The sequence below is a fragment of the Occultella aeris genome (assembly GCF_902703175.1).
GTDB lineage: Bacteria > Actinomycetota > Actinomycetes > Actinomycetales > Beutenbergiaceae > Occultella > Occultella aeris.
Genome location: NZ_CACRYJ010000006.1, coordinates 57,330 through 169,105 on the forward strand (window position 1 = coordinate 57,330; position 111,776 = coordinate 169,105).

A 111,776-nucleotide genomic window follows, 5' to 3' on the forward strand; every position below is an offset into this window, starting at 1 on the left:
CACCTGGGCCAGGGGCAGGACGCGCTTACCGGCGAGGATGATGGCGGCGAGCGTGTACTCGGCGACCGGCACCGCGTTCATCGTGGCCGCGGTGGCGACCTGCACGCCCCGGTCGTGCAGGTCCGGCGGCACGAGGCTGCGGACGCTGCCCGCGGCGTGGAGCACGGTCCGCAGCCGCGGCGCGGCGTTCAGCTGTGCGGCGGTGATCGGGGGGCAGCCCCACGAGGTGATCAGCACCTCGGTCTCGGCCAGGCGCGCCGGGTCGACGGCATCCAGGCCGCTCACCACGATCGGGTCGCCGAGGGTGGCCAGTCCGGCTAGGCGGGTCAGCTCCTCCGGGCCGAACTGCAGCGCGAAGGTTGCCGGGTCCATCGCCAGCAGCACGCGCGGCCGCATCGTCACGGAGACAACTCCCTTGTCGGAATGCTCAGGCTTCGGATCGAATCCTGATCGAATGTACGTTACGATCGAAAACAGTAAATTGGGTCGGGTTGAATGTCAACACGCGGCGTCGCGGCAGGTCAGCGGCATGTGGTGCGTGATCGAAATGTGATCTACTCTGCTCACGCATCGAAGGGGATTCCACATGGACGTAGTCGGTCAGGCCGGCGGGCCGATAGCCGGCTCCCGCCGCGCCGAGGTTCTGGCGGCGGTCACCGAACGCGGGATGATCCGCGTCACCGACCTCGCCCACGAACTCGGCGTCACGCCGGTCACCGTGCGCCGCGACGTCGCCGAACTGGCGGAGGCCGGGCTCGTGCGCCGGGTCCACGGTGGCGCGACCTCGGTCGAGGCCGCCGCGGTGGCGGTGCCCTCGCCCCGAGGCGCGTCCGGGCGCGCGTCCGCGGTGGGCGGGACCGTCGGCATGCTCGTGCCGTCGCTCGACTACTACTGGCCCGACGTCGCCCGTGGGGTGGAGGAGGAGGCCCGGGCGCACGGCCTGCGGATGGTCCTGCGCGGGTCGGTGTACGAGGCTGCCGACGAGCGCGGCGACGTGCAGCGTCTCCTCGAGGGCGGGGCCAACGGGCTGCTGCTCGCCCCGACCGTGACGGGCCCCGGCGGCGACCTGATGCGCGCCTGGCTCGCCGAGACCGACGTGCCGGTCGTGCTCATGGAGCGCAACGCCGTCGTCGGCGACGAACGGCGCGCCGTGGAGTCCGTGATCACCGACCACCACGGCGGCATCGCGATGGCGGTGCACCACTTCACCAGCCTCGGTCACCGCCGGATCGGGGTGGCGCTGAGCCAGCACTCCCCGCACGCCGACCAACTCCACGCGGGTTGGCACGCTGCCTGCACCGGGCTCGGACTGGACACCGGCGACGTGGTGGACCTGCCCGTACCGGACCGGCCCGATCCCGGCTTCGCCGCCGGAATCGAGGCCGTCGTGGACGCCGTGCTGGAGACCGGGACGACGGCGCTGGTCGTGCACTCCGACCCGGAGGCGCTGCGGGTCGTCCAGCGGGCCGCGGAGCGTGGCCTGAGCGTGCCCGGTGACCTCTCGGTACTCGCCTACGACGACCAGGTGGCGCCGCTGGCCACGCCCGCGCTGTCCGCCGTCCGTCCGCCGCGGCGGACCATCGGACGCACGGCCGCGTACCTGCTGGCCGCGCGGATGGCCGACCCCGGCCGGCCCGTGCACCGGGTCCAGGTCAGCCCGACCCTCAAGGTGCGGTCCTCGAGCGGCCCACCCCGCTCCGCGTAGCCACCCTCGGCCCGCTGCCGGCTCTCCAGCGGTACCCAGCGCAACCAACTTTGAAACGTTGGAACTGCACGTTCGGCGGAAGCGCACCGTGCTGAACGACCTGTTCGCGAACCTCGCGTGAACAGGGGGTGAGCGGCCGGTTGCCGCTTGACCCCCCGGCCACCGGGCGCGAGGCTCGGCGGGAGCGGGCGTTCCCCGCTCGGTCGGGAGCTGGGTGATGGGTACGGATTCCACGGCGGGCGCGCAGCCCGCCCTGGCGCGTCGGCTGGGTACTGCCGACGCGATCATGATCGGGCTGGCGTCCATGATCGGCGCCGGAGTGTTCACCGTGTTCGCCCCGGCGGCCCAGGCCGCCGGGGCCGGTCTGCTTATCGGCCTCGGCATCGCGGCGGCGGTGGCCCTGGCCAACGCGACCTCGTCGGCGCAGCTCGCCGCCGTCTACCCGACCTCGGGTGGCACCTATGTCTACGGCCGCGAGCGGCTCGGGCCGTGGTGGGGCTTCGGGGCCGGCTGGGCGTTCGTCATCGGCAAGACGGCGAGCTGTGCCGCGATGGCGCTCGCGGTCGCCGAGTACATGGCGCCGGAGGAGGCATTGCGCAGGCCGGTCGCCCTCGCGACCGTGATCGTCCTCGCCGCGCTGAACTACCGCGGCATCACGAAGACGATGCGGGCGGCGCGGGTGATCGTCGTCGCGGTCCTGGCCGTGCTCGTCCTCGTCCTGGCGGCGACGCTCGGCGCCGGCGAACCGGTCGCCGCCAATCTCGACGGGTGGGCGACGCCGTCCGCCGGTTGGTACGGGGTGCTCCAGTCCGCTGGCCTGTTGTTCTTCGCGTTCGCGGGCTACGCGCGGATCGCGACCCTCGGCGAGGAGGTCCGCGACCCGACCCGCACCATCCCGCGTGCGATCGTCGGGGCGCTCGCGGTCGCCGTCGGGCTGTACGCGCTCGTTGCGATCGCGGTGCTGACCGTACTGGGGCCCGACGGCGTCGCCTCCTCGGTCGCGCCGCTCGCCGCCGCGGTCGATGCGGGTCCATGGTCGGCGGCGGTGCCGATCGTGCGGGCCGGGGCCGCCGTCGCCGCGCTCGGGGCTCTGCTCGCGCTGCTCACCGGCGTCGGCCGGACCACGCTGGCGATGGCGCGGGGCGACGACCTGCCCCGGTGGCTCGCCGCCGTCCACCCCCGGTACCTGGTGCCCCACCATGCGGAGGTCGCGATCGCCGTCGTGATCGGCATCCTGGTGCTCACCGTGGACCTGAAGGACGCGATCGGATTCTCCTCGTTCGGGGTGCTGTTGTACTACCTGATCGCGAACCTGTCCGCGTGGACGCAGACCGGCGCCGACCGCCGGTACCCGAGATGGTTGCAGGGGCTCGGCGCCGGAGGCTGCGTCCTGCTGGTGGCCACCCTGCCGCCGCCGACGATCGCGATCGGGGTGGGCGTCCTCGCCGTCGGGGTGGCCTACCGGGTGCTCCGGCGCCGTGCTCTGCGACGGACCGCAGGGTGACGCCGGAACCGGCCCACCGGCTCGCGTCGCGGCGTTGGGCGCCCCGAGCATCACGGTGATCGTCGCCGCTGGACGGGCCCGGCGTGGGGACCCTCACGCGCGCTGGTGCGGCGCTGGAAGGCGAAGGTCCATAAGGTGGGAGCCGAATGACCGCCTACCGGAACCGCGGATCCCGGCAGACCGGGGGAGAGCGACCGCCGAGGAGCACCGATGAATTTCGACAACGTCCCGCCGCACCCTCGGGTGTCGGCGACGATCGACCCCGACGGCGTGGCCGAGGTGATCTTCGACGGCGTACCCCACTACCTGCGCAGCGGATCCCTGCCCGGCGCCCGGCGGGACGTCACCACCTACGTCGCCCAACGGGCCCGAGAGGTCCTCGGCCGCGCCGTGCTCGTGCATGTGAGCGAGCCGGAGGGACGCTTCGAGCTCGCGGTGCACCCCGACGGCAGCGTCGACGAGCGGGCGAGCCGCGACCAGGCGCCCGAGCCTGGCGCGCCCGGCGCCGATCCGCAGTTGGACGCCACCGTGATGACCCGGGTCCGGCCCCCGGGCGCGCCGGCGGCCCAGGAGTCCGCGCCCATGGCGGCGGTGGCGGCAGAGGTCGCGAAGCCGGCCGCAGCAGCCGGAACCGCCGACCCGGCAACGCAGGCAGGGCCGGCCACACCGGCAGCGCAAGGAGAACCCGCCGACGCGGCAGTGCGAGAAGAGTCGGCCGGCGCGGCGGCACAGGCAGAACCGGCTGGATCGGCCGAGCCGCCGGCGCCGCAATCGCCAGCACCCCAGGTGCCGACGGCGGCGCCCGACCACTGGGCGCCGCCGCCCCGACCCGCCGAGTCCGAGCAGGTGCGCCCGCCGGTGCCGCCACTCGCGCCGCCGCCGGCGCGTCAGTCGGCCCTGGTCCAGCAATCGGCTTCGGTGACCCAGCCGGCCCAACGTCCCCAGCCCCAGCAACCGGCGCCGAGCCCGCACCGGGCCCAGCCCGGTTCGCACCCGACGCAACCCGCCCACCAGGCGTCGTTCCCTGCTCCTGCGCAGCCGCCGTCGCCCATGCCGTCGTTCTCACCGTCCGCCCCGCAACCCGGCGGCCAGGCCTACCCGCCGCAGTCAGGCGGCTCCGCGTCCGTGCCGCAGCCGGCCGGCCCGGCGTACCCGCCGCAGCACGGGGGCGTGGCGTACCCGCAGCAGACCGGCGAGCCCGCGCTGACCCGGCGCCAGCTGCGCGAGTCGTTCCTCACCCAGGAGCAGGTCGAGGCGCCCGCCAGCACCGGGTTGCGCGGCGTCCTCGCCCGAGCCGGCATCAAGACGGCCCCGAGCGCCGCAGAACGCTCGGAGCGGTCCGACCGCAACACCGTCTCCCAGCACTGGCCAGGGGTGCGCACGATCGCCATCGTGAACGGCAAGGGCGGGGCGAACAAGACCCCCACCACGGCCCTGCTCGCGGCCGTGTTCGCGCGCAACTCCGGGGCCGCCACGCTCGCCTGGGACAACAACGTCACCCGCGGCACCCTCGGCTGGCGCACCGACCAAGGTCCGCACGACGCCACGGTGCTCGACCTGTTGCCCGAGGTGGACAACCTGCTCTCTCCGGGCGCGAAGGCGGGGGACATCTCCCACTACGTGCACCACCAGCCGGCGGACAAGTACGACGTGCTCCGCTCGAACCCGCACCTGCTGTCCTCCGAGACCCGGATCAGTGCACCGGACGTGGACGCGATCCACGACGTCGCCGGCCGCTACTACCGGCTCGTGTTCGTCGACTCCGGCAACGACGAGTCCGCCGAGAACTGGCTGCGGATGATCGACAAGGCCGACCAGCTCGTGGTCGCCAGCATCGCCAAGCCGGAGCACGCCGAGGCCGGTGCGCTGCTGCTCGAGGAGCTCGTCGCCCGCGGCGGCCGGTCCGCGGAGCTCGCGCGCGGCGCCGTCGTGGTGGTCTCCCAGGCCCGGGAGAAGGACACCAGGCCCGCGGCCTCGGACATCGCCCAGGGCTTCACCGGCTGGGTCCGCGAGACGGTGACCATCCCGTACGACCGGGCCATGGTCGAGTCAGTGCTGCGGTTCGACTCGCTCGCCCCGGCCACCCAGCGCGCGTGGTTGCGTGCCGGAGCGGCCGTGGCGGCGGGTCTGTGAGAGGTGCGTCGCTCGGCGCGTGCCGCCGCGGTCAGGGCAGCCGGTTCGCCTTGGTGAGGTTCTCGGCGAGCTCGACGGCGTTCTGCCGCACCACGTAGGCGGGGCGGTCCCGCTCGACGCGCCAGGACTCGTCGAGCGGTCCGATGTTCACGGTGTCGAAGCCGAGCTGGTCGTAGAGCGCCGTGACGAACTCGACTGCTTCGGGATCATCGCCGGCGGTGGCGAGCGCACGCCGGTTCGGGGTGCCGGCGGGGGTGCCGTCGGTGTTGATCTCGTCGGCGAGGATGTGGTTGAACGCCTTGACGACCCTGGACGTCGGCAGGTGCTGCTGGAGCAGGCCGGAGGTCGTCGCCTCACCGGCGTCGAGCGATTCGATGTGGCCGTCGCGTTCGTAGTAGTAGTTGTTGGTGTCGAGCACGATCTTGCCCGCGAGGGGTTCGACGGGGATCTGGTCGATCGCGCGCAGCGGCACCGTGACCACGACGACCTCGCCGGCCGCCGCTGCTTCGGTGGCCGTTCCCGCCCGCGCCCGCGGCCCCAGGTCCTCGACCAGGCCGGCCAGGGTCTTCGGGTCGCGGGAGTTCGCGATAACGACGTCGTGGCCGGATTCGATCACCGCCCGTGCCACGTTGCTGCCGATGTTGCCTGCCCCGATGATTCCGATCGTTGTCATGCCTGTCCCAACGCTCGGTCGAGCCATTCATTCCAACGCTTGCGCAGTTCTCGGATATGTCCGCGATGTGAGATCGCGACGGCGGGGGCCGACCTGGGCCCAGCCGGTACCCGTGGAGCTGGACCGCTAGGTGAGGTGGTCGAAGTCGCCGCGCACCCAGGCGATGTGCCGGTCGGCGCTGCGGCGCAGGACGGTTCGGGCGTCGGTGTCGATCCGGTTGTCGAAGTTGCCGATGAGCCGGTCGAACTTCAGCGTCTCGAGCGCTTTCGTGAGCCGCTCCACCACGGCGCCCGAGAGCGGGATCTTGTTCGGGTAGCTGCGCAGGAACCCGATCGAGGTGCGGTCCGGGTTCGGGAACACCGAGTCACCGGTGAGCAGGACACCGCGTCCGTCCGCGCCGTCGGCCCAGAGGGCCACCGCGCTGCCGACGAAGTGGCCGCCGACCTGGTGCAGCGTCAGCGAGTCGGTGATCGCACGCTCGCCGGACCAGAACTCGATCCGGTCGTCGCGGCGGCCGAGCCACTGCGCGTCCGCCTCGTTCACGAGCACCGGCGCGTCCAGGGCCCGGGCCCAGTCGACCTGCACCCCGAACATGTGCGGGTGGCTGGCCGCGATCGCAAGGACCGGGCCGCGCTCGCGCACCCGCGCCACCGTCTCGGCGTCCAGGTACCCGGTGGGATCCCACAGCAGCGACCCCTGCGGCGTGGTCACGAGCTGCGCCGTCTGCCCGATGCCGACCCTCGGGTCGGTGGCGATGCTGACCAGGCCGGGTTCGGTCTCGGTCCAGGTGAGGTGCTGCCCGGCCGCGGCGAGCTCGGCCAGACTGGTCCAGTGCTGCCCGTCCGCCGGCACCCACTGCCGCTCGTCCGCGCAGATCGGGCAGACGTCGGGCGCCGGCTCCTCGTACTCGACCGCGCAGGTCGCGCAGATCACCATGGCGTTCCTTTCACGTGAGGGCCGGCCGATCTACGCTGACCCGGTGGTGACCACGACAGCGGTTTGCGGCATGGCCCTGGTGGCACTCGGCATGGTACTCACGCCGGGTCCGAACATGATCTACCTGATCTCCCGCAGTATCGGGCAGGGGTGGCGCGCCGGCATGATCTCCCTTGGCGGGACCATGGCTGGCTTCGTCATCTACATGACGATGGCCAACGTGGGTCTGTCTGCCGTGTTCCTGCTGGTACCGGGCCTGTTCGTCGGGCTGAAGGTGGTCGGTGCCGCGTACCTGCTCCTCCTCGCCTGGAGGACCCTGCGCCCGGGCGGGCGGTTCCCGTTCGAGACCGTGACCCTGCCGAAGGACTCCCGGTCCAAGTTGTTCCGGATGGGTCTGGTCACGAACCTGCTGAACCCGAAGGCGGCCATCATGTACCTGGCCCTGATCCCGCAGTTCGTGGACCCCTCTCGCGGCGCCGCGATGGCGCAGGGCTTCGTGCTGGGCGGCGTGCAGATCACGGTCAGCGCCGTGGTGAACACGGCGATCGTGCTCGCCGCCGGCGCTATCGCGGCGTTCCTCGCCGGCCGGCCGGCCTGGCTGACGTGGCAGCGTCGGGTGACGGGCACCCTGCTCGGCGCAGTCGGGGTCAAGCTCGCCCTGGACGCGCCGACCCCGGCAAACGCCTGATCCCTGCGCTCGGGCCCGTGTCGGCCGTGGCTGTGGACAAGTAGGCTGGAGCAGGTGGACCAGTTCTGGGGTTTTGTCGGCTCGTTCTGGTGGTTGGCCTTCCCGTTGGCCGGCATCGTGGGCGGCTGGATCAAGGGCGCCCAGAAGTGGGACGAGAAGCGCCGCCATGAGCGCTACCAGCAGGAACTCGAGCTGGAGCGGATCCGGCATGGACAGGTCGGGCCGGTGGGTCCGGGGCCGGTCGGTCAGGCCGCGCCGGGTCAGGTCGGTCACGGCGTCGCCGGGCACGGCGGGCACGGGCGGGGACACGCAGCTCACGGCGCGGGCCTGGCGGCCGGTGGGCAGCCGGCGGCCGGTGCGGCAGGTGTGGGACGGGCGAATCCGGCCCTGGTGTTCCAGCGCGACGTCGACCGGATCGTCACCGCGCATGACGACGTGAACCGGCGCTGGTTGGACTACGAGCTCGACGTCGCCAAGCTGATCGACTTCCCGCTGATGTCGGACATGCGCGAGCCGCTGACCGTGGACTTCCACAGGGCCAAGCGGGACGCGGACTTCCTCCGACCGGAGGACCCGAAGAAGCCCGACGAACTCCGGGACCCGGCCCGGCTCGCGGAGTATCGCGAGGCGGTCCGCACGTTCGAGGTCGCCTTCGACGTCGCCGAGCGGGAGGCGAAGCGACGACGGCTCTCGGACTTCAGCGAGTCCGAGCGATCGTCCCTGGCGCGGGCACGCAAACTCATCGCGATCGCGGATGACAACGGTGCCACGCACGCCGAGCGGCAAGTCGCCTACCGGCGCGCCAAGAGCGAACTGGAGGGGCTGATCGTGCTCCCCGACGTCGCCATGGACGCGATGGAGCAGCGCATCGCCGGCGCCCTCGACGCGGCGCCCGCCACCGGTGGCGCGAGTCCCCTCGACCTCGGCAACTTGTCCGGGCAGGACCCGCAGGATCCGAACGCCGAGTCCGGCATCGACCCCGAGTCGGCGCAGCAACGACGCCGGCCCACCGCCGGCTAGGCGCGGCAACGCACGGAAACGAGCACGATGGCCACCGAACTTCCCGAACTCCTGCTGCCCGACGCCGCGGCCTGGCGCCACTGGCTGGCCGCCAACCACGACTCCTCACCCGGCGTCTGGTTGCGCCTGGGCAAGAAGGGCGGCGACGCCACCGCGCTGACGTACGCCGCAGCCGTCGAGGAGGCGCTCTGCTTCGGCTGGATCGACGGGCAGGCGGCCCGGCGTGACGAGGCCACGTCAGCGCAGCGGATGACCCCGCGCACCTCGCGCAGCCGGTGGTCGGCGGTGAATGTCGCCCGGGTGGCCCGGCTCGAGGAGGAGGGGCGGATGGAGCCGGCCGGCCGGGCCGCCGTCGAGGCCGCGAAGTCCGACGGCCGCTGGGAGGCCGCCTACGCCGGGCCCGCCACGGCGGTGGTGCCGGCGGATCTGGTCGAGGCGATCGCGGCCGATCCCGCGGCTCAGGCGATGTTCGAGGTGCTCACGTCCGGCAACCGGTTCGCGCTGATCCACCGCCTCGGCGCCGTGAAGCGCGAGGAGACCAGGACCCGCAAGATCGGGGAGTTCGTGGCGATGCTCGCCCGGGGCGAGACCTTCTACCCGCAGAAGCGGCGTCCCGCCGAGCCCGAGTAGAGGGGCTTCGGGCCGCGGTCGACTGATCCGCTCCCCGACCGCCAGGCGCATCAGGCAAGGTGCCCGGTCAGGCCCTGCGGCCGAGCAGGTCGGGTACGCCCACCTCGACCAGGCTGACGGTGCCGTCGGGGGCGATGAGCACGAACGAGTCGGCGTAGATGTCGTCGCTCGACGCGACCACGACGATGGTGCCGCCGGGCGCCGTCATCACCCGGGTTGCCTCCTCGCCCATCGGCATGGAGCCGACGACCTCCCCGGTAGCCGCGTCGAGGACATCCAACCGGTACTCGTCGCCGTTGGCCGTCACCGTGCTCTGCAGCAGCACGAATCCGCCCGCCGCACCGGCGGGGCTGTGACCCAGGTAGCTCTGGTCGCCTGACGTCGACATCTGCTCGCGCTGTTCGGGGCTCAGCAGGCCGGCCGGGGTCTTCGTCACCTCGAGCAGGAACTCGCCGTTGTAGATCGGTCCGGGCAGCTCGACGGTGCCGTCCGGCCCGGTCAGCCGCACGATACCGCCCGGGACACCCGGGGACAGCGGACCGTAGTCGAACCGGTTGTCGCCGATGACCACGGAGTCGGTGGTCTCGTCCCAGTCGGAGTCCAGGTACATCCAGGCGCCGCTCGAGTCCGCGAACAGCGACGACTGCCAGGCGTTGACGGTGGGGGCATCCGACGGGGTCGCGGTGACACCGTCCACGGGCAGGGTGCGGAACTCGCCGAGGCTGGTGATCATGACGACCGCGTTCAGGTTCGGGTCGTACGCGTAGGCGCCGTACGCGGCGAGGTAGTCGGCGCCGAGGCCTTCGATGTCATCGGGACCGGCCACCCGGTGGCCGTCGGCCACGGAACGGATCTCGAGCCCGTAGTCGGTGACGACGTACAGGTACTGGCTGCCGGCGGCGATCACCCCGGCCGCCCCGATCAGATCCTCGTTCAGCTGGACGTCCCAGATCGGCTCGCCTGCCACCACGTCCACGGCAGCCAGCCGGATCTGGAACACGTCGTCCCAGATCCAGACACCATCCGCCCCGTACGGCATCAGCACCACGTCGCGGCCGTCCACCTGGGTGAACGCGCCGACCGGCAGGAGTTCGCTCGAGCTGGTCGAACTCATGGCGATCCGGGGTACGCCGAGCACCATGAAGCCGACGAACAGGATCGGCAGCAGCGCGCCGAGCCAGCCGAACCGGAACCGGCGGCGCCGGCGCGGCACCACCGGATCGCCGAAGCCGCCGAGGCCGGATGCCGGCGGCTCGGTGCCCGACGTGCCCGAGATGCCCGAGCCTGCCGTACCGAAACTGCTCGACGGCGCGGGGTACCCGCGCGCGCCGCTCGCCCCGGACCAGCCGCCGCCGGTCCCGGTTTTGCCCCAGCCGGGCATGGGCGTCTGCTGGCCCTGGTGGCCGCTGTGGTGGCTCATCCCTGGGATCGACATGGTGCCCTCCTCGCCTCCGGTGAGTGGCGCCGGGCCCGATGCCCTCACGTCCACGGTGGGACCCAATCACGTCGGGTCACCACAACCGATCTCAGGTTCCGCTCGCCCGACCAGTTGGTGCCGTGCGCCAGGTACCAGCTGAGCGGAAGATGCGAGGGCGGCGCGCCAGGCGCGAGGTCAGCGCGAGCGCTCCGGCAACCCTGCGAGGACCTCCGGGACCGGACCGAGGTGGATCAGACCGAGCCGCGTCGTCGGCCGGGTCATCGCCACGTACAGCGCCCCGAGGCCGCGAGGACCGGAGGCGACGGCCTCCACGTCGACCACCAGGACGCCGTCGAACTCCAGGCCCTTGGCCTGCTCCGGGGTGAGCACAACCACCTCGGCCGTCAGCTCCGGATCCGCGCCGAACGAGACGGTGGTCGCGTCGAGCGCGGCGTCGAGCGCGTCGCCGAGCTCGCCGGTCCGTGCCGCGGGGGCGACGACGGCGAGGTGTCCACCGTCAAGCGCGTCCAGTTCCGCTCGGGCGAGGTCGATGACGTCCGCGGTGAGCGCGTCCGGCCTCGAGTGCACCCGCCACGGGACCTCGCCGCCGGCCCGTGCGGCGACCGGGGCGGGCGCGTCCGGATCCAGGGCCCGCAGCACCGGGGCGGCCGCGTCCAGCACGGCCTGCGGCGTGCGGTAGCTGACGCTCAGGTCCACCCGCCGCCACCGGCGCCGGGGATGCGCCGCCACGAGCGCGTCCCAGGAGGTGGTGCCCGTCGCGGCGGAGGTCTGGTGGACGTCGCCCACCACCGTCAGTGACCCGGACGGCACCCGGCGCAGCAGCATCCGCCACTGCATCGCGGACAGTTCCTGCGCCTCGTCGACGATCAGGTGCCCGTACGCCCAGGTCCGGTCCGCGGCGGCCCGCTCGGCAAGCGAACGGGAGTCCCGTTCGCGGAACCGGCCGGCCAGGTCCTCGGCGGAGACACCCTTCACGCCCGATGCGGCGAGCACCTGCTGGGCGTACCGCAGCTCCTCCCGGCGGCGGGCGCTCAGTCGCGCATCGGTCACGGTGTCATCGACGCCGAGGAGCTCGGCGGCCTCGTCCAGGAGCGGCACGTCCGCCGCGCTCCACCCCGCCCCGCGCTCGCGGGCCAGGACGCGACGATCCGCCTCGGTCAGGTCGGGTGCCAGCTCCGGGCGGTCCGCGATCTGCTCGAACAGGTCCTCGAGGAGGTCCTCCGCCGTGAGCGCCGGCCAGAGCCGGTCCACGACGGCGGCCACGGCGTGATCCTGTTCGAGCTCACGGCGCACGAGCATCACCTCGTGCTCACCCGCGGTGCCGGTGACCTCGGTGCCCGCGCCCTCGACGGCCGACGGCAGCTGGTCCGCCTGCTTCGCGATGGCGGCGTCGACCTTGCGCAGCTCCGCCTCGAACCCGCGCTCGGTGTCCTCGAGGAGCTGCCGGTCGCGGTCGAGCACGAGATCGGTCAGGTGGGGCCAGATCTCCTCGGCGAAGACCAGCCGCGCCAGGTTGTGGCCGAGGCCGGTGCGCCGGGCCTGCTCGGCCGCGCCGGCCAGGACCGGACCGGCCACTCGCAGGACGTCACCCGAGAAGGTGACGTCCACGCCGTCGGGCATCTCCTGGCGTGCCCGCACGGCCGAGGCGACCACACCGGCCATCGCGACGTCGCCCTTGACGACGGCCGCGCCCGGGTCCTCGACGGCCGTCACGGTCGTGCCCGGCAGAACCGTGTTCGGTGTGGCGAGCACCACCTGGGTCTCGCCGAGCGAGGGCAGCACCTGCTCGATGTAGGCGAGGAAGACCGGGCTCGGGCCCACCACGAGGACGCCCTGCTCCGCGATCCGCGGATAGGTGTAGAGCAGGTAGGCCGCCCGGTGCAGCGCGACCGCGGTCTTGCCCGTGCCCGGCCCACCCTGGACCACGAGGACACCGTCGGCGTCGGCGCGGATGACCTCGTCCTGTTCGCCCTGGAGGGTCGCGACGATGTCCCCCATGCGCCCGGTCCGGTGTGCGGTGAGGGCCTCCATCAGGGCGCCCTCGCCGACCAGGTCGCTCGCGGGGGCGTGGTCGAGGTCGAGCAGCTCGTCGTTCACGCCGACGACGGTGCGGCCCGTCGTGCGGATGTGCCGGCGCCGCTGCACGTCCGTGCCGGACGCGGCCGTAGCCGTGTAGAAGTCGGAGGCGACGGGTGCGCGCCAGTCGACCAGCAGCGGGTTCAGGTCCGCGTCCCGCAGCCCCATCCGGCCGATGTAGGTCACCGAACCGTCACGCCGGTCCAGGCGCCCGAAGCACAGGCCGTGCTCGGCCCGGTCCAGGCCGGCGCGGCGCTCACTCAGCCGGGCGGCGTGCGCGTCCCGGTCGACGAGGCCGCGCGGGCCGTCGGCGTCGGCCAGGTTGGTGGCGGTCAGTGCGGCCAGAGTCTCCTCCCGCAACTCCTCCACTCGGGCGTAGAGCCCATCCAGGTACTGCTGTTCGAGCCTGATCGCGTCGGTCGGCACGGATCCCCTTCCGTTCTGTCGGGTGGACTCGTTGACCAACGACGGCGGAGGTGCGGTTGTTCCCGACGGCTGAAGTCGGGCGCGGCTGCTTGGAGCAGCGATGAGTTCGGGCGGTCGCCGGCGTCTGTCGCAGTTGAGCGAACCCGTTCACCTGCGCGTGGATCGCGATCCGAGTGCGGGAGGTACCAGCAGTGAGGACGCCCATCATGCCGAACATCACCCCGAATCTCTGGTTCGAGAGCCGGGCCGAGGAGGCGGCGGAGCTCTACACGTCGATCTTCCCGAACTCCTCGATCGGCCACGTGGAGCGGTACGGGCCGGGGGCACCGATGCCGGAAGGCGCCGTGATGACGGTCGCCTTCAGCCTCGACGGCAAGCAGTTCGTGGGCCTGAACGGGGGACCCGCGTTCGCGTTCACCGAGGCGATCTCGTTCATCATCGAGTGCGCGGATCAGGCCGAGGTGGACCACTACTGGGGTGCGCTCACGGCCGACGGCGGCCAGGAGAGCCAGTGCGCCTGGCTCAAGGACCGGTTCGGGGTCTCCTGGCAGGTGGTGCCGCGGCGACTGATGGAACTGCTCGGCGACCCCGATCCCGAGCGGGCCGGGCGGGCCATGGAGGCCATGCTGCTGATGCGCAAGATCGACATCGCGGCGGTGGAGCGCGCCGCCGACGGCTGAGGGCGAGCGGAGGCCGAGGAGGGTTGAGCGGCGGCCGGCCGGCCCGGGTCAGTCGCGGGCGTCGTAGTCCCGTTGCGCGGAGGACACCTCGGGAACGGAGTCCTCGAGCAGCTCGATGAGACCGATGAGCCGGTCCGCGATCTGTTCGCCGAGCTCGGAGAGCCGGTACTCCACGTGCGGGGGCAGCGTCGCCCTGGCCTCGCGGATGACGATCCCGTCGCGCTCGAGTGCCTGCAGGGTCTGGGCGAGCATCTTCTCGCTGACCCCGTCGATGCGGCGCCGGAGCGCGTTGAACCGGATCGCGCCGTCGCGCAGGCCGGCGACGGTCAGCACGCCCCAGCGGCCGGTGACGGTCTCGAGCACCTGGCGAGACGTGCAGCCGCGCTGGAACACGTCGGCGATGAGTTCTGCGGACGGTCCGGTCTCGGGCTGGGTGGACATGCAGGCAAGGGTAGTCGGGCGACGCTGCATTTGCACTGTGAGATACGCCGCACTGCGAAATCCGTTGCACTAACGAATAGTTAGTGCAAGCATGGCACGAGCCCGATCGGACCGCTGGCCCGTGGCAGGTTCAGGCCACGGCGAGTCCAGATCGAAGCAGCTCGTCCAGATCACCGCACCTATGTCCCAGGAGGATTTCCACATGATTGCTGTCACCGGAGCCACCGGCCACCTCGGCCGTCTGATCGTCGAGGCGCTGCTGGATCGGGGGGTGGAGCCGTCTCAGGTCGTCGCCGCCGTTCGCACCCCCGCCAACGCCGGCGACCTTGCCGACCGTGGCGTCGGCGTTCGGGAGGCGGACTACGACCGGCCCGAGACCCTGGCTCCCGCGCTCGACGGCGTGGACGTGCTCGTGCTCGTATCCGGCAGCGAGGTGGGCCAGCGGGTGCGCCAGCACGGCGCCGTGATCGACGCCGCGAAGGCGGCCGGTGTCCGGCACCTGCTGTACACGAGCATCCTGCACGCGGACACGACGCCGGTGCTGCTCGCTCCCGAGCACAAGGCGACCGAGGAGCTGATCGCCGCCGCCGGCATCCCCGCCACGTTCCTGCGCAACGGCTGGTACACCGAGAACTACGTGGCCAACCTCGACCAGGCACGTGAGCGCGGCGAGATCCTCGGCAGTGTCGGCGACGGCCGGGTCGCCTCGGCCACCCGCGCGGACTTCGCCGAGGCGGCCGCCGCGGCGGCGATCAACGCCGCGGCGAACCCGGCGCAGGAGGCCGTGTACGAGTTGAGCGGCGACGAGGCGTGGGACTACGCGAGGCTCGCCGACGCCGTCGGGCAGGTCATCGGGCGCCCGGTCAGCTACCGGAACGTCACGACCACCGAGCACGAGGCGATCCTGACCGGCGCCGGCTTGGACACCGGCACCGCCTCCTTCGTGGCCGGCCTCGACGCGAACATCCGCGACGGACTGCTCGCCGAGACGAGTGGCGACCTTGCCCGGCTCATCGGACGCCCGACCACGCCGCTGCTGGACGGGCTGACCGCCGCCGTCGGGCCGTCGAAGGCGTGACCTGGTCCGGCTGGGTGAAAGTGTGTGACGGTGCGCCCGTTCAGAAAGCCGGGCGGAACGCCCGCTGGTAGAGCGCCCGCATCTCGTCGGTGAGCTCGGGGGCGGGTCCGTCCGTCCGCGCGGTCGGGACCACGGTGGTGACCGGCAGCGTCGCGACGGGTCCGGGCGCGACGCCCCACTCGGCGAGCCAGCCGGCCAGTTGGGCGGACGAAGCGGCGTAGACGATCCGGCCCAACCCGACCCAGCCGTGGGCGGCGGCGCACATCGGGCAGTGCTCACCGGAGGTGTAGACGACTGCCGTGCGGCGCTCCTCCGGCGTGAGGTTCGTCGCCGCCCAGCGGGCGATCTCGAACTCGGGGTGGCGGGTGTGGTCGCCACCGGCAACGTGGTTGTGGTCGGCGAACAGTTCGGTGCCGTGGCGGGCCACCAGGATGGAGCCGAACGGTTCGTCGCCGCCGTCGAGCGCTTCGGTGGCCAAACTCACGCACCGGCGCAGTCGCGCCAGATCGTCCGCGGAGATCATGCGTACCACTCTGGCACACGCGGCCGGGCGCGCCACCGAGAGTTCGGCGTCACCGACGTCAGGCAGGCTCGGCGATGCCCCGCGAGTATGCCCAGACCACCAGCTGCACCCGGTCCCGGGTGTCCGTCTTCGTCATGATCCGGGACAGGTGCGTCTTCACGGTGCTCGCCTCCAGGTGCAGCGCGGCGGCGATCTCGGCGTTCGACGAGCCCCGGCAGAGCAGTCCGAGAATGTCGTGCTCGCGTGCGGTCAGGAGCTGGGCGGCCGCGACGTCCCGCGGGGTCGCGGCCCGGCGGGTGGCGAACTCCCGCAGCACCCGCTTCGTCAGGCTCTGGTCCACCAGCCCTTCGCCGGAGGCCACCCGCCGGACGGCGTCGACCAGGACGTCGGGGTCGGCGTCCTTGAGCAGGAACCCGCTCGCACCGGCCTCGAGGGCGCCGAACACGTAGTCGTCCAGGTCGAACGTTGTCACCACCAGCACCGGGATCGGGTCGGCGACGTCCGGGCCGGCGAGCGCGCGGGTGGCGGTGATCCCATCACCGCCGGGCATCCGCACGTCCATGCAGACCACGTCCGGGCGCAGCTCCCGCGCGATCCGCACGCCCTCGACGCCACCGGCTGCCTGCCCGACCACCTCGATGCCCTCCGAGCGCAGGATCACCTCGAACCCAGCCCGCACCACGGCCTGATCGTCGACGAGCACCACTGTGGTCATGAGGTTCCTCCCGGTCGGGGGATGGTCAGCCGGACCTGCCAGGCGCCGCCGGCCACGGGGCCCGCGGTGAGCTCACCGTGGAGCATCTGGGCGCGTTCGCGCATCCCGACCAGGCCGTGCCCGGATGAGTCGGGCGCGCCGGTAGTGCCATGGCTGCCGCGCTGCCCGGGCGCGGGGTTGCGGACCGTCAACACGCAGGCCGACGGCGTGTACTCGCGGCGGATGTCGATGCTGCGGCCGGGCGCGTGGCGCCGCGCGTTCGAGAGCGCCTCCTGCAGCACGCGGTACAGGGTGAGTTCCGCCGTCGGTCCCAGCTCCCATGGCTCGCCGTCGACCCGGTCGGTGACCCGGGCGCCCGCGGTGCGGGCGTCCTCGATCAGGGCCCGGAGGTCGGCCAGGCTGGGTTGCGGGGTCTGCTCGGCGCCGTCGGCGCCGCGGAGCAGGCCGACAACGAGGCGAAGGTTGTCGAGGGTCTGGCGGCCCTGGGTCCGGATCCACCGCATGGACTCGCGGGCCCGGTCCGGGTCGTCCACGACCAGACGTTCGGCGGCGGCCGCCTGGACCACGATGCCGGAGAGGTGGTGGGCGGCCACATCGTGCAACTCGCGCGCGATCCGGGACCGTTCGGCGGCCACCGCCCGCTCGGCCCGGCTCTGCTGCTCGATCGCCGCCGCGTCCACCTGCGCCCGCAACGACGCGAGCAGCTGTCGGCGGGTGCCCACGTACACCCCGATGAAGCACGCGACGGCGTAGACGGCGACCGCCGACGCGAGCGAGGCCAAGAGGTTGACGGCAGGTCCGCCGTCGGGAATCGACTCGGCCCCGCCGAGGGCGACGGTCAGCAGTGCCTCGACCACGGCACCGACCCCGATGGTGATCGCGGCGGTCCGTCGGGGTGCGTACGCGCCGACCGCGTACGCCGCCACCAGCGTCGCGAGTCCTCGGATCGAGACCAGGTCCGGCAGCAGCGGGGTCATCAGGATCTGGGCGAGGACGGCGAGGGCGAAGGTCAGCACCGGCGCCCGGCGGCGCAGGATCAGTGCCGCGGCCTGCGCCACCAAGAGTGCGTACACGCCCGCCCGGGCCGGCCCGGTGATGGCAACCACGTCCAGGCCGAGTTCCTCGGCCGTTCCGCCGGCGAGGAGGACCTCGAGGGCGGCGAACCCGATGACGTTCAGCGCCGCCACGACACCGGCCACGACGGTGTCGCGGCCGGTGCTCGTGCGCGGGCGCAGGGAGTCGAGGCGGGCCCGCAGCATGTCGGTCACCTCAGCCCTCTCCTCGATCCGATCGGTTCAGCGTAATGACCCCGGAGGTCCGGGCTCACGCGAGGTCGCGGCGACGGAAGCTCTCCAGCCCACCGAAGCCGAGCACGAGCACCCACGCCGCGAGTGCCGCGAGTCCGCCGAGGGCCCCGAGGCCTTCCGGTCCGGCGAGGACGCCGGCGCCCGGGCCGACCGAGGCGAGCGAGCCGAGCCCGAGCGGCAGCCAGTCCGTGATGGCGGCGCCGCCGCCGCCGATGAAGCTCACGATGCCGCGCAGGATCGGCTCGGCGATGATCAGGGCGCCGACGGTGATCAGGGTCGCGACCTGACCGCGGACGAGGGTGCCGATCGCCTGACCCAGCCAGGTGAACAGGACCAGGACGGCCAGGCCGCGGCCCCAGCTGCCGAGGACCTCACCCGGCGCGAGCGCCAGTTCCGCACCCGGGGTGATGGTGATGGCGACGAACAGTCCGAGCGCGGTCAGGACGATCAGCCCGACGCCGATGATGACGGCCGTGGTGGCGCCGGCAGCGGCCTTCGCGGCGAGGATCCTGGGCCGCGACGGGGTGATCAGGGCGGTCGGCACGATGCCGCCGGTGCGCAGGTCGGTGGTGGCGATGAGGGCGCCGAGGACGAGCATGGCCATCACGGTGAGGCCGACGTTCGAGCTGCCCGGCCCGAGCGCGAGCAGGTCGAGGATCGAGCGTTGCAGGGCCGGGCTGCCGAGGTCCGTGAGCGCGGTGAGGTCCGGGATGAGTTCGGCGGCGACGTCCGGCGGCAGGTCGCTCGATCCGGTGCCCAGGGACTGGACCAGGCGTGGCAGCGAGACGGTGAGGGCCTGGACCGCGATCATCCCGATCCAGGCGACCGCGGCGACGATCCAGGCGGCCCTGGTGGTGCGGAGCTTGAGCAGTTCGGAGCGGAACATCAGAACATCCCTTCGGAGGCGGCGGTCAGGTCGAGGTAGGCATGTTCGAGGGTGTCGCCTGCCATGACGTCGGCGAGTGGGCCATCGGCGAGCACGCGGCCCTCGCCGATGACGACGAGGTCGTCGGCCACCTGGGCGACCTCGGCGAGCACGTGAGAGGCGAGCAGGACGGCGCCCCCGCCGTTGGCGAAGGAGCGCAGCATGCCGCGCAACCAGGCCATGCCCGCGGGGTCGAGCCCGTTCGCGGGCTCGTCGAGGACGAGGATCCGGGGCTCGCCGAGCAGGGCGGCCGCCAGGCCGATCCGCTGGCGCATGCCGAGCGAGTAGGTGCCGACGCGGCGGTCCGCGGCACGGGTCATGCCGACCTTCTCCAGGGCGACGGCGACCGCGGCCTCGGGCAGGCGCGCGGCGGCTGCGAGGACGCGCAGATGGTCGCGGCCGCTGCGGCCACGGTGCAGGCCACCTTGGTCGAGCAGCGCGCCGACGGTGCGGGCCGGGTGGTCGAGGTCGGTGTAGGCGCGGCCACCGATGGCGGCCGTGCCGGAGGTGGCCCGGGCGAGACCGAGCAGGATGTGGACGCTGGTGGACTTGCCGGCGCCGTTCGGGCCGAGGAGGCCGACGACGCGACCTTCCGCGGCCGTGAAGCTGACGCCGCGCAGTGCCTCGACGGGTCCGTACGACTTGTGCAGATCGGTGATCTCGATCGCGTGCATGGGGTCCTCCGGCGGTGGTGTGGTTGATGCCTTCAGCCTGTCCGGACCGGCCTGCGGATTCGTCTGGCGCAGGGGGGAACCCGGGCGCCAACCTTTGGGGGACCCGGTCAGTGAAAAGGTCGGGCACGCCAGCTGACCACCATGTGGACGTCGGCCGTCCGACTCCGTCACCGCGAGGGCCGGGTGTCAGGATGGACTCACCCACCGAGCAAGGAGTTCACGATGTCGCTGCCCTTCGACGACGACCCGAAGTTCACCGCCTACGCCAACCCGGAGCGGCTGGTGAGCACGCAGTGGCTCGCGGATCACCTCGGTGACGAGGGCCTCGCCGTCGTGGAGAGCGACGAGGACGTGCTGCTCTACGAGACCGGGCACATCCCGGGCGCCGTGAAGGTGGACTGGCACCTCGACCTGAACGACGCAGTCACCCGTGACTATGTGGACGGCGCGGAGTTCGCCAAGCTCCTCGGGGGCAAGGGCATCACACGGGACACCACCGTGGTCATCTACGGGGACAAGAACAACTGGTGGGCCGCCTACGCGCTGTGGGTGTTCGCGCTGTTCGGCCACCCGGACGTGCGCCTCCTCGACGGCGGCCGGGCCAAGTGGGTGGCCGAGGGGCGTGAGTTCACCACGGACGTGCCGAGCCCGGCGCCGGTCGACTACCCGGTGGTCCAACGCGAGGACGACGGCGTGCGCGCGTTCAAGGAGGACGTGCTCGGTTTCCTCGGCGGGCAACTCGTGGACGTCCGGTCGCTGCCGGAGTACACCGGTGAGCGCACCCACATGCCCGACTACCCGGACGAGGGCACCGTGCGCGGCGGCCACATCCCCGGCGCACAGTCGGTGCCGTGGGCCAGGGCCGCGAACGAGGACGGCACGTTCCGCTCCCGCGCGGAGTTGGACGCGATCTACCGTCAGGAGAAGGGCCTCACCCCATCTGAGCCCGTGATCGCCTACTGCCGCATCGGCGAGCGTTCCGCGCACTCGTGGTTCGTACTGCAGCACCTGTTGGGCTTCCCGAACGTCCGCAACTACGACGGTTCCTGGACCGAGTGGGGCAACTCCGTGCGCGTGCCGATCGCGCGTGGCTCGGAGCCCGGGGACGTTCCCGCGCCATGACAGACTTGGCTCCATGACCGACACGTCCGACCTGACGGCTGCCCTGAGGGGCATCGTCGACGACTTCAATGCGCTCACGACGGCGGACCGGTTGCAGCTGCTGCTCGAGTTCTCGACCGGTCTGCCGGAACTGCCGGAACGATACGCCGCGCACCCGGAGCTCCTCGAGGGCGTGCCGGAGTGCCAGTCTCCGATCTTCCTGGCCGTCGAGGTGGACGGCAGCGGGCCGGACGCGCCGGTGCACCTGTTCTTCTCCGCGCCGGCCGAGGCGCCGACCACCCGTGGTTTCGCAGGCATCCTCTACGAAGGCCTGAACGGGCTCACCGCCGCCGATGTCCAGGCCGTGCCGAACGACATCTCCGACCGGCTCGGCCTCGCCGAGGCCGTCAGTCCGCTGCGGTTGCGTGGGATGGCCGGGATGCTCGGCCGCATCAAGCGTCAGGTGCGGGAGAAGTCCGGGACCTGATCGGGCCGTCGTGAGGGCTCGAACTCATCAGTCCTGTTCGCCGAATCTGGCCAGGACCGTGCGGGCCTGACGCAGCACCGGCTCGTCGACCATCTGATCCTTGTGCCGGAAGACTCCCGGCTGGTCGCTCGCGGCCGCGAGCACTTCCCTTGCCCACGCGACTTGACCCGGGCCGGGCCGATACGCCGCGCGGATCGTCCCGACCTGCCCGGGATGGATGCAGGCGGTCGCGCTGAAGCCGCTCGCAGTGGCGTCCGCGGCCTCGGCCGCGAGCCCGTCGAGATCGGCGATGTCCAGATGCACGGCGTCGATCGCAGCCTTGCCGTGCGCGCCCGCGGCAAGTAGCACCGCCGAACGGGCCGCTCGTGCGACGTCCCGGTAGCCGCCGTCGCCGGCTCGGCTCGACGTGCCGCCCAAGGACGCCAGCAGGTCCTCGGCGCCCCACATCAGGGCGCGTACCGCCGGAACAGCCGCGATCTCGGGTGCGGCCACCACACCGCGAGCGGTCTCGCACAGGGCGACCACCTCGAAGCCGCCGAGCCGGGCGACCTGCGCCGGCGACTCCGTCTTGGCCAGCATGACCGTGCGGTAGTCGGTGCCGACGACCGCCTCGAGGTCGGCCTCGAACTCCGGGCTGCCGACGGCGTTGACCCTCACGATCGTGCGGGTCGGGTCGAGCCGTTCCGCGCGGAGCGCGGCCCGGGCTCGCGCCTTGCGCTCCGGGGCGACGGCGTCCTCCAGGTCCAGGATGACGGCGTCGGCCCGCTCGGCCGCCTTGGCGAACCGGTCCGGCCGGTCGGCCGGGCAGAACAGCAGCGCCGGTCCCCAGGCGATGCCGGTCCCACTCGCGGGGACTGTCGCGCTCACTGCGGGGCCCCGCTGACCGCGTCCTCGCACCACACGAGCGTGGACCGGACGGCGGTGGCGACGATGATGGCGTCCTGGTTGCGGCCGGTGTGCTCGAGGGTCACGATGCCCTGGCCCGGGCGCGAGGAGGAGAGCCGCTTGCTGCGTACCCGCGTCTCCGAGTAGAGGGTGTCGCCGTGGTAGAGCGGATGGGGGAACGTGACCGCCTCGAACCCGAGGTTGGCCACGATCGTGCCCTGGGTCAGTTGGGCGACCGACGATCCCACCAGGGTGGCCAGCGTGAACATCGAGTTCACCAGCCGCTGTCCGAACGGCTGGCCCGCGGACCAGGAGGCGTCGAGGTGCAGGGCCTGCGTGTTCATGGTGAGCGTCGTGAAGAGGACGTTGTCCGCCTCGGTGACCGTGCGTCCCGGGCGGTGCTGGTAGAGCACACCCGTGTCGAACTCCTCGTAGTACAGGCCCCGCTGCACCACGACGGCGCGCGGCTCGCTCGGTTCGCTCATGTCGGGATCGACCTCCGCGGAGCTGGGTCGGCAGGGTCGTCCGATCCGGCGCGGCTGCCCAGGAGGCGCCAGGTGCCGGGCAGGAGGAGCGCCACCGCTGCTGCCTTGAGCGCGTCGCCGACGAGGAACGGGAGTACTCCCAGGGCGATCGCCTCGGGCAGGCCGACCCCCAGCGCGACCATGAGCCAGGGGACCCCGAACAGGTAGATCACCGCGCCCGCCGCCGCATACATGGCGGCGGCTCGCCACACGGAGCGATCCGCCCCGCGGGCGGCCAGCCAGCCCGCGAGGGCGGCGGCCGGTAGGTAGCCGAGTGCATAGCCGAAGGAGGCGGCCTCCCATCCGGAGCCCCAGCCGGCGAACACCGGCGCGCCGATGATTCCGGCGACCAGGAACAGGCCGAGGCTGAGCGTGGCTCGGACCGGTCCCAGCGAGGCTCCGACGGCGAGCGCGGCGAACGTGCCGAGCGTCAGCGGGACCGGGGTGAACGGCAGCGGCACGGAGATCTGGCCGACCAGAGCGACGGTGGTGGCGCCGCCGACGACGAGGGCAACGTCACGCAGACGCGTCGCGGGGAGCAGATCGCCCAGCACGGGCGGGCTGAGGGTCATCGACATTCGGTTTCTCCGATCGGGGGCGATACGCGTTGACGTGGTCGATCATGGCGCAGGTGCGCCGGTCGCCACACTGCCCGCACCGTCCGTCTCACCGTCGCTGGTGCCGTCGGCAGTGACGGTGAACAGTTCCTGCCCTGACGTGACCTGGGCGCCTGGTGCCACGGCGACGGCACTGACGGTGCCATCGTGCGGCGCCGTCAGCGTCACCTCCATCTTCATGGCCTCGAGCACGCCGAGGTACTCACCCTTGATGACGGTCTGTCCCGGCCGGACGACGACGTCCAGGACGAGCCCGGGCATCGGTGCACGGACGAGCTCCTCGGTGGGCGCCGTGTGTTCCGGGGCCAGGCTGCCGGCTGGCCGGATCGTGTAGTTCTGGCCGTGCAGGCAGACGACGGCGGCCCCGTGGTCGAGCTCGTACGTCACCTCGTGCACGACGCCGTCGATCTCCAGCCGGGCCCGGCCCGGCGGGGCGAGCATCGGGCGCACGGTCGCGACCCCGGCGCCTCCGGCTCCGACGTGCTCTCCCGCGTCGGGCCGCCTGGCGTCTCGAGGGCGGCCGTCCTCCACACGCACCTCGTGCGCGCTCCGGTCCACCCGGACGACGTGCCGACCCCGGCCCACGGTGAGGCTGCGGACGACCGGGGCAGCTGGTCCGCCGTCGCGCCAGCCGTCCCCTGCTCGGAACGGGTGCGCGGGAGCCGCACCGTCTGCCAGCAGCCACCCCGCCACGACGAGTGCGAGGTCGGAGGACTCGGCCGGGAACGGTGCGCCGGCGCCGTCCAGCCATGCCGTGTCGATCTCGGCGGCGGTGAACTCGGGGCCGGCGACCAGGCGGCGCAGGAACCCGAGGTTAGTGGTGAGTCCGATGATTGCGGAGTCGTCGATCGCCTCGATGAGCCGGTGGCGTGCGGCCTCGCGCGTCGGTGCGTGGGCGATGATCTTGGCGAGCATCGGGTCGTACCAGGTGCCGACCTGCTGACCGCTGGCGAGGGCTTCGTCGACCCGGGCCCGCGTGGACCAGCGCACCGTCCGGGTGAACCCGGCCTGCGGAAGGAACTGGGCGTCCGGGTCCTCGGCGTAGACGCGGGCCTCGATGGCGTGCCCGGTGACCGTGACCTGGTCCTGGGTGAACGTGAGGGCCTCGCCCTGGGCGATGCGGAGCTGCTCGGCGACCAGGTCGATGCCAGTGACGAGCTCGGTCACCGGGTGCTCGACCTGGAGCCGAGTGTTCATCTCGAGGAAGTACGCCTGCTCGTCCTCCACCAGGAACTCCACGGTGCCCGCATTCACGTATCCGACCTCGGTCGCGAGCCGGATCGCGGCGCTCGTCACGCTCTCTCGCACAGCGGCGCTGATGGTCGGCGCCGGAGCCTCCTCGACGACCTTCTGGTGACGCCGCTGCACCGAGCAGTCCCGGTCGAACAGGTGCAGCACGTGGCCATGGGAATCCGCGATCACCTGGACCTCGATGTGGCGGCCGTGCTCGACGTAGCGCTCGATGAGCATCGTGTCGTCGCCGAAGGCCGCCTTCGCCTCGCGGCGAGCGGCGGCGAGGGCCGCAGGCAGCGCGGAGGCTTCACGGACGATGCGCATGCCCTTGCCGCCCCCGCCCGAGACGGCCTTGACCAGGAGTGGGAAGCCGATCCCGGCGCGTGCGGCGGCCATGAGCGACTCGTCGTCGGCGCCCTCGACCGCGGGCAGCATCGGCACACCGGCCTTCGCAGCGATCCGGCGCGCCTCATCCTTGCGGCCCATGAGGTCGATCACCTCCGGCGTTGGGCCCACGAACACCAGACCCGCGTCCCGGCAGGCTGCCGCGAACTCCGCCCGTTCGGAGAGGAAGCCGTAGCCGGGGTGCACCGCGTCCGCGCCGGACCGGGCGGCGCCATCGATCAGAGCGGGGATCGACAGGTAGGACTCGGCGGCTGGTGGCGGACCCAGCCGGACCGCGGCGTCGGCGATCCGCACGTGCGGTGCGTCTCGGTCCGCGTCGGAGTAGACGGCAACGGTCCGAAGACCGGCGTCGCGGGCGGCCCGCAGTACCCGGACCGCGATCTCGCCACGGTTGGCGACCAGGAGTGTTCCGAAGGTCATGCGTGCCTCACATCCGGAAGATGCCGTAGCCGGGCTCCGGGATCGGGGCATTCGAGGCCGCGGCCAGCCCCATCCCGAGGACCCGCCGGGTGTCGAGCGGATCGATGATGCCGTCGTCCCAGAGGCGCGCCGTCGAGTAGTAGGGCGAGCCCTGCCGCTCGTACTGCTCGTGGATGCCGGCGACGAACTCGGCCTCCTGCTCGGCGGGCCACTCGCCGCCGCGCGCTGCGATGCCGTCACGTCGGACGGTGGCCAGCACGGACGCGGCCTGCTCGCCGCCCATCACCGAGATGCGGGCGTTCGGCCACATCCACAGGAAGCGAGGGTCGAAGGCGCGTCCGGCCATGCCGTAGTTGCCGGCCCCGAAGGAGCCCCCGATCACCACGGTGAATTTCGGTACGACGGAGCAGGCGACGGCAGTGACCAGCTTCGCGCCATCCTTGGCGATGCCGCCGCGTTCGTACTCGCGCCCGACCATGAAGCCGCTGATGTTCTGGAGGAACACGAGGGGGATGCCCCGCTGGTTGCACAGCTCGATGAAGTGCGCGCCCTTCAGTGCCGACTCGCTGAACAGGATCCCGTTGTTGGCCACGATGCCGACCGGGAATCCCCACACATGCGCGAAGCCGCAGACCAGACTCTGCCCGTAGAGCTCCTTGAACTCGGCGAACCGGGAGCCGTCGACGATCCGGGTGATGACCTCACGGACGTCATAGGAGATGCGGGGATCGGTCGGGACGAGGTCGAGCAGGGCTGCCGGGTCCTTCGCCGGTTCCTCGACGGCGATCTGCTGGATCGACGGGTCCGCCGGGTGCTGGAACGTTGTCACGATCCGCCGCAGGATGGCGACGGCGTCCTCGTCGTCGTTCGCGAGGTGGTCCACGACGCCGGAGACCCGGGCGTGCACGTCGCCGCCGCCGAGGTCCTCGGCGGTCACGACCTCGCCGGTCGCCGCCTTCACCAGCGGCGGGCCGGCCAGGAAGATCGTGCCCTGGTTCCGCACGATCACCGACTCGTCGGACATCGCGGGCACATAGGCACCGCCTGCGGTGCACGAGCCCATCACGGCAGCGATCTGGGGGATGCCACGGGAGGAGAGGCTGGCCTGGTTGAAGAAGATCCGGCCGAAGTGGTCCCGGTCCGGAAAGACCTCGTCCTGGAGTGGCAGGTAGGCGCCGCCCGAGTCGACGAGGTAGATGCACGGCAGTCGGTTCGCCGCTGCGATCTCCTGGGCGCGCAAGTGCTTCTTGACGGTCACCGGGTAGTAGGTGCCGCCCTTGACGGTCGCGTCGTTCGCCACGATGACGCAGGTCCGCCCGGACACCTGGCCGAGGCCGGTGACGATCCCGGCGGCTGGGACGTCACCGTCGTACAGGTCGTAGGCAGCGAGGGGCGAGAGTTCGAGGAACGGGGAACCCGGGTCGAGGAGTCGATCGATCCGGTCGCGGACCAGCAGCTTGCCCCGAGCGAGATGCCGCTCACGGGAGGACTCGCTGCCGCCCATTCGGACCGTGGCCAGGCGGTCGCGCAACTCGGCGGTGAGCGACGAGAGTGTCGCGACCGGATCGGCCTTCGCCATGACGGCACTCCTGTCGCGAGTTAGCAATCGATAACGTCGACGTTAGCAGTCGCTAACTTCCGCGTCTAGACTCCCGAGCATGAGCGAGTCTGCGGAATCTGCCGCCGGGTCCGGTGCCGTGGTTGCCGGGTCCCGACGCGAGGAGATCCTCGCCGCGGCCGCGGACCTCTTCGCCCGACACGGCTTCCGAGGTGTCTCCATCTACGACATCGGCGCAGCAGTCGGAATCTCCGGGCCCGCCCTGTACCGGCACTTCCGGAGCAAGGGTGCCCTCCTCAGCGAGATGCTGGTCTCGATCAGCGCCACCCTGCTGTCCGAGGGCAGACGGCGCTCCGAGGCAGCCGAGGACCCTACCGCCGCGCTCGCTGCCCTGGTCGATTGGCACATCGAGTTCGCTCTGGATCACCTCCCGCTGATCACCATCCAGTACCGGGACCTCGACAGCCTGGCCGAGGCGGACCGCGACGAGGTCCGCCGGTTGCAGAGGGAGTACGTCGAGATCTGGGTCCGGCTGATCCTCGAGCTGTACCCGGAGGTCGAGGCGCCCACGGCGAGGTCGGGGGCGCACGCCGTGTTCGGGCTGATCAACTCAACGCCGCACAGTGCCAGGCTGGCCCGGGCCGACATGGAAGCCCTGCTGCGCATCATGGCTCTCGCGGCGCTGGCGGGCGTGGCAACGACCGTCTAGGTCCGCCGCGGTGTCAGCTCCGGGCGGGGTACCTGCGCGATCCGATGGCATGACCCGGCGCCCTGCCGACCGCGGCTGTCGACCAGCCCGGGGAACGGTCTCCACCGATCGGGAGCGCGATGGCTCCCCGGTGCCGGCGGGTCAGACACGGAGCGGGCACACCGGCGGGCGTGCCGGCGCCTCATGGCCCGGGGCCGATGCGCTCTCCGTCGGAGGTGTAGAACGTCCACTCGTTTCCCTGCCAGATCATGGCGATCTGGTGGGTGTCCACGAAGCGGTGGTGGTAGAAGCACAGCAGCGCGGCGTTGGGCAGGTCGGTGTTCCCACCGGCGGCCCAGTGGACGTTGGAATGGTGGCCCTCGCACATGGCCGGAGGGGCCTTGCAGCCGGGATAGGTGCAATGGCGGTCCCGTGCGATCATCGCGCGGCGCTGGGCGGAGGTGAAGCGGCGGTGGGCCCTGCCGGTATTGATCACGGCAGAGTCGGGTCCGAAGATGACCCGGTAGATCTCGCCACCGCAAGCGATCCTGCGCAGTACGGAGGGTGGAACGGGCCCGGTGCCGTCGGCCCAGGTCGCTGGCGGTTGGGACAGGATCGCCTGCCAGTCCACGTTCTCGAGGGCTTTGAGGTTGGTCAGACCACCGGTACCGGGCCGCAAAGGTGGGAGGTCTCGGCCGAACACGGGCCGCGCGTCGCAGGCATCGGCGTCGGCTGCGCGGGCCCAGTCGGGGATGTCGGAGGCGGGCACGGACGTGGCGTCACCGCCTGCCCAGCCGTGGTGGGCGCTGGTGGCGATGATGTGTTCGAGTTCGGGTGCGCTGATCAGGACGCCCATGTGGGGTCGTACGGTCTGGCCGGTGCCGGCGAGTCCTTGGTTGAGGATGAGTTGGGCTGCGTCGGCGAGGGCCTGGGCACGGCGCTGGCTCGTGGTGCGGGTATCACCGGCAGCTGGGACCGGGGTCAGGGCGGTGAGGGCTTCCTTGACGAGTTGGCCGTGTTCGTCGGTGATGAATCCGGACAGGTGGAAGCCGCCGGTGGTGGCGGCGAGGTCGAAGAACTCGCGTTCGCAGGCTTCCCGGTAGCCGCGTTCGTCGGACTCGGCGTCGGCGAGGGCGGCGAAGTACTTGCAGACCACGCGCAGGTCCTCGAACGATCCAGCACCCGCGAGTGTGAGGATCACCGACTCCGCCGTCGCATCATCATCGAACGGACCCACGCTCACAGCCTTGGCCGTATCGTCCGTCGCGTCCGTCTTGGCGGCCTCGCCCGTGTCCAGCCCGTCGCCCGCCTGCGCGGCCTCGCCGGTCTCCGGCCCTTCGCCCGTCGCCGGTGCGTCGCCGGTCTGCGCCGTGTTGCTGGCCTGCGCCGCATCGCCGGTCTGGGCATTGTCGCCGGTCTGCGTGGGGTCGTTGGTCGGTGTGGTCTCGCCGGTCGGGGGTTGGGTCTGGGTGGTGGTGTTCATCCCGCGGGCGGGGAGCCGTAGCGCGGCCCGGCGGGCCGCGCTCGACGCGGCGACGGTCGCGATCAGAGCGGCCTGCTCCACTCCGAGCTGCCCGGTGCGCAGGGCTTGACGGACCTCGGGCAGGTCGTTGGCGAGCCGGTCGGCCAGGCGGACCTCGCGTGAGGCCCGGGCGAAGGACATCTTGTGCGTGCGGGCGACGTGCTGGGGGTAGGTGCGGACCTTGCCGGACAGGTCCCACATGCCCTCGGCCCGCTCGGCCGCGAGCCAGTCCAACCGCCGCCCGGTCAGGATCTCGATATCACGGTGGGCCCGCACACTCGCCGCACCCAACGCCCGCCCGGTGTGCTCGTGCTGCTCCTCGAACGGATCGGTGGCAGCCAACGCCGCGGTGACGCAGTCGAGGACGAAGAGCCGGTCGTCCAGCGACCCGCTCAACAACGCGGCCAGGCCCGTTTCGCGCCGTGGGTCCGAGGCGAGGTCGACCGGACCGGTGCCCTGCTCGGGTGTGCCCTCGCCCGGCGTGTGACCTGTGGTCCAGTCCATCGTCCTCACCCCCGATCCTCGTACGTATGTTCCGATGAGAACCACGCTACGGGAGCTGACCCACGAGGCAAGGAGGGTGTCAACCCATTGTGGACAACGAGGCACCAGGCCCCAGATCGATGGCATTCCGCCGCTCGGACCAGGGCCGAATGACCCACCATCCACAGACCCGACCATCGCGATCGGACGATGTCATAGGGGTCGGGTACCCGCTTGTGGTCGAGTCGATCGGCAGCCAAGCGCCAGGTCACGGCAACCCGCCGGGACCGCTCCGATGGTGCCCGTCAGTGCTCGTGCCCGCCCGATCCGCTACTGGAGGACGTCCCAGCCGGCGGCAGCGCCACCTCGCCCGGTGCCAGCACCACGAACTGCCCCATCAGGCCCTCGTCCTCGTGCCGGAGCAAATGGCAGTGGTACATGTACGGCATCGCAGGATCGGTGTACTCCTCGAACCGCATCACCAGCCGGTACGTCCGCTGCGGCTCGGTATAGATCGTGTCCTTGCGCCCGGACAGCTCCGGCGGCGGGGCGTCGCCGTCGATGTCCACGATCTCGAACTGCACGTCGTGCACGTGGAAGTTGTGCGGGGACAGGTCCTGGTTGCGGACCTCCCAGATCTCGGTCGTATCCACGTACACGGACTCGTCGATCCGCCCCATGTCCATCAGCTGCCCGTTGATCTCCCGGTCCTGCAGTTCGAAGGATCGGGTCGTGGCCGCCGTCGCCGCATCCAGCCCGAACTCCGTGAACGCCGCCGCCGGCTCGGCGGACGGGGCGAGCGAATCGGCCGCCCGGAGCCGCAGCACGTCGAACTCGTCGTTCCCGCCGACGGCGAACGGCACCACCACCCGCCCGAGTTCCGGTTTGAAGGAGTGCAGCATCGTCTCGGTGCCCGGCTCCATCCGGACCAGGATCTCGGCGCGCTCGGCGGGTGAGAGGCGGATCCGGTCGAGCTCCACGGGCGCCCGTAGCAGTCCGCCGTCGGTGGCGACGAGTGTGAACGACCGGTCGTCGAAGCCGAACGAGTACGTCCGCGCCGTCGAGCCGTTCAGGATCCGCAGCCGCACGACCTCGGTGGTGACGTCCAGGACCGCCCCGATCGTCCCGTTCACCATGATCGTCGACCCGAGCAGCCCCACCTCGTTGCCGCCGTCATCGATGGTGAGTTCGCCGTCGTCGAAGGTCTTGTCCTGGACGATCACCGGGATGTCGTCCACCCCGTACTCGCTCGGGAGCCCGGCCGCTTCGGTCTCGCCGTCGTCGAGCAGGAACAGGCCGGCCAGCCCCTTGTAGACGTGCTGCTCGGTGCGCCCGTGCGGGTGCGGGTGGTACCAGAGCGTGGCGCCCGGCTGGTTGATCGTCCACTCCGCGCGCCAGGTCTGGCCGGGCTCGACGCTCTGGTGCGGCCCGCCGTCCATCGCGGCCGGCAGGTGCATGCCGTGCCAGTGCACGCTCGTGGTCTCGGCCAGGGAGTTCGTGACCTCGACGGCGACCCGCTCGCCGCGCTCGGCCCGCAGCGTGGGGCCGAGGAAGTCGCCGCTGAAGCCCCAGGTGGCGGTGGCCGCGTCGTCGAGGAACCGAGAGGTCCCCTCCCGCGCCTCCAGGGTGAACACGCGGGTGCCGTCCGCGGCCACGGTGGACTCGGCCAGTGGCGGGATGGTCAGCGGCCGGTCGAACGAGGACGGCTCGGTGACGGTGCTGACGCTCGCCCCGCAGGCGGCCAGACTGCCGGCCGCGACGACCGCCGGTGCCCCGGTGGCAAGGAGCAGCAGGGTCCGACGGCGCAGCGTGGGTCGGTCGGGAGCGCTCGCCTCGGACGGTGCGGAGGTTTCTGCCGCCCGACGGCGCAGCCTCGGTCGGTCCGGCGTGGTCGCCCCGGTCATCGCTGCAGTTTCTGCAGGCCGAGGGCGATCAGGCCGGTCACGGCGCCGAACAGGGTTTGTGTCGCGAGGATCGGGATCGCCGCGAACGGGAGGGCGGTCAGGCCGCTGCCCAGCCCGGCGGGCGCGAGCAGGACGTCGACGCCCAGCGTGATCACGCCGGCGGCAAGGCCGGCGAGAGTCAGTGTTGCCAGTGGTCGTGCGGCCCGGGCGAGCAGGACCACGAGGATCCAGGCGATTGCGATGACCGAGCGCACCGCGATGGCACGTTCCGGCCCGCCGAACTGGTCGGCGATCGGGGTGGCCGCGGTCAGCGGCCAGAGCAGGGTCAGGGCGCCGAGTCCGATGATGAGCGCCCAGGACAGTGGCGCCCTGGTCGGCGTCTGGGATCCGGGCTGCGGAGTGCCGGGCCGGCCGGAGTTCGCCTGCGTGCCGGGCCGCGGGGCGTCGGCCCAGCCTGGGTTCGTGGGCGCGGCGTCCGCAACCGGCGCCTGGTACGGCGCCGGCGGAGTGGTGCCGGGGGTGTGTCGTTCGGGCTGTGTATTCATGTCTTCGACGCTAGGAACCCACGGCCCTGCGCACATCGGCCCGCGGGCGCGTGCGGCCGTCGCAGGTTGTTGGCCGTGGGTATCGCCTCCAGGCGACACCGATCCGCGACCGATGCGGGATGTCCCCCAGGGGTGGTTCTTCCTAGGGTGGGTCCATGCGAACCGGCACGAGACCCGGCGACGTGGACCCCCGGGTCCTCGACGTGCTCCTCGGCGTCGGCATCGCGATGGGCGTCGCGCTGGTGATCCTGGCCGATCCGGGCCGGATCGACCCGGCCCCCGCCCCGGTTGCCGCGTACCTGTTCGCCGTCGGCTTCGGCCTGCTGATGGCGGGACGACGGCGCTACCCTCGGCTCGTCCTGGTGCTCACCGTCGTCGGCATCTTCGTCTACTACGCGCTCGGCTTCCCGCCGATCGGGATCGCGCTGCCGGCCTCCGCCGCGCTGTACTCCGCCGCCGAACAGGGCCACACCTGGTGGGCGGTCGTGCTGAGTGCCCTGCTCACCGGCGTGGCCGCCTACTTCCGGATCGCCGAGGGCCAGCCGACGGCGTATCTGCTCGGGTACGAGCTCCTCACCAACGTCGCGCTTGTCGCGGCCGCGATCGCGCTCGGAGTGAGCGTGCGGGCGCGGCGCCAAGCCCGGGTCCAGGCCGCGCGGATCGCGGCGCTCACCAGCGCCGAGCAGCAGCACCGCACCGATCAGCGGCTGCAGACCGAACGGGTGCAGATCGCCCGGGACATCCATGACGTCGTGGGCCACACCCTGTCCGTGGTCGCCGTGCACGCGAACGTCGCGGACGAGGCGATCGGCCACGACGACGCGGCCGCGCACCGGGCCGTCGCCCAGATCCGGGCGACCACGGCACAGACCATGGGGGAGCTGCGGGCCACCGTCCGGCTGCTTCGCGACCCCGGCACGGTCGCCCCGGGCCTGGCTGGGTTGGCCCGGCTCACCGAGCCCGCACGGGAGGCCGGACTGACGGTCGAGACCACCGTCGACGTCTCGAACGGCGCCCTCTCGGGTGCGATCGACGCGGCCGCGTACCGGATCGTCCAGGAGTCCCTGACGAACGTGCTCCGGCACGCGGACGCGCAGCGGGTCGAGATCGCCGCTCGGGTCACCGACGGCACCCTGCACCTCGACGTGATCGACGACGGCGTTGGTCCCGTTCCCGCGCAGGGGGCCGAGGGTGGGGGTGGGCACGGCATCGCGGGCATGGCCGAGCGGGCCACCCTGCTCGGCGGCACCCTGACCGCCGGCCCGCGCGACGGCGGTGGGTTCGCCGTGCGGGCGTTGCTTCCTGCGAGGCTGGTCCGATGACGATGCCCACTCCGGATCCCGCCGCCCCGATCCGCATCCTCATGGCCGACGACTCCACCCTGGTCCGCGCGGGTCTGCTCGCGCTCGCCACCCACGAGGGTGACATCGAGGTCGTCGCCCAGGCCGGCAACGGGCGTGAGGCGCTCGAGCAGGCCCGGCGCACCCACCCCGACGTTGTCCTCATGGACCTGCGGATGCCGGTGATGGACGGGATCGAGGCGACCGCCGCCATCGGCGCCGACCCGGACCTGGCCGACGTCCGCGTGCTCGTGCTGACCACGTTCGACGAGGACTCCGACATCCTCGAGGCGATTCGCGCGGGGGCGAGCGGCTACCTGCTCAAGGACGTTGCGCCGTCGGAGCTGCGGTCCGCGATCCGGAGGGTCGCCGCGGGGGAGGCGACGCTCTCCCCGGCGGTCACGCGAACGCTGATGCGCCAGGTCGCGGACGCCCCGGTGCAGCGGACCGCTCCCGGCGTGCTCGACTCCCTCACCGAGCGGGAACGGGAGGTGCTCACGCTGATCGGCCGTGGGCGCTCCAACCAGGAGGTGGCGGCGGAACTGTTCCTCAGCCCGGCCACGGCCCGCACGTACGCGAGCCGGTTGCTGAGCAAGCTGGACGCGCGCGACCGGGCTCAGCTCGTGGTGCTCGCTTACGAGTCCGGCCTGGTCAGCCCCGGCTGGGACTGAGTTCGAAGGGGCGGGGCGCGCACTGCCTCGCCGGGACGACCGGGCTACCGGTCGATGTCACCGTCGACGTAGACCCAGCGGCCGGCCCGCCGCGTGAAGGAGCTCCGCTCGTGCAGCTCGCCTGGGCCGGCGGCGGTGGAGTACCTGGCCCGGAACTCGACGACCCCCTCGGTGTCGTCCGGACCGCCGGCGTCGGTGGCCACGATCGTCAGGCCGAGCCACGTGAGCCCCGGCGTGGCTTCGATCTCGTCGGGCCGGGTGCGCGGGTGCCAGGTCCGGAACACGTGGTCCAACGCCCCGACGGCGTAGCCGCAGTACCGGGATCGCATCAGTTCCGCCGCGGTGCTCGCGTACCGCTCCTGCCGGTGCAGTGGGCCGCAACAGGCGTCGTAGGTCGCGCCGCTACCGCACGGGCATGGCCGAGTCAGGCTCACCCGTCGAAGCCGTTACGCAGGAACGTGACCACGGCGTCCGGCAGAGCCGCCAGGGCCTTCGCCGCGGAGCCGACGTGTACCGAGGTGGCGCCGTTCCAGTCGCTCAGCTCGATCCGCCCGTCGACCACCCAGTGCGTGCCGATCTGCTCGCGATCGACCACCACGCCGTAGCGCCTCGCCTCGAGCGGACTACCGCCGGGTGGGGTGACGGTCTCGGTGGCTTGCCGCTCGAGCGTGGCCCGGTCGGCGCCGTCGACCGGGTCGGAGTCATCGAGGCGGATGTATCGCACGGCCGGCTCGCCGGATGTGATGAGGTCCGCGAGCAGCACGAACTCTCCGTAGCTCGGCATCGTGTCCGCGTCCAGACCCGAGCCCAACCGGTCCACGTTCGAGCGTTGCCCGTCCGGCTCGGACCGGAACGTCGCCCACTCCCACGTGCGCGCCCCGTGGGCGAACCGGATCACAGACTCGGCGCGGTAATAGGTGTCGCCGTCGAGCGGGTACGCGACCCGGGTCCGCAGGACCAGGTCGTCGAAGAGGCGGTGCAGGGCGCCGTCGGGCGCCCCTGGCGAACTCGCACTGCCCGAGTGGAAGGTCTCCCAGCGGTCCATGCACCCAACCTGCCAGACCGCTACGCCTCCAGCCACCCGCCGTCGTGCACGAGCAGTGCGATCTGGGTGCGGTTGCCCACCCCGAGCTTGGTCAGGACCGTCGAGACGTACGCCTTCACGGTGGCCACGGACAGGAACAGCGCGCTCGCGATCTCCGCGTTCGTGGCACCGCGAGCGATCTCGCGGGCCACTTCCGCCTCCCGCTCGCTGAGCCGGTCCAAGCGCTTTCGGGCGGCCTCGCGGGGGCCGACCTCGCCGACCGTGCGGGCGATGAGATGCCGGGTGACCTCGGGCGAGAGCACCGCGTCGCCGTTGGCCACCCTGGCCAGCGCGGTGACGATGTCGGTGGGCGGCGTGTCCTTGAGCAAGTACCCGCTCGCGCCGGCCCGCAGTGCCCCGACGATCTCGGCGTCGGTGTGGAACGTGGTCAGCACCACGACCTCCGGTGCGCCGGGGGCCGAGCGCAGCCGCTCGGTCGCGGTGATCCCGTCCACCCGCGGCATCCGCAGGTCCATCAGCACCACGTCGCAGGGATGCGCGGCGAGGGCATCGGGGACCTCATCGCCGTCGCCCGCCTCGCCGACCACCCGCACCGTGGTCCCGGCGGCGCTCGTGCCGTCGAGCATCATGGTCAGCCCGGCCCGGACGAGTGCGTCGTCGTCGACCAGCAGGACCCGGAGCGTGCGCTCCGGCTCCGATCCTTGCGTTCCTGCCTCAGCGCTGCGGGTCACCGTGGCCATGGTAGCCACGCGGTGACCCGGAAACCCCGCGCGTGCGGTCCGTGCGTGAGCCGGCCGTGCGCGAGGTCCACCCGCTCGGCCAGGCCGATGAGGCCGGCCGAGGAGCCCACGAGCGTCGCATCGGCGGGCCGGGCCGGGGCGTCGTTGCTGACCTCGATGTTCAGGCCCACGCCCGGCTCGCCGTCGACGCGCACCCGGACCGGTGCGCCCGGTGCGTGTTTGCGGGCGTTCGTCAGGGCCTCCTGCACGATCCGGTAGCCGGTCCGTGCACTCGCACCGGGCAGGCTCGTCGGGTCCGCGTAGCCGGCGGAGTAGTCGATGTCCATGCCCGAGGCGCGGGCCGTGGCGATCAGCGAGGCGATCTCGGGCACGTCGGGCTGCGGACGGGGCCGGTCCGGTCCGTCGCCGTCGGGCAGCCGGAGCACACCGATCACCTCGCGGAGGTCCTCGAGGGCCTCGTGGGTTCCGGTGCGCAGCACCCCGGCGGCCCGGGCGACCTGCTCGGGCGGTGCGTCCGGCCGGTACTCCAGCGCACCGGCGTACGTGGCCAGCAGCGACAACCGGTGGGCCAGCACGTCGTGCATCTCGCGGGCGATCCGGGACCGCTCGGCGAGCCGGGCCTCGTCCGCGTGCCGGTCCCGGTCCGCCTCGGCGAGGGCAGCCCGCTCCAGCAGGGATCTGATCAGCTCCTCGCGGGAGCGCAACAGGGCGCCGACACCGAGCAGGGCCGCGTGCGCGGCCGCGTCGAGCAGCACGAACCAGAAGGTGTCGATGCCGGGCATCGGCCGCCACAGGAACTGCACCAGGTTGGCGCCGAACCCGATCACGGCGATCCCGACGGCGTCCGGCAGCGGGGCGTTCCGGGCCACGTAGTAGGTGCCCATGGTGGACCCGGTGGTCGCGACGGGGGACAGCGTCGCCAACAGGGCGAGCGCGGCAGCGCCCGCCACCGGCCGGCGCACCAGCACCGGCACACACAGCACCGACGCCACGGCGACGCCGACGTCCAGGGCCACGAACGCCGTCGACGACGCGTTCGAGATCAGGCCCACCAGGGTCAGACCGGCCAGCGCCGCCAGAGCGAGCATCATCACGGCCGTGGCCTGCGGCGGCGGACGCCGCGCATCGACGGCGCAGACATCCTGGAGCGTCCTCATGGCCTCAGCGTAGGAAGCGGGGGCCCGCGGCGGATACTGCCGAAGGTCGGTACCGGTCCCGCCCGACGGCCGGGCCCGGGTGGACCCACGGCCGGTACCGGCGGCGCCGTGATCTCGCGACGGTGGAACCGGCGGCCGCACCGTGCGGCACCGACGTCACCGAAGGAGTGATTCGAGATGACCAACACGACCTCGACCCCAGCCACCACCACCTCGACCAGGGCCACGATGTCGACGCCGGCGCGCCGTCTGCGCCGGACCCTCGCGGTCGGCGGCGCCGTCGCCGTCGGGGTGGGCGTCTGGCTGATCGCCGTGCCCGTCCTCGGCGCGGACCTGTCGGTGACCATGGCGGAGGGCACCACGCAGATCGGACTCGGCTCCGTCATCGTCGCGTGCGTGGTCGCCGGACTGGCCGGGTGGGGCTCGCTTGCCGTGCTCGAGCGGCTGACGACCGGCGCCGCGAAGATCTGGGCCCTGCTCGCCGTCGCGGTCACCGTGGTCTCCCTGTTCGGCCCGGTCGGGCAGGCGACCTCGCTCGAGGCTGCCCTCGCCCTCGGTGCCATGCACCTGGGCGTGGGCGCCGCGCTGATCGGGCTGCTGCCGGTGCGCGGAGCCGGCCGCGCCGCTGGCGGTGACCGGTGATGACCGCACGCATGGACGCCCCAGCGCGCGCCGCTCTCCTGGCTCCCCTCACCGGGACCGTGTTGGAGATCGGCGCCGGGGACGGCGTCAACCTGGCCGGTTTCGGCCCGGACGTCACGTGGCACGGCATCGAGCCGAACGGCAGCAGCCGGAGCGCTCTGCTGGCTCGGGCGCCGACGCCTCGGTCGAGGCGGTGGTGAGCACCACGGTGCTCTGCACGGTCGGCGACCCGACGGCGGCGCTCGGCGAGGTCCGGCGGGTGCTGGTCCCCGGTGGTCGGTTCGTGTTCTGGGAGCACGTGGCCGCCCCGGCCCGGACCCTGGTGCGCGCGGCGCAGGAGGTCTGGACCTGCCGGGCGCCCGACGGGTGCCACGCGAACCGCGACACGCTCGCGACCATCCGCGCCGCGGGCTTCGCCGCCGGTGCCGTCACGCCCGTCAGGGTGCGGTTGTGCGGCCGGCGGCGGCCATCAGCCGCGGAACGGCACCCCGGCCGGGAGCAGAACTGTGGACGTCGGCTGAATGCGCATGTAGCATCCTGAACGTGCGTTCAACCACGACCGGCACGGGCCGGTCCGCAGACGACCTGACCGCCCGCGCTCGCATCCGCGACGCGGCCGTCAGGCGTTTCGCGACCGACGGACTCGCCGCGCCGTTGCGGACCATCGCGGCCGACGCCGGGGTCAGCCCGGGCCTGATCCTGCACCACTTCGGCTCCCGGGACGGGCTGCGCGAGGAGTGCGACCAGTTCGTGCTGGACGAGATGTTCCGCGCTGATGACGAACTGCTGCGTGACGGCGGCGCGAGCACGGCCGCAGCCTGGCTGTCCGGCCTCGGTCAGCACAGTGCCATGGTCGGTTACATGCTGCGGCTCCTGCAGCACGGCGGGCCGGTGCTGACCGCGTTCGTGGACCGCATGGTCGCCGCCACCGAGGACTACCTCGCGGCCGGGGTCACGGACGGTTCGATCCGGCCGAGCCTGGCGCCGAAGGCCAGGGCGCGGTACATCGTCGAGTCCAGCCTCGGCGCCCTGCTGCTCCGGATGCCGGCGGCCCGGGACAGGCTCGACCTGGACGCGCTCGCGGACCTCCTGCAGGCCTACACCGAGGAGGTCACGGTGCCGAGCCTCGAGCTCTACACCGAGGGCCTGCTGGTCGACCGCAGCCTGCTGGACGCGTTCGCAGCCAGCCTGCCGGGCGAGTCCCCAGCCACCGAACCGGAAGAAGAAAGGCAACAGAGATGACCGCGATCCGCACCGAGAACCTCGTCAAGACGTTCGGCACCACCCGCGCGCTCGACGGGTTCGATCTGACGGTCGAGACCGGGCAGGTGGCCGGCTTCCTCGGCCCGAACGGCGCCGGGAAGTCGACCACGATCCGCGTCCTGCTCGGCATGCTGCGCGCGGACTCGGGCACCGCGACCGTGCTCGGCATGGACCCCTTCCGCGACGCCGTCGCCGTGCACCGCCGCCTCGCCTACGTGGCCGGCGACGTGAGCCTGTGGCCGAACCTGACCGGAGGCGAGATCGTCGACCTGCTCACCCGGATCCACCGCGGCACGAAGCGCCGGGACGCCCGCCGCAGCGACCTCCTCGAACGGTTCGAGCTGGACCCCACGAAGAAGGCACGCACGTACTCCAAGGGCAACCGGCAGAAGGTCGCGCTCGTGGCCGCCCTGTGCACGGACGCCGAGCTGTACCTGTTCGACGAGCCGACCTCCGGGCTGGACCCGCTGATGGAGGCCGTGTTCACCGACGAGGTCCGCGCGCTGCGCGAGGCGGGGCGCACCGTGCTGCTGTCCAGCCACATCCTGGCCGAGGTGGAGAAACTCTGTGACACGGTCACGATCATCCGGTCCGGCCGTGCGGTCGAGACCGGCACGCTCGCCGACCTGCGTCACCTGACCCGTTCGTCGGTGACCGCGTCGACGGCAGCCGATCCCGCCCGCCTGGCCGGTCTGCCCGGCGTGCACGACCTCGTGGCCGAGGACTCACGGCTGCGGTTCGACGTCGACGACGCCCGGATCGGCGCCGTGCTGGTCGCGTTGACCGAGGCGGGCGTGTCGCACCTGACCGTTGCACCGCCGTCGCTCGAAGAGCTGTTCATGCGTCACTACGGCGACGAGACCGGCGAAGCGGGGGTCTGAGCCATGACCGCGACCACCGTGACCGACCACCGCCACGCCGCGCACCGCGCGCCCCGCGGGCAGCGGCGGGGCGGGACGTCGGTGCGCGAACCGTGGGCCGGCACCGGGCATCTGCTGCGGCTGGCCCTGCGGCGGGACCGGGTCCGCGTCCTCATCTGGTTCGTCGCGATCGTCGGGACCGTCGCGGCCACCGTGCCCGCGCTCGAGGTCGCCTATCCGGACGAGGCGGCCCGCCAGGCTCGCGCGGCTCTGCTCACGAACCCGTCCGCGGTCATCATGACCGGGCCCGCGTTCGGCCTCGAGGACTACACGCTCGGCGCGATGGTCGCCAACGAGCTGAGTCTGAGCCTGTTCGTGGCGGTCGCGGTGATGAGCATCCTGCTCACCGTCCGGCACACCCGGTCCGAGGAGGAGTCGGGCCGGACCGAACTCCTGCGCGCTCTGCCCGTCGGGCACTACGCGCCCGCGACTGCGGCCCTCGTGCATGTCGCTGCGGTGAACGCCGCGATCGGGGCCGGGACGGCGCTCGCGCTGCTCGGCAGCGGCCTGGCGGCGGCGAGCAGCCTCGCGATGGGACTGGCGACGGCGGTCACCGGACTGGTGTTCGGCGCCGTCGCCTCGGTCACGACCCAGGTGACCGCGCACGCCCGGGCCGCCACCGGGATGGCGATGGTCGTCCTCGCGGCCGCCTTCCTGGCTCGCGGCGTCGGCGACGTCATCGACGCGCAGGGGTCCTGGCTGTCCTGGCTCTCGCCGCTCGCGTGGGCCCAGCAGACCCGGCTCTTCGTGGACCTGCGCTGGTGGCCGCTGGTGCTGTCGCTCGCGCTGACGCTAGTCCTGCTCGCGGTGTCCGTGCGGCTCGCGCGGCACCGTGACCTCGGCGCCGGCCTGCGCCCGGAGCGCGGCGGCCGGGCGGCCGCGAGCCGAGGGCTCCTGAGCGGACCCGGCCCAGTCGGCCTCGCCCTGCGGCTGCTGCGCGGCACGATCATCGGTTGGGCGATCGGCCTGGTGCTGATGGGGATCACGTTCGGCAGCCTCGCGAACTCGCTCGAGGACATGCTCGCAGAGGTCCCGGACCTCGGTGCCTGGATCGGGATCGGCAGCGGCGACCTGATCGACGCGTTCGCGGCCGCGATGCTGTCCTACCTCGTCTTCGGGGTCGGGGCGTTCGCCGTCGGGGCGGTGCTGCGGCTGAAGACGGAGGAGGAGGCCGGGCGCGGCGAGGCCGTGTTGGCCACCGGCGCCTCCCGGTTCGGCTGGGTCGCGAGCTGGTTCGGCGTCGTCATGGTGGCGGCCGTCGTGATGCTGGTGCTGTCCGGGGTCGGTCTTGGCCTTGGCGTGCAGGCCGCGACCGGATCCGCCGACGCCACGGCGCGGCTCGTCGGGGCGGCGCTGGCGTACCTGCCCGCCGTGCTGGTGATGGCTGGCTTGGCGCTCGCGCTGTTCGGTCTGGCGCCGGCATTCGCGGGGCTGGCCTGGGTGCTGGTTGCGTGGGTCGTCTTCGTGGGCTGGGTGGGCGCCCTGCTCAACCTGCCCGACGTGCTCGTCGGCCTCTCGCCGGTGGACCGCACGCCCACGGTGCCGGTCGAGGCTGCCGACGCCGGGCCGCTGCTCGTGCTCACGGCGATCGGCGCGGTGCTGACCGTTGCCGGCCTGCTCGGGGTCCGCCGTCGGGACATCCGCTCGAACTAGTGCCCGACGGCGCTCGCGCCGTTCGCGGGGACGGCCGCGGTTCGGACGTGTCCGGCAAACGAGAGCAGTGCGCCGACTCCGGCCCAGAGACCGAGCGCGAGCCAGGCCGCGCCGGTGTCCGCCGCCGGGAAGTACGACACGTCACGCAGCAGGGTGCCGCTCGCGCCGGGCGGGAACCACTGGCCGATCGCGCCCCAGTGCCACGGGAGGAACTCGGGCGGGACGGCCACGCCGGAGATCGGGTTCGCGACGAGCATCATGAGCACGGCTCCAAGGGCGACACCCCCGCGACCCAGGATCGCGACGAACCCGGTGATCGGGGCCGCGATCGCCGCGAGCGCGAGGGCGATCACGCCGGCGTTGAGCCACCAGTCGCCCTGGAGTGAGCCGAACCAGCTCTGCAGGATGCCGGTGAGCAGGAGGCCCCCCGCGCCGGCGTAGGCGACGACCGCGACTACGCGGCGCAGCGGGCCCACGACACCGAGCGAGATCGCGATGCCCCCGGCCAGGCCGCCGAGCACGAGCGGGAACATGGCCGCCGTGAGCCCGGTGCCACGTGGGTCGTCGGCAGAGAGGGGGACGACGTCGGTCACCGTGACCGAGGGCGGCGCCGCGTCCGCGACCGGCGCGCCCGAGGCTGCGGCCTCGTGGAGCGCGGCGAATGCAGCTCCCGTCAACTGGTCCTGGATCTGCGCAGCGATCCCGGTGAGCAGCTGGTGGGTGGCCGCGCTCGCGGCCGAGGAGGTGAGGACCTCGGGCTGCTCTCCGAGGATCACGGCGCCGTAGACCTCGCGGGCCTCGATCGCAGCCACGGCGGCCTCCCGGTCGCTCGCGGGGATCAGCTCGAGGGCGCCGGGCTGGGCCTCATCGGCCGTGGCACGCAGCGCGTCGATGGCGGGAGCGGGGCCGATGGCGGCGATCGGGACGTCGCGCGGCGCGGCGGTCACCGCCGGCCAGGAGAACGCGAGGACGAGAACGCCGACGGCGGCCGCGACGACGAGGGCGAGGGTGAGGACGCGGCCCATCTGGGTCGGCGGGGTGGGGAGCCGGGGTGCGTCGACGTCCGGCGCGGGGGCCAGGGTGGTCATGGAGAGCTCCAGGGTAGATTCCGGATCGAGCCATAAAAAACGGAGGTTCGTTTTGTATGGACAGCGTGAACCTCGCATCTAGACTTGTCAACCGGACGCCGGCAGCACCCGAGCAGACGACAGCAGCAACCAGGAATGAGGCCCGATGCCGCGCATCACGCAGGCGCGCCGTGAGGCGCGCCGGGACCAGATCCGCGCGGCGGCACTGCGCGCGTTCGCGGCCAAGGGATACCAGCGCACCTCGATCGCGGACGTCGTCAGCGAGTCCGGGCTCTCCGCGGGGGCCATCTACGGGCACTATGCCGACAAGGGCGAGCTGTTCGGCGCCGTCGCCCAGCACGTGCTGTCCCGTCGGGACGACGAGATCGCCGCCGCATCCCACGAGGGCGTGCCGCCCTCCCCGTACGAGATCCTCGTCCTCCTGACGGGCGGCATGGCCCGCGACCTCTCCGACGGTCGCGTGCTGGTCCAGCTCTGGTCCGAGTCGACGGTCGACCCTGCGCTCCACGCGGTGGTGCAGAGGGTCGTGGGTTCCGTGCGCGGGGTGCTCGGGGACGCGCTGCGGAACTGGTTCGCGACCCGCCCCGACCTGGCGCCCGACGGCCCCGACGCCGCCGCGCACCTGCTCCTACCCGTCGTGATGGGCCTAGGGCAGTCGTTCATCATGCAGCGTGCACTGCTGGAGGACTTCGACCCGGACGCCTACCTCGCCGCGGCAGAGGCGATCCTGCCCCGCTGATCGGTGCCCGTGGGCGCTCGCCGCGGGGCCCGGCCGCCCTCTACGGTGGGATCGGGCGCCGCAGACTCCGGTGCTGTGAGGGTCGGCGCCGAGGCCGGCCCCCGAAAGTCGAGAGCGAGGACGCGCGGGTCATGAGGCAGCAGGAGCAAGCCTTCCGCCCGCGGCAACGCGGAGCGGCGGTGACCGCGTTCGTGTGCGCGGTGGTGCTGTCCCTCGCCTGCGTGGTGGAGGCGGGCCTCGCGAACTGGCTGACGGGCCGGACGATGCCGCGGCCCCGCTCGGACGACGCCCTGGAGTTCCTGCGCGCCCACGACGAGCTACTCCTGGCCATCGGTGGCCTGTACCTGATCGCAGCCGGCGCCTTGCTGGTGTTCGGTCTCGTCGTCCCGCGCGCAGTGCCATCCGAACGTCGGCTCGGGCTGGCCCACCTCGCCGCCGTGGCGGCCCTGGCGATCGCGGCCGGCGCCGGGCTCGCCCTGGCGTTCTCCGGCGCGATGGGCAGCGAGCGTGCGGTGCACCTCCTGCACTCGACGCTCACCGTGGTCGGCGGCCCGGTGCACGTCGCGACGCTCGGCCTGTACGTGCTGGCGTTGTCCCGGTCGCGGGCCTACGCCCCGCCCGAACGGGTCTTCGGTGTGGTCGCCGCCGTGGTGGCGGTGATGGGGCTGCTCTCGCTCCCGGTGGTGCCGTGGGGCGTCGTGGCCACCGCCGGGCGCATCCTGTGCCTGGCGTGGCTACTGATCACCACGAACCGGCTGGCGCTGCGCAGCCCCTACTGATCGGAGCGGTCGAGCTCGCGGACGTCAACCAGCGAACTACAGCGCCTTCGCGAAGCAGCGCGAGTCCTCGGAGTCCTCGTACGGCTCGTAGTTATCGATGATCCGGTAGCCCTCGGAGGAGTAGAGCCCGATCGCCTCCTCGAGCAGGACGCCGGTCTCCAGGACGAGCTGGGTGACCTTGCGCTGGACGGCGATCGCCTCGAGCTCGCGAAGGATCACCTTGGCCAGGCCCTTGCGGCGCTGCTCGGGCACCACGTACATCCGGTTCAGTTCCGCGGTGCCCGCCTGGAATGCGGGCGCCGGATCGCGTAGGACGCCGCAGCCCACGGCCACGCCGGCGTCGTCCCGGACCAGCAGCCCGACGGCGACCGTTCCCGGTTCGAGCGGCTGTGCGGCCATCTCGTCGCCGTAGCGCTCGATCACCTCGGCCTCCTGCGCAGTCACGAGCCGCTGCAGGTCGGGGTCGGTCCAATCGACGCGTACCAACGTGGTCATGTCCTACCTCCGCGGGGAATCGGGGTCACCGAGCGACCGGATGCCTTGAACGTTACCCCGAGCCCGCGTCCGAGGGCACGGATCCTGATCCGTCGACCATCCTGCGGGAGGCTGCTGACCCCGCTCCCGGCCCGCCGAGTCAGCCGCCGGCCAGCGTGAGCACGATCAGACCCAGGTTGAGGGCCACTACGGCGACAACGATTCCGGTCAGCAGCCAGCGGATGACCGGGCCGTTCGCCGATTCACCCATCAGGGTGCGGTCCGAGGTCAGCCGTAGCAGCGGGACCAGCGCGAACGGGATACCGAAGCTCAGCACCACCTGGGAGACCACCAGCGCCCAGGTCGGGTCGACGCCGGCGGCGAGCAGGATCAGGGCAGGCACCAGTGTCACGGCGCGCCGGGCCAGGACCGGGATCCGGCGGTGCAGCAGGCCGGCCATGATGGTGGCGCCCGCGTAGCTGCCGACCGACGTGGACGCGAGCCCGGACGCGAGCAGCCCGATCGCGAACACCATGCCGATCGCCGGGCCGAGTGCGTCGGTGACGGCGGCGTGGGCGCCCTCGATGGTGTCCGTACCGGGTACCCCCTGCAGGCTGGACGCGGCCAGGAGCAGCATCGCGATGTTCACGCACCCGGCCACCCCGAGCGCGGCGACGACGTCCCATCGGGTCGCCCGGAGCAGCGTCGGGAGCCTCCCGTCGGCCTTGCCATGCCGGTCCCGGGCCAGCGCCGAATGCACGTAGATCGCGTGTGGCATCACGGTGGCCCCCAGCATCGACGTCGCCAGCAACACGCTGTCCGCGCCGGCGAAGCGGGGCACCAGGCCGCTGACCATCTCGCCGCCGTCGGGCGGGTTGACGAACAGGCCGGCGACGAACCCGACGGTGATCACGGCGAGCAGCGCGACGATGACCGACTCGAAGCGGCGCTGGCCGTGCCGGTCCGCGACGAGGAGCATCAGCATCGAGATCACACCGACGATGAGCCCACCCAGTGGCAGCGGCAGCCCGAACAGCAGGTTCAGTGCGATCGCCCCACCGATCACCTCGGCCAGGTCCGTGGCCGCGGCGACGAGTTCGGCCTGCGCCCAGTACGCGAGGCGCGGCTTGCGGCGCAGCCGGCGGCCGAGGAGCTCGGGCATCGTGGCGCCGGTGACCAGCCCGAGCTTCGCGGACTGGTACTGGACCAGAACGGCCATCAGGTTCGCCGCGACCAGCACCCAGAGCAGCAGGTACCCGTACCGGGCGCCGGCGGTGAGGTTCGCGGCCACGTTCCCCGGGTCGACGTAGGCGACCGCGGCTACGAAGGCCGGGCCGAGCAGCGGAAGCAGGTGCCGCCGTCGGGCATTGGCCTGCTTGTCAGTGGTCGCGGTCGCCACCAGCACCTCCAGGTGAAAAGTTCGGGTGTCCGAACTTTAGCCCACAACAGGGGTCCTGGGTGTGACCAACGGCTCACTCCATCCGCGCCGTGTCCGGCTAGGGTTGGGAGGGTGACTGGACACTATGACGTTGTTGTTCTCGGCGCCGGACCCGGCGGATATGTGGCTGCCATTCGCGCGGCGCAGCTCGGGCAGAGCGTGGCGATCGTGGAGAAGCAGTACTGGGGCGGTGTCTGCCTGAACGTCGGCTGCATCCCGTCCAAGGCGCTGCTGCGGAACGCGGAACTGGCCCACATCTTCAACCATCAGGCTTCCACGTTCGGGATCACCGGTGAGGTGAGCTTCGATTTCGGTGCGGCGTTCGACCGCAGCCGCGACGTCGCCGACGGCCGCGTCAAGGGCGTCCACTTCCTGATGAAGAAGAACAAGATCACCGAGTATGACGGGCTCGGCTCCTTCGCGGACGGCAAGACCCTGAACGTCGAGCTCAGCGCCGGTGGCACCGAGCAGATCACGTTCGACAACGTCATCATCGCCACCGGCTCCACCGTGCGGCTGCTGCCCGGCGTCGAGCTGAGCAAGAACGTCGTCACCTACGAGGAGCAGATCCTCACCCGTGACCTGCCCTCCTCGATCGTGATCGTCGGCGCGGGCGCCATCGGCATGGAGTTCGCCTACGTGCTGAAGAACTACGGCGTGGACGTGACCATCGTCGAGTTCCTCGACCGGGCCCTGCCGAACGAGGACGTCGAGGTCTCCAAGGAGATCGCGAAGAACTACAAGAAACTCGGCGTGAACATCCTCACCTCCACCAAGGTCGAGACCGTCACCGACGACGGCTCCTCGGTGAAGGTGGCCTACACCGACGCGAAGGGCAACGCCGGCGAGCTCGTCGCGGACAAGGTCCTCATGTCGATCGGGTTCGCTCCGCGCGTGGAGGGCTACGGCCTGGAGCGGGCCGGCGTGCAGCTCACCGAGCGTGGCGCCATCGCGATCGACGAGCGGATGCGCACCAACGTGCCCGGCATCTACGCGATCGGTGACGTCACCGCGAAGCTGCAGCTCGCGCACGTCGCGGAGGCGCAGGGCGTGGTCGCCGCCGAGACCATCGCCGGCGCCGAGACCCTGGAGCTGGGCGACTACCGGATGATGCCGCGCGCCACGTTCTGCCAGCCGCAGGTGGCCAGCTTCGGTCTCACCGAGGCCCAGGCCCGCGACGAGGGCTACGACGTCAAGGTCGTGAAGTTCCCGTTCACCGCCAACGGCAAGGCGCACGGACTGGGCGAGCCGACCGGGTTCGTGAAGCTCGTCGCCGACGCGAAGTACAACGAGCTGCTCGGCGGGCACCTCATCGGCCCGGACGTCTCCGAGCTGCTGCCCGAGCTGACGCTCGCGCAGAAGTGGGACCTCACCGCGAACGAGCTGGCCCGGAACGTGCACACGCACCCGACGCTGAGCGAGGCGTTGCAGGAGGGCTTCCACGGGTTGACCGGGCACATGATCAACTTCTGAATCGGCTGACGGCCGCCGGCTGAGTCGAGTGCGCGCAAACCCCCGGTCCCGGGCGATCGGACCGGGGGTTTGCGCGCACTCGTTGCCGTCAGGCCACGCCGGGGGCATCATTGACCCACGGCTCCGGCAGCCGGCCGCCTGCCTCGCACCGACCGGTGCGAGTTGGTGAATGCCGATCACGCACGGCCACCGTCAACGCACCCGACGAGAACCCGCGCGGAGGACGTCGGCAACGCAGGCACCGAGTGATCGGCTCCGCCGTGAGGAATCGTCATGAACACCGTGCCCACCACCGATGAGGCCAAGGTGCAGGCCAAGCGCCTGCGCACCGCCCTGGCTGCCGCGGGGATCGACGTCGGCCATTCGGCATCGCTCGAGCTGCTCGCGAAGTCACACGGGCTCGCGGACTGGAACACCCTGATCGGCACCGCCGGACCTGCCGGCAGAGCCGGCTCCCGCTCGGGCGACCCGAGCGGAACCGGCGGCAACCGCGCGACCGCGACCTCCGCCGTCGTCCCCATCCTGCGCATGTTCGACTGGGACAAGGCGCAGGACTTCTACGTGGGCTACCTCGGCTGGACCGTGGACTGGGGCCACCGGTTCGAGGCTCACCTGCCGTTGTACGTACAGGTGACGTCCCCGGACGGCGCCCGGCTGCACCTCTCGGAACACCACGGTGATGGCACCCCGGGGACCGCGGTGCTCATCGAGGTCGCGGATGCCGCCGCGGTCCACGCCGCGCTCGCCACGAAGGACTACTCGTTCGCAGCGCCGGGCCTCGAGGAGGTGCCCTGGGGGCGGACCGTCACGGTCCACGACCCGTCCGGCAACCGGCTCACCTTCCTGCAGGCCGACGGGGATCGGGCCCGTGCCGACCGGGAACTCCCGCCGATCGTCACGGAGGTCACCATTCCGCTCGAGCCCGGGGCCGCCTTCGATCTGTTCACGTCGTTCACGTGGTGGGTCGAGTACGGCCGGGAGATCGGCGCGCCGGTCACGGTCTCGGATGAGGTGGCGTTCGAGAACCGCCAGGGCCGGCTGCCGATCGGGCGCGTGCTGCACCGGCACCGACCCACGCACTGGGCGATGACGTTCACGCTCGCTCAGGATCCCGCGACGCCGACCCGGCTGGACGTGCACTTCCGGCCCGTCGACGGCGGCACCAGGGTTCGGTTGGAACACGGAGGCTGGGATGCGCGCAACGGCGAGCGGCGTGGGAAGTTCAACGACTGGCCGGTGATCCTGGGGACCTTCGAATCCGCGGCACGGGCGGTCTGACGCGTTGAGATAGGACCAGGCTCGTCGACCTCTTACATCAGCGGGTCCGAGGTCGAAGCGTCGGGTACTACGTGAGCGGGCGCTCGCGCGGAAGCGCCGCGATCCAGCGGACAACTGAGGTGGCGGGTCGGATGATTGTGGCACGTCCACCCAACATGATCATTGACACCAACATGTATTGACTAGATGATCTGCATCATGGATTCAGCATCGAACCCAGAGGCCAAAGACGACTCCGGGCAATGGAGCCGACGTTCCGCGCTCCGCCTGCTGCTGATCGCCGGGGTGCTGCCACCGGTGATCGGTGCCCTTCCCGGGGTGGCTGCGGCCGAGCCGCCCAGCCCTGCGAACGGCTCCCACGCCGACGCCCTGCGTCGGCTCGACAAGCCGAACCTGAGCGTGACCCGGGTCGCGCGACTGGTTGGCCGCGATCACCGGATGACGTTCTTCCGGGCGACCTGGGACGGCGGCGAGACCATCGTGCGCGATCTCGAGATCAAGAGACGCGGCGGGTGGTTGTCGTTGACCGATCCCGAGCATCGCTTCGACGAGCAGTGGGTCGTGTTGGCCGGCACGCTGCCCTCCGGAAGCGCGCCGGAGCTCTACGGGCCGTTGCAGCCGACGTGGTTGGGTTTCACGTCCTTCCAACTGCTCGGGAGTCGGGCCATCGAACTGCGCACCAGCACCGACGACGTGGAGCTCGTGGTCCGCTGGCGGCTCGAGGGCGACCTTCCCGAGGCCCACTACGTACTGACGGCGAAGCGCGCCGGTGACTACATCGTCGGCTACCAGAGCCAGGACGCCAAGACGCTCGACGACCTCGACGAGGTGCTCTGCGGGTCCTACCAGCACGCCCTCACCGTGGTCGACGATTCGGCCCCGCTCGGCGCCTGGGAGTTGTTCGCGCCGATGGCGCTGACCCAGTACCCCGTCGACGGCGTCGCGGTCACCTCGGGCGTCTACCTGCCCACCGAGGTGGCCGAGTTCGCGCACGAGCGCGAGCTGATGTCCGACCGGCAGCCGTACGGGATGAGTCTGCGCAACGACAGCCTCGACGTCGTGCCGTGCATGTACTCGCCACAACCGGGTCTGCGGACGGCGATGGCTGCAGGCGAGCAGCGGGGCTTCGCCTTCGGGCTGGTGGCGAGCGTGGGCACCCTGTACGAGACGTACGCCCAACTCTGCCGGGACGAGTACGGACTGACGGCCTACCGGGAGAACGTCTATGACCGGTCGTTGACCGATGCCGTCCACGCCATGACGGAACTGATCGCCATCGAGCCCGACGGGGATGACTCGGTCGACTACATCCCCTCCTACTCGGGCTGGTGGAACCGGGCCAAGGGCTTCGTCGACGTGGAGAACGAGGATGCGGTCCGGACCGCGGCCAGCGGCGTGCTGCTCTCCGCGCACTACCTCACCGGGACCGCGGACAGCACCCTCTACGATCGCCGGGCCCGGCCCGCGATCGAGTACCAGCTCTCACGCAAGGGGATCGGGCACTCACCCGTGATCGGCGGGTCGGTCTACAACGACAGGACGCAGTACCGGATCGGTCGGATCCCCACGGACGCGGTGAACCTGACGGCGTTGTATCAGCTCACCCACGGCCGCAACGCGGGCATTGCGCGGCTGGCGGTGCAAGCCACCAAGGCGGGCGTGGTCGGCCAGAGCCGGGCCCCGTTCGCGAACGCGCTGGCCACCTATCAGATCACCGGAGACCCGGCCTACCTGACGGAAGCGACCCTGGTCGCCAGGCGCTACGTGCAGGAGGAGATCCTCACGCCGTACCGCGGCAACGGACAGCCGCCGGGTGGGTTCGCGTACAGCTTCTCCAAGTATTGGGTGGACCTGCTGGTCCTGTTCGAACTGACCGGCGAGGCCGAGTTCCTGGAGGGTGCCTACCGGGAGGCGCAGCGCTTCATCACCCAGACCGAGGTCCGGCCGGTACCGGACGAGACGATCACGGTGCCCGAGGGCGACGTGATCATGCAGCAGTACGACTGGGAGACCAGGACCTCGCTGCCGTCCTATCCGACCACCGAGGTCGTGCCCGAGACCGTGCCCGCCTGGTACGTCTCCACGACCGGCCTCACCTTCGAGGCGCTCTCGTCGTTCAAGCTCGGCGTCAGCTCGATGACGAATCCCGGCGGCGGCTTCGTCTTCAACCCCTGCTGGGCGGGAGCGCTGCTGCGACTGGCGCACCACGCCGAGGACCCACTGCTGGCCGATGTCGCTCACAACATGGTGATCGGCAGGTTCACCACCTACCCCGGCTACTACAGCCGCCAGTTCCAGGTGGCTCAGCTGAAGCCGGACTTCGCCACGAGCGGGCCGGTCGCGATCACCGGGTACTACTTCCACCACGCACCCGCCCAGCTCGGCCTGGCGATGGACTACCTGATCAACGAGAGCTTCTATCGCAGTTCGGGCATGATCGACTTCCCGCACGTCTACGAGGCGGACTTCGCCTACTTCAAGTACTTCGCGTACGGCCACGCCCCCGGCACCTTCTTCGGCGAGGACGGCGTGTGGCCCTACTTCCCGGCCGGCCTGATCTCCCTGGACAACCCCCTGATCAACTGGCTGACCGGGGTGGGGAACGATGCCCTGTACGTCAGCCTCACCAACTCCTCGGCCGACGCGCAGTTCGTGGTGGTCGACCTGACCGGTGAGCTGACCGGCTTGAGCGACGGCGCAGCGCCGACGGTCGACGTCGTGGCCGCCGACGGCACTCGTTCGTCCGAGGTAGCCACCGGTGGCCGGCTCAGGGTCCGAGTGCCGGGGCACGGGCTGGTCGCACTGGTCGTGCGGGGTGTGACGGTGGAGCGCCCGGCCCTGCCGGTCGCCGACGTCGCCGATCACGGCCCGGACAGCTTCCACGAGGTCGACGCCGATCCGGGCACCGACTACGGCATCGCCCGCGGCGTGCTCCTGGTGCGGCCGGACGGCGGGGGCTATGACGCCTACGTACAGATCGACACCGAGGAACCTGCGACCCTCACCTACCGGATCGGTGACCGGCCGGCGCAGCAGGCGGCGCCGAAGAGCTACCCGTACGAGTGGACGATCGCGGTCGACTCACTTGCCGAGACGTTCAGCTACACGATCGCCGCCGGCGCGGTGACCACCGAGGAGGTCACCCTGCGGCTGCCCGCGCGTATCAGTGGCACCAACCCCGGGGTGGCCGGAGACGTGCTGGCCCAGGCCACCGGCACGGCCGGTGACCGGGTGCCACTGACGTTCGAGGTACGCAACGCGACCACGGAGACGTTCACCGCCGACCTGACCGTGACCGTGCCCGATGGCTGGCAGCTGGACGGCGCCGCACCGGCGGTCTCCGTTCCTGCGCAGGGATCCACCCGGGTCGAGTGGGCGGCCATCATCGCGCCGACGGCCGCGCCCGGGGAGACCCGGGTCGAGGCGTCGCTCTCGGTTGCCGGGGGCGATCCCGTGGCGCTGCGGCCGGCGGCGATCGAGGTGATCGACAGCCGCCGGCTGGTCTCGCTGACCACCGACACAGCCATCGTGAGCGGACCCGGCGCGACTGCCCGGCTGACCACGGTGGTGATCAACACCGGTGTCACGCCGCTGCGTGGCACGTTGGCCCTCTACGGCGTCGCAGGATGGACCATCGATCAGCGGGATGCGGCGATCGAGGTGCCGCCGCGCTCCGATCTGACCCACACCTGGACCGTGACCGCCGGCCCGGCCGTTGCGCCGGGATCGACGAACCGGTTCGAGGCGCGCCTCGACCAGACCCTGCGCCGTGGGGTGCTGGTCCGGGTCGCCGACGAAGGGATCATCGCCCACACCCAGTCGCCGTGGCCCGGCTATCTGGAGGCCGGGTCGTGGTACCCGAGCGGGCTGGCCGGCTGGAACGGTACCCGGACGCGCTACAGCAGCGAGGACTCGGTGGGCAGCACCGTGACCTGGACCGTGGAGTTGCCCGAGCCCGGCGAGTACCGGGTATCGGTCTGGTACCCGACGAACCCGGAGACCACCACCTCGGCCGCCTACATCGTCGAACATGAGGGCGGTAGCACGGAGGTGATCGTGGATCAGACCGAGGAGGCGGCGGCCTGGCGACCGCTCGGCACGTTCCGCTACGCCGCCGACGCTCTCGGCGTCGTGCGCCTGGAGGTCCGCAACCCCGACTTCCACCGGGTCAGCGCTGCCCAGTTCCTCCGCATCGCGGACTGATCACCGCGGGTGCGACCTCAGCGGCCACCGGCTATCACCGTCCGGTCGACCCTGAGGGAGCCCTGGCGTCGCGCGGCAGGAACGTTGCCGCGTTCTCCTGTGCCCACTGGGCGAAGGTGCGTGCAGGTTTGCCGGTGACGTCCCGGACGGTGGGAAGGACCCTTCCCGCGGTCACAGGTGGGTTCGTCGCCAGGTTGATCCCGAACTCCACGTAGTCGTCGTCGTATCCGTAGCCGCGCAGGCGTTCACGCTCCTGCGCCTCGGTCAGTTGCACGAAGGTGAGGTCCAGGCCGGTCTTCTCCGCGAGGATGCGGACCCGTTCCTGCGGCGTGAGGGCCTCGGGGCCGGTCAGTGGATAGGTTCGGCCCGCGTGCCCCAGTTCGGTCAGGGCGCTGGCGGCGACGGCGGCGATGTCCGCCTCGTGGACCATCGCGCTCGGGTAGGTGGCGAGCGTGGACAGGGTGCCGTTGGTGCTGAGCTCGTCGGCCCAGTCGAACGTGTTGGCCATGAACTCGACCGGGTGCAGCAGGGTCCATCCGATCACGCTGCCCTTGAGCGCGGTCTCGACACTGGTCCGGGACCAGCTCCCGAGCACGGACGCGCGGCGGACCTTGTTCCGCTCGGCCAGGCCGATGAGCTCGGCCCCGTTGGTCAGTTCGGCACAGTCGTCCCCGCCGAAGGTGATGAGGTGGATCGCGTCGACACCCTCGAACGCGTCGCCGAGCGTCTCGACCTTGGTGAGATCGCCGCCGACGACCTCGACGCCGTCCGGAAAGCCTGCGTTGTGGGGGTCCCGGGTGAGGGCCCGAACGTGATGTCCGCCCAAGTGGAGTTCGTCGACGAGGTGGCGTCCGACCTGTCCGGTTGCTCCGGTGACCAGGATCCGCATGCTGATCGGTCCTTTCTCTTCTGGTCGGGTGGTCAGCGCGTGCGGGGGTCCCGGAGCGAGGACATCGCGTCCATCAGGCTGGAGTGGATGTAGGCCAACTCAGGCGTCGCGGCCGACTCCCAGGACTGTTCGACTTCGGCGGCGTCGTCGCTCTCAGACCAGTCGCTCTCGGCGCCGTCCCAGGTGATGGCACTCGGGTTGTGCTTGTAGACCCACCACAGGTGGCCGAAGGGGTCGGCGAAGCGTGCGAGCACGTCGCCCCAGAACTCCGTCGGCTCGGTGACCGTCCGGGCTCCACCGGCGACGGCGCGTTCCAGGACGGCCGCCGGATCGTCGACGTACACGCGCACGAACGCCGGGGTGTACGGCCAGCCAGGCTTGCGGTCGGCGATGGTGACGCTGGAGTCGCCGATCTGCAGCTCGGAGTGCAGGACCAGCCCGTCGGTGTCGGCGGTACGGGCTTCTGGAACCTCGGCGGCGCCGAACACGTCGACCAGGAAGGCGATCAGGCCGGGGGCGTCGTCGGACCAGATGAACGGGTCGACGGTCGCGGAGCCGGCGGGGGCGGCGGGGACGGTCGACGGCGTGGGAGCAGACATGGGACTCCTTCAGTTCTTGGTTGGTCCTCCAAGTCTCGCGTGACTTCCGGTCGGTATCTGGCCACAAGTGAAACTAGTCTGGAGGAATGTCGACCAGCACCCGGGCCCTTGACCTCCTCGGGCTCCTGCAGAGCCGGCGCCACTGGCCCGGAACCGAACTCGCGCGCCGGCTCAACGTGAGCCAGCGGACGCTGCGCCGCGACGTCAACGGCCTGCAGCAGCTCGGCTATCCGATCATCACGACCCGGGGGACCGGCGGCGGCTACCAGCTCAGCGCCGGGGCATCCCTTCCGCCACTGGTCCTCAGCGAGGACGAGGCCGCGGCCACGGTGCTCGGGCTGAAGGAGATCGCCACGGGTGCGCACCCGTCCTCGGCCGAAGCTGCCGTCAGTGCGATGGCCAAGATCGTGCAGGTCCTCCCGCCCCGCATCCGAGGCCGGATCGACAGCCTGCGGGCCGTCGCGGTCCCGGCCGGTGGCCCCGGGAACCGCGCTGCGATCGGCGACATCACCGCGCTCACCACGCTGGCCCTCGCCTGCCGCGACGCCGATACGGTCGAGTTCGCCTACAGCTCCCGAGCAGGCGAACCTTCTCGACGTACGGCGCAACCACACCGGATCGTGAACGTGGAGAACCGGATCTACCTCGTCGCGTGGGACCTGGACCGTGCGGACTGGCGGACGTTCCGGGTCGACCGCATCACGGAGCCCCACCGGACCGGGAACAGGTTTGCCCCGCGCCGGCTGCCCGATGACGATCCCGTCGCATTCGTGCGCGCTCAGCTCGGCGTCCTGCCGTCGCGCCACCGCGTACACGCGACGGTCCAAGCGCCCGCCGAACGGATCAGGGCCGAGATCGTGCACTACGGCACCGTGGAGCCCTTGGACGACACCTCGTGCGAGGTCCACATCGCCGCCGAGTCGCTGGACTGGGCAGCCTTCTGCCTCGTCGCGATCGGCGCACCGTTCGTGGTGCACAGTCCCCCCGAGGCGATCGCCTACATGAGGGCGTGGGGGCGCGGACTCCTCGACGCCACCGAATCCGGCTAGCCGCGGAAGCGCGTGAGCGGCGGGTCATCGAGGGAGAGACCGAGAACGGGCAGCGGCGGGAACGCACGTCCTCGCACTTTCAGGATACGTCCGGCACGGGGGCTTGCCGCAAGCCCCCCTCACAGCTCTACGCTGCTTGGCCGTGCCCATCAGCGGGTACGGCGAGGGGCTTGTGATGGCAGACGTGATCGTGGTGGGGAGCGGGCCGACCGGCATGATGCTGGCGGGTGAACTCGCCCTGGCAAGGGTCGACGTGTCGATCGTGGAGCAGCGCCCGACGTCCGAGCTGGCGGGCTCGCGGGCGGGCGGGATCCACTCACGAACGATCGAGATCCTCGACCAGCGCGGGATCGTGGACCGGTTCCTGGCGGACGGACGGACCGTGCAGGCGGCCACGTTCGGCACGACCGTGCTGGACATCAGCCACTTTCCGACGCGGCATCCCTACGTGCTCGCCCTGTGGCAGAACCGCATGGAGCCGATCCTGGCGGACTGGATCGAGGAGCTCGGGGTTCCGGTCCATCGTGGGCGGGAGGCGGTCGGCGTCGTCCAGGGTGACGACGGCGTGAGTGTCGAGTTCGCGGACGGCCCGCCGGCGCGCGCGAAGTACCTCGTCGGCGCCGACGGTGGGCGCAGCGTGATCCGCAAGGCCGCCGGAATCGACTTCCCCGGGTCGGGTGCGACCCGCAGCAACCTGATCGCCGAGGTCGAGGTTGCCGAGGAGCCGCCGAGCGGCATGCGTCAGGACGAGTCGGGCGTCCACGGCCTCAGCCGGCTGGCGGACGGGCGCACCTACCGGGTCGTGACGACGGAGCAGCAACTCGGCTCCGGAGCCGATCCGAGCCTGGCCGACCTCGGGCGGGCCCTGACGGCGGTCTACGGAACCGACTTCGGAGTGCACAGCCCGACCTGGATCTCCCGGTTCACCGACGCCACCCGGCAGGCCGCGGACTACCGGGCCGGCCGGGTGCTGCTCGCCGGGGATGCTGCACACATCCACTATCCCGCCGGCGGGCAGGGGATCGGCCTCGGGATCCAGGATGCGGTGAACCTGGGCTGGAAGCTCGCACAGGTCGTCAAGGGTGTCTCGCCCGAGTCTCTCCTGGACACCTACCGCGCCGAGCGGCACCCGCCCACGGCTCGGGCGCTCAGGTACTCGATGGCGCAGTCGGTCCTGCAGCGCTCCGACCCGCGGACGGCGGCACTCACCGAGACCGTCGACGAACTGATGACGATGGACGAGCCCCGCACGCGGCTGGCTGCCCGGATCCATGGTCTCGACATCGCCTATGACTTCGGCGAGGGACATCCGCTGCTCGGGCGTCGCATGCCGGACCTCGACCTCGACACGACCGATGGTCCGAGCCGGGTCTACTCACTGCTCCACGAGGGCAGGCCGCTCCTGCTCAACCTGGGTGAACCGGACCGGATCGACATCACCCCGTGCGCCGACCGGGTCCGGCTCGTCGACGCCAGGTTCGCCGGCACCTGGGAACTGCCGGTGCTCGGCGAGGTGAGCGCCCCCTCGGTGGTACTGGTTCGCCCGGATGGGCACGTCGCGTGGGTTGGACAAGGAACCGACGAGGGGCTGACCGATGCACTCGCCCGCTGGTTCGGTCCCGAGTCACCCACCGGGTGACGATGCCCAGACCACCGTGTGCCTCAGGCGGCGCGCCCGGTGAGCCTGATCACCGGGATGGTGCGGTCGGTGCGGGTCGCGTACTCCGCGAATCCGGGCGCCGCCGCGGTGATCTCCTGCCAGTGGTGTTCGCGCTCGGGGCCGTGCAACTCCTCGGCGTCCACCGGAAACTCCTCGCCGGCGAGGACGACCCGTGCTTCGTCGGGGTGCGCGGCGAGGTTGAAGTACCAGGACGGGTGCTTCGTGGCCCCTCCGGCCGAGGCGAGGATCAGCCAGGACTCGTCGGACAGCGGGAAGTAGGCGACGGGGCTCTCGCGCTCGAGCCCGCTCTTCTTGCCGCGGGTGATCAGGACGAGGGTCTGCATGCCCGGCGTGGACCCGCCCTCTCGGATGGTGGCGATGGTGGGTTCGTTCCTCGCGTGCAGCTCTGCGGCCGGCGGCAAACTGATGCCGTAGGTGCCGTTGGGCGTGTTGAAGGTCATTCGGACTGCTCCTCCGTGGTGGTCACTGCGGCTCCTGCATGGTTCGTCATCAATACTGTACGCACTATTAACTATCGTCAACGCGTACGATGTTCCCCGTGAGCGAACCGGCGGACCGTGCGCCAGGGTGCCCAGCCCTGGGGGCCACCGGGCTGCCCGCGCTCGCGGATCTGGCGAACCTGGTGCGGTCAACCATCGGCGCCGTCGCGGACCGGCATGACCTGACCCCGAGCCAGGGGCAGCTGTTGTGCGTGCTGATCGACGGTCCGCTGCGCATGGCGGACCTCGCCCGGCGCCTCGGCGTCGAGAAGGCTGCGCTCACCGGGCTGGTCGACCGCGTGGAGCGTCGCTCCCTGGTTGAGCGTCGGCCGGTCCCGGGAGACAGGCGTTCCGTGGATGTCGTGCTGACGGACGCCGGCTCCTCCGCGGTCGACATGTTCCACGCCGACGTCGCGCAGGCGCTCGACGCCCTGTTGTCCGGTCTCACCGACGATGAGCGCTCGGTCTTCCAGCGAATCACGGAGACGGTCATCGCTGGGCACCGCGCGCCCGATGGTGCGTCAGCCACCGGGACCATCGACCCGGCGATCGCCTCGTCGCGCCCGTAAGGTCAAGCCCATGAGGCAGACGTGAAGCGGGCCATCGCCCGGCTGTACTGGTCGTTGAGCCGGTGGACGCAGCGCTCGGAACCGGTGGACCCGCGCGGCGCGGGGATCCTGCTCGGCGCACCGCACACGTCCAACTGGGACTTCGTGTTCATGCTCGCGATCGCCTGGCAGGGCGGCTACCGGCTGCGGTTCCTCGGCAAGCACCAGCTGTTCAAGAAGCCGTTCGGCACGATCATGCGGGCTCTCGGCGGGATCCCGGTGGACCGGCGGGACCCGTCCACCGTGGTCGCCGAGGTCGTGGATCGGGTCCGCGCCGGCGAACGCTTCCACCTCGTCATCACGCCGGAGGGCACCCGCAGCGGGGCGCCCTACTGGAGGTCCGGGTTCTATCGGATCGCCCGAGAGACCGGACTGCCGGTGACGCTCGGCTATGTGGACCGCGGGACGATGACCACCGGACTCGGTCCCACGCTCGAGCTCACCGGTGACGTGGTCGCGGACATGGACGTCATCCGCGCGTTCTACAAGGGCAAGACCGGGGTGCGCCAGACCGAGACGATCGAGCCGCGCCTGCGCGACGAGGAGGGCTGAGCGGTTCCGGCCGGGTCTGCAGCCCCGGCCGGTCAGCGACTACTCGCCGCTGAACGTCGCGCCCTCGGCGTACGCGCGCATCGCGTCCCGAACGAACGTGGCGCCCTCGGTCCCGCCGTAGTTCGCCGCGAACCGGTCATCCGCGACGTACATGTCGGCCAGCCCGAGGAAGTAGCCGCGGGACACCTCGTTCGAGGCCACGCCGAGCCATTCGTGGTGACGGGCACTGATCGCCCGCACCCGCTCGTCGCCGGGGTCGAGGCCCTGGGTCGCGGCCCGGGCGTAGTCGGCACCGATGGCGGACTGGCGCTGCTGGAACGCCTTCTTCTCGGAGTCGCTGAGCGAGCGCCACCAGGCGTCGCTCTTCGCGTACGCATCGCGCCCCCAACGCTGCTCGACCTCGTTCTTGTACCGGGTGTGGTCGAAGCCGTCGAACATCTCTTCTGCCATGAGTTCTTCACCTCCTTCCCTCTTCATCACCGTGGTCCGAACGGACTCGATCTGTCGGTCGAGCCGGTCGCGCTCCTGGTGGAGCAGTTCCAGGTGGGCCCGCAGCGCCGTGGCCTCGTCCCGCGAGCGGTCGAGCACCTCGGCGATGGTGCCGAGGCCGAGCCCGAGGTCGCGCAGCAACAGGATGCGTTGCAGCCGGACCAGGGCCTCGCCGTCGTAGTAGCGGTAGCCGTTCGAGCCGATCCGGGACGGTTCCAGCAGTCCGATCTGGTCGTAGTGACGCAGCGTGCGACTGGTCGTCCCGGTGAGCCGGGTGATCTCGTGCATGGACCACGGCGCGTCGGTCGACGCGGGGTGGTCGAGCACAGTCTCGTTCCGGTTCATCGGTCCCTCCTGGGGTGTCGGTGAGACCAGTCTGGACCTTGACGTCGCGTCAAAGTCAACACCCGGAGCTCAGGCGGCGACCGGCTCCCGCGTCCGCAGCAGGTGCCGTACCACGTACCCCGCGTCCCGGCCGGCCCCGCCGATCAGCATCGACGCGAACGCGTACTGGAACGGCACCCCGAGGAAGTACAGGCCGGGGAACGCGGTGACGCCCCGGTCGCTGATCGGGAAGCCCGCCTCGTCGGTGACCGGTAGGTCTATCCAGGTGTAGTTCTGGCGGTATCCGGTGCACCAGACGATGCTTGCGACGTCGAGCGCCCGCCCGTCGGCGACCGGCAGCCCGTCGGCGACGCCGGTGACCCGCCCGACCCGCTGCACGCCGGCGTCGTCCAGGTCCGATTTCCGCACGCGCAGCAGGGGCGCGCCGTGGGCGCGGACCTGCGAGCGCATCTTCCGGCCGACGGGCGTGCGCATGGTGAGCAGGTGCTGGGTGGCGAAGAACCAGATCGGCAGGATCACCCGCGCCTCTGGGCCCTCGATCCGGAACGGCATCTGCCCGTTCACGGTGCCGGCGAGCGTCGTGGCGTGGGTGGCGGCGGTCTCGTAGGCGATGTCCGCACCGGAATGGGACGCACCGACCACCAGGACGTCCCCGGCCGGCAGGTCCGACGGGCCCCGGTAGCCGGTCGAGTGCCACTGCCGGATGCCCGGGTCCAGCTCGGCTGCGAAGTCCGGCACGTGCGGCTCCTGGTGCGGCCCGGTCGCGACAACGACGTTCGGAGCCTCGAACCGCTGGTCGCCGGCCTCGGCGACGTAGGTGTCCCCGACGCGGCGTAGCGCGTCCACCCGCACGCCGGAGCGCACCGGCGCAGCGATGTGCTCGGCGTAGGTCCGTAGGTACCCGGCGATCTCGTCGCGGTCGGGGAAGTGCCTGGGGTCGCCCGGGACGGCGAGCCCCGGCAGCGCGCTGTACCGCGCGGGGGAGAACAGCCGCAGGGAGTCCCAGTGCCGCTCCCAGTGCGCGCCGACGCGGTCCTCGGCGTCGAGGATCACGAAGTCCACGCCGGCCTGCGCGAGGTGATACCCGGCGGACAGGCCGGACTGGCCGCCGCCGATGACGATGGTGTGGTGCGTGCTCATGGTCGTTCCTCTCGTCGTGTCGTGTCTCGACGCTAGGAAGCCGGCACGGCGCGCACATCGACAGTTCTGAGTAGTGCCCGACGGCGGAGCGTGGGTAGTTCTGCCGCGGCGCCTATCCAGGCGCTGCTCCGGCTCGGATGACGCCGTGCTCGTACGCCCACGCGGTCGCGGCGGACCGGGACGGCAGGTCCAGCTTCGTCAGGATGTTCCCCACATGCCGAGCCACCGTCTTCTCGCTGAGGTGCAGCGCCGTCGCGATCGCCCGGTTCGTGAGCCCGGCGCTGATCAGCTTGAGCACCTCGGTCTCCCGCACGGAGAGCGGGTGGCTCGACGGCACAGCAGCTTCGGGTCGCAACAACGCCCCGACCCGTGCGGCATCCGGCCCGGCACCGAGCCTGGTGAACATCTCCTCGGCGCTGCCCAGCTCCAGGGCGGCGCCGGCGCCATCGGCCAGGACGTGGCAGGCCAGCCCGATGAGCTCTCGGGTGCAGGCCTGCTCGTACGGCGCGTCCAGGCTCGCCCACACGCTGAGCGCCGCCCGCAGCGGCGGCAGCGCACTCGCCGCGTCACCCTCGGCCAGCGCCGCGGCGCCGACCGCATGACCGGCGAGCGCCGCGAGGTACTGGCAGGGGCGCTGGCCGGACAGGGACACCAGCTCGTCCGCTGCTGAACGCACCGCGGCGGCGTCCCCGAGCGCCCCCGCGATCGTGACCTGGGCGGCGAGCAGCAGCGGCCGCGCGAACGGATCGACCGTCTCGTCGAGGATCCGGGCGATGGTCCCGGCCGCCGCCGCGCCCTGTCCACTGGCCAGGAGCAGCAGGGCGTGCCCGGGCTGGGGTTGGCGCCCGAAGGTGTTGGCGCGCCGGTAGTCCTCCTCCGCCGTCGCCCAGTCCCCGCCCAACCGGTGCAGCTCGCCCTCCTGGTACCAGGCATCCCCCGCCGCGGCCTGCCCGGGCGGGTCGCTCAGCCGGTCTCGCGCGAGGCGGGCCTGGACGGCGGCGTCGGCCCAGGAGCCGTGCAGTTGGAGCACCTGAGCGCGGTGCACGAGGCACTGGCCGCGGTACGGCACCAGTTCGGGCTGGTCCTCACACCACCGCGTCAGCGCGGCCGTCCACTCCTGTGCTCGACGCACGTCGAGCAGGATCCGGCACGCGTCGATCACGGCGCAGTAGGCCAGACCCGCGATCATCTCGGTGACCTCGCCGGCGGTCACGGCGAGCATCACCTCGTCCAGATGCCCGACCGCCGCGACGGCCTCAGCGGTCGTGGCCATCCCGGGCATCAGCGCAGCCCGGCCCGTGCCGAGCCGGGCGAGGGCCAACAGGTCCGGGTCTCGGTGCTCGCGGCCGAGGTCCAGGGCACGGGCGAACAGGCGCGCGGACCCCTCACCGTCGCCGGAGAACGCCCGCTGGAGACCGAGCGGCACGAGCAGCAGGCCACGCTCGGGACCGTCCAGACCGGCTCGGTCGAGGACCGCCGACCCTCGTTCCAGCCACGCACCCGCCTCCGACCACCGGCCGGCCTGGGTCAGGACGAACCCGAGCCAGAACGCGGTCCGCGCCGCTGCCCGAGGGTCGGTGTCGACGTCGAGCTGGAACGCGCTGGTGAACGCGGCGATACTCTCCGGTTCGTGGCCGCTGAGGTAGGCGGACTTCGCCAACCGGTCCAGGTCCGCCGACTCCAGCGGGGCGGCGTCATCCGCCTGCCGCAGCGCCCGGAGCGCGCCCGCCCAGGCCCGCCGCTGGAACAGCGTCCGGCCGGTCTCGAGCGGTTCGGTCGTCGGCGCGGACACCGGGACCTCACCGGCCCGGTCGTCGCGTCGAGCCGAACCCGACGGCGTCTCTCACGTCGTCGATGCTACGCGCGGTCGGGCGTCGTGCGGGGCGATCGCGGGACGTCCGCCCGTCCGCGGTCGACGGTCTCCGCGGTGCCGACCGGTGGCCAGGTGCGCGCCCTCGGGCACCACGGACATGGCCGGCCGGACCGACGGACGCAGGCGCCGCCGTCGGGCTTCGACGGCGGCGCTTGCGTGACGACTACGGACGCGCCACGGAAGACCCGTCGAACGCAGTCACTCCGGTCCGGCCGAGGTCACCTGGGGTCGGCCGCGGCCGCAGGTGCCGCACGCCGGCCGGGTGCGGAAGTAGTACCCGAGGGTGGCGGCGGCGAGCGCGACCGACCACAGCGGCCACAGGGTCATCGGATTGCTCATCCAGTCGTCCGGGTTGCTCCAGTCGATGATCCGCATCACGACCGCGCTCGCCGAGGCGAGACTGACGGCGACGACCGAGGCGAACACGATCGGGAACGCCGGTGGCACCCGTTTGCCGGCGAGGCCCAGCACCCAGCGCGGCCAGATGACGCCCCAGCGCTGCACCAGCCCCAGCGTCAGGAGGCCACCGAGGGCACCGAAGGTCGCCAGATAGACCCCTCCCCAGATCAGGCCGCTGGCATGGAGCTCGACGAGGAACTCCTCCGACACGCCCACCGGAATGTTGAACGCCCACGCCCACCGGACGACGGAGTACGCCAGCGGGACAACGGCTCCGGTGTAGGCGGCCCACCGCCCCCACCGGGCGGCCGAGGCGCGCGAGGTCCACCCGGTGTCCGCGCCGTCGCGCCGACCACACCGCCGGCAGGCCGACGCGGTGCGGCGCCCGAAGGCCACCGTCGCTGCGGCGAACAGCACACCACCGATGGCGCAGACGGCCAGGTTGACCGTCGTCCACGGGGCGACCTTGGCGAAGAACTCACCGTAGGTCATGGGCGGGAACCCGAACGGTATGCCGACCATGCCGACGGGCAGGTAGGCGATCGAGGTGAGCAAGCGCTGGTCGGGGACGAGGACGGCGAGGCCGAACGCCACCACCCAGCCGGCGCCGGCGGTGGCTACGCGCAGCCATCCGCGCAGGCGCCCCAGGGTGAGCAGTACCGCGAGCGCGGCGCAGATCACGCCGATCCCGGCGATCCAGGGGGCGGTGTGCTCCGCCGTGGCCGCGCCCAGGATCGACTCCGCGCGGGCATCGGGGAGGTCGCCGGCGCCGAACGGGAAGCCGGGCACCCCGAGGGTCCAGAGCAGGCCGAGCAGGCCGTACCCGAGCGACCAGACCGCGGCGGCCCAGCCCACCCAGCTCGGCCATCGGCGCAGGGTGCGCCGGATCGGCCCGCGGCGCGGGGTCGCACTGCTCCCTTCGGTCGCAACGATGTCAGTGGTCATGGTGATCCTCGCTGGGTGTGATGCGGGCGGCTCTCGCCCGCACTTCGAGCCTGCGACGTCGCGCGCCAGTTGGGCAGATGCCGTTCGGGAGGTCTCCGGCGCGGATCCGGGCACACCCGTGCCGATCGGCACGGGTGGTGCGGGCCCCGTGTTCCTAGACTCGTGGGCATGCCGGAGTCCCGTGGTCGTGGTGCCCGCGTCGGCGCGTCGATCGCCGCGGCCGTCCTGGCGGTTGTCGCCGCCGCGTTCACCCCGGCGGCGATCCCGCTCGTGGTGGCCATCGGCGTCGTCGTGGTGAGCCTGGTGTGGTGGCCGACCGGACGGAGCCGCCTGACCTGGGCGGCCGCGGTCCCGGCCGTGGTGTCCCTGGCCGCGACGGGTGGGCACCTGGCGTTCGGCTGGCCGGGGCTGCCGCCGTGGGGGATGGTCGAGACGGTCGCGTTGTGCCTGCTCGTCGGGATGATCGCCAGGTGGTCATCGGGGCGGGCGGCGGCGGTCGTCGCCGTGGCTGCGGGCATCGCGGCGGCGACCACGTTGCTCCGGGCCGTGCCGGCGACCGGCTCGACGGAGCTGGACGGGGTTCAGCTGCTTTACGCGGTCGCGTTCTGGGGGCTCGGCCCGATCGCGTCGGCGGCGGTCGGGCTGCACTTGCGCCACCAGCACGAGCGGCGCGAACGCGAGATCACGGGCGCCCGGCGCGAGCAGCGACTCGACCTGGCGCACGACCTACACGACTATGTGGCCCACGACGTCAGCGCGATGATCGCGCAGGCACAGGCCGCCCAGCTCGTCGCGGGGGAGGGCTCTCGGGTCGTCGACGCTCTGCGGTCGATCGAGCAGTCCGGGCTCGCGGCGATGGCATCGATGGACCGGACGATCGGCGTCCTGGGTGAGACGACATCCGCGGTGGGTCCGGTCACTGGCGCGGCGCCAGTCCGGCCCACCCCCGGCCTCGGTGAACTCCGCGAGCTCGTGGAGCGTTTCGCGTCGGGTTCGAGGGCGGGCGACGTGAGGCTCGACGTCGATCCCGCGGTCGAGGCCGGCGGGCGGATCCCCCGCGAGGTGGGCGGCACCGTGCACCGCATCGTCGTGGAGGCGCTCACCAACGTCCGGCGCCACGCACCGGGTGCGTCGAGCGTCGAGGTGCGGGTCCGCCGGGTCGGGAGCGCGCTGGAGGTGTCGGTGGTCAACGGCGCGGGCGGCCCGCCTGCGGATCCGGGCCGGCGAGGCGGGCTGGGGCTGCCCGGGTTGACCGAGCGGGTGGTCGCGCTGTCCGGGACGCTCCGGGCGGGTCCGCACGACGACGGATGGCGTGTGCTGGCGAGCATGCCCCTGACCGGAGGCCTCGGGGCGGGCGGGTCATGACTCGGATCCTCGTCGCCGACGACCAGGAGGCGATCCGCAGCGCCTTCCGGATGGTGCTCGACGCCCAGCCCGACATGCAGGTCGTGGGCGAGGCCACCGATGGCGTCACCGCCCTCGATCTAGCCCGGCGGCTGCGTCCTGATGTCGTCCTCGCCGACATCCGGATGCCGCGGATGGACGGTCTCGAACTGACCCGTGCGCTGGCCGGACCAACCGTGGCCGACCCGATCCGGGTCGTCGTCGTCACCACCTTCGACCTCGACTCCTACGTCCACACCGCCCTGCGCAGCGGGGCCTGCGGGTTCCTCCTCAAGCGGTCGGGCCCGACCCTGCTGGTCGAGGCGGTCCGTGCCGCGATGGCAGGGGACACCCTGATCAGCCCGCAGATCACGGTCCGGCTGCTCCGGCACCTCCATGACGACGCGGCCGCGGACGGACAGTACGCGGCGCCGACGGAACCGCTGACCGGACGTGAGCTCGACGTCGTCGCGCTGACCGCACGTGGCGACAGCAACGCCGAGATCGGCGCGGAGTTGTTCATCTCCGCCGGAACGGTGAAGAACCACCTCGCGAACGTGCAGCGCAAGCTCGGCGCCCGCAACCGGGTGGAGATCGCCGGCTGGGCCTGGGCGAGCGGGCTCGTGGGCCGCCGGTGACAACCCAGGGCAGGCCCGGGCGCCCCGGAACACTGCCGCCCGGACAGATGGACGCAAGCGCCGCCGTCGGGCTTCGACGGCGGCGCTTGCGCGCGGACTACGGACGCGCCACGAAGTACGCGTTGAACGGGTCGGCCGGCACGTCCACGATCTCGACGTCGGTGAACCCGGCCTCGCCGAGCATCCGCTCCGCGAGCTGGGTGCCCCAGACCGTGCCGAGGCCGTCCCCGCCGAGCCCGAGGGAGACGCTCATGCAGTGGAACATCGAGATCGTGTAGAGGTAGCTGCCCCAGGGCAGGGCGGCGTTGTCCTCGACGTTGCTCGACGCCTTGATGTCCACCATCAGGAACACCCCGTCCTCGCGTAGCGCGGACCGCACGTTGCCGAGCACCTGCGCAGGATGGGCCTGGTCGTGGATGGCGTCGAACGCCGTCACCAGGTCGAAGTGGCCCTGCTCGGCGATCCCGGCGACGTCGACGACCTCGAACCGGGTGTTCGCCAGGCCCCAGGCGGCGGCCTCGGCGCGGGCGGCCGCGACGCCCTCGGATGAGAAGTCGTACCCGACGAAATGGCTGTTCGGGTGGGCCCTGGCCATCAGGTTGATCGCGTGGCCGGAGCCGCAGCCGACGTCGAGGACGTCGATCCCCGCTGCCAGCCGGCCCGGTAGCCCGGGCACGAGCGGCAGGATCCCGTCCACCAGGACCGCGTCGTTCACCGTCGCGGACTCCTGCGCCATGGTGTGCTGGAAGCCCGGGTACTCGGAGTAGTCGAGGCCGCCGCCGTGCCGCAGGCTCTCCAGAACCCGGGTCTCCACGCCGCCGAGCATCGGGATGTACTGCATGAGCTGGGCGAGGTTCTCCGGGCCGGCCGCGCTGGTGAGCACGGCGGCGTGCGAGCGGGGGAAGTGGTAGGTCTGCCGGGCCGGGTCGTAGACGACGATGCCGGCAGCCGACATGCCGCCCAGCCACTCGCGCACGTAGCGCTCGTTCAGGTCGGCCGCGTCGGCGATCTGCTCGCTGCTCGCGGGTGGGAGCGTCGCCAGGGTCTCGAACAGCCCGGCGCGGTGGCCGATGCTGGTGAGGATCGCGATCGCGCTGGAGTTGAGGATGTCGAGGTAGCGGGCCGCGAGGGCGGCGGTCTCCTCAGCCTCGGTCGCCGACGGTTCCGACGAGCTCGGTTCCGTTGAGGGGGTCGGGTCCGTGGTTTGGTAGGTCGTACTCAAGGGGGTTCTCCTTGTCGGGGGAAGCCACCGGCTCCGGAACCGAACGCGCGTGGCGCAGGTACAGGACCAGCATCAGGCCGGTGGTGATGAGGTAGAAGCCGTGCAGTGCCCAGATCGGGCCGGGCGGCAGGCTGTAGATGTACAGCGAGTGCACGACGTTGCCCGTGTTCGCGAGCAACAGGTTGCCGAGGCTGTAGGACGCGAGGTCGCGCGTGCGGACGGCCTTGAGGACCATCGGCAGGACGCTCCCGGCGAAGATCACGCTGGAGATGCTGCCTGCCAACACTGCGAGGCTGAGGTCCATCGTGGTCCTCCTTCGGACTCGGGATGAACTGGTGCCTCAACGCTAGGAACCCACGCCGGTTCGCGAATCGGGCGAATCACCCAATCGCGTCGGGGCCCGTGGGGTGTTCGGCGCACGGCGCTTCCGCGGAAGCGCCACCTGGCTGACCGGTTCGAGGCCGCATCCGAGTCAGTCACCCGCACTTCGAGTTCGTCGTGAACTCCCTCTGGCTGGTTCGAAGCCTTGCGACGAACTCGGCGCCTCGAGGCAGCGCCGCCTAGCGAGAGCCGTTCAGCCGGTGCTCGTGAGCCCAGGCGGCCGCCGCGGTGCGGGACGAGACGCCGATCTTCGTGAAGATGTTCCCCAGGTGCCGGTCCACGGTCTTTGCCGAGATGAACAGGGCGGCGGCCGCGTCCCGGTTGCTCGCTCCGGCGGCGATCAGCCGCAGCACCTCAGCTTCCCGAGCAGTCAGTCCACCGGGCAAGGGGGAGGCGTCGAGGCGCGCCACGTCCGGCGCTGCGCCGAGCTCGCCGTAGATGGCGACGGCCGTGGCCACGTCGGACTCCGCGGCCGCCTCGTCCCCGAGGCCGGTGTGGGCGAGAGCGCTCAGTTCGTAGATCCTGGCGCTCTCGTACCGGGCCCGCAGCGCGCGATAGCCGGCCGCGGCACGGCGCAGCACGGGCAGTGCCTCCTCGTGGCGGCCCTGGGCCACCAGTACGGCGGCCCGCGCGTGCACCGCCCAGGTGCGGAACCCCTCGGTGGCGAAGTCGGTGGCGACGGCCTCCAGCTCGCCGCACAGCCGGTCGGCCTCGTCGGTGCGGCCCTGGGCGAGGGCGATCTCCACGGCGGGGCCGAGCAGCCGGGCGGAGGACAGCCGGTCCCGGCCCGCGAGCGCGGCCCGCAGCGCGGCCGAGGCCTCGCGGACGTGTCCGCCGGCGAGGTCGAGCAGGGCCGCTCCCGGCTGGGTCTCCGCACCGAGGTCACGGGCCTGGTCGAAGGCGGCACGGGCGCCGCTTGCATCTCCCCGCAGCCGCCGGATCTCGCCGAGCTGGTAGTACGCCTCGCCCGCCACCCAGTTGTTCAGACCCGTCAGTTCCGCGCCGCTGCGCTCGATGCCGGCCTCCGCCGTCGACCAGTCCCCTTGCGTGCACAACAGCTGCAGGCGGTGCACGCGGCAGATACCGGAGTACACCACCTCGCCGTGGAACTGCTCGCACCACTGCTCCGTGGCCGCGGTCCAGGCGCGCATCCGGCTCAGATCACCGAGGCTGTGGCAGGTGTGGATGACGGTGCAGTAGACGTCGCCGGCCCATTCGGCCGGCATCTGGCCGGCGAGCACCGGCAGCATCGCCTCATCGAGCTGCGCGAACCCGGCCGCCGGGTTGCCCGTATGCGCGTCGGCGAGTCCCGAGAGCACCAGGCCGAGGGACGTCAGTTGCGGGGCGCGGAGACGCTGTCCCATCTCCTTCAGGGTCACCGCCGTCTCGCGGGCCGGCCCGAGCCCGTAGAAGTCCAGCTCGACGATCGCGTCCAGGTAGCGCAGATAGCCGTGCTCGACGCCCTCCGGCAGGTCGGCCAGGATCCGACGAGCCCGGTTCACCCATCCCGAGGCGATCACCAGATCCCCGCGGATGAACCAGAGCAGCCCGAGGTTGAGCGCCTTGTTCGCCGCACCGGGCAGATCGCCCTCGTGCTGGAACCGGTTGTAGACGTCCTCGGAGAGCTCCAACGACTCTCGCGCCCGGCCCACCCACCAGCACACCCGGCTGAGCAGGTCCAGGTCCGCCGTCGGGAGCGTGCCGAGGTCCCGGGCCCTGGACAGGTCCCGATGCGCGCCCTGCCAGTCCCCGTGGGCGAACGCCAGTCGCCCCGTGTCCAAGACCGCTGTGAGATCGTCCATGATCTGCTCCGCAACAACGGTACGCGCGTCCGACGGCGGACGGTCGCCGTTCTGCGAAACCGTCGCCTCGGCCGTAGGGGACAGGTCCTGACCGCTATCGCGCCTAACCTGGCGTCAACACGACGAGGGGAAGACGATGATGGCACGAGGCGACGACTGGGACCGGCTCCTGGCGGGGCGGCTGGCGACCCACCGCCTGCTCGAGGCGGCGCCGACCGGAGCCGACCCCTCGACGGCGATCACCGCCGTCGTCGACGCGATCGTGGGAGCACACGCCCAGGTGATGGTGGCCGGCGAAACCTCGATCGGGCTCCGGGTGGACGGCGCGACGCGCTCCGACGTGCGTCGCGCGGTCGAAATGGACCGCACCCTCGTCAAGGCCCACGGCCCGCGCGGGACGGTGCACCTGCTCTCCGCGGACGGACTGTCCCGGTGGGTCGGTGCGATGGGCTGGATCGGGACCGCGGGGCCGACCCCGCCCCCGGCCATGCGGCTCACCGCCGAGCAGGCCGACGGGGTCCTGGCGGCGCTCGACTCGGTCCTCGCCGGCGTCGAACTGACCGTCGACGAACTCGACGAGGCCGTCATCGGTGCAACAGGGCCGTGGGCCGGTGACCTGGTGATGCCGGCGTTCGGCGGCTACTGGCCGCGTTGGCGGCAACTGATCGGGACGGCCGGGCACCGCGGTGCATTGTGCTTCGGGCCACAGCGGGGCCGGAAGGTGACCTACACCAGCCCGCGCACGTGGCTGCCCGGGTTCGACCCGCAACCGGGGGTGCGTGCCGCCGTCGACCTCGTGCACGCCTACCTGACCGGCTACGGACCGGCGACTGCCGGCGAGTTCGCGAAGTGGCTGGCGATCCGCCCCGGCCGGGCCACGGAACTGTTCGCACAAGCCGAGGTGGACCCGCGCCTGGAACGGGTGGACCGGGCAGGTGTGGGGTGCCTGCGCGTGGCCGGCACCCCCGACATCGAACCGTGGCGCGACCAGGTCCGCCTGCTCCCGCTCTTCGACGCCTACGGGGTGGGCAGCCAGCCACGGGAGCGGATCTTCCCGGGGCGGGCCGCCGAGCGCGCACTGGCCGGCGGGCAGGCCGGGAACTTCCCGGTCGTCCTGCTCGACGGCGTGGTGGCCGGCGTCTGGCACCAGCGCCTGGCCGGCCCCCGGGTGAAGATCACGGTGGAGATGTTCGAGGGGCCCACCGCCCGACGGCGCCGCGCGATCGAGGAGCAGGTGGACCGTGTGGCGGCGGTGCTCGAGGCGCGCCCCGAGGTGACGTTCGGCGATATCACCGTGGGCGCGCACGCCTGACCCGGACCGAATACCGCGACGAGGCGGTGGCACGCTAGCGTTCGACCTGCTTGCCCGCGTGGTCCGACGGACCGTGCTTTCGGTGGGCCGGACTTCGCGTGGTCACAGAGGCGAGAGGGGGGCACGATGCTCGACCTGGTCGGCGCGATCCTGCCCTTCGGGCTCGGCGTCTCGGTGAGCCCGATCCCGATCATCGTCAGCGTGCTGATCCTGCTGTCGCCGCGCTCGCGGGCGAACGGGATCGCGTTCCTGCTCGGCTGGGCGCTCGGGATCGCGGCGGTGGTCACGGTCCTCACCCTGCTCGCGGGCTACCTGCCGACCGACTCCTCCGACGGCCCGAACCCCGTGGCCGGCGTGCTGCAGCTCGCGCTCGGCGTCTGGTTGCTGGTCATGGCCCGGCGCAAGTTCCGGCCCACCGAGTCCGAACCCGGTCCAGAAGCCGAGGTCGACCCGGACACGGGTCTCCCGGTCCCGCAGCTGCCAGGTTGGATGTCCTCGATCGCGAGCACCACGCCCGTGCGGTCGCTGCGCAGCGGCCTGCTGTTCGCGGGCGCCAACCCGAAGAACGTGGCCTTCGCCGCGGGGGCCGCCCTCACGATCGGCACGGCCGGTCTTGGCACCGGCGACGTCGCCCTGCTGCTCGTGATCTACACCGTGATCGCGTCGCTGACCGTGGCCGTGCCGGTCGGGCTGCACCTGCTGTTCCCGGTGCGCACCGAGCAGCCGCTGCGCGCGCTCGAGGTGTGGCTGATGCGCAACAACACCACGATCGCCGTGGTGCTGCTGCTCGTCTACGGTGTCCTGCTGATCGGGCAGGGGATCGGTAGCTTCTAGGCGCGACGCGGCAGGTGGGTGCGCACGGCCATCCGCGGCCCGCGGCGTGGCGGCGCCACCCCGCTGAGCATCACGAGGCGTTGCACCCGGCCGCGATGCGGACGGAACGGTTCGAGCAGAACCGCCAGTTCGCCGTCGTCCACGATTGCCCCGGTGAGCGCCCACCCGACGTTCCTGGCCACGTGATAGTCGCCGAAGCTCACCGCGTCGGCGTCGCCGAACACACGCACGCGCACCTCGGCGCTGGTCCAGGTGCCCACGCCCGGCAGGGAGCGCAGGGCGCGATCGGCGTCCGCGGAGGTACCGCGGGCGAGCCGTTCCAGGGACGGTGCCACGCGGGCCGCCGCGACGATCGCGCGCGAGCGCGCCGGGTCGATCGCCAGGTGCAGCCACTCCCAGCTCGGGATCGCCGCCAGCACGTCCGGTGCCGGCGGCACCCGCAGACCGTGCCCGCCAGCAGGCCCGGGTGCCGGTTCGCCGAAGCGCTGCACGAGAGTGCGCCACGAGCCGAACGCCTCGGCACCGGTGACCTTCTGCTCGATGATGGTCGGGACCAGCGACTCCAGCACCTGGTGGGTGCGCGTCAGCGGCAGGTGCGGGTGCCGGCGTGCGAGTGGGCCGAGGGTCGGGTGGCCGGCGACGTCGAACCCGGCCGGGTCGTCGAACGCGCCGAGCATCGCGGGGACGGCGTCCAGGGCCCAGGCGGCACCGTCGCCCCAGGCCATCGCGAGCACCGGCCCGCCGCCGTCGGACCGGCTCACCCGGAGTGCGGCCGGGCCCTGCGGCGTGAGTAGCCCCCGCCAGTAGGTGCCGGTCCCCTCCCGTTTGAAGCACGGGTCGTGGGCGCCACGGCGCAGCGCGGCCAGGGTCGGCCCGAGCGGGGTCGGCCGGGTCGGCTGCCAGGTGCGCTCCAGCCCGCTCACTCCGCGAGTGTAGGCACGCCGGACCCGGCCGGGCGCAGCGGCGCCGGACCGGCGCCGAGGCGACTCCCTCGGGGGAGGGATCCCTGGCCCGCGCCGCCGGTGCCACGCTCGATGACATGAACCTCGCCGACCGCTTCATGCCGACTCCTGAGTTCTCCGAACGGCACGCACGTGTCATCGACGCACCCCGCGACGCAGTCTGGGATGCCGTCACGGACTTCAGCTTCCGGGACCTGCGCCTCGCGGCCCCGCTGTTCGCGGCCCGGGCGGTCATCGGGATCGCGGCCAACGGGCCGCGGTACCGGACACCGAAGGGCGAGATGTTCATCCCTCTCGCGCAGGACCAGGGCCGGCAGCGGGTATTCGGGCTGCTCGGCCGGTGGTGGCGCTTCGGCGGCGCCGATGCCCGGGCCGATATCCGCGACGCCGAGACCTTCGAGGCGTTCGACGAGCCCGGCTACGGCAAGGCGATCCTGGTCTTCGAGCTGGAGGACGCCGGCCCGGGGCGCACGCGTGTGGTGACCCGGACCCGAGTCGTGACGACCGACGCCGGCGCGCACCGCGCGATGGCGCGATACTGGCGGCTCATCCGGCCGGGCAGTGGGTTCATCCGCCACCTCATGCTCGCCTCGGTCGATCGGCGGGCGCGGGCCGCGGCATCGGCGGCGAACGAGCCCTGGTCCTCCGAACCTGTCTGAAGGGTGGTCGGGGCGGCCGCGCCGGGGGCGCCGCGAGCTACGGTTCGAGGCATGGAAACCTCGGACGCCACGAGCCCGCCCACCACCATCCGCTGGGGCATCATCGGCGTCGGCAATGTCACCGAGGTCAAGAGCGGCCCGGGGTTCCAACAGGCCGACCGATCCGAGCTCGTCGCGGTGATGCGCCGGGACGGTGCCAAAGCGGCGGACTACGCACGCCGGCACGGCGTACCCCGTGCCTACGACGACGCCGACGCCCTCATCCACGACGACGAGGTCGACGCCGTCTACATCGCGACCCCGCCGGACTCCCACCGGGACTACGCGGTCGCTGTCCTCGAGGCCGGTAAGCCGGTCTACGTCGAGAAGCCGATGGCCCGCACGACCGCCGAGTGCGAGCAGATGAACGCCGCCGCCGAGCGGGCCGGGCTGCCGCTGTTCGTCGCCTACTACCGGCGCGCGATGCCGCGCTTCGCGCGCGTCAAGGAACTGCTCGACGGCGGCGCGATCGGTTCGGTGCAGGCCGTCGCCGTCCGCAACCAGCAGCCCGCGCCGATCGCCGAGGGTGGCGACATGCCGTGGCGGGTGCAGCCCGAGATCTCCGGCGGCGGCCACTTCGTGGACCTCGCCTCCCATACCCTGGACCTGCTCGACCACCTGCTCGGCCCGATCGCCCGGGTCAGCGGCTACGCGGCCAACCGGTCCGGGCGTTACCCGGCCGAGGACCTCGTCAGCGCCGCGTTCGAGTTCGGCTCCGGCGTCGGTGGGACCGGGCTGTGGTGCTACGCGGCCGGGGAGTACCGCGACGAGGTGGAGCTCGTCGGTGACGCAGGCTCGCTGACGTTCTCGACGTTCGCGCAGGAGCCGCTCCGGCTCGTGCGCGGTGACACCGAGGAGTCCATCGAGGCGCCGTACCCGGCGACCGTCCAGCAGCCCTTGATCCAAGCCGTCGTCGACGAACTCACCGGAGTCGGTGTGAGTCCGAGCACCGGGACGAGCGCCATCCGCACCGCCCGGATCATCGACACCATCCTGGCCTCCTACCGCGCCGAGCATGGGCTGACGTTCTCCTGATGCCGGCCCTCACCGAATTCACCGCGCTGGCGTGGGCGCTGCTCGTGCTGGGCGCGCTCATCGTCGGGCTGTCCAAGGCGGCCCTGCCCGGCGCGAACACCATCACGATCGCCATCTTCGCGGCCCTGCTTCCGGCGCGGGAGTCGACGGCGGTGCTCCTGATCCTGCTCATCGTCGGGGACGTCTTCGCCGTCTGGGCCTACCGCAAGCACGCCGACTGGCCCACATTGCGGCGACTCGTACCCACGGTGCTGGCGGGGGTCGCGCTGGGCGTGGTGTTCCTCGCGCTCGCCGACGACGCCTGGGTGCGGCGCGTCATCGCGGTCATCCTGCTCCTCGTGATCGGTGTGACGCTGTTGCGCCGGGCCGTCGGGCGGCGCGCGGAGATCCGGGCCGCGACTGGGTCCGGGACCGAATCGTCGCAGGCCCGAGTGGCAGCGGCAGGCGGCGGCTCCGTTGCGAGCGGCGCGGTCGCCGGCACCGGAGGGTCGGCGGCACCCCAGGATTCGTCGGCCGCCGGCTCCGGCTCGCTGGCCCGTCGCATCCAGACCGGTATCTACGGCACGCTCGGCGGGTTCACCACGATGGTGGCCAACGCCGGTGGCCCGGTGATGAGCATGTACTTCATCGCGTCCCGGTTCTCGGTCAAGCGGTTCCTCGGCACGTCCGCATGGTTCTTCGCGATCGTGAACGTGACTAAGGTGCCGTTCCAGGCAGGGCTAGGGCTGATCACGGTCCCGGGCCTGCTGCTCAACCTGGTGCTGATCCCCGCGGTGATTGCGGGCGCGTTCTTGGGCAGGTGGCTCGCACCCCGGATCGACCAGGCGTTGTTCGAGCGGCTCGTCATCATCCTCACCGTGGTGGGCGCCCTCTATCTGCTCTTCTGACTCTGCTGTGCGCGATGATGGCGCCATGGACGATCGGGATGAGCAGGTTCGGCGGCGGATCCGTGCCTCCACGCTCTGGTTCGTCGCCGCGATCCTGACCGCGGCGGCGGCCCTGATCGTGTGGGCGCTCACCGTCGGGTTCCCAGTGGTCAACGACGCCCGGACCGACGCCGTGGCGGTCCAGGGCGACAGCGGCCGCGAGATCATGGTCCGGTACACCGGCGGCAGCCCCGGCTGCGGCGACCCGCACTCGATCGAGGTCGAGGAGACCCAGACCACGGTGACCATCACGACCCATGTGGTGGCGCCGCACGGGACCCAGTTCAACTTCGGCTGCGACGATGAAGGGTTCGCGATGTTCCAGACCGTCCGGCTCGAGCGTCCGCTCGGGGGGCGTGCCGTGTTCGACGGGCCGACCGGCGCAACGGTCGAGGTGGCGGCCGACGTGGCGACCCTGGTTGCCGCGGACTGAATACGGCGCGGGCAGCCGCCCGTGGGCGGGCGGGCGCGCTGAGCGGTGGGCGGCCCGGGGGGAGCGGGCCGGCCCACCGCGATCATGGGTGGCCGTCAGCGGCCACCGTCCTCACGCCGCCGGCGGGACAGCCCGAGGAGCGCGATCCCGAGCCCGCCCAGCAGGCTCGCAGCGAGGGCCGTGGTGCCGGCTGCAGCGCCGGTGCTGGGCAGCTGCGGAGTGGCCGGGTCGAGGGGCGCGTTCAGCCGTGCGGGTGGCACCGACTGCCCGACGAGCAGCACCGGCACGGTCGGCGCGGGCATGATCGGGTCCGGCACGGTCGCCGCGGGCACGATCGGGTCCGGCACGGTCGGTTCCGGCAGGATCGGCTCGATCTGCAGCTCGCACGGGATGTCCGTGAGCTCGAACTCGAACGTCGCCACCTGGGCGGGCACATCGAGTGCAACGACCTGGGTCGTTGCGGCGAGGGTCGGTGCTGACGCGGACTCGTTCAGCGTCCAGCCCGCCGGCAACTCCGCCGGGAGCAGGTAGCCGGGCTGCGCGACCGCGTTCAGGAACCGGCCGTCCTGCAGCCAGACATCCAGGCCCACACCCGCGGTCCATTCCACCGCATCGTTCGCGGTGGCGCAGTGATCAACCACGCCGGGCTCCGGGAAGGTAACCGGCATCGACTCCAGCGGAGTCGCGCAGTCCTCAGAATCGACCTCAACGATCGTGACGGTCGTCTCGGCCTTCCCGGAGGTACTCAGCTGCCAGCCGTCCGGGACCTCGGTGATGCTGTAGTGCCCGGCCGCGGTCGCGATCACGCTGTACGTGCCGGGAGCCAGGTCGGAGAGGTTCTCCGGCTCTCCGGCAAGGGCGTCGTCGACCAGGTGGTGCACCACGTACCCGACGTGATCCGCACCGGGCAGGGAGATCGCGCCGGTGGTCGCGCAGGTCGCCTGGGTCACCACGAGCGGCGCGACGGCCACGCCGCACTCCTCCGCCGTCACCTCGTGCCGCGTCTTGCCCACCCAGGTCCACGAGCCGGGCTGGCCGAGGACCCACGAGTCGCCGGAGAGGACGTAGTCGGTGGGGCGCTCGTACTGGTCGATCCAGGTCCAGCCGAGGTCGCAGCGCACGGTGGTCTTGAAGCGGGTCTCCACCAACGCTTCCGGCTGGCACTCGACGTTGTTCTGGGTGCGCGTGTGCGTGGTGCGGAAGCCATCGGGGAACGCGTAACCCTCGGCCGGCACCACGTTGATCGAGACCTTGCCGTTCAGCGTCGTGTGGTCGAACACGTAGTAGGTGTACTCGACGGTGCTGGTGTAGACCCAGTACCCGTTGTCCACGCCGCACTCGTCGACCCACTGCGGCAGGGCCGGGGTGACGACGGTGAGCTCGGGCACCTCGGGCACCTCCGGTACCTCGGGGCCTTCGGGCTGCGGGCAGGCACTCACGTCCGGCTCGCCCTGCTGCCCACCTCCGGTACGCGTGTCCCAGCCGATCACGATGGACCGGTTGTGCGCGTCAGCGAATCGCAGTCCCACCACGACATCGGGGTAGGCCAGGCCGGACGGCCAGTCGGAGATCGAGCTGATACTGACGCTGAGCGGGTTGTTGCCCGTCTGGAGTCGCTCGTCCACGCCGGGCGTGCCCACGTACTTGCACACGAACACCTTGCGGACCGCGTCCTGGGTCATCGCCGTTGCGGTCGCGGCCGGTGTTGCCGGCGCGACTCGCTCCGGTGCTGCCGGCCGGGGTGCACTCTCGACTGCGGGCTCAGTGGCAGGGTCGGGCACGGACTCGCTCGCGGGCCCGGCTGCCGGTGCCGGGGCATCGTCGGCGACCGGGTCGGCCGCGGGCTGCGCGATCGGGTCGGCCTCGGGTGCCACGGCTGCGGGCTCGACCACGGTCGCTTCGACCTCGGGAATCGCCGTCGGCTCAGCGGCCTGCTCGGGTGCGGTGGGCTCGGCGGCCGTGGCGTCGACGACCTGCGCCTCGATGACGGCGGCGCCGCCGTCGTCGAGGGCGTCGGCGAAGGCTGGTGCGGAGGCCGCGGTCAGCACTCCCAGGCCGAGTGCCAGAGTTGCGAGGGTCGCGACGGACCCCCTGATTATGGTTCTCATGATCGATCCCCCGTGTTGCGGTTGGACGTGCGGTTCTGAGCTGCCACCGGCGCATGGTGGGACGAGTGCTGCGCGGCGGGGCGAGCCCAGATCAACACGACCCCGACGCCCCGGCGAGCGTCCGGCGTGGTGATCGTCTGGTGATTCAGAACGGCGGAATTCCGCGGCTGAGGGTGGGGGTGAGGGGGTGAAGGGTGAGTCTCGTCCTCACCTCACCCGGTCGCGTCGGCAGCGTCAGGGCCGGGAACCTGCCGAATCCCAGGGGCACCGGCCGGCAGAGGGTGAGGCGCAAACCCCGTGAGCACGGGCGGCCTCGGAAGGGGTGAGATATCGCGGCAGGGGTGAGAAGGCGTCGCGCAGGGGTGAGCAGGCACCGCGCAGGGAGATGCCCGCTGGGAGGAGTGCGTCGCCCAGATGCTTGAGCAGGCCGACGTCGCCGGTCACGCCCTGCACGTCCTCGGCATCACGCCCGGGTCGGCCGCGTACATCCGCTTGCCGTTCAGAGCGCGCGAGTGAGCGGTCCCGCGGGCCGGGGCCGAACGGCGCCCAACCACCCGCGTTAGGGTGGCCCGGTGACCGATCCCCGCCGTGGCCCGCTGCGCCTGCTGCGCGCGGCTGCGGTCTCGGTGAGCGTCCTCGGCCTCGCGCTCGGGGCGCACCTGGCCGCTGGCGGCACGCTCGGCGACCCGCTCGTCGTGGCCGCCGCCGGGGCCTTCACGATGCTGATCGCGATCGGAGTCTGTGGCAGCCGCCTGAACGCCGTGACCGTGCTGGCCCTGCTCGGGGCCGGCCAGTTCGGCCTGCACCACGTGTTCGCCGCCACGGCCGGCCTCGCGACCTCGGGCTGCCCGACGGGCACGGCCGGCGCCGGCCACGCCCACGGAGCGGCCCTGGCGGAGTCCGTGCAGCACTGCGTCACCGCCGCAGGCGGCGGGCACGCCCTCACCGCCGCCATGCTCGGCGCGCACGTGCTCGCGACCGTCCTCAACGCCGCCGTGCTCTGGCGGGCCGACCGTGCCCTGTTCGCGCTCTGGACGTGGTGGGCGCCACTGCTGGCGGTGCTCTTCGAGCGCACGCTCCCGGCCGTCGAGGCGAGCCGGCGGCCGCATGGCATCGCTGCCGGTCCGCGGGTGGTCCGCCCGCGGATCGCCTGGCTGGACCTGGCGCCACGGCGAGGACCGCCGCCGCTCGGCGCCACCGCCTGAGCCCGCCCACCCAGTTGCGCGGGGATCCGGGCCGGTGACGCAACCCCAGCGATCCCCGCCCGGCGGCGCACCAGCGGCCGGGCACCATCACCGAGCCCTGTGAGGTTTCCCATGTCCATGTCCCCACGCGCACTGAACCTGCGCGCCCTGGCGGTCTCCGCCGTCGCCCTGTTCCTCGGCCTGACCCTCCACGCAAGTGCCGCCCAGGCGCACGACGTGCTGCTCTCCTCCGCCCCGGCGGACGGCGAGACCCTGTCGGCCGCACCCACCGAGGTCCGCCTGGCCTTCAACAACGACATCCTCGATCTGAACGCCGCCATCGTCCTCACCGACGCCGAGGGCACCGTGCTCACCGAGGAGGCGCCGGTGGTGGACGGTACCGAGGTGGCACTGCCACTGCCCGACGGCGTACCGGCCGGGGTCTGGACGGTCACCTGGCGGGTCGTGTCCTCGGACGGTCACCCGATCTCCGGTGCGTACGAGTTCACGGTGGACGCGCCCGTGGTGACCACCGTCGAGCCGACGGACTCGACGGAGCCCTTGGAGCCCACCGACTCGGACACCACCGCCACCGGGACCAGTGAATCCGAGCCGTCGGACAGCGCCTCCGCCGTCGAGACCGGCGATGACGGGTCCGAGTCCGGAGTGGGCCGGATCGTCGCCTTCGTGGTGGTCGCGATCGCGGTCGTGGGGGCCGTAGCCGCGGGCATCGTGCGTCGCAGCCGCTCCTGAGCGAACCCTTGCCGCGGCAGCCCCGGTCCGCCCGGGCGGGGCGGCGTAGCCTGGGAGGATGTCACCCTGGCTCGTCGCCCTGCTCGGTCTGGCGGCCCTCGCCGTCATGATCGAGGCGCTGCTGCGCGCCGAGCGACGCCCGCGGGACCGCCGCGGCGAGGGCCACGGCGGCGGCACCTTCGGCATCATCGACGAGGTCTTCGCCCCCAGCCGACACGAGGCGCTGCAGGAGTTGGAACAGCAGCGCGAGCTGCCCGCACCCTCGCCCACGCCCGCCGACCCACCGTGGGGCACGTTCGTGTACGGCGATGACGGTGCGATCTTGGCGGTGGAGCTCACCCGCGACAGGCCGGACCAGGCTCAGTAGTTCGTAGCCTTCTGTGTCCACAGGATCTGTCCCGCCCGGGCAAGTTGACAACGCTTGCGTTATAGTTGACGTGTGGCATGGAACGTCGTACTGGTCGACGAAGTCGACCAGTGGTTCCTTGCGCTCGCTCAGGCTGATTACGACATCGACACAGTTGCTGCCGCGATCGACCTGCTCGAAGAGCATGGTCCGAACCTCGGCAGACCGGTCGCTGACCGTGTCAAAGGCTCGAAGCGTCACAACATGAAGGAGCTCCGCCCAAGCGGCACCAGCATCCGTATCCTGTTCATCTTCGACCCGAACCGCAACGCGGTTCTCTTGGTCGCGGGCGACAAGACTGGGAACTGGTCGGGTTGGTATGAGAGAAACATCCCGGTCGCCGAGGAACGTTACGACGCGTGGCTCGCCGGCAACTACGACGAGGAGGTGAACTGATGGCTCGCAACTGGAAGGACGTCCGCCGCGACGCGGTGGAGGCAGGACGGCTCGACGAACAGCGCATTGAAGATGCCCGCGAGGACATGCTCGGCACGCTGCGGGCGCACCGACTTGCCGAGATTCGCAAGTCGCACCAGATCTCTCAACGCGCCCTTGCCGCATCGATGTCTGTCTCGCAGGCGCGCGTATCGACGATCGAGCGCGGAAAGCTCACCCGCACCGAACTGGGAACGCTGCAGTCCTACGTTGAGGCGCTCGGCGGCAGGCTCAAGGTCGTGGCCGAATTCGGCGACGAGTCGTTGATAGTTCGGGACTGACCAGACTGTTCGGTCAGCACTCCGGCGTCAGACGCATCCTGAGGCCGGAGGCGCGCTGCACCGGACGGCGCACGGCGGCCCGAACAGCGGCCTCGGTGCCAACCACACGCACTCGCTCGCGTGCCCGGGTGATCGCCGTGTAGAGCAGTTCCCTGGTCAGCAGCGGAGAGTCCGCCGGTGGCAGCAGCACTGTGATCTCGGCAGCCTCGCTGCCCTGGCTCTTGTGGATCGTCATCGCATGCATGGTGTCCACGTCCGCGAGGCGGGACGGGGCGAGCCGGAGTCGCCCGGCGGTGCTCTCCACGACGGCGGTGCGGGTCCCGTCGTCATCGCGGACCACGACGCCGGTATCCCCGTTGAACAGCCCGAGCCCGTAGTCGTTCGCGGTGATCAGCAGTGGTCTGCCGACGTACATCGGCTCGAACAACGGGTCCCCGGTCTCCTCGGTCAGCCAGCGCTCGACGAGGTGGTTCCAGGTCTGCACGCCGAAGGGTCCCCGCCGGTGCGCACAGAGCAAGCGCCGTGACCTGATCATCGCCAACGCGGTCGTCTCGTCCCCGGCGGCGGCCTCGGCGCGTATCGCTGTCGCTTGTGCTGCCAGCAAGGGCCGGAGGGCGCGGGCCGGATCGTCCGTCTCGATGAACTCGACGGCGGGTCCCGAGCCCGCGTCGGTGTCACCAACGCGAAGCGCGGCGAGCACGACCTCCTCGTCGCCACCACCATCCGAGCCCTCTACGCGGAGCGCGTCGACTAGGGCGCCCACGGGAGCCGAGAACCGGTGCGCCGTGGTCAACCGCTGCACCACGGCGCCCGACCCGAGGCCCGCCACCAGGTCCGCGAGGACGGCGCCCGCATCGACGGATGCCAACTGGTCCGGGTCGCCGACCAGCATCAGGCGGGTGTCGTCGCGCGCGGCCTCCAGCAGCCTGGCCATCATGGTCAGGTCCACCATCGAGGTCTCGTCGGCGATGATCACGTCGTGAGGGAGCCGGTTGCCGCGGTGGTGCCGGAACCGTGTGCTGTTGTCCGGGCGCCACCCGAGCAACCGGTGGAGCGTTGTCGCGGTCAGAGTGGGGATCCGGTTCCGATCGGCCTCCGGCAGACCTGCCGCTGCCTCGTTCACAGCCTCCTGCAGCCGCGAGGCCGCCTTGCCGGTGGGTGCCGTCAATGCGATCCGCAGCCGGCGGCCGTGCGCCTCCGCCTGCTCGGCAAGTACCGCGAGCAACCCGGCCACCGCCGTCGTCTTGCCCGTTCCGGGCCCGCCGGTGAGCACCGTGGTGAGTTGCCCCGCCGCCGCCCTGGCCGCAGCGCGCTGCTCCTCGTACCCAGCCCGGAACACCCGAGCCAGCCCTGCGTCCAACAGGGCCTCGTCGACGGCTGGTGCGGTCAGGGCGAGCCGGCGGTGGAGGTCGTCGGCCACCTGACGCTCCTGACGCCAGTACCGGTCCAGATAGAGCAGGTCGTGGTCCCAGCGGATCACTCCGGCCTCAAGCAGCGGGCTGGCCCGCACCACGTCGATCCAGGTCCCCACCTCGGGCCACGGAAGGTCGCCGACCTCCGCCGCGGCGGCGACCTCGCGCAGGTCCACACAGACCGACCCCCGCCGAACTGCCCGACTGGCGACCGCGACTGCGAGCAGGACCCGCTCGTCGGCCTCGCCGCCGATGGCGCCGAGCCTGGTGGCGACGTGCACGTCCGCGGCGTTCAGGTGGTTCGCGTCGTTGAAGGTTCGCAGCAGCCCACCTGCTCGGAGCGCGAGGCGTCGGTCCGCGGGGTCCGTGATCTCGTCGACGGCGTCCGCCCCTGCGGCGGTCGCCTCGACCGAGAGGTCCCGGACCTCGGTCCCGGCGCTCATGCCGCCCCCGCCGAGTCGGCTGCGGCGCCGTCGAGCAGATCGGAGAGCTCCTCTACGAGCGCGAGCGGTGGCCGCCATGAGAACACACCGCACGGCGCACCGTCGATGATCGGGGTCTCGGCACCACACATGCCGCGCAGGTACAGGTAGAGCACTCCGCCGAGCTGGGCCTCGGGACTGTAGCCTCCGCCGAGGCGCCAGCGCAGGAACCGGTGTAGCACCACCGCGTAGAGCAGGGCTTGCAACGGGTAGTCGGAGTGTCCCATCGCGTCCACCAGGGCTTCCGGCCGGTAGTCGTGGGCGCTGAGCCGATGGTCCGGTCGGCCGAGCCAGTTCGTCTTGTAGTCGACGACGAGATACCTCCCATCGACACGGAGGGCCACGTCGATCGAACCAGTGAGGTAGCCGCTCAGCCGTTGGCCGGCCAGCTCGGGGTCCTGGTCCAGCACTCTGGCGTAGGGCAGCAACGGGTCGTCGGCATCCAGATGACGGCGCAGCAGGGGCGCGAGTTCGCCGAGCGTGACCGAGCCAGCCGGCTGGTCCCGCCGGTCACCACCTGCCAGAGGCAACTCGAAATCCATCTCGCAGAGCCGGTCGGTCATTGGGACCTCGCGCAGCGTGGCACCTCTGGCCAGGTGCCCGAGGGGCGTGTCGCACACCTGGACCAGAGCCTCGGCGAGCAGACCGACGTCCACCGGCGATGGCCAACGCACCAACTGCTCCCGGATGCTCTCGACGAACGCGGCGTGCAGGTCCGAAGAACGTGGGTCGGTCACCTCGAGAACCGCGTGCACGAGCGAGCCGAACGCGGCGCCGGCTGGGAGGTCCGCCATCGGGGAGGGGATCTCCGCCGTAGGTCCCTCCGATGAGATCGCGGCCGGGATCTCGATCGGCGGCTCATCCTGCTTGGTGGTCTCCTCCGGTTCGCTCCCGACGGCGTCCGGTGGGCCGGTCCTGGCCGCGGCGCTCAGCGCCGAGTAGGAGGTGCGCCGCCACGTCGTGTCCACGGTCCGGTCGAACCGGCGAGCGGAGAGTTCGGGTGCCGGCGCAGCCGGTGGCTCACCCGTCAGCGGTCCGGGCTCCGCCGGCTCCACGACAAGAGCCCCCTCGGACTGCCACAGGCCTAGTCGCTTCGCGGCCTCGTCATCGCTGGGCACCCCGGAGTGGTCCGGCACCTCATCCTGGCCTGGGCGGCGCCCGAACAGCATCCGGTGCAGCGCCGACTTCGGGGTGTTCGACGTGGGCGACCACCACGTGACCACCTGTGACTGGGCGCGGGTCATCGCCACATAGAGCAGGCGCAGTGACTCACCCGCATCCTCGGCTTGCGATCTCGCGAGGTTGGCCCGACGGTCCGGGTGATTCCCGCCGATGTCCAGGGATCTGGCGCTTGCCGGCGCCGGGCCGTGGAACAGGGGGATGATGTCCGCCCGGTCACCCACCCACCGGTCCGCGACGTGCGGCAGGTACACGATCGGGTACTGCAGGCCCTTGCTCCCGTGGATGGTCACCAACTGCACCGCAGCCGCATCGCTGTCCAACCGGCGGGTTCGGGCGCCGGGTGCCTCCGGACGGTCGTCAGCCATCTGCTCACGGAGCCAACCGACCAGGGCGACCATGCCGAGCCGGTCGGTCACGGCCGCCGCGTGCAGCAGTTGACCGACCTGGCGCAAGTCGGTGAGGTGACGCTCTCCGCCCACGTTGGCAAGCACTCGAGCGGTGAGCCCGCGGCTGCCGGCCGCCTCGAGGACGGCGGCTACCCCGCGCCGCTCGAACGACTCCGCCCAGCTGCGCATGAGCTCGGCGACGGTGTCCGTCAACCTGTCCCCGCCGTCGGCGAGTTCCGCCGCGGTGCGTCCGACGAACGGGCTGAGCGCCGCCGCGCGCACTCGGGGGGAGCGGTGTGGCTGCTCCAGTGACTCCAGGAGGGTCAGCCAGTCGGTGGCCGCCGGCGTTGCGAACACACTGCCGTTGCCGCCGAGGACCGCGGGGATGCCGACGTCGGCGAGCGCGGCCTGAACCTCCCACAACCGGGCGTTCTGGAAGGACAGCACCGCCACGTCGCTCGGCCGGAGCGGGCGGTCGTCGAAGCGGGCACCCGAGGTGAGTAGGGCATGGATGTCGTGGGCGACATCGCGGGCCAGCGCCGGCCGCAGCGGCGTCACGCCGACCAGTTTGCCGGGTGGTTCGCCGAACTGGTCTCGGCGGTGCACCCGCAGCCGCAGCGGTGCGTCCACGTGGGCTCCGGTGAGTCGACTGTGCTGGTGCACGGCCTCCACGTCCCGGACCACGATCTCGGGGTCGCCGAGCGCCGCGCCCAGGAGCATCCGCTGTTGGGCAGCGAGCAACGGAGCGTCCGTCCGCCAGTTGCGCCCGAGTGTGCGCCTTGTGGTGGCGGTCCGGGACGCCTCGAGGTAGGTGACGACGTCGCCGCCGCGGAACGCATAGATCGCCTGCTTCGGGTCGCCGATGAGGACCATGGTGGCGTGTCCGGTGAATGCGCGGTCGAGTACCTGCCACTGCACCGGGTCCGTGTCCTGGAACTCGTCCACCAGCACCACTCGCCATCGGCTGCGCATCCGGTGCCGGGCGGGTGCATCCTCCGGTGCCAGGGCCTGCGCGACCTGGATCAGTAGGTCGTCGTAGGAGAGCACCCCGAGCAGGCGTTTGCGACGCTCGAGTTCGGCGCGCACGGCCCGGGCGAAGCCCACCCGGCGCCCGGCCGGGCTCTTCGGATCGGCGTCGGCAGGCTCAAGCACCGCGGTCGGGTCCGCGACGGCGGCCTCGTAGGCGAGTTGGCGGGCCTGGCCACGTGTGAAGGTCGGCGGTTCGGTGGAGCCCGCGAAGCCGCGCACGTAGAGGTCGTCGACCACCTCCTCGAGCAGATCGCCGAGGTCCTCGACGAGGTGCGCGCCGGCGTCGGTGTCCCCGGCGGTGCCGAGGCTGCGCAGCACCAGTTGGCAGAACTGGTGCGTCGTGGCGATGGTCGCGGTGTCGAACGAGGCGAGCGCCGCGCGCAGGCGGTAACGGCGGGCCCGTCGCTGCGCCGGGTCGGCGTCGAGCAGGAGCCGGGTCAGTGGATCCGGCTCGCCAGGGGTCGCTGCACGGTCACCTGGCTCGCCGAAACTCGTGGCGAGGACGTGCTCGGCGCTCACCAGATGTTCCCGAACTCGCTCGCGCAACTCCTGGCTCGCCATCCGACCGAATGTGACGACGAGCATCTCGTCCAGCTCGGCGACCCCTTCGGCCACGTAGCGCGTGACAAGAGCTCCGATCGTCCAGGTCTTACCCGTGCCGGCGCTGGCCTCGAGCAGCGTGGTGCCGGAGGGCAGCGGATCTGTGATGTCGAACGGGAGCGGGTCGGTCTTCGAGTGGTCGGTCATCGTGCTGCTCCTTGGCTCTCGTGCTCGAGGAGCGGACCCCACACCCGCACGGCGTACTGCCCCAGCCGGGTCGGGGACGTGTTCCATGCCTCGCCCGGCCGCGGCTCGGAGAGCAGCACGTCCACGGGTGCGCCGGGTCCGAACACGCGCACGTGCGCGGGCTTCGCATCCTCACCGGGTACCGGCGAGTTGCGGTCGGTCTTCCAGGAGGTGAGTGCCTTCGCACGGGCGGCCACGGTACGCGCGAGTGGGTCCCGCTGGGCGATCCGTGCGTAGTTCGCGGCCGTGTCGACCGGGAGCGGCAACGGCTCGCGCCGCCCCCGGTCGTAGATGTCCACGAGCGCCCGCAGATGCTCGAGCGGTTCGGTGACCGGCCCGAGGGCGACAGTGTCCGCGCCGGCGCCGGAGCGACCGACGAGCCGCGCGGACCAGTCCCGGGTGGGGTCCGCGGCGCCGACGGCGAGAAGTTTGATCCAGGCCTGCAGACGTTGCTTCGCCCGGAGCGAGGAGTAGGTGATCGAGACGATCCGGTCGCCGTGTATCCCGGACACGGTGCCGGTCAGCCGACGAGCCTCACCGAGGTCGATGTCGACATCCACCGACCGAGCCGGGGCGATGAGCAGGGGAGTACCGACGCGGACCAGCTCGGTGACCGTCTGCACGATCTCCGTGAGTGCGCGCGTGCCGAGTTCGCGGGGTGGCAGTTCACCACGCCGCCGTTCGGCTTGGATCACGGACATGGGGTCCAGCCCGTTGACGGAGTCGCGGAGCATCCGCTCGCCCACTTGCCACTTCTGCAGCCCGTCGAGTTCGATCGGCAGTGCGTCGAGAAGCTCCTCGGTCTCCCGGGGCAGGCCCACGTCCAGCACGGACCTGAGGAAGTCCCCGATCGGGTCCGCGAAGAACCGCAGCAGATCCGCGAGGTTCACATCCGCCGGGGCCGGCGCCGGGAGCGGTTCGGTCAGCAGCGGCGGCAGGGGGATGCGCTCACCAGCCTGGGCACGGGCCCCGCCGAGCGCCGCCCGGTCGAAGCTGAACGGGACCCCGGGCGCGGCGCCGAGTCGGCCGCGCTCATGATTGCGCGGGTCGAAGGGCTGCAGCGGATGCCGGATGACCAGGTCGGCACCGCGGGTGGCGCCCGAGGGATGTGTCGCGGTGAGGGCGAGCGCGTCGAGGATCTCGCCGAGGGGGACCGACGGCGGGCGTTCCAGCCCGGAGTGCTCGTTGGCGCCGGTATAGGTGATCACGAGCTTCTCGGTGGCTGCGAGCAGCGCGTCGAGCAGCAACTGGCGGTCCTCGGAGCGCAGGTCCCGTTCGCCCGTCATCGGGTCTCGGGCCAGCGCGTCGTCACCGTCGAACGTGCCGCTGCGCGGGAACGCACCGTCGTCCAGACCCACCAGGGCCACGACGCGGTGCGGCACGGACCGCATCGGCACCATGGTGCAGACGGTCAGCGTCCCGGTACGGAAGTTCGCGCGGGTCGGTCGGCCGGCGAGCTGATGCTCGAGCAGGACCCGCACGTCGGCCAGGCGCAGCGTGGTGCTCGGCGCCGTCCGACCCGGCCCGCTCGCCCCGTCTGGCTTCGGGGCGAGGGGCGCGAGCCCCGCAGCCGCGGCGCCGATCTCAGCGAGGCCGCGCTCGAACTGGGCGGACTGCCAGGCGTCGTCCGGGCGGACGTCGGTGATGGCGCGCACGCCCTCGGTGAGTGCTGCGACCCACTCGGTTGCCGGTCCCGCCGCGACGAGGGTGCGGATCGTGCGATCCAGGCGGTCCACGAATTCGGCGAACCGGCCGGCGAGGTCCACCCGGCCGCTGCCGACGTCATCCAGCGGCAGCACCGTGTCCAGCCAGTTGTCGGCGCCCTCGGCCATGGCCACGCCGAGCAGCAACCGGTCGATGCCGGCTCGCCAGGTGTTCTCGCGCAGATCCTGCAGCTTGTACGGCGAGCGGGTGTCGGCGTTCAGGCCCCAGCGGATCGAGGCGTGGTCGGTCCAGGTCGTCAGCTGATCGAGATCATCGGTGTCGAAGCCGAACCGCAGCCGGACGGGCTCGGTCGCAGCCAGGTCGAGAACCTCGGTGGCGCGCACCCGACCGCCGGCGAGTGCGACGAGTCGTCCGGCGATCGCGAGCAACGGGTTGGTACTGGTCAGGGCGCGGTCCGCGAGGCGTACCCGCAGCTGGTGCGCAGGGTGCCCCTGACCGCCGGCGACTACATCTGCGAGCCCGAACCCGGCCTGGAACAGCGGTGCGTAGGTCTCGATGTCCGGGCACATCACCAGGATGTCGCGTGGTTCGAGGGTGGGGTCCTCGGCGAGCAGCCCGACAAGGACCTCCCGAAGGACGTCGATCTGCCGACCAGGGCTGTGACACGCGTGCACGCGGACGCTGTCATCGTCGGGTGCCACTGGCCGCGAGGCCCGGATCGCCTCATCCGGGGCCCGGTCGAGCCGGACGTCGGACTGCAGCATGCCGAGCAGGGTGGTGGGCTCGACCGGCGCCTCGACCGGCGCCCTGGGACTCACGTCGATGGTGCCAGGCACGGCATCGGACGGTTGCAGGGAGGACTCGTCGAGCTCCGTGAACACGCCGAGACTGCGTCGCAGCTCGCGGGTGTCCCGACCGAGGGACGAGAGCAGCGGGTGCTCGGCCAGGGTTGCCGATGTGTCCTGACGGCGTGGCACCGTGCCCTTCTCGGCCGTGGTGCCCAGCTTCTCCCACAGCAGTGCGGAGGGCTGCGGCAGCCACAGGTGCACGTCCCGCACCGCAGCCAAACCTCGGAGCAGATCCACCTCGGTGCTCGGCAGCCGGGTGTGTCCGAACAGGGACAGCCGCGCAGGCAGGTCAAGGTCGCTACCGCCTGCGCGGAGGCGCTCGAGGGTCAGTTCGTGTCGGACGTCCGGTGGCGGCGCATCCACCCGCTCCAGCACCCGGCGCAGGAGCTCGGGCTGCCAGGCGAGGTCGGCATCGAGGTCCCCGCCCACGCCGTCGGACGCCCGGCCCTCGCGCCAGTCGGTCACCAGCTGCGGGCGCTGCACGGCGTAGGAGCCGAACAGGCCGGCCAGGCGCCGGGCCACGGAGTAGCGCCGGCTCATCCGGATCGACTCCTCCTCGCCGCCGCGACCGTGTCCGAGGTGAGTCGCGAGGGTGGCGCACCATGGTTCGTCGAGGCCGTCGTCGATCACCTGGAGGAGGGGCCAGACAAGCCGGTCGGGATCCCAGGGGTCGTCGCGCTCGCGGCCGAGGAGCATCGCGACAAGCGAGTGCGGGGTGAGGAAGCGGACCCCGGCGCACACGCCGTCCGTGCCGCGGGGGCCGGTCCCGAGCCGGTGGGACAGACGCTGCGTGAGCCATCGTTCGATCCCACGGGCCGGCACCACGACGACCTCCTCGGCGAACGGATCCGGAAGTCCATCGACGAGGAGGTCACCCAGCCCGTCGGCGAGGGCATCCGTGCGTGCCGCACGGTGGAGGAGGAGGCTCACAGCGATCCATCAGAGCACACCCCGCCGACACGCGTCGGAGATCTGTGGACCCGGGGCCGAGAGCCTTCGTACGTTTCGCCGCCGAATCGGCGATGATCGCGCCTCGACGCTCAGGGCGAAGGCGTCCGCAGCGTGCGGTCGAGCGCCTGCAGTACCCCCTCCAGCCCGCTCCGGCGGGAGTTCACCTGCGTGGCGTACAGGTGCCCGGCGGAGAGTGTCGTCCACAGGAACAGCTCCACCCAGGCGGGATCGAGGCCGGGGTCGATGGACCCGTCGGCCTGCCCGCGCAGCACCGTGTGCGGCACCGGCTCCTCGGGCACGTCGGTGGCACGGGCGGCGAGCGCCACGGACGGATCGGCCAGGGCCTCGTCGGTGATCAGGGGATTGTCGGCGAAGAGCAGGGACAGCACGGGGCCGAGCTCGAACAGGTGCTCACAGAGGCGCTCCAACGCGCTCAGGCCGGTGCCCGCGCCCAGGTCGGCGGCGACGTGGGCGGCGATGATGCGGCGTGCCCCCTCGGTCTTGACCCGGGCCAGCAGCGAGGGTCGGTCGGAGAAGTGCCGATACAGGGACGTCCTGCCGACACCCAGGCGACGGGCCACCTCGCTGAGCGAGGCAGTGGGGTCGGTCGCGAGGATCTCGATCGCGCCGTCGATCATCGCCTGTCGCGAGAGCGCACCGACGCCCTGGGCAGGGTGGTCGGCATCCAGCGTCCTGGTCACCAGCGGAACTCTACCGTACCCGCCTGGTACAGTGCTGTACCACCACTCGGGAGGGGGCCATGGCACGCGACTTCAACGCAATGGACGACTACCGGCGACGTCTCGCGGAAGACGCCGCCGACGCGCCGGAGCCGAGCGGCGCCGTCGGACACCAATCGCCGACCGGCGACGAACCGGCCACCGTGCTCGCCATGGGCGCCGAGGACAAGTGGCTGGTCGCCGTCGTCGGAGCCGCGCTCGGGGTCGGGGTGGGCTTCCTGCTGCCCTGGCTGGGCACGGTCGCTGCACGGTACCCGATCCCGTTCGCCGGGCCGATCGAGTTCCTCAGCTCCTTCGAGGCGCCGGTGCTGGTGGTGCTGCGTCCGGTCATCGGCGCCCTCGTCGGCCTGGTCGTGGCCGCGGTCGTGATCTCCGGCAGTCCTCGCATCACCGTCTCCCCCGTCGAGATCCTGATCGCCAAGGGCGATGACGAGCGCCGCATCGAGCGGAGCCAGGTGGCGGGCGTCTACCGCGAGGGCGGCGCGCTCGTCATCGACTCGGTCGAGGGCCGGCAGCTCTACAAGGGTGACGTCGAGGCGCCACGGGCGGCGGTCCGGGACGCGTTCGTCGCCCACGGCTACCGGTGGGAGATGGTGGACCGGAAGGCCTGACGTCGATCAGGGGCCGATGGCGGGCCATGCCGGACGCCGGGCGTCCCACTCCTCGCGGAGCACACCCATGACCACCGAGTCGTGCACCCCGCCGGACCAGCGCCGGGCCTTGCGGAACCGGCCCTCCTCCACGAAGCCGAGCCGCCGGCCGACGCCGATCATGCCCTCGTTGCCCGAGTAGGTGGCGAAGTCGAGGCGGAGCGCATCGGTCGCGTCGAACAGGTAGGTGGTCCACAGTGCCATCGCCTCGGTGGCCAGGCCGCGACCCCAGTACGCCTCGTCGTGGATGCCGATGCCGAGGCGCCGCCAGTCCGTCTCCCGGCTCTCCCAGTACCAGCTGACGGCGCCTACGAGGACGTCGTCGGCGCGGTCCACGACCGCGAGCATGCCGCGCGGATCGGGGCGATCCGCGTCACCCATCGCCGCCAGGGCGAGGATCCCGGCCCGCATGGCCCCCATCGACTCCGCGGTGGGCGGGCCGAAGTACGGGCCGTTCGTCAGGTGCCAGGGGCGCGCCGGGTCCAGGAGCGAACGGACTCGCGGGTCGTCGGCGACGGTCCAGTCCCGCAGTTCCACACGGGTTCCGGTGATCTTCATCGGTGCCCACCGTAGGGCACCGGTGGGCGTGGGCCCGACGGCGGGCGGGGCGACCTGGCTGGTCGGCCGTCGGTACGCTGCGGCGCGCTTGCGCGGACGCGCGCGGGCTCCGTGGGGTGTTTGGTCAGTTGCGCCGCTGGTCGGCGACCCGGTCCAGGATCGCCTCGCCGACCCGCCCGAACGTGGCCAGATCCTCGGCGCTGACGGCGTCGACCACGAGCGTGCGCGCATGCTGGACGTGACCGGGTGCGGCGGACTCGACGCGGGACCGGCCCGCGTCGGTGAGGATCGCGTTCGTGGCCCGGCGGTCATCGGCGCAGGTCTCGCGCCGGACCAGCTCCTGGCGCTCGAGCCGCTGCACCACGTGGGACAGCCGGGACAACGACCCGTTCGTGAGCTCGGCCAGCGCGCTCATCCGCAACACGCCGTCGTCGGACTCGGCGAGCATCGCGAGGACCATGTACTCGTAGAAACTCAGGCCCGCGTCGCGGGTGAGCTGCGCATCGAGGGCCCCCGGCAGCTTAGTGATCAGGCCCGTCAGGGCGAGCCAGGTCGAACGCTCCTCGTGGGTCAGCCAGAGTGGCTCGGACATGTGCACCTCTATTTGTTTACGGTTCAAGTAATTCTAGCCCGGGCAGGATGTTTGTCAAGACTGGGCCGAGTGGAGCGTGCCTCAACCCTCGTCGGTCTCCCGTCGGAAGATCACGATGAGGACGCGCAGCACGAGGATGATACTGATGCACAGCAGCGTGCTTCCCAGGACGTGGTAGACCCCGATCTCGGGTGTCACCAGGGGACCGGGTGCGACGGCGAACAGCACGACCGACATCAGCCCCGCCGTCGCCCCCAGGATGGCGAGCAGCGCCTGGTGCCACAGTCCGGTCACGAACCGTCGGTCGCGCGGATCGGCGAGGAGCCGGACTCCCACCGAGAGGCGCCCGTGCTCGGCGGCGTCGGCCAGCCGGTCCATCCGGCGGGGCAGCCGGCGCAGGATCGGCAGCGCGGTGGCGACCTCGTGGACCACGCGGGTCCGCACCGCCTCCGGGGTGAGCTCGCGGGCGATCCGGCTCACGCCCGCGGCCCGGGTCGCGCCGAGCAGGTCGTAGCCGGGGTCGATGGTGGTGAGGGTCCCTTCGAGCGTGGCGACCGCCCGGAAGACGGCGGCGACCTCCGGGCGGATGCCGAGCCGCTGCGTGGCGACGAGGCGGAACAGGGCTCCGAACGCGGCCGCGCCATCCGTGCTGCCGGCCGTCGTGAACCGCAGGATGATGATGCCGATCTCCTGTTCCAGGCCGCGCTCGTCGACCTTCTCCGGCCGGTCCACCAGTTCCAGGAGCGCGTCGGTGGCAGCCTGCGAGTCACCGGAGCCGAGCGCGGCCACCAGCCGGCCGACGTTCGCGCGGGTCACGGACCCGAGCCGGCCGACCGAGCCGAGGTCGAGCATCGCCAGGGTCCCGTCGGTGTCGACGAGCAGGTTCCCTGGGTGCAGGTCCACGTGGAAGATTCCGCTCGTCAGCAACTGGTCGATCACGACGCGCAGGAGCGTGTCCGCGATCTCCCCGCGCCGCTCCTCGCCCAGGGCGACCAGGGCCTCCTCGGCGCTGCCGAGCGGGATGCCGGCCATCCGCTCCATCACCAGCACGCGGGGCGTGCACAGGTCCGTGTGCGGGGTGGGCACCCGGATCCCGTCGGTGCCCGCGGCGCGCAGTGCGGCGGCCACGGAGCGCATGTTGCCGGACTCGATGGTGAAGTCAAGCTCCTCCGCGAGCGCCTCCGAGAAGCCGTCGACGAGCCCTTGGAGCCCGAGGGAGGCGCCCCACTCGGTGCGGTCCGCGAGGGTGCGGGCGAGCCTCGCGATGATGTCCAGATCGCGCTCGACCTCGGCGCTGATGCCTGGTCGCTGGACCTTGACGACCACTTCGGAACCGTCCAGCAGGCGCCCCGCGTGGACCTGCGCGACGGACGCGGCAGCCAGCGGCTGCGAGTCGAGGAAGCTGAACACGTCCTCGACGCCGCGGCCGAGCTCGGTCTCCAGCATGTCCCGGACCTGCGGCCATGGCACCGCGGGTGCATCGTCCTGCAGCGCGGCCAGTTCAGACGTGAACTCCGGCGGCAGCAGGTCGCGGCGGGTGGACAGTTGCTGCCCGAGCTTGATGAAGGTGACGCCGCCGTCCTCGAGGGCCCGGCGCAGGGAGCGGGCCAGGTCACGCCGTTCGGGGGCGGTGCGCAACCCCCGATGCACCCGTCCGCGCAGGAACCGGGACAGGCCGTGCCTGGCGACGACGCGCAGGATGTGCAGGTAGCGGCGGGTGCGCGAGAGCCGGGCCCGCGCCGAACGCCGCAACTCCAGCGGCCCGGGCAGGGAGCCGGTCGGGACCAGCGCCTCGATGACCACGAGGATCGCCATCGCAACGATCAGCACGAAACCAGACAGGAGCGCGACGTACAGTCCAAGGGTCAGGAAGTCCTGGTCCTGGGGTGGTGCGGGCAGGATCGCCTGGAGGACCGTCGGGCCGAGGGCGCCGGCGACGAAGGCAGCCACCATGGTGCGCAGCAGACCCATCCGCACGCCGAGCAGCCGCCGCACGAGCAGCGCGAAGATCAGCACCGAGAAGATCACGCTGGCGACGGTGAGCGAGCTCCCCAGGAAGTCGACCATGGCCCCGAGTCTCCCGGCAATCGCAGCGCCGCACCAATCCCCGGGAAGGGGGAACGTGCGCGCGTGGACTCACCCGGAAGGTGGAGACGCGGCGTCCCATTCGGCCACCAGGCGGGCCGGACTGACCTGCCGGTAGGACGCGTCCACCAGCTCGAAGACCTCGTCCCAGTCCACCTGCGCCACGGTCGTGCCGCCGTGGGCGAGGTCAAGGCCGATCCAGCCGTATGCCCCCTCGTAGGCGGGCAGGTAGTAGCGCTCGTCCTGCTCCAGTGCCGGTCGCTCGGCCTCGTCGGGCAGCACCAGGATGGAGTGGTCGTACCGGACCCGGGTGCTGGCCGGCCCCTTCGTGCCGCCGCCGTAGGTGACGAAGATCTTCGCCGTCCGGAACGTCGGCCGCCCGTGGCTGACCCGCTCGGTCACACCAGGGAACCGGCCGCAGGTGGCGCGCACACGCGCCAGGTACGGGTCGTCGTCATCGAACATCTGTGGGTGCGCCATCGTGCCTCTCCTGCCGGTGCGGCAACAGCGTGTGGACCATCGTAGGGGCCCACCGCCGGTTACCGTTGCACCATGCGCGGGACGTTGAGCGAGCGGGCCCATGCGGCCGTCGAGGAGGTGCAGGAGAACCCGGTCAGATTCGCCGACCGCGTGTTCTTCACCTTCGCGACCGTCGCCGCCGCGTGGCTGGCGTTCCTGCTCGTCAACCAGTTCGTGACAGCGGGATGGCGCCACGTCTGGGCGTTCCTGCCGTTCTGGCTGATCGTCGCCTACCTCCTGCTGCCGCGGATCCACTCCCTGCTCACCAAGGTGTACGTGCCGGACTACTTCATCGGTCGTTCGCGCACCCGCGAGGGCCTGCTCGGCGATCCCGTGAACGTCGGCTTCCGGGGCCGGCAGGACCGGATCCACGAGGCCATGCTCCGCGCCGGCTGGCACCGGGCCGATGAGATCAACCTGACCAGCAGCCGCCGGATGGTGGTCTCGACCATCATGCGCCGGTCCTACTCCGATGCCCCGGTCAGCCCGCTCTACCTGTTCGGACGCCGGCAGCGGTTCACCTACCAGCAGGAGGTCGAGGGCAACCCAGCCAAGCGCCACCACGTCCGGTTCTGGCCATGTCCGAAGGGCTGGCGACTGCCCGGCGGACACCGCGCGAACTGGCTGGCAGCGGGAACCTACGACACCGCCGTCGGGCTCAATCTGTTCACGCTGCAGGTGACGCACCGGATCGATGCCGACATCGACGCCGAACGGGACCACATCGTCGCGACGCTGACCGCCCCCGAAGCCGGGAACGCCGGCATCCGGGTGAAGCACCTGAAGAACTTCTCCACCGGCTACCACGCCCGCAACGGCGGCGGCGACGCGATCCGCACCGACGGGGACCTGCCGATCGTCGACGTGCGGGCGCTGCCGCCGGCGACGCCGGAGATCCTGGCGGCCGTCGAGGCCGATCACCGCGAGGCAGAGCAGAGCCGTGCCGTGCCGCTGACCGTTGCCCTCGGGCTGTTTCTGATGCTGCTGCGGGTGGTCGCCGGTGCGTTCTCGCTGAACTGGGTGCTGCACCTGGCCCGTGAGTCGATCGACGAGCTGTGGATCCTCGCCCCGATGCTCGACCTCGGCTTCAGCCTCGAGCAGGGGTACGTGCTCGTGCGTGGGGTCATCATGGGCTACCTGCTCGCCTATCTCTTGCTGTCCTACCTGGTGTACCGGGGTCGCAACTGGGCCCGGATGGTGACCATGGCGATCAGCACGGTGAGCATCATCGTGTACGCGGTGCTGTGGCTGACCGCGGCCCCGGAGAGTGCGCTCTCGAGCAACCTGATCGGCTCCTCGCTCGAGATCCTGGTGCTCCTGGCGTTCTCGGGCGAGACCGCGCGGCGGTTCACCAGCGGGAAGAACCCGGAGAACCACCCGATCGACGGGGTCTGAACATCGACGATTAGGCAAGCCTTGCCTATTTTAGGTTAGCCTCTCCTGAGAACAGGGAGGTGGGCCCGTGCGGGCACGTCGATCGGTGATGCCGTCAGGGCGGCAGCCGGGTAGCAGCAAGGGTCTCGGGCCGGCGCGGAGCATCGCGACACTGCTCGCGGTGCTCGCGCTGGTCGCAGCGTGCTCGGGTGGTGCCGGCGGCGCCGGGGGAGCGCCCGACGGCGGAGCGCGGCTGGCCCAGGTGGAGCCGCTCACGGACCCGGGGGCGTACGTCGGTCCGAGCTCGGCGGTTCTCGCCGACTCCGCGATCGTGCCGATCGCCGCCGACCCGGAGCCGGTCCTCCCGGTCGCGCTCACCGACGCCCAGGGCACCGAGGTGACCGTGACGGACGTCAGCCGGATCCTCGCGCTGGACATCTACGGGTCCACCTCGCGCACCGTCTTCGAGCTCGGTCTGGGGGAGAACCTCGTGGGCCGGGACACCTCGTCGGCCTACCCCGAGATCACCGACCGGCCCCTGGTGACCGCCAACGGGCATGAACTGAACGCCGAGTCGATCCTCGACCTCGCGCCGACCTTGATCATCACCGACACCAGCCTGGGACCCTGGGACGTCGTCCTGCAGATGCGGGACGCCGGCATTCCCGTCGTGGTGGTGGATTCACATCGCAGCCTCGAGGGCGTCGGAGCGCTCATCCAGCAGGTGGCGGACGCGGTCGGCCTGAGCGCCGAGGGCGCAGCGCTCGCGGCCCGCGCCACCGCTGATATCGAGGCCACCGTCGCGCAGATCGCCGCGGTGGCGCCGCCCGAGGGGCAGCGCCTGCGGATCGCGTTCCTGTACGTCCGCGGCCAGTCCGGGATCTACTACCTGTTCGGCACCGGCTCCGGGACAGACTCCCTGATCACCGCCCTCGGCGGGGTGGACGTGGCCACCGAGATCGGGTGGGACGGGATGCGACCGCTCACCGATGAGGGACTGATCGCCGCACAGCCGGATCTCGTCCTGGTCATGAGCAAGGGCCTGGAGTCCGTCGACGGCGTGGACGGACTGCTCGAGGCCGTGCCCGCGCTGGCGTACACCCCAGCAGGGGAGAACCGTCGCGTCGTGGATATGGACGACAGCCAGATCCTGTCCTTCGGGCCGAACACCGCCGACGTGCTCGATGCGCTCGCGGTTGCGATCTACGCACCCGAGGCCAACCAGTGACCGCCTATGCCCCCGTGCGGCTGAGCCGGCCGGCGCCGCCGGACCCGGCCGGTGGGGCAGGGATGGGCCATGGAGCCGTCGTCGCGGTCGGATCGGTCGGCGACGAAGTCGACGTCGGCGGTGCGCCGACGCGGACCAGCGTGGCGCGCGCACCGTCCCGGGCCGGCCGGGTGGTGGTGCTCTTCGTCTCGCTCACCGTCGCACTGGGGGTCCTGCTGATCCTGTCCGTCGGCCTCGGGCAGATGGGGATCACGCCGGCCGAGGTGCTCGGCTCGATCCTGAACCGGCTGGGCCTGGGCGTGCTGCCTGGGCCCGCGCACCCGAACGCGGAGTCCGCGCTCTGGGCGGTCCGGATGCCCCGGCTGCTCCTCGCCGCCATGGTCGGGGCCGCGCTGGCCACCGGGGGCGTGCTCATGCAGGGTGTCTTCGGCAACCCGCTCGCCGAGCCCGGCGTGATCGGGGTCTCCTCCGGTGCGGCGGTCGGCGCCTGCACGGTCATCGTGCTCGGCCTGAACGCCCTGGGCACCTGGACCGCCGTGGTCGCCGCCTTCATCGGCGGGCTGATCACGACCGCGGTCGCCTACTCGACCGCGCGACAGGAGGGGCGCACCGAGGTCGTCACCCTGGTCCTGACCGGGGTGGCCGTCAACGCGGTGGCGGGGGCGATCATCGCGTTCCTGACCTTCCTCGGGGACACCTCGGCGCGTGAGGAGATCGTGTTCTGGCAATTGGGCAGCCTGAACGGCACCCGGTGGGAGCACGTGCTGGTCGCGGCGCCGGTGATCGTGCTGGGGGTGGCCGCATCCGGGCTGTTCGCGCGCCGGCTCGACCTGCTCGCTCTCGGCGAGCGACCGGCCCGGCACTTGGGCGTGGACGTCGAACGGCTCCGGATCGTGGTCATCGTGCTGGTCGCCATCCTGACCAGCGCCGCCGTGGCGTTCTGCGGCGTGATCGCGTTCGTGGGGCTGGTGGTGCCGCACCTGGTCCGGATGCTCGTCGGTCCCGGGCACACCGTCCTGCTGCCCGCCAGCGCCCTCGGCGGCGCGGTCCTGCTGCTCGCCGCGGACCTCGCCGCCCGCACCGTGGTGCCGTACGCGGACCTGCCGATCGGCATGCTCACCGCCCTCGTCGGCGGACCGTTCTTCTTCTACCTGATCCGCCGGACCCGGCGCGGCGCGGGGGGCTGGTCATGAGCGCCCAGGCGGTGCGGGCGCCGAGCATGGCCTACCCGTGGGACGGCCCCGAGCCCAGGGCAGCGCTGATCGGCTGCGAAGGCCTCAGCCTGCGCCTTGGCGGGCAGCCGGTGCTGGTCGACGTGGACCTGCGGGTGCACGCCGGCGAGGTCGTCGCCCTGGTGGGACCCAATGGCGCGGGCAAGTCCACCCTGCTCGCCGCGCTCGCGGGCGACCTCGACCCCGAGCAGGGCCGTGTGCTGCTCGGCGAGCACGACCTGAGCGCGGTGCCCGTGGCCGAGCGTGCCCGTGCCCGCGCCGTGCAGGTCCAGGAGGCCCGGCTCTCGTTCGCGTTCCGCGCGGAGGAGGTCGTCCGGATGGGCCGGGCACCGTGGCGGGGAACGCGGTTCGCCGCCGAGGACGACGCGGTGGTCGCCGATGCCCTGAGAACCAGCGAGGTCGAGCATCTGGCCGGGCGCCTGTTCCCGACCCTGTCCGGCGGTGAGAAGGCCCGCACGGCCTTCGCCCGCGCCGTCGGGCAGGAGACGGCCGTGCTGATGCTCGACGAACCCACCGCGGCCCTGGACATCCGGCACCAGGAGCGCCTGCTCGCCGAGGTCCGCGAACGAGCCGCTGCCGGGGTGGGCGTGGTCGTCGTGTTGCACGACCTCACCCTCGCCGCCGCCTACGCGGACCGGATCGTGTTGCTCGCGGACGGCCGGGTCCGCGCGGACGGGCCCCCGCGAGACGTGCTCACCGCGGAACTGCTGACCGAGGTCTATCGGTACCCGATCGCCGTCGTGGAGCACGAGGACTCCCGCGCGCTCGTGGTACTCCCGCTGCGCGATCGGCGCAGCCCACAGAAGGAGGAGTCATGAGCGCGACCGCAGACCGGTGGCGCACGGCGCTCGCTGCGACCGCAGCGGCGGTTGCGCTGTGCGCGGCGTCCGTGCTGACCGCCGCACCCGTGGCCGCGGCCGGAAGGGTCACCATCGACAGTGACCTCGGCGGCGCCCAGGTGTCGCTGACCGAGCCCACGACGATCTCGGTGAACGGGTCCGGGTTCCAGTCGATCCAGAACGGCTTCGGTGGCGTCTATGTGCTGTTCGGCTGGGTCACGGATCCCGGGGGCGGGTCCTGGCGACCCAGCGAGGGCGGACACACGGGTGACACCTATCTGTACGTGCCGGACACCGAGGCGCTGGACAACGCCGGCTACCAGCGATTCGTATCGTTTCCCGGCTCCAGCACGGCCGCCGCTGCGAACGGCGGCCTGCTCGCCGCGGACGGCACCTTCTCGCTCTCGATGATCATCCCCGGCCCCACCTTCACCGCCCAGGACCGCGACGGCAACGCCGCGAGCGTGGACTGCCGCGAGGTCAGCTGCGGCATCATCACCGTCGGCGCGCACGGCGTGGTCAACGCGAACAACGAGTCGTTCACGCCCGTGACGTTCATCGACACCTCCGGTTCCGCAGGCTCGAGCGGCTCGAGTGGCACCGACGCGGGGGCCGAACCAGCGGCGACCGGTGCCGAGGCCACCGACGCCGAGACGCCGGCCGGGGGCGCCGAGGAGGCCTCGGTCACCACCGGCCCGGCCACGATAGGGGTGGACCAGACGGCGGTCGTGCAGGGCCGGGTGGTCGGCTTCACCGGGCAGGGATTCACGCCGGGTGAGCAGGTTCTGGTGACCCTCGCCGGTGGGTTGGCCGCGGCCGGTCCCTACACCGCCGGCCAGTTCGGGGAGGTCGCCGGGACGCTGGCACTGCCCACGGACATCCGGCTCGGCACCCACGTGCTGCGCATGTCCGGCGCCGGGTCCGGGCAGGCGCCGGAGATCACGCTGACCGTCATGCCCGATCCCGACGCCGCCCCACCGCTGACGCAGGAGCAGCCGGGACTGTCCTGGGCGTTCCTCGTGGCCGTGATCGTCGGGGCAGTGCTGCTGGCACTCATCCTGTCCTCGCTGATCGCGGCGCTGGTGCGGCGCCGGCGCCGGAAGCGCATCGCTGCCGAAACGACCACAGCGGCTTCCGCGGCGGGCCAGGTCGACGACACAGTCGTGCTGCCCCCGGTACGCCGAACGACCCGTCGTGAGGTGGGCGTATGAGTCGGCGCTTCCTCGGGGCCCTCGCCCTGGCCGTCGCGCTCGCGTTCTCGGCGGTGGCTCCCGCGCACGCTGACGACGTGAACGTCACCGTGACCATCCCCGGCGCCGGCGGTCCGGTGACCCTCAGCGACGCGCAGCTGCGTTGGGGGCTGAACGACGAGACCGGCAGCGGAGCGTTCTTCGGGGGGTGCAACTTCCTCTCGGCGGGGATCGCCGGGGACGCCGGGAGCTCGCACGTGTGGCCCAACGGCAATCCCTACTACCACTCGGCCGCCGGGAACGTCACGATCGAGCGCCCCGTCGTGTCCGGAGCGACCACCGCCTACCGGGAGGCCACCTGGGACGAGCGATGCCTGGACCCGGCGGGTAACCGGCTCAGCTCCTCCGGGTTCAACTCGAGCGGCCAGCAGGTGGTGATCGACGGCGGCACGGGCGAGATGGACCCGGACGAGGGCACGGCGACCGTCCGCTGGGAGGGTTCCTTCACGGTCGCCTACTACGGCGGCATGACGTACTGGTGGGCCTCCGACCCCGTGCTCACGGTCGTCGACGGCATCGGCACGCTGACCGCCACCGCGGGCGGGTTCGGTGCCTCGATGGAGGACACGTCGAAGTGGGTCCCGCTGCCGGAGCGCCAGATCGTGCTCGCGAACCTGGGCGCCGTCGACCTGGATGCCGAGGCCGGGTTCGCCGCACTGCCCGCCTACTCCGGGGTGACGGCGAGCGTGCCGGGCGGTGCCATCGCGCAGGTGCGCACCGGTGACGCCTGGGGCTCGTTCCCGCAGTCCTTCATCGACTTCCAGTTCCAGACCGGGCAGGGCTCGTACTGGTACTCCTCCGGAGGGTTGCGCGACCGCGCAAAGCCGGCCACCACCGTCTACGTGTCCTACGACGCGCAGCATCCGGTCACCGTGCCCCCGCCCGTGCTGGTCGACCCCCCGAGCGGCCTCGGCCCAGGGTTCGGCGGCGGGAGCGGCACGGGCGTCGCGGGCGGCAATGGCAGCGGGGGATCCGGCGTAGGCCAAACCCCACCGAGGGTCGCGCCGACTGCCGTGGCGCCGCTGGTGACCGATGCGCCGTTCGTCCGCACGGCAGCGCTCGCTCCGGACACACTGCTGCCGTCCACCGGCCTCATTCCGGACGTCGGAGCACTGTCCGGCATGGACCCGGCCGAGCAGTTCGCGTGGGCCTTGTCCGGCGTGTTCGCGCTCTCGGGGGCAGCTCTGGTCGGGTTCCGCAAGGGCTGGCTCATCCTGCCGTGGCTCATCTCCAGATGAGCCACGGCGTCGCCTGCGGGGCGCCGAGTGACCGCGGAGTGAGAGGCACTGGATTGGCAAGGCAAACCTAAGTAAGGTAAGGCTCGCCTGAATTGGCAAGCACTTCCCCCTCACAACAAGAGAGGCATCACATGCACAGCACATCCGCGGCAGGATCGTCCGGCCGCCGCGTCCTGGCAGGGCTGGGGGCCCTGGCAGTCGCACTCTCGGCGGGCATAGCGATCGCGGCGCCCGCCCAGGCCGCAGTGACCGAGGTCGACGACGTCACCCTGCGCTGGGCCATGAGCGAGGAGGCCGGCGGCGGCGCCTACTTCGGCGGCTGCAACTTCCTCGTCGCCGGGGCCGCCGGCAACGCCGGCAGCAGCCGGGTCTGGACCGAGGCCGACGGCTTCTACCAGACCGAGGTCGGCAACGTCGCGATCGAGAAGCCGACCGCCGACGGCGGTTGGGCCCAGCCCACCTGGGCCACCAAGTGCCAGAACGCCAGCGGTGCGGCCGTGGGCACCGGCGCCGGCAGCACCACCGGAAACCAGGTGGTCCTGTCCGCCGGCACCGGCACCGTGGACACCGAGGCCGGCACCGCGGAGATCTCGTGGGACGGCGACTACACCGTGGTCTTCTACGGTGGCCTGACCTACTGGACCGTCAGCGACCCCACCCTCACGGTGGCCGCGGACGGTTCCGGTACCCTCACCGGCACCGGGTCGGGCTGGGGAGCCTCCATGGAGGACCCGACCCTGTGGGAGGAGCTCACGCCGGCGGTGATCGAGCTCGCCACGTTCACCGGGCTGAGCGTCGACGCGGACGGCTTCACCGCGACGCCGGAGTACCTGGGCGTCGAGGTGGACCCTGGCGAGGGCGTCAGCCCGCAGGTCCGGACGGGTGCGAACTGGGGATCGTTCCCGCAGTCGTACGTGACCTTCCAGTACGCGACCGGTCAGTCCTCCTACTGGTACTCCTCGGGTGGCGCCGCCGACCCGAAGAAGCTGGCCGCGCCGGTCGCCGTGGCCTGGACGGTGGACGAGGGTGAGCCGGGCGAGTCCGGCGACGGCGACGTGCCGATCGAGGTGATCGTGCCCGAGCCGAGTGAGCCCGAACCGGGTGTGTTCTCCTGGACCATCCAGGGCAGTGGCGCCGTGAACCTCGGTACCGCCACCGCGAACGCGAGCGGCTTCGCAGCCAACGGCAACCTCCACTCGATCGCGATCGAGGACACCCGCGAAGGCGGCCAGCAATTCTCCATCTCGGGTGTGGCCGGTGCGTTCAGCTCCGGGTCGAACACCTTCGCCGGTGGCGCCCTCGGCTGGACCCCGGCGCTGACCGGTGAGCTCGCGGGCGTGCAGCCCGGGGCTCCGGTGGCGGCGGGCAACCCAGGTCTGGGTACCACCCAGACGCTCGTCTCCGCGTCGGCGGGTCACGCCCTCGGCACGGTCACGGTGGACGCGCAGCTCGCGCTGCTCGCCCCTGCGAACACCCCGGCCGGGGCGTACACCTCGACCCTGACCCTCACCGCGCTGGGCTGAGCAGTACCCGTCCAGCATCCTCCGAGCAGTACGGCGACCCCGGTCGGCGGAGCCCAGCGCTCCGTGGGCCGGGGTCACCGGCGGTCGCCCCCACGGCCGGAAGGAACCGACATGTACAGCGCCTCTCTTCGATCCCGCCCCGCGCCTTCGACGGCGCGCGTCCGGCGCCGCGATGTCGACACCGCGGCGGGGGCCCGCGCCCGGCCCATGCTGTCGGTCCTCGCGTTCGCGCTGCTGGTCGGCACCATCGTCGGTGGCCAGGCGCCGGCGGCCGCGGACGTCGCGACCGATGATCTGACCTGGAGCGTGGCCCCGGCGGACAACGACCATGGCGCCGGCCGCCCCAACTTCAACTACTCGGTGAGCCCGGGTGACGTCATCGCCGACGCGTTCGTGGTCACCAACCTCGGGACGGCGGAACTCCCGCTCGCGATTTACGCCGCGGACGGATACACCACCCCGCAGGGCCACCTCGACCTGCAGCCGGCCGACGTGGCGCCCGCGGATCTCGGCACCTGGGTCACCCTCGAGACGACCGAGGTCACGCTCGGGGCAGGGGAGAGCGTCGAGGTGCCGTTCACGCTGGCGGTGCCCGTGGATGCGAGCCCGGGCGATCATCCGGGCGGCATCGTCGCCGCCTACACGTCCTCGGCTGACGGCGGCACCGTCCGGCTCGATCGCCGCCTCGGCTCCCGGCTGCACGTGCGCGTCGCCGGCGAGCAGCACGTCGAGCTCGAGATCTCGAACGTGCACCTGAGCCAGGACCTCGCGATCAACCCGGTCGCCGCGGCGCCGACGGTCCTTACCTACACGGTCACGAACGTGGGCAACGTGCGCACCCTGGCCCATGAGTCCGTCACCCTCGGGGGCGCCGGCGGCACCGCCGTGACGGGAACCGTCGAGGAGATCATGCCGGGTTCCGCGGTGGAACGATCCGTGGTCCTGAGCGGGTGGCCACTGATCCGGGTCGGTGCCGAGCTGGTCCTCACACCGGAGGCGGTCGACGGCGTGATCGGCGCCGAGGTGGCCGCCCGCGCCAGCACCTGGGCCCTGCCATGGGGATGGATCCTGGTGCTGCTCCTGATCGTGGCAGCCGCCGTGGTGATCGGTGTGCGTCGCGGCCGTCGCGAGAGCGCGGCCTGAGCCACCGGGTCGGTCAGGCGGCCCGCTCCAGCTGGAGGAGGGTCGCCTTCGCGGCCGGACCGCCCACGTAGCCTCCGAGCGAGCCGTCCGCACGCAGGACCCGGTGGCACGGCACGACGACCGGCAGTGGGTTCGTCGCGCAGGCGGAGCCGACGGCCCGGACGGCGCCCGGGTTCCCGACGTGGACCGCGACCTCACGGTACGTCTCCGTGTGTCCGTAGGCGATGTCCGGCAGGTGCCGCTGGACCAGGCCACGGAACCCATGGGACAGGCGACGATCCAGCGCGACGTCGAACGAAATGCGGCGCCCGGCGAAGTACTCCTCGATCTGCCGGGCTGCGGGCTCCAACCGGGCCGGAGCCCGCAGGACGCGGGGACCGATGCCGGTCGCGAGTTTGGTGAGGACCTCCTCGAAGCCCTCGCGTTCGTAGGCGACGCGGACGAGGCCGACGTCGGTGGCGGCGAGCAGGAGCCGCCCGACCGGGGTGTCGACCTCCGTGTAGGCGACGTCAAGAAGGCCCTGGTCCTGCGCGGCGTCCTCCAGTCGGCGGTGCAGGCGGGCCAGCACGTCGTCGTCGGGGGTGGTGCGCGCGATCAGGAGGGCAGCATCGTCGTTCGGCGGCATGGCAGTCGCGTTGGTGTTCGTGGGGGTGGCGTTCGTGCTCATCGGTGGTGTCCTTCCTCGGCAAGTCCGATCAGGTGCGGGTTGCGACGCAGCGATTGCAGCCCGTCCGCGGCGGCACGGCGGACGGCCGCCGGCGTGCCGCCGATGAGTTCGGCGGTCTGGGTGTGGGCGAGGCCGCCGAGGTAGTGATAGGCGACGGCGAGCCGTTGCCGCTCGGGCAGGGCGGCCACGGCGGTCCAGACGTCCGGGTCCGTCCCGCCCGGGACGCCCAGCGTCGAGGCCCGGTCCGGTACTGCCTCGGTGGGGATCGCGAGCCGCGCCCGCGAGCGGGTGACGTCGATCGCCTTGCGATGCGCAACCCGGACCAGCCAGGCCTGGACGTTGGTGTCCTCCGGGAGGTCCGGCCACTCCCGCAGGGCTGCGAGGAACGTCTCGGACCAGGCGTCGTCGGCATCCGGACCGGGGCCCAGGACGGCGCGACAGACCCGCAGGACGGTGCCGCCGTGGCGGGCCACCGCTTGCTCGAAGGGCTGTTTCATCGTCATCACTTAGGTAGACGCGCATGGAGCCGAGAATGTGAGGTCTGCGGGTCAAGCCTAGGATCCGACCATGGACCCGCTCTCCGAAGCAGACACGAACGCGGTGATCGCGATCGTCATGGACCTGGCGCGCGCCGGCAGCACCGACGAACTCCTGGAGTTCTTCGATCACGGGCTCGACGTCGACGTCCGCGATGCCGACGGGAACACCGCCCTCATGCTGGCCGCCTATCACGGTCACGAAGGCGCCGTCGCCGCGCTCATCGAGCGGGGCGCGGACGTGGACCTGCGCAACAACCGGGACCAGTCACCGGTCGCCGGCGCCCTGTTCAAGGGCGAGGACGAGATCGTCGCCGCCCTACGCGCGGCCGGCGCGGACCTGGACGCCGGGACCCCCAGCGCCCGCGCGACCGCCGAGATGTTCGGCCGGGCCCACCTGCTCGCCTAGCCCCGCCGTCGACCGCGAGGTTGTTGACTTGGCAGACCCGCGACCAGCCAACGATGTCGCGTTCGGGATCACAGGCGAAGCAGACGGCCCGGTCACCGCGGAAGGTGACCGGGCCGCCGTCGACCGCTGTCCGCGGTCGGTAGCGGATCAGACGAGTTCGCTGATCCGGTCGTCGTCGCCGAGCGCTCCGGCCCGGTGGGCTTCGATGGCGCGGCGCACGCCCTCGCCGTAGGCCGGGTCGGCCTGCGTGCAGTGGTGGATGTGCCGCTCGATGGTGACCTCGCGGGCCCCGTCGATCGCGCGGGCGGTGTTGGCGAACAGAGCGCGCTGCTGCTCCGGGCTCATCTGCCGGAACAGGTTGCCCGGCTGCTCGAAGTAGTTGTCGTCGTCCTCGCGGTACTCGAACCGGTCCGCCGGCCCGTCCAGCGCGAGCGCCGGCTCGGCGAAGGCGGGCTGGTCGGAGAAGCGGCCGTAGCTGTTCGGGGTGTAGCCGGGCACGCCGCCCTGGTTGCCGTCCACGCGCATCTGGCCGTCGCGGTGGTAGGTGTTCACGTTGGTGGCCCCGCGGGGGTGGTTCACCGGGATCTGGTGGTGGTTCACGCCCACGCGGTAGCGCGCGGCGTCACCGTAGGAGAACAGCCGTCCCTGCAGCATCCGGTCGGGGGAGACGCCGACTCCGGGCACCAGGTTGCTCGGGGTGAACGCGGCCTGCTCGACGTCGGCGAAGTAGTTCTCCGGGTTCCGGTTGAGCTCGAACTCGCCGACCTCGATCAGCGGGTAGTCCTTCTTCGACCAGACCTTGGTGACGTCGAAGGGGTGGAAGCGGTAGTCCTTGGCGTCCGCCTCCGGCATCACCTGGATGGAGAAGGTCCACTTGGGGTGCTCGCCGCGCTCGATCGCGTCGAACAGGTCCCGCTGCGCGGACTCGCGGTCACCGGCCACCAGCGCGGCGGCCTCGGCGTCGGTGAGGTTCTTGATGCCCTGCTGCGTCCGGAAGTGGAACTTCACCCAGAACCGCTCGTTCGCGGCGTTGATGAAGGAGTACGTGTGGGACCCGAAGCCGTGCATGTGCCGGTAGCCGTCCGGGATGCCGCGCTCGGACATCACGACGGTGACCTGGTGCAGAGCCTCGGGCAGGCTGGTCCAGAAGTCCCAGTTGTTCTCGGCCGAGCGCATGTTGGTGCGCGGGTCGCGCTTCACGGCGCGGTTCAGGGCCGGGAAGTGGTGGGAGTCGCGCAGGAAGAACACTGGGGTGTTGTTGCCGACGACGTCCCAGTTGCCCTCCTCGGTGTAGAAGCGCAGGGCGAAGCCGCGGATGTCGCGCTCGGCGTCGGCGGCGCCGCGCTCACCGGCGACGGTGGAGAACCGGGCGAACATCTCGGTCTGCTTGCCGACCTCGGAGAACAGCGCGGCCCTGGAGTACCGGGTGATGTCCTGCGTCACGGTGAAGGTGCCGAACGCGCCGGATCCCTTGGCGTGCATGCGGCGCTCCGGGATGACCTCACGGCTGAAGTGGGCCAACTTCTCGAGGAACCACACGTCCTGGAGCAGCATCGGGCCACGCGGACCGGCGGTGACGGCGTTCTCGTTGTCCGGAACGGGGGCACCGGCCGCCGTCGTCAGGGGCCGAGTGTTGTCATGGAACTGTTCGGTCATTCCGTGATGCTCCTTCAGTGGTGATGGTGGGAAATCTCTGGACGAGGCGCGACCGGATCGGCGGTGCCGGCCTGGCACGCGGGGCAGATGCCCCAGTAGGTGACCTCGACGGCGTCGATAATGAAGCCGGGCGCCTGGGGGACGGCGAGCGGGATCGCGCCCGGAGCCCCGTGGACGTCGGTCAGCGCGCCGCAGCGCCGGCAGACCGCGTGCTGGTGGTCGTCCCAACGCAGCCCCTCGTAACGCGCCGACGAGTTCGGGAGATCGATCCGCCGCGCCAGATCCGCGTCGACGAGCGTCTTCAGGACGTCGTAGACGGCTTGGGTGGAGCAGCCGCCGATCCGCTCACGGACCAGCCCGACGATCGTCGCGGCGTCTTGGTGAGGGTGCTCGTGGATGACCATCAGGACGGTCACCCGCGGCCGTGTCACACGCAGTGACGCCCCCCGCAGAAGCTCCTCCGCCTCCGACTCGATCACCCCTGCAGTCAATCACCTTTTCTGGATTCATTCCAGAAAGGGCCGGGTGTCCTGAGTCACAGCGTGGCCCCAGGCGCCCAGGTGTCAGCCGAGAATGATCCAGAGCAGCGCGACGAGGATGAGCACCGCGCCGCCGGCGAGGATGCCGGGCAGCGCCGACATGGCGGAGGTCGCCGTCGCTGGTGGTTCGAAGGAACGGGCGACGGCGGGGGTCGCCACCCGGGGCTCGTTGCCATCGGTGGGGGGTGCGTCGGGCGAGTCGGCCACGGCCGCCTCGTCGTGGTCGTGGTCGTGGTCACGGCCCGCCTCGTCGTCCGCGGGACCGAGGCCGTCGCCACCGACCCTCGGGCGGTCGAGCAGAGTGACGCCGTCGTCGGAGTCGATGTCGACGGTGGTGTCGACGTCACCGGTCGCCCCGGCGGTCGCGGGCCGCGGCGTGCGCACGAGGGCGCCGGCAGCGGGGTTCGCGGGATCGATGATCATCGTCGGCAACGACTCGCTCAGGGCTGCGCCGGCGTCCGGGGAGAGCGTGATGCCGTCGGTGACGGCACCGGCGAACACCGGCGCCACCTCGAGCGGGTCGCTGTCGCCGTCGGGCTCGGTGACCACATCGGCCACCACCACTGTGACGTTGTCCCGGGTCCCCAGCACGAGCGCCGCGTTGATCAGGCCGCGGGCCGCCTCGGCCGGGTCCGGCCGGGTCAGCAGTTCACCGATGTGCTCTGCGGACAGGTAGTCGGAGAGGCCGTCGCTGCACAGGAGCAGCCGGTCCCCGGGGGTCACCGTCAGGGCGATGATGTCCAGGTCGGCCCCGCCGGGCTGGTCGTCGAGGGAGCGGAGCAGCATCGACCGATAGGGGTGGGTGCGGGCCCGCTCCGGGGTCAGCTGACCCTGGTCGATGAGCCGCTGCACGTGCGTGTGGTCGGTGGTGACCTGGTAGAGCGAACCCTCGTGCAGGCAGTAGACGCGGGAGTCCCCGATGTGGCCGATGGTCAGCTGCTCGCCGTCGCTGGCCACCGCGACCAGGGTGGTACCCATCGACTCGAGCATGGCGTCGGCCTCGGACATGCCCTGGAGCGCCTGCCTGGAGGCCCGTCCCGCGGTCAGGAACTGGGCGGGGAGGTCCGTGCCGGGGGAGTGCTCCACCTCGGCGAATACCCGCACGGCCACGCTCGAGGCGACCTCGCCGGCCGCGTGCCCGCCCATGCCGTCGGCGAGCACCAGCAGCCGTGGGCTGCCGAGGGCGGAGTCCTCGTTGTTCGTCCGGACGGTCCCGAGGTCGGTCAGCACGGCGTAGCGGAAACTCACCGCCATCGTGTGCACCGCCTCTGACTGTCAGCCGCCTTCGGGGGCGGGGGCTTGGGAGCGAGTCTCACCCTACAACGCGGGAGGGGGCCGAATCTGCATCGCAACGGACCGAGGTGCCCATGTCCTGGAGGCGGGCCGCCGGTGCTGCCGCCGCGCCCGAGCGTTGCGCTCGCGGGAGCGTCACGCCGCCGGGTCAGAGCGCATTCTGCTTCTGCAGGTACCGTAGGGCCGCCCAGCCGAGGGGTACCCGGATCCAGAACGTCAGCACCCGGAACAGCACCGCCGTCGACGCCGCGGTCGCGGTGGCGATCCCGGCGGTCCGCAGACCCGTGGAGAGCGCGAACTCCACGGTCCCGATGCCGCCCGGGGTGGGCACGGCCGAGCCGACCGCGGTACCGGTGAGGTAGATGATCGCGAGCGTCGTGGCCGGCAGGGTCTGGCCGAACGCGGCCAACGCGGCGGCGAAGGACGCCAGATAGCCGAGGGTCTGCACCAGGTTCCCGCCGAGGGCGAAAGCGAGCCGCTGCGGCTGACCCACCACCCAGACCAGCCGCGGCCAGACCTGCTTGAGGGTCGGGGTGACCTTCGCGATCACCCAGCGCCGCAGCGCGGGCACCGCGAACGCGACCCCGACCACCACGGCCAACGCCGCGGCGACGATCAGCGCGGCGCCCGAGGGAAAGCCCTGTAGGGCCCCGGAGCTGCCGGTGAGTAGGGCGATCGCGATCAGGAGCAGCACGGTCGTGACGAATTGGGACACCTGCAGCAGCGCGACCGTGGCCAGGGCCACCGGCGTCTCGAGACCCCGTTTCTGCATGTACCGGAGGTTGAGCGCCGCCGGGCCGACGCCGGCCGGGGCCACGAGCGTCACGACGGACGCGGCGACCTGGACCAGCGTGGTGCGCCAGAGCCCTAGTTTCTCGGGAGAGAACCCGACCAGCCCCATCGCCGAGCCGACATAGGTGACCAGGCCGAGCGCGAAGGCCACGACCATCCAGAACGGGTTCGCCTCACTGATGACCTCGGCGATCTCCTGGAAGTTCAGGGTCGTCAGGAGTGCCCAGCCGGCCACTACCGCGATCGTGAGCGTGATCACGGTGCGGGCGCTGAACCGACTGAGCCGGATCGGCTCGACGACCCCCGCCGTGGGGATGAAGTCCACGAGGTGCGCCCGTAGAGCAGCCATTCCGGCCTTGTCCGCACGGGCCTCGGAGCGGGTCTGCATCGGCAGCGCGATCGGCTGCAGGAGGGGCGCGATCTCGGCGAGCTGCTCGATGGACAGCACCCGGGCGGCGGCAGCGATGGCCCGCTCGGGCCCGACCCGCAGCGCGAGCAGCGTCAGCAGCTGGGTGCGGTCCACCCGCCTGGCCAGCGAGCCGGACGCGATCTCGCCCTCCTCCCAGCCGTTCAGCCAGACCTCACCCGCGTCGGGGCCGTCGGCGTCGGCGATCATAAGGGTGTCGGCGGTGAGGTTGCGGTGCGCGAGGCCCGCCTCGTGCGCGATCTGCAGCTGCTTCCACGCGTTGATCATCACCTCGTCGGTGATCGTGCTGTTCGGGATGTCGGAGAGCTGCCGGGCGTGGTCGATGTGCTCGCCGAGGAGCAGCACGGAGTCCTCGGTCTCGGCGATGCCGCGCAGGCGCGGGCTGTTCACCCCGGCGGCGGACGCGGCGTAGTACATGAGGGCGGCGCGCTCCGCGGCCTGCCGCAGTGAGACGGCCGTCCGGCGGGCCAGCCCGCGCCGCACGATCGTTGAGATCACGGCGCTGAGCATGCCGATGACCTGCCGGTCGCCGTCGAGCACCACGGCGTCCCAGCGCACGCCGTCGGCGTCGATGACGGCGTACACCCGGTTCGCGCCCTCGCGCTCGTTCGCGACGGTCGCGGACTCGGGCAACTGGGCGAGCAGGCTGGTCTCGGTGTCGATCGGGCCGGCGTGGGCGTCGGTCGCGGCGCCGAGTGCCTCGTCCGCACTGTCGAGCGAGTCGGTCGCGGCGCCGTGTGTGTCGGTCGCGGCGGCGGGTTCCGCCGTCGTCGTCGCTTCGGCTTGCGCGGCGATCGGTGGCACGGTCCCGGTCCGGGGCGGGGTCGCGAACGACGGCGCCGTGTACCCGATCGGTCCCGCCGCCTCGACCACGTCCTGGCGCAGGTCCTCGGCGAGGGTCGAGTCGCCGATCCGGATCACCCGGATCGGGTCCACCCCGGCGCGCCGGATGCCCTCGACGAGCTCGAGTCCGTGGGCCCGCTGGCTCAGGACCCCGGACAGGTACCGCATGCCGAGGCCCGAGGCGCGGCCGATGAGCACGGACACGATCGCTGCC

General features: G+C 71.7%; 103 protein-coding genes (2 of these 103 cut by a window edge). 51 read left to right on the forward strand and 52 right to left on the reverse strand.

All coding sequences use genetic code 11. The annotated features are described in order from the left end of the window. Positions 1-396, reverse strand: partial view of a hydroxyacid dehydrogenase gene (locus tag HALOF300_RS01590; RefSeq protein ID WP_231954971.1) — the beginning only. The gene continues 609 nt to the left of window position 1, outside the view; 396 of the gene's 1,005 nt are visible here — the first part of the coding sequence; it begins with the start codon at positions 394-396; its stop codon lies beyond the left edge, outside the window. Positions 397-586: 190 nt separating this feature from the next. Here HALOF300_RS01590 and HALOF300_RS01595 point away from each other — a divergent pair, with 190 nt between their 5' ends. The 3 genes from HALOF300_RS01595 to HALOF300_RS01605 all read left to right on the forward strand — a co-directional run bounded on the left by HALOF300_RS01595 (position 587) and on the right by HALOF300_RS01605 (position 5,342). Beyond that, positions 587-1,705 carry a LacI family DNA-binding transcriptional regulator gene (locus HALOF300_RS01595; RefSeq protein WP_156738902.1) on the forward strand — a complete coding sequence of 373 codons (1,119 nt, stop codon included), beginning with the start codon at positions 587-589 and terminating at the stop codon, positions 1,703-1,705. Between the two features lie 217 nt (positions 1,706-1,922). Continuing rightward, complete coding sequence (locus HALOF300_RS01600) at positions 1,923-3,209, forward strand: APC family permease (RefSeq protein ID WP_156738903.1); 1,287 nt, start codon at positions 1,923-1,925, stop codon at positions 3,207-3,209. A gap of 210 nt (positions 3,210-3,419) precedes the next feature. Further along, the gene (locus HALOF300_RS01605; RefSeq protein ID WP_156738904.1) at positions 3,420-5,342 is read left to right on the forward strand and encodes a hypothetical protein; all 1,923 of its coding nucleotides are present in this window, start codon (positions 3,420-3,422) and stop codon (positions 5,340-5,342) included. A gap of 31 nt (positions 5,343-5,373) precedes the next feature. Here the strand turns inward: HALOF300_RS01605 and HALOF300_RS01610 are convergent, their stop codons facing one another. Further along, a complete protein-coding gene (locus tag HALOF300_RS01610; protein WP_156738905.1) occupies positions 5,374-6,015 on the reverse strand; it encodes an NADPH-dependent F420 reductase in 642 nt (213 codons plus the stop codon). 126 nt (positions 6,016-6,141) lie between these two features. After that, a complete protein-coding gene (locus HALOF300_RS01615) occupies positions 6,142-6,951 on the reverse strand; it encodes an MBL fold metallo-hydrolase (protein WP_156738906.1) in 810 nt (269 codons plus the stop codon). 43 nt (positions 6,952-6,994) lie between these two features. On the opposite strand from HALOF300_RS01615, the gene HALOF300_RS01620 reads away from it, so the two are divergent. From HALOF300_RS01620 to HALOF300_RS01630, 3 genes are read left to right on the forward strand one after another with little or no spacing between them, the layout of a single operon-like run. Continuing rightward, entirely contained in the window at positions 6,995-7,639 is a 645-nt protein-coding gene (locus tag HALOF300_RS01620; RefSeq protein ID WP_156738907.1) for a LysE family translocator, read from the forward strand. Between the two features lie 54 nt (positions 7,640-7,693). Next, complete coding sequence (locus HALOF300_RS01625) at positions 7,694-8,659, forward strand: hypothetical protein (RefSeq protein WP_156738908.1); 966 nt, start codon at positions 7,694-7,696, stop codon at positions 8,657-8,659. Between the two features lie 27 nt (positions 8,660-8,686). Beyond that, positions 8,687-9,289 carry a YdeI/OmpD-associated family protein gene (locus HALOF300_RS01630; RefSeq protein WP_156738909.1) on the forward strand — a complete coding sequence of 201 codons (603 nt, stop codon included), beginning with the start codon at positions 8,687-8,689 and terminating at the stop codon, positions 9,287-9,289. A 67-nt stretch (positions 9,290-9,356) separates the two neighbouring features. On the opposite strand, the gene HALOF300_RS01635 is transcribed toward HALOF300_RS01630, so the two are convergent. Both HALOF300_RS01635 and HALOF300_RS01640 read right to left on the reverse strand, forming a co-directional pair. Continuing rightward, a complete protein-coding gene (locus HALOF300_RS01635) occupies positions 9,357-10,724 on the reverse strand; it encodes a PA2928 family protein (protein ID WP_156738910.1) in 1,368 nt (455 codons plus the stop codon). A 177-nt stretch (positions 10,725-10,901) separates the two neighbouring features. Next, positions 10,902-13,229: a HelD family protein gene (locus tag HALOF300_RS01640; RefSeq protein ID WP_197522223.1), complete on the reverse strand. Its 2,328-nt coding sequence runs from the start codon at positions 13,227-13,229 to the stop codon at positions 10,902-10,904. 206 nt (positions 13,230-13,435) lie between these two features. On the opposite strand from HALOF300_RS01640, the gene HALOF300_RS01645 reads away from it, so the two are divergent. Further along, on the forward strand, positions 13,436-13,909 hold the full coding sequence (locus tag HALOF300_RS01645) for a VOC family protein (RefSeq protein ID WP_156738911.1): 474 nt from the start codon (positions 13,436-13,438) through the stop codon (positions 13,907-13,909). Positions 13,910-13,957: 48 nt separating this feature from the next. On the opposite strand, the gene HALOF300_RS01650 is transcribed toward HALOF300_RS01645, so the two are convergent. Continuing rightward, complete coding sequence (locus HALOF300_RS01650; protein ID WP_156738912.1) at positions 13,958-14,350, reverse strand: winged helix-turn-helix transcriptional regulator; 393 nt, start codon at positions 14,348-14,350, stop codon at positions 13,958-13,960. Between the two features lie 202 nt (positions 14,351-14,552). Here HALOF300_RS01650 and HALOF300_RS01655 point away from each other — a divergent pair, with 202 nt between their 5' ends. Continuing rightward, complete coding sequence (locus tag HALOF300_RS01655) at positions 14,553-15,428, forward strand: SDR family oxidoreductase (protein WP_156738913.1); 876 nt, start codon at positions 14,553-14,555, stop codon at positions 15,426-15,428. A gap of 40 nt (positions 15,429-15,468) precedes the next feature. Here HALOF300_RS01655 and HALOF300_RS01660 read toward each other — a convergent pair whose 3' ends face one another. From HALOF300_RS01660 to HALOF300_RS01680, 5 genes are all read right to left on the reverse strand, one after another. After that, positions 15,469-15,951, reverse strand: coding sequence for a nucleoside deaminase (locus HALOF300_RS01660; protein WP_156738914.1), 483 nt, complete (start codon positions 15,949-15,951; stop codon positions 15,469-15,471). A gap of 58 nt (positions 15,952-16,009) precedes the next feature. Then, the gene (locus HALOF300_RS01665) at positions 16,010-16,666 is read right to left on the reverse strand and encodes a response regulator transcription factor (RefSeq protein WP_156738915.1); all 657 of its coding nucleotides are present in this window, start codon (positions 16,664-16,666) and stop codon (positions 16,010-16,012) included. Beyond that, positions 16,663-17,925 carry a sensor histidine kinase gene (locus tag HALOF300_RS01670; protein WP_231954972.1) on the reverse strand — a complete coding sequence of 421 codons (1,263 nt, stop codon included), beginning with the start codon at positions 17,923-17,925 and terminating at the stop codon, positions 16,663-16,665. Before HALOF300_RS01670 ends, HALOF300_RS01665 begins: the two co-directional genes overlap by 4 nt. 64 nt (positions 17,926-17,989) lie before the next feature. Continuing rightward, the gene (locus HALOF300_RS01675; protein WP_156738917.1) at positions 17,990-18,859 is read right to left on the reverse strand and encodes a hypothetical protein; all 870 of its coding nucleotides are present in this window, start codon (positions 18,857-18,859) and stop codon (positions 17,990-17,992) included. After that, a complete protein-coding gene (locus tag HALOF300_RS01680; protein WP_156738918.1) occupies positions 18,859-19,572 on the reverse strand; it encodes an ABC transporter ATP-binding protein in 714 nt (237 codons plus the stop codon). The genes HALOF300_RS01675 and HALOF300_RS01680 overlap by 1 nt, the downstream gene beginning before the upstream one ends. 222 nt (positions 19,573-19,794) lie before the next feature. On the opposite strand from HALOF300_RS01680, the gene HALOF300_RS01685 reads away from it, so the two are divergent. Beyond that, positions 19,795-20,694, forward strand: a complete 900-nt coding sequence (locus tag HALOF300_RS01685) for a sulfurtransferase (RefSeq protein ID WP_156738919.1) — start codon at positions 19,795-19,797, stop codon at positions 20,692-20,694. A gap of 13 nt (positions 20,695-20,707) precedes the next feature. Beyond that, positions 20,708-21,160 carry a SufE family protein gene (locus tag HALOF300_RS01690; protein WP_156738920.1) on the forward strand — a complete coding sequence of 151 codons (453 nt, stop codon included), beginning with the start codon at positions 20,708-20,710 and terminating at the stop codon, positions 21,158-21,160. Between the two features lie 27 nt (positions 21,161-21,187). Here the strand turns inward: HALOF300_RS01690 and HALOF300_RS01695 are convergent, their stop codons facing one another. The 5 genes from HALOF300_RS01695 to HALOF300_RS01715 are packed head-to-tail and all read right to left on the reverse strand — an operon-like array spanning position 21,188 to position 26,823. After that, positions 21,188-22,027, reverse strand: coding sequence for an HpcH/HpaI aldolase/citrate lyase family protein (locus HALOF300_RS01695; RefSeq protein WP_231954951.1), 840 nt, complete (start codon positions 22,025-22,027; stop codon positions 21,188-21,190). After that, positions 22,024-22,530, reverse strand: coding sequence for a MaoC family dehydratase (locus tag HALOF300_RS01700; RefSeq protein ID WP_156738921.1), 507 nt, complete (start codon positions 22,528-22,530; stop codon positions 22,024-22,026). The genes HALOF300_RS01695 and HALOF300_RS01700 overlap by 4 nt, the downstream gene beginning before the upstream one ends. Continuing rightward, positions 22,527-23,147: a biotin transporter BioY gene (locus HALOF300_RS01705; protein WP_156738922.1), complete on the reverse strand. Its 621-nt coding sequence runs from the start codon at positions 23,145-23,147 to the stop codon at positions 22,527-22,529. The genes HALOF300_RS01700 and HALOF300_RS01705 overlap by 4 nt, the downstream gene beginning before the upstream one ends. Before the next feature lie 42 nt (positions 23,148-23,189). Beyond that, positions 23,190-25,244 (reverse strand): ATP-binding protein, encoded by a 2,055-nt coding sequence (locus HALOF300_RS01710; protein WP_156738923.1) that lies wholly within the window; start codon positions 25,242-25,244, stop codon positions 23,190-23,192. Positions 25,245-25,251: 7 nt separating this feature from the next. Continuing rightward, positions 25,252-26,823: a carboxyl transferase domain-containing protein gene (locus HALOF300_RS01715; RefSeq protein WP_156738924.1), complete on the reverse strand. Its 1,572-nt coding sequence runs from the start codon at positions 26,821-26,823 to the stop codon at positions 25,252-25,254. Positions 26,824-26,902: 79 nt separating this feature from the next. On the opposite strand from HALOF300_RS01715, the gene HALOF300_RS01720 reads away from it, so the two are divergent. After that, complete coding sequence (locus HALOF300_RS01720; RefSeq protein WP_156738925.1) at positions 26,903-27,511, forward strand: SACE_7040 family transcriptional regulator; 609 nt, start codon at positions 26,903-26,905, stop codon at positions 27,509-27,511. Between the two features lie 181 nt (positions 27,512-27,692). Here HALOF300_RS01720 and HALOF300_RS01725 read toward each other — a convergent pair whose 3' ends face one another. From HALOF300_RS01725 to HALOF300_RS01735, 3 genes are all read right to left on the reverse strand, one after another. After that, on the reverse strand, positions 27,693-29,516 hold the full coding sequence (locus tag HALOF300_RS01725; protein ID WP_197522224.1) for an HNH endonuclease signature motif containing protein: 1,824 nt from the start codon (positions 29,514-29,516) through the stop codon (positions 27,693-27,695). Between the two features lie 284 nt (positions 29,517-29,800). Continuing rightward, complete coding sequence (locus HALOF300_RS01730; protein WP_156738927.1) at positions 29,801-31,399, reverse strand: multicopper oxidase family protein; 1,599 nt, start codon at positions 31,397-31,399, stop codon at positions 29,801-29,803. Beyond that, a complete protein-coding gene (locus HALOF300_RS01735) occupies positions 31,396-31,944 on the reverse strand; it encodes a hypothetical protein (protein ID WP_156738928.1) in 549 nt (182 codons plus the stop codon). Before HALOF300_RS01735 ends, HALOF300_RS01730 begins: the two co-directional genes overlap by 4 nt. A gap of 155 nt (positions 31,945-32,099) precedes the next feature. On the opposite strand from HALOF300_RS01735, the gene HALOF300_RS01740 reads away from it, so the two are divergent. Further along, positions 32,100-33,266: a sensor histidine kinase gene (locus HALOF300_RS01740; RefSeq protein ID WP_156738929.1), complete on the forward strand. Its 1,167-nt coding sequence runs from the start codon at positions 32,100-32,102 to the stop codon at positions 33,264-33,266. Next, positions 33,263-33,955 carry a response regulator gene (locus tag HALOF300_RS01745; RefSeq protein ID WP_197522225.1) on the forward strand — a complete coding sequence of 231 codons (693 nt, stop codon included), beginning with the start codon at positions 33,263-33,265 and terminating at the stop codon, positions 33,953-33,955. Before HALOF300_RS01740 ends, HALOF300_RS01745 begins: the two co-directional genes overlap by 4 nt. 44 nt (positions 33,956-33,999) lie before the next feature. On the opposite strand, the gene HALOF300_RS01750 is transcribed toward HALOF300_RS01745, so the two are convergent. Genes HALOF300_RS01750 through HALOF300_RS01765 form a run of 4 tightly spaced genes read right to left on the reverse strand, consistent with a single transcriptional unit; the run spans position 34,000 to position 36,897 of the window. Then, a complete protein-coding gene (locus HALOF300_RS01750) occupies positions 34,000-34,389 on the reverse strand; it encodes a YchJ family protein (protein ID WP_156738930.1) in 390 nt (129 codons plus the stop codon). Then, positions 34,386-35,000 (reverse strand): hypothetical protein, encoded by a 615-nt coding sequence (locus HALOF300_RS01755; protein ID WP_156738931.1) that lies wholly within the window; start codon positions 34,998-35,000, stop codon positions 34,386-34,388. Before HALOF300_RS01755 ends, HALOF300_RS01750 begins: the two co-directional genes overlap by 4 nt. 20 nt (positions 35,001-35,020) lie before the next feature. Continuing rightward, positions 35,021-35,740, reverse strand: coding sequence for a response regulator transcription factor (locus tag HALOF300_RS01760; RefSeq protein ID WP_156738932.1), 720 nt, complete (start codon positions 35,738-35,740; stop codon positions 35,021-35,023). After that, the gene (locus tag HALOF300_RS01765; RefSeq protein ID WP_156738933.1) at positions 35,728-36,897 is read right to left on the reverse strand and encodes a sensor histidine kinase; all 1,170 of its coding nucleotides are present in this window, start codon (positions 36,895-36,897) and stop codon (positions 35,728-35,730) included. The genes HALOF300_RS01760 and HALOF300_RS01765 overlap by 13 nt, the downstream gene beginning before the upstream one ends. Positions 36,898-37,074: 177 nt before the next feature. On the opposite strand from HALOF300_RS01765, the gene HALOF300_RS01770 reads away from it, so the two are divergent. From HALOF300_RS01770 to HALOF300_RS01790, 6 genes are read left to right on the forward strand one after another with little or no spacing between them, the layout of a single operon-like run. Continuing rightward, positions 37,075-37,539, forward strand: a complete 465-nt coding sequence (locus HALOF300_RS01770) for a DUF6069 family protein (protein ID WP_156738934.1) — start codon at positions 37,075-37,077, stop codon at positions 37,537-37,539. Then, on the forward strand, positions 37,539-37,739 hold the full coding sequence (locus HALOF300_RS27200; RefSeq protein WP_231954953.1) for a hypothetical protein: 201 nt from the start codon (positions 37,539-37,541) through the stop codon (positions 37,737-37,739). Before HALOF300_RS01770 ends, HALOF300_RS27200 begins: the two co-directional genes overlap by 1 nt. Next, positions 37,736-38,080 (forward strand): class I SAM-dependent methyltransferase, encoded by a 345-nt coding sequence (locus tag HALOF300_RS27205; RefSeq protein WP_231954954.1) that lies wholly within the window; start codon positions 37,736-37,738, stop codon positions 38,078-38,080. Before HALOF300_RS27200 ends, HALOF300_RS27205 begins: the two co-directional genes overlap by 4 nt. A 2-nt stretch (positions 38,081-38,082) precedes the next feature. Continuing rightward, positions 38,083-38,781 (forward strand): TetR/AcrR family transcriptional regulator, encoded by a 699-nt coding sequence (locus HALOF300_RS01780; RefSeq protein ID WP_231954955.1) that lies wholly within the window; start codon positions 38,083-38,085, stop codon positions 38,779-38,781. Then, positions 38,778-39,683, forward strand: a complete 906-nt coding sequence (locus tag HALOF300_RS01785; protein WP_156738936.1) for an ABC transporter ATP-binding protein — start codon at positions 38,778-38,780, stop codon at positions 39,681-39,683. Before HALOF300_RS01780 ends, HALOF300_RS01785 begins: the two co-directional genes overlap by 4 nt. A gap of 3 nt (positions 39,684-39,686) precedes the next feature. Beyond that, the gene (locus tag HALOF300_RS01790) at positions 39,687-41,375 is read left to right on the forward strand and encodes an ABC transporter permease (RefSeq protein ID WP_231954956.1); all 1,689 of its coding nucleotides are present in this window, start codon (positions 39,687-39,689) and stop codon (positions 41,373-41,375) included. On the opposite strand, the gene HALOF300_RS01795 is transcribed toward HALOF300_RS01790, so the two are convergent. Beyond that, a complete protein-coding gene (locus HALOF300_RS01795) occupies positions 41,372-42,463 on the reverse strand; it encodes a hypothetical protein (RefSeq protein WP_156738937.1) in 1,092 nt (363 codons plus the stop codon). The two genes, HALOF300_RS01790 and HALOF300_RS01795, sit on opposite strands and share 4 nt — an antisense overlap. 145 nt (positions 42,464-42,608) lie before the next feature. Between HALOF300_RS01795 and HALOF300_RS01800 the strand changes: the two genes are divergently transcribed. Both HALOF300_RS01800 and HALOF300_RS01805 read left to right on the forward strand, forming a co-directional pair. After that, positions 42,609-43,202: a TetR/AcrR family transcriptional regulator gene (locus HALOF300_RS01800; protein ID WP_156738938.1), complete on the forward strand. Its 594-nt coding sequence runs from the start codon at positions 42,609-42,611 to the stop codon at positions 43,200-43,202. 131 nt (positions 43,203-43,333) lie between these two features. Then, complete coding sequence (locus HALOF300_RS01805) at positions 43,334-43,981, forward strand: hypothetical protein (protein ID WP_156738939.1); 648 nt, start codon at positions 43,334-43,336, stop codon at positions 43,979-43,981. A 36-nt stretch (positions 43,982-44,017) separates the two neighbouring features. On the opposite strand, the gene HALOF300_RS01810 is transcribed toward HALOF300_RS01805, so the two are convergent. Together HALOF300_RS01810 and HALOF300_RS01815 are read right to left on the reverse strand one after the other, a co-directional pair. Continuing rightward, positions 44,018-44,476, reverse strand: a complete 459-nt coding sequence (locus tag HALOF300_RS01810) for a GNAT family N-acetyltransferase (protein WP_156738940.1) — start codon at positions 44,474-44,476, stop codon at positions 44,018-44,020. A 139-nt stretch (positions 44,477-44,615) separates the two neighbouring features. Then, positions 44,616-45,854, reverse strand: a complete 1,239-nt coding sequence (locus HALOF300_RS01815) for an Nramp family divalent metal transporter (RefSeq protein WP_197522226.1) — start codon at positions 45,852-45,854, stop codon at positions 44,616-44,618. A 111-nt stretch (positions 45,855-45,965) separates the two neighbouring features. On the opposite strand from HALOF300_RS01815, the gene lpdA reads away from it, so the two are divergent. The 3 genes from lpdA to HALOF300_RS01830 all read left to right on the forward strand — a co-directional run bounded on the left by lpdA (position 45,966) and on the right by HALOF300_RS01830 (position 52,847). Then, entirely contained in the window at positions 45,966-47,366 is a 1,401-nt protein-coding gene (gene lpdA / locus HALOF300_RS01820; RefSeq protein WP_156738941.1) for a dihydrolipoyl dehydrogenase, read from the forward strand. Between the two features lie 273 nt (positions 47,367-47,639). After that, a complete protein-coding gene (locus HALOF300_RS26840) occupies positions 47,640-48,644 on the forward strand; it encodes a glyoxalase superfamily protein (RefSeq protein WP_197522227.1) in 1,005 nt (334 codons plus the stop codon). Between the two features lie 198 nt (positions 48,645-48,842). Continuing rightward, positions 48,843-52,847, forward strand: a complete 4,005-nt coding sequence (locus tag HALOF300_RS01830; protein ID WP_156738942.1) for a golvesin C-terminal-like domain-containing protein — start codon at positions 48,843-48,845, stop codon at positions 52,845-52,847. A 34-nt stretch (positions 52,848-52,881) separates the two neighbouring features. Here HALOF300_RS01830 and HALOF300_RS01835 read toward each other — a convergent pair whose 3' ends face one another. Then, positions 52,882-53,736, reverse strand: a complete 855-nt coding sequence (locus HALOF300_RS01835; RefSeq protein ID WP_156738943.1) for an SDR family oxidoreductase — start codon at positions 53,734-53,736, stop codon at positions 52,882-52,884. 32 nt (positions 53,737-53,768) lie between these two features. Continuing rightward, complete coding sequence (locus HALOF300_RS01840) at positions 53,769-54,335, reverse strand: VOC family protein (RefSeq protein WP_156738944.1); 567 nt, start codon at positions 54,333-54,335, stop codon at positions 53,769-53,771. An 86-nt stretch (positions 54,336-54,421) separates the two neighbouring features. On the opposite strand from HALOF300_RS01840, the gene HALOF300_RS01845 reads away from it, so the two are divergent. After that, positions 54,422-55,384, forward strand: coding sequence for a helix-turn-helix transcriptional regulator (locus tag HALOF300_RS01845; RefSeq protein ID WP_156738945.1), 963 nt, complete (start codon positions 54,422-54,424; stop codon positions 55,382-55,384). A 142-nt stretch (positions 55,385-55,526) separates the two neighbouring features. Beyond that, positions 55,527-57,023 (forward strand): FAD-dependent monooxygenase, encoded by a 1,497-nt coding sequence (locus HALOF300_RS01850; protein WP_231954957.1) that lies wholly within the window; start codon positions 55,527-55,529, stop codon positions 57,021-57,023. Between the two features lie 23 nt (positions 57,024-57,046). On the opposite strand, the gene HALOF300_RS01855 is transcribed toward HALOF300_RS01850, so the two are convergent. After that, the gene (locus HALOF300_RS01855; protein ID WP_197522228.1) at positions 57,047-57,505 is read right to left on the reverse strand and encodes a nitroreductase/quinone reductase family protein; all 459 of its coding nucleotides are present in this window, start codon (positions 57,503-57,505) and stop codon (positions 57,047-57,049) included. A 98-nt stretch (positions 57,506-57,603) separates the two neighbouring features. On the opposite strand from HALOF300_RS01855, the gene HALOF300_RS01860 reads away from it, so the two are divergent. After that, positions 57,604-58,113, forward strand: a complete 510-nt coding sequence (locus HALOF300_RS01860) for a MarR family winged helix-turn-helix transcriptional regulator (protein ID WP_231954958.1) — start codon at positions 57,604-57,606, stop codon at positions 58,111-58,113. A 21-nt stretch (positions 58,114-58,134) separates the two neighbouring features. Continuing rightward, positions 58,135-58,704, forward strand: a complete 570-nt coding sequence (locus HALOF300_RS01865) for a 1-acyl-sn-glycerol-3-phosphate acyltransferase (protein ID WP_156738947.1) — start codon at positions 58,135-58,137, stop codon at positions 58,702-58,704. Between the two features lie 39 nt (positions 58,705-58,743). Here HALOF300_RS01865 and HALOF300_RS01870 read toward each other — a convergent pair whose 3' ends face one another. The 4 genes from HALOF300_RS01870 to HALOF300_RS01885 all read right to left on the reverse strand — a co-directional run bounded on the left by HALOF300_RS01870 (position 58,744) and on the right by HALOF300_RS01885 (position 63,895). Continuing rightward, positions 58,744-59,538: a MerR family transcriptional regulator gene (locus tag HALOF300_RS01870; protein WP_156738948.1), complete on the reverse strand. Its 795-nt coding sequence runs from the start codon at positions 59,536-59,538 to the stop codon at positions 58,744-58,746. A 69-nt stretch (positions 59,539-59,607) separates the two neighbouring features. Next, positions 59,608-60,678 (reverse strand): flavin-containing monooxygenase, encoded by a 1,071-nt coding sequence (locus HALOF300_RS01875; protein WP_156738949.1) that lies wholly within the window; start codon positions 60,676-60,678, stop codon positions 59,608-59,610. 112 nt (positions 60,679-60,790) lie between these two features. Then, positions 60,791-62,470, reverse strand: coding sequence for a response regulator transcription factor (locus HALOF300_RS01880; protein WP_156738950.1), 1,680 nt, complete (start codon positions 62,468-62,470; stop codon positions 60,791-60,793). Positions 62,471-62,749: 279 nt separating this feature from the next. Then, positions 62,750-63,895 carry a hypothetical protein gene (locus HALOF300_RS01885; protein WP_156738951.1) on the reverse strand — a complete coding sequence of 382 codons (1,146 nt, stop codon included), beginning with the start codon at positions 63,893-63,895 and terminating at the stop codon, positions 62,750-62,752. A gap of 168 nt (positions 63,896-64,063) precedes the next feature. Between HALOF300_RS01885 and HALOF300_RS01890 the strand changes: the two genes are divergently transcribed. Continuing rightward, positions 64,064-65,260 (forward strand): sensor histidine kinase, encoded by a 1,197-nt coding sequence (locus HALOF300_RS01890; protein ID WP_156738952.1) that lies wholly within the window; start codon positions 64,064-64,066, stop codon positions 65,258-65,260. Beyond that, positions 65,257-65,916: a response regulator gene (locus HALOF300_RS01895; RefSeq protein WP_156738953.1), complete on the forward strand. Its 660-nt coding sequence runs from the start codon at positions 65,257-65,259 to the stop codon at positions 65,914-65,916. Before HALOF300_RS01890 ends, HALOF300_RS01895 begins: the two co-directional genes overlap by 4 nt. A 97-nt stretch (positions 65,917-66,013) precedes the next feature. On the opposite strand, the gene HALOF300_RS01900 is transcribed toward HALOF300_RS01895, so the two are convergent. The 3 genes from HALOF300_RS01900 to HALOF300_RS01910 form a co-directional block, all read right to left on the reverse strand. Next, the gene (locus HALOF300_RS01900; RefSeq protein ID WP_156738954.1) at positions 66,014-67,138 is read right to left on the reverse strand and encodes a class I SAM-dependent methyltransferase; all 1,125 of its coding nucleotides are present in this window, start codon (positions 67,136-67,138) and stop codon (positions 66,014-66,016) included. Beyond that, positions 67,059-67,442 (reverse strand): hypothetical protein, encoded by a 384-nt coding sequence (locus tag HALOF300_RS01905; RefSeq protein WP_231954959.1) that lies wholly within the window; start codon positions 67,440-67,442, stop codon positions 67,059-67,061. The genes HALOF300_RS01900 and HALOF300_RS01905 overlap by 80 nt, the downstream gene beginning before the upstream one ends. A 256-nt stretch (positions 67,443-67,698) precedes the next feature. Then, complete coding sequence (locus HALOF300_RS01910) at positions 67,699-69,321, reverse strand: LuxR C-terminal-related transcriptional regulator (protein WP_197522229.1); 1,623 nt, start codon at positions 69,319-69,321, stop codon at positions 67,699-67,701. A gap of 136 nt (positions 69,322-69,457) precedes the next feature. On the opposite strand from HALOF300_RS01910, the gene HALOF300_RS01915 reads away from it, so the two are divergent. Next, positions 69,458-70,633 carry a winged helix DNA-binding domain-containing protein gene (locus HALOF300_RS01915; RefSeq protein WP_156738956.1) on the forward strand — a complete coding sequence of 392 codons (1,176 nt, stop codon included), beginning with the start codon at positions 69,458-69,460 and terminating at the stop codon, positions 70,631-70,633. A 126-nt stretch (positions 70,634-70,759) separates the two neighbouring features. Continuing rightward, complete coding sequence (locus tag HALOF300_RS01920) at positions 70,760-71,467, forward strand: GAP family protein (protein ID WP_156738957.1); 708 nt, start codon at positions 70,760-70,762, stop codon at positions 71,465-71,467. On the opposite strand, the gene HALOF300_RS01925 is transcribed toward HALOF300_RS01920, so the two are convergent. Then, entirely contained in the window at positions 71,464-72,390 is a 927-nt protein-coding gene (locus HALOF300_RS01925; RefSeq protein ID WP_156738958.1) for a DNA-3-methyladenine glycosylase family protein, read from the reverse strand. The two genes, HALOF300_RS01920 and HALOF300_RS01925, sit on opposite strands and share 4 nt — an antisense overlap. A 116-nt stretch (positions 72,391-72,506) precedes the next feature. Between HALOF300_RS01925 and HALOF300_RS01930 the strand changes: the two genes are divergently transcribed. Genes HALOF300_RS01930 through HALOF300_RS01945 form a run of 4 tightly spaced genes read left to right on the forward strand, consistent with a single transcriptional unit; the run spans position 72,507 to position 75,521 of the window. Then, a complete protein-coding gene (locus HALOF300_RS01930; RefSeq protein ID WP_156738959.1) occupies positions 72,507-73,088 on the forward strand; it encodes a hypothetical protein in 582 nt (193 codons plus the stop codon). 51 nt (positions 73,089-73,139) lie between these two features. Then, entirely contained in the window at positions 73,140-74,162 is a 1,023-nt protein-coding gene (locus HALOF300_RS01935) for a Gfo/Idh/MocA family protein (protein ID WP_156738960.1), read from the forward strand. After that, on the forward strand, positions 74,162-75,049 hold the full coding sequence (locus HALOF300_RS01940) for a sulfite exporter TauE/SafE family protein (RefSeq protein WP_156738961.1): 888 nt from the start codon (positions 74,162-74,164) through the stop codon (positions 75,047-75,049). The genes HALOF300_RS01935 and HALOF300_RS01940 overlap by 1 nt, the downstream gene beginning before the upstream one ends. 25 nt (positions 75,050-75,074) lie before the next feature. Next, a complete protein-coding gene (locus HALOF300_RS01945; RefSeq protein WP_156738962.1) occupies positions 75,075-75,521 on the forward strand; it encodes a hypothetical protein in 447 nt (148 codons plus the stop codon). 95 nt (positions 75,522-75,616) lie between these two features. Here the strand turns inward: HALOF300_RS01945 and HALOF300_RS01950 are convergent, their stop codons facing one another. Further along, entirely contained in the window at positions 75,617-77,629 is a 2,013-nt protein-coding gene (locus tag HALOF300_RS01950; RefSeq protein WP_156738963.1) for an LPXTG cell wall anchor domain-containing protein, read from the reverse strand. 572 nt (positions 77,630-78,201) lie between these two features. On the opposite strand from HALOF300_RS01950, the gene HALOF300_RS01955 reads away from it, so the two are divergent. The 5 genes from HALOF300_RS01955 (at position 78,202) to HALOF300_RS01975 (ending at position 80,688) form a co-directional block, all read left to right on the forward strand. After that, on the forward strand, positions 78,202-78,834 hold the full coding sequence (locus HALOF300_RS01955) for a hypothetical protein (protein WP_156738964.1): 633 nt from the start codon (positions 78,202-78,204) through the stop codon (positions 78,832-78,834). Positions 78,835-78,951: 117 nt separating this feature from the next. Beyond that, positions 78,952-79,566 (forward strand): copper resistance CopC family protein, encoded by a 615-nt coding sequence (locus HALOF300_RS01960; RefSeq protein WP_197522230.1) that lies wholly within the window; start codon positions 78,952-78,954, stop codon positions 79,564-79,566. Positions 79,567-79,624: 58 nt separating this feature from the next. Next, positions 79,625-79,933 (forward strand): hypothetical protein, encoded by a 309-nt coding sequence (locus HALOF300_RS01965; protein WP_156738966.1) that lies wholly within the window; start codon positions 79,625-79,627, stop codon positions 79,931-79,933. A 72-nt stretch (positions 79,934-80,005) separates the two neighbouring features. Then, a complete protein-coding gene (locus HALOF300_RS01970; protein WP_156738967.1) occupies positions 80,006-80,368 on the forward strand; it encodes a type II toxin-antitoxin system RelE/ParE family toxin in 363 nt (120 codons plus the stop codon). Then, a complete protein-coding gene (locus HALOF300_RS01975) occupies positions 80,368-80,688 on the forward strand; it encodes an XRE family transcriptional regulator (RefSeq protein ID WP_156738968.1) in 321 nt (106 codons plus the stop codon). The genes HALOF300_RS01970 and HALOF300_RS01975 overlap by 1 nt, the downstream gene beginning before the upstream one ends. 13 nt (positions 80,689-80,701) lie before the next feature. On the opposite strand, the gene recD is transcribed toward HALOF300_RS01975, so the two are convergent. The 4 genes from recD to HALOF300_RS01995 form a co-directional block, all read right to left on the reverse strand. Further along, complete coding sequence (gene recD / locus HALOF300_RS01980; protein ID WP_156738969.1) at positions 80,702-82,543, reverse strand: exodeoxyribonuclease V subunit alpha; 1,842 nt, start codon at positions 82,541-82,543, stop codon at positions 80,702-80,704. Then, positions 82,540-85,926, reverse strand: a complete 3,387-nt coding sequence (locus HALOF300_RS01985) for a UvrD-helicase domain-containing protein (RefSeq protein WP_156738970.1) — start codon at positions 85,924-85,926, stop codon at positions 82,540-82,542. Before HALOF300_RS01985 ends, recD begins: the two co-directional genes overlap by 4 nt. Then, positions 85,923-89,408, reverse strand: a complete 3,486-nt coding sequence (gene recC, locus HALOF300_RS01990; protein WP_156738971.1) for an exodeoxyribonuclease V subunit gamma — start codon at positions 89,406-89,408, stop codon at positions 85,923-85,925. The genes HALOF300_RS01985 and recC overlap by 4 nt, the downstream gene beginning before the upstream one ends. A 110-nt stretch (positions 89,409-89,518) precedes the next feature. After that, positions 89,519-90,130: a TetR/AcrR family transcriptional regulator gene (locus tag HALOF300_RS01995; RefSeq protein ID WP_156738972.1), complete on the reverse strand. Its 612-nt coding sequence runs from the start codon at positions 90,128-90,130 to the stop codon at positions 89,519-89,521. A gap of 59 nt (positions 90,131-90,189) precedes the next feature. Between HALOF300_RS01995 and HALOF300_RS02000 the strand changes: the two genes are divergently transcribed. Then, on the forward strand, positions 90,190-90,780 hold the full coding sequence (locus HALOF300_RS02000; protein ID WP_156738973.1) for a YqeB family protein: 591 nt from the start codon (positions 90,190-90,192) through the stop codon (positions 90,778-90,780). A gap of 6 nt (positions 90,781-90,786) precedes the next feature. Here the strand turns inward: HALOF300_RS02000 and HALOF300_RS02005 are convergent, their stop codons facing one another. From HALOF300_RS02005 to HALOF300_RS02020, 4 genes are all read right to left on the reverse strand, one after another. Beyond that, on the reverse strand, positions 90,787-91,377 hold the full coding sequence (locus HALOF300_RS02005) for a GNAT family N-acetyltransferase (RefSeq protein WP_197522231.1): 591 nt from the start codon (positions 91,375-91,377) through the stop codon (positions 90,787-90,789). Between the two features lie 124 nt (positions 91,378-91,501). Continuing rightward, complete coding sequence (locus tag HALOF300_RS02010; RefSeq protein WP_156738975.1) at positions 91,502-91,969, reverse strand: MarR family winged helix-turn-helix transcriptional regulator; 468 nt, start codon at positions 91,967-91,969, stop codon at positions 91,502-91,504. Positions 91,970-92,050: 81 nt separating this feature from the next. Then, entirely contained in the window at positions 92,051-94,036 is a 1,986-nt protein-coding gene (locus tag HALOF300_RS02015) for an ABC1 kinase family protein (protein ID WP_156738976.1), read from the reverse strand. 69 nt (positions 94,037-94,105) lie between these two features. Next, entirely contained in the window at positions 94,106-94,534 is a 429-nt protein-coding gene (locus HALOF300_RS02020; RefSeq protein ID WP_156738977.1) for an MmcQ/YjbR family DNA-binding protein, read from the reverse strand. 72 nt (positions 94,535-94,606) lie between these two features. Here HALOF300_RS02020 and HALOF300_RS02025 point away from each other — a divergent pair, with 72 nt between their 5' ends. The 8 genes from HALOF300_RS02025 (at position 94,607) to HALOF300_RS02060 (ending at position 104,400) form a co-directional block, all read left to right on the forward strand. After that, complete coding sequence (locus HALOF300_RS02025) at positions 94,607-95,968, forward strand: LssY C-terminal domain-containing protein (protein WP_156738978.1); 1,362 nt, start codon at positions 94,607-94,609, stop codon at positions 95,966-95,968. A 67-nt stretch (positions 95,969-96,035) separates the two neighbouring features. Continuing rightward, positions 96,036-97,175 (forward strand): heme/hemin ABC transporter substrate-binding protein, encoded by a 1,140-nt coding sequence (locus HALOF300_RS02030; RefSeq protein ID WP_231954960.1) that lies wholly within the window; start codon positions 96,036-96,038, stop codon positions 97,173-97,175. Beyond that, positions 97,172-98,368 carry a FecCD family ABC transporter permease gene (locus HALOF300_RS02035; protein ID WP_231954961.1) on the forward strand — a complete coding sequence of 399 codons (1,197 nt, stop codon included), beginning with the start codon at positions 97,172-97,174 and terminating at the stop codon, positions 98,366-98,368. Before HALOF300_RS02030 ends, HALOF300_RS02035 begins: the two co-directional genes overlap by 4 nt. Beyond that, positions 98,365-99,225, forward strand: a complete 861-nt coding sequence (locus tag HALOF300_RS02040; protein WP_231954962.1) for a heme ABC transporter ATP-binding protein — start codon at positions 98,365-98,367, stop codon at positions 99,223-99,225. Before HALOF300_RS02035 ends, HALOF300_RS02040 begins: the two co-directional genes overlap by 4 nt. Then, positions 99,222-100,457, forward strand: a complete 1,236-nt coding sequence (locus HALOF300_RS02045; protein ID WP_156738979.1) for a hypothetical protein — start codon at positions 99,222-99,224, stop codon at positions 100,455-100,457. Before HALOF300_RS02040 ends, HALOF300_RS02045 begins: the two co-directional genes overlap by 4 nt. Then, positions 100,454-101,734: a hypothetical protein gene (locus HALOF300_RS02050; protein WP_156738980.1), complete on the forward strand. Its 1,281-nt coding sequence runs from the start codon at positions 100,454-100,456 to the stop codon at positions 101,732-101,734. The genes HALOF300_RS02045 and HALOF300_RS02050 overlap by 4 nt, the downstream gene beginning before the upstream one ends. Positions 101,735-101,865: 131 nt before the next feature. Then, complete coding sequence (locus HALOF300_RS02055) at positions 101,866-103,257, forward strand: hypothetical protein (RefSeq protein WP_156738981.1); 1,392 nt, start codon at positions 101,866-101,868, stop codon at positions 103,255-103,257. Between the two features lie 111 nt (positions 103,258-103,368). Beyond that, the gene (locus HALOF300_RS02060) at positions 103,369-104,400 is read left to right on the forward strand and encodes a WxL protein peptidoglycan domain-containing protein (RefSeq protein ID WP_156738982.1); all 1,032 of its coding nucleotides are present in this window, start codon (positions 103,369-103,371) and stop codon (positions 104,398-104,400) included. 13 nt (positions 104,401-104,413) lie between these two features. Here the strand turns inward: HALOF300_RS02060 and HALOF300_RS02065 are convergent, their stop codons facing one another. Together HALOF300_RS02065 and HALOF300_RS02070 are read right to left on the reverse strand one after the other, a co-directional pair. Continuing rightward, on the reverse strand, positions 104,414-105,025 hold the full coding sequence (locus tag HALOF300_RS02065) for a methylated-DNA--[protein]-cysteine S-methyltransferase (RefSeq protein WP_156739078.1): 612 nt from the start codon (positions 105,023-105,025) through the stop codon (positions 104,414-104,416). A 38-nt stretch (positions 105,026-105,063) separates the two neighbouring features. Beyond that, complete coding sequence (locus HALOF300_RS02070; protein ID WP_156738983.1) at positions 105,064-105,564, reverse strand: RNA polymerase sigma factor; 501 nt, start codon at positions 105,562-105,564, stop codon at positions 105,064-105,066. 70 nt (positions 105,565-105,634) lie between these two features. On the opposite strand from HALOF300_RS02070, the gene HALOF300_RS02075 reads away from it, so the two are divergent. Further along, a complete protein-coding gene (locus tag HALOF300_RS02075) occupies positions 105,635-106,012 on the forward strand; it encodes an ankyrin repeat domain-containing protein (protein ID WP_156738984.1) in 378 nt (125 codons plus the stop codon). A 147-nt stretch (positions 106,013-106,159) separates the two neighbouring features. Here the strand turns inward: HALOF300_RS02075 and HALOF300_RS02080 are convergent, their stop codons facing one another. From HALOF300_RS02080 to HALOF300_RS02095, 4 genes are all read right to left on the reverse strand, one after another. Further along, positions 106,160-107,668 (reverse strand): catalase, encoded by a 1,509-nt coding sequence (locus tag HALOF300_RS02080; protein WP_156738985.1) that lies wholly within the window; start codon positions 107,666-107,668, stop codon positions 106,160-106,162. Between the two features lie 14 nt (positions 107,669-107,682). Further along, positions 107,683-108,147 carry a Fur family transcriptional regulator gene (locus HALOF300_RS02085; protein ID WP_156738986.1) on the reverse strand — a complete coding sequence of 155 codons (465 nt, stop codon included), beginning with the start codon at positions 108,145-108,147 and terminating at the stop codon, positions 107,683-107,685. An 84-nt stretch (positions 108,148-108,231) separates the two neighbouring features. Further along, complete coding sequence (locus tag HALOF300_RS02090) at positions 108,232-109,461, reverse strand: PP2C family protein-serine/threonine phosphatase (RefSeq protein ID WP_156738987.1); 1,230 nt, start codon at positions 109,459-109,461, stop codon at positions 108,232-108,234. 187 nt (positions 109,462-109,648) lie between these two features. Beyond that, positions 109,649-111,776, reverse strand: the 3' portion of a protein-coding gene (locus HALOF300_RS02095; RefSeq protein ID WP_156738988.1) for a lysylphosphatidylglycerol synthase transmembrane domain-containing protein. It continues 599 nt past the right edge of the window; 2,128 of the gene's 2,727 nt are visible here — the last part of the coding sequence; its start codon lies beyond the right edge, outside the window; the stop codon is at positions 109,649-109,651.

Excerpts from the sequence above, each read along its gene's own strand:
- HALOF300_RS01595 (WP_156738902.1), top strand. The coding sequence starts at position 587 with ATGGACGTAGTCGGTCAGGCCGGCGGGCCGATAGCCGGCTCCCGCCGC.
- HALOF300_RS01600 (WP_156738903.1), top strand. The coding sequence starts at position 1,923 with ATGGGTACGGATTCCACGGCGGGCGCGCAGCCCGCCCTGGCGCGTCGG.
- HALOF300_RS01605 (WP_156738904.1), top strand. The coding sequence starts at position 3,420 with ATGAATTTCGACAACGTCCCGCCGCACCCTCGGGTGTCGGCGACGATC.
- HALOF300_RS01610 (WP_156738905.1), bottom strand. The coding sequence starts at position 6,015 with ATGACAACGATCGGAATCATCGGGGCAGGCAACATCGGCAGCAACGTG.
- HALOF300_RS01615 (WP_156738906.1), bottom strand. The coding sequence starts at position 6,951 with ATGGTGATCTGCGCGACCTGCGCGGTCGAGTACGAGGAGCCGGCGCCC.
- HALOF300_RS01630 (WP_156738909.1), top strand. The coding sequence starts at position 8,687 with ATGGCCACCGAACTTCCCGAACTCCTGCTGCCCGACGCCGCGGCCTGG.
- HALOF300_RS01635 (WP_156738910.1), bottom strand. The coding sequence starts at position 10,724 with ATGTCGATCCCAGGGATGAGCCACCACAGCGGCCACCAGGGCCAGCAG.
- HALOF300_RS01645 (WP_156738911.1), top strand. The coding sequence starts at position 13,436 with ATGCCGAACATCACCCCGAATCTCTGGTTCGAGAGCCGGGCCGAGGAG.
- HALOF300_RS01650 (WP_156738912.1), bottom strand. The coding sequence starts at position 14,350 with ATGTCCACCCAGCCCGAGACCGGACCGTCCGCAGAACTCATCGCCGAC.
- HALOF300_RS01655 (WP_156738913.1), top strand. The coding sequence starts at position 14,553 with ATGATTGCTGTCACCGGAGCCACCGGCCACCTCGGCCGTCTGATCGTC.
- HALOF300_RS01660 (WP_156738914.1), bottom strand. The coding sequence starts at position 15,951 with ATGATCTCCGCGGACGATCTGGCGCGACTGCGCCGGTGCGTGAGTTTG.
- HALOF300_RS01665 (WP_156738915.1), bottom strand. The coding sequence starts at position 16,666 with ATGACCACAGTGGTGCTCGTCGACGATCAGGCCGTGGTGCGGGCTGGG.
- HALOF300_RS01670 (WP_231954972.1), bottom strand. The coding sequence starts at position 17,925 with ATGCTGCGGGCCCGCCTCGACTCCCTGCGCCCGCGCACGAGCACCGGC.
- HALOF300_RS01675 (WP_156738917.1), bottom strand. The coding sequence starts at position 18,859 with ATGTTCCGCTCCGAACTGCTCAAGCTCCGCACCACCAGGGCCGCCTGG.
- HALOF300_RS01680 (WP_156738918.1), bottom strand. The coding sequence starts at position 19,572 with ATGCACGCGATCGAGATCACCGATCTGCACAAGTCGTACGGACCCGTC.
- HALOF300_RS01685 (WP_156738919.1), top strand. The coding sequence starts at position 19,795 with ATGTCGCTGCCCTTCGACGACGACCCGAAGTTCACCGCCTACGCCAAC.
- HALOF300_RS01690 (WP_156738920.1), top strand. The coding sequence starts at position 20,708 with ATGACCGACACGTCCGACCTGACGGCTGCCCTGAGGGGCATCGTCGAC.
- HALOF300_RS01700 (WP_156738921.1), bottom strand. The coding sequence starts at position 22,530 with ATGAGCGAACCGAGCGAGCCGCGCGCCGTCGTGGTGCAGCGGGGCCTG.
- HALOF300_RS01705 (WP_156738922.1), bottom strand. The coding sequence starts at position 23,147 with ATGTCGATGACCCTCAGCCCGCCCGTGCTGGGCGATCTGCTCCCCGCG.
- HALOF300_RS01710 (WP_156738923.1), bottom strand. The coding sequence starts at position 25,244 with ATGACCTTCGGAACACTCCTGGTCGCCAACCGTGGCGAGATCGCGGTC.
- HALOF300_RS01715 (WP_156738924.1), bottom strand. The coding sequence starts at position 26,823 with ATGGCGAAGGCCGATCCGGTCGCGACACTCTCGTCGCTCACCGCCGAG.
- HALOF300_RS01720 (WP_156738925.1), top strand. The coding sequence starts at position 26,903 with ATGAGCGAGTCTGCGGAATCTGCCGCCGGGTCCGGTGCCGTGGTTGCC.
- HALOF300_RS01725 (WP_197522224.1), bottom strand. The coding sequence starts at position 29,516 with ATGGACTGGACCACAGGTCACACGCCGGGCGAGGGCACACCCGAGCAG.
- HALOF300_RS01730 (WP_156738927.1), bottom strand. The coding sequence starts at position 31,399 with ATGACCGGGGCGACCACGCCGGACCGACCGAGGCTGCGCCGTCGGGCG.
- HALOF300_RS01735 (WP_156738928.1), bottom strand. The coding sequence starts at position 31,944 with ATGAATACACAGCCCGAACGACACACCCCCGGCACCACTCCGCCGGCG.
- HALOF300_RS01740 (WP_156738929.1), top strand. The coding sequence starts at position 32,100 with ATGCGAACCGGCACGAGACCCGGCGACGTGGACCCCCGGGTCCTCGAC.
- HALOF300_RS01745 (WP_197522225.1), top strand. The coding sequence starts at position 33,263 with ATGACGATGCCCACTCCGGATCCCGCCGCCCCGATCCGCATCCTCATG.
- HALOF300_RS01755 (WP_156738931.1), bottom strand. The coding sequence starts at position 35,000 with ATGGACCGCTGGGAGACCTTCCACTCGGGCAGTGCGAGTTCGCCAGGG.
- HALOF300_RS01760 (WP_156738932.1), bottom strand. The coding sequence starts at position 35,740 with ATGGCCACGGTGACCCGCAGCGCTGAGGCAGGAACGCAAGGATCGGAG.
- HALOF300_RS01765 (WP_156738933.1), bottom strand. The coding sequence starts at position 36,897 with ATGAGGACGCTCCAGGATGTCTGCGCCGTCGATGCGCGGCGTCCGCCG.
- HALOF300_RS01770 (WP_156738934.1), top strand. The coding sequence starts at position 37,075 with ATGACCAACACGACCTCGACCCCAGCCACCACCACCTCGACCAGGGCC.
- HALOF300_RS27200 (WP_231954953.1), top strand. The coding sequence starts at position 37,539 with ATGACCGCACGCATGGACGCCCCAGCGCGCGCCGCTCTCCTGGCTCCC.
- HALOF300_RS01785 (WP_156738936.1), top strand. The coding sequence starts at position 38,778 with ATGACCGCGATCCGCACCGAGAACCTCGTCAAGACGTTCGGCACCACC.
- HALOF300_RS01790 (WP_231954956.1), top strand. The coding sequence starts at position 39,687 with ATGACCGCGACCACCGTGACCGACCACCGCCACGCCGCGCACCGCGCG.
- HALOF300_RS01795 (WP_156738937.1), bottom strand. The coding sequence starts at position 42,463 with ATGACCACCCTGGCCCCCGCGCCGGACGTCGACGCACCCCGGCTCCCC.
- HALOF300_RS01800 (WP_156738938.1), top strand. The coding sequence starts at position 42,609 with ATGCCGCGCATCACGCAGGCGCGCCGTGAGGCGCGCCGGGACCAGATC.
- HALOF300_RS01805 (WP_156738939.1), top strand. The coding sequence starts at position 43,334 with ATGAGGCAGCAGGAGCAAGCCTTCCGCCCGCGGCAACGCGGAGCGGCG.
- HALOF300_RS01810 (WP_156738940.1), bottom strand. The coding sequence starts at position 44,476 with ATGACCACGTTGGTACGCGTCGATTGGACCGACCCCGACCTGCAGCGG.
- HALOF300_RS26840 (WP_197522227.1), top strand. The coding sequence starts at position 47,640 with ATGAACACCGTGCCCACCACCGATGAGGCCAAGGTGCAGGCCAAGCGC.
- HALOF300_RS01830 (WP_156738942.1), top strand. The coding sequence starts at position 48,843 with ATGGATTCAGCATCGAACCCAGAGGCCAAAGACGACTCCGGGCAATGG.
- HALOF300_RS01835 (WP_156738943.1), bottom strand. The coding sequence starts at position 53,736 with ATGCGGATCCTGGTCACCGGAGCAACCGGACAGGTCGGACGCCACCTC.
- HALOF300_RS01840 (WP_156738944.1), bottom strand. The coding sequence starts at position 54,335 with ATGTCTGCTCCCACGCCGTCGACCGTCCCCGCCGCCCCCGCCGGCTCC.
- HALOF300_RS01845 (WP_156738945.1), top strand. The coding sequence starts at position 54,422 with ATGTCGACCAGCACCCGGGCCCTTGACCTCCTCGGGCTCCTGCAGAGC.
- HALOF300_RS01855 (WP_197522228.1), bottom strand. The coding sequence starts at position 57,505 with ATGACCTTCAACACGCCCAACGGCACCTACGGCATCAGTTTGCCGCCG.
- HALOF300_RS01870 (WP_156738948.1), bottom strand. The coding sequence starts at position 59,538 with ATGAACCGGAACGAGACTGTGCTCGACCACCCCGCGTCGACCGACGCG.
- HALOF300_RS01875 (WP_156738949.1), bottom strand. The coding sequence starts at position 60,678 with ATGAGCACGCACCACACCATCGTCATCGGCGGCGGCCAGTCCGGCCTG.
- HALOF300_RS01885 (WP_156738951.1), bottom strand. The coding sequence starts at position 63,895 with ATGACCACTGACATCGTTGCGACCGAAGGGAGCAGTGCGACCCCGCGC.
- HALOF300_RS01890 (WP_156738952.1), top strand. The coding sequence starts at position 64,064 with ATGCCGGAGTCCCGTGGTCGTGGTGCCCGCGTCGGCGCGTCGATCGCC.
- HALOF300_RS01895 (WP_156738953.1), top strand. The coding sequence starts at position 65,257 with ATGACTCGGATCCTCGTCGCCGACGACCAGGAGGCGATCCGCAGCGCC.
- HALOF300_RS01905 (WP_231954959.1), bottom strand. The coding sequence starts at position 67,442 with ATGGACCTCAGCCTCGCAGTGTTGGCAGGCAGCATCTCCAGCGTGATC.
- HALOF300_RS01910 (WP_197522229.1), bottom strand. The coding sequence starts at position 69,321 with ATGGACGATCTCACAGCGGTCTTGGACACGGGGCGACTGGCGTTCGCC.
- HALOF300_RS01915 (WP_156738956.1), top strand. The coding sequence starts at position 69,458 with ATGATGGCACGAGGCGACGACTGGGACCGGCTCCTGGCGGGGCGGCTG.
- HALOF300_RS01920 (WP_156738957.1), top strand. The coding sequence starts at position 70,760 with ATGCTCGACCTGGTCGGCGCGATCCTGCCCTTCGGGCTCGGCGTCTCG.
- HALOF300_RS01930 (WP_156738959.1), top strand. The coding sequence starts at position 72,507 with ATGAACCTCGCCGACCGCTTCATGCCGACTCCTGAGTTCTCCGAACGG.
- HALOF300_RS01935 (WP_156738960.1), top strand. The coding sequence starts at position 73,140 with ATGGAAACCTCGGACGCCACGAGCCCGCCCACCACCATCCGCTGGGGC.
- HALOF300_RS01940 (WP_156738961.1), top strand. The coding sequence starts at position 74,162 with ATGCCGGCCCTCACCGAATTCACCGCGCTGGCGTGGGCGCTGCTCGTG.
- HALOF300_RS01945 (WP_156738962.1), top strand. The coding sequence starts at position 75,075 with ATGGACGATCGGGATGAGCAGGTTCGGCGGCGGATCCGTGCCTCCACG.
- HALOF300_RS01950 (WP_156738963.1), bottom strand. The coding sequence starts at position 77,629 with ATGAGAACCATAATCAGGGGGTCCGTCGCGACCCTCGCAACTCTGGCA.
- HALOF300_RS01960 (WP_197522230.1), top strand. The coding sequence starts at position 78,952 with ATGTCCCCACGCGCACTGAACCTGCGCGCCCTGGCGGTCTCCGCCGTC.
- HALOF300_RS01965 (WP_156738966.1), top strand. The coding sequence starts at position 79,625 with ATGTCACCCTGGCTCGTCGCCCTGCTCGGTCTGGCGGCCCTCGCCGTC.
- HALOF300_RS01975 (WP_156738968.1), top strand. The coding sequence starts at position 80,368 with ATGGCTCGCAACTGGAAGGACGTCCGCCGCGACGCGGTGGAGGCAGGA.
- recD (WP_156738969.1), bottom strand. The coding sequence starts at position 82,543 with ATGAGCGCCGGGACCGAGGTCCGGGACCTCTCGGTCGAGGCGACCGCC.
- HALOF300_RS01985 (WP_156738970.1), bottom strand. The coding sequence starts at position 85,926 with ATGACCGACCACTCGAAGACCGACCCGCTCCCGTTCGACATCACAGAT.
- HALOF300_RS02000 (WP_156738973.1), top strand. The coding sequence starts at position 90,190 with ATGGCACGCGACTTCAACGCAATGGACGACTACCGGCGACGTCTCGCG.
- HALOF300_RS02005 (WP_197522231.1), bottom strand. The coding sequence starts at position 91,377 with ATGAAGATCACCGGAACCCGTGTGGAACTGCGGGACTGGACCGTCGCC.
- HALOF300_RS02010 (WP_156738975.1), bottom strand. The coding sequence starts at position 91,969 with ATGTCCGAGCCACTCTGGCTGACCCACGAGGAGCGTTCGACCTGGCTC.
- HALOF300_RS02015 (WP_156738976.1), bottom strand. The coding sequence starts at position 94,036 with ATGGTCGACTTCCTGGGGAGCTCGCTCACCGTCGCCAGCGTGATCTTC.
- HALOF300_RS02020 (WP_156738977.1), bottom strand. The coding sequence starts at position 94,534 with ATGGCGCACCCACAGATGTTCGATGACGACGACCCGTACCTGGCGCGT.
- HALOF300_RS02025 (WP_156738978.1), top strand. The coding sequence starts at position 94,607 with ATGCGCGGGACGTTGAGCGAGCGGGCCCATGCGGCCGTCGAGGAGGTG.
- HALOF300_RS02040 (WP_231954962.1), top strand. The coding sequence starts at position 98,365 with ATGAGCGCCCAGGCGGTGCGGGCGCCGAGCATGGCCTACCCGTGGGAC.
- HALOF300_RS02045 (WP_156738979.1), top strand. The coding sequence starts at position 99,222 with ATGAGCGCGACCGCAGACCGGTGGCGCACGGCGCTCGCTGCGACCGCA.
- HALOF300_RS02050 (WP_156738980.1), top strand. The coding sequence starts at position 100,454 with ATGAGTCGGCGCTTCCTCGGGGCCCTCGCCCTGGCCGTCGCGCTCGCG.
- HALOF300_RS02055 (WP_156738981.1), top strand. The coding sequence starts at position 101,866 with ATGCACAGCACATCCGCGGCAGGATCGTCCGGCCGCCGCGTCCTGGCA.
- HALOF300_RS02060 (WP_156738982.1), top strand. The coding sequence starts at position 103,369 with ATGTACAGCGCCTCTCTTCGATCCCGCCCCGCGCCTTCGACGGCGCGC.
- HALOF300_RS02065 (WP_156739078.1), bottom strand. The coding sequence starts at position 105,025 with ATGCCGCCGAACGACGATGCTGCCCTCCTGATCGCGCGCACCACCCCC.
- HALOF300_RS02070 (WP_156738983.1), bottom strand. The coding sequence starts at position 105,564 with ATGAAACAGCCCTTCGAGCAAGCGGTGGCCCGCCACGGCGGCACCGTC.
- HALOF300_RS02075 (WP_156738984.1), top strand. The coding sequence starts at position 105,635 with ATGGACCCGCTCTCCGAAGCAGACACGAACGCGGTGATCGCGATCGTC.
- HALOF300_RS02080 (WP_156738985.1), bottom strand. The coding sequence starts at position 107,668 with ATGACCGAACAGTTCCATGACAACACTCGGCCCCTGACGACGGCGGCC.
- HALOF300_RS02090 (WP_156738987.1), bottom strand. The coding sequence starts at position 109,461 with ATGGCGGTGAGTTTCCGCTACGCCGTGCTGACCGACCTCGGGACCGTC.